We start from the raw sequence: 115343 nt of genomic DNA on the forward strand, positions 1-115343 counted from the left end.
ACAATCTTAATATCCTTCATTGCAGGGAATTTATCGTTGAATAGAAATGATGATTTTCTCTATACTCTATTAGTTCCAGATCGTGCAAGTACATTGTTTCCATGTTTTGATCAGCCAGACATAAAAGCGACTTATAAATTGAGCCTTACTGTGCCAAAAGATTGGTCGGTTTTGGCTGGCGCCGATGTAAAAGAGAAATTAGAAAAAGGTGATTTTACTTTGTATACTTTTGGAGAATCAGATAAAATGAGTACCTATTTGTTTTCTTTTGTTGCCGGAAAATTCAAAAGTACCACGCAAAAACCTGGTTTAGAAATGACAATGCTGTATCGAGAAAACAGTCAGGAAAAATTTCGCGTAAGCGCCGATACTATTTTTAATTTGCATCAACAATCTTTAAACTTTTTAGAAAAATATACCAATTATAAATTCCCATTTCAAAAATTAGACTTCGCTTCAATTCCCGTTTTTCAATATGGCGGAATGGAACATGTTGGTGCAATTCAATATCGAGAGTCAACTTTATTTCTAGACAACAGTGCAACCGACAGCGAGAAATTAAACCGAGCAAAACTCATTGCGCATGAAACCTCACATATGTGGTTTGGCGATTTGGTAACCATGAAATGGTTTGACGATGTTTGGATGAAAGAGGTTTTTGCCAACTTTATGGCAGATAAAATTATGAACCCAATTTTTCCGAAAGTCAATCATAATTTACAGTTTTTTACAGCCCATTATGCCACCGCTTACGCAGAAGATCGATCTTTGGGAACACATCCGATAAAGCAGCATTTGGCGAATTTAAAAAATGCGGGCTCGCTTTACGGCGCTATTATTTACAACAAAGCACCAATTATGATGCGTCAGTTAGAAGCTTCGATGGGAAAAGAAGCTTTTCAGAAAGGAATCCAAAAATACATTCAAAAATACGCCAATGACAATGCCGACTGGAATAATCTTGTAGAAATTCTGGATGCCGAGACGTTTCTTGATATGAAAAAATGGAGTGAAGTTTGGGTAAACAAATCTGGAAGAGCCATTTTTATAGATAAGATTGAATACGACTCTAAAAACAGAATCAAGAAATTTGAAATTCAACAACAAGCAGAAGATAAAACTGATAATGTTTGGCCGCAAATTTTTCAAATTGGTTTTGTTTATACAGATAATGTAAAAGTTTTAACCGCGAATATTAAAGAGCAAAATCTAGTTTTAAAAGAAGCTGTTGGACTTGAAAAACCACTTGCTGTTGTTTATAATTATAACGGTTTTGGATACGGTGTTTTTCCGCTTGACGAGAATAATTTAAAGTATATCGCAACGCTGAAAGACGAGGTTGCAAGAGCATCGAGTTATAGTAATCTTTATGAAAATACATTGATTGGAAATATCTCGCCAGACAAAGCTTATGATTGCTTTTTAAAAGGGATTCAGACAGAAGAAAACGAATTGGTTTTGAGAATTGCCTCAAATAATTTGAATACTATTTATTGGAGATTATTTACCGAAAAACAACAAAATAAAGTTCAGAAACAACTTGAAATAGTTTTGAATGAACGTTTGCAGGCGAATTTATCGGCGAATATTAAAAAGACTTTATTCGGATTGTTCAGTTCGATTGCCTATTCAGATTCGGCGAAAGCTAAATTATATCAGATTTGGAATAAGGAAATTGTAATTTCCGGCTTAAAATTAAATGAAGACGATTTTACGAATATGGCAATGAACTTGGCGATTTTCAAACATGAAAAAGCCGACGAAATTCTGGAAAAAACAAGAACAACAATTACAAATCCTGATAAAAAGAAACGATTTGAATTCTTGCTTCCATCATTGTCAAAAGATGAATCGGTTCGAAATGCTTTTATGGAATCTTTAAAAGACGATTCAAACCGCGAGAAAGAATCGTGGGTTTCAGTTGGTTTGAGTAATATTCACCACCCATTACGTCAGGAAAGTGCACAAAAATATATTAGATTTTCATTAGATTTAGTCGATGAAATTCAGCGTACAGGAGATATTTTCTTCCCGAAAGACTGGCTGGATAATACCGTTGGGAGATATTCGTCTAAATATGCTTTTGATGAAGTACAGCGATTCTTAAAAGAAAATCCTAATTTTAGTCCGATCTTGAAACGTAAACTATTTATGGCGACAGATTTGCTTTATAAATCGCAAAATATTAAAAAAGAAACCGAATGAAAATCGAATCGGAAATAGAGAAAGTCTCGAGTTTTCAGCATCTCGAAATGCTGGCGAATCAAGTTGTGGAAGGTTTTATATCCGGAATGCACAAGAGTCCGTTTCATGGATTTTCGGCTGAATTTGCGGAGCATAAAGTCTATAATGCAGGCGAAAGTACCAAGCATATTGATTGGAAATTGTTTGCTAAAACAGATCGTTTATACACAAAACGTTTTGAGGAAGAAACTAATTTACGTTGTCATTTAATTGTCGATAATTCGTCGTCGATGCATTATCCAGAATTAAAATCAGATCGGCCATTTTATGAAAAGAAGATTGGTTTTGCAGTTTTGGCGTCGGCGGTTTTGATGAATATTTTAAAGAAACAGCGCGATGCCGTTGGTTTAAGCGTTTTCTCCGATAAATACGAATATTACGCACCTGAAAAAGGAAGCGATCGCCATCATAGGATGCTTTTGAATAAATTGGAAGAATTATTGGTGCAGCCAAAAGTCAAAAAAACGACCGATACGATTACATATTTGCATCAAATAGCAGAGAAAATGCATCGTCGTTCGATGATTATTTTGTTTACCGATATGTTTCAGACCGAAGATGACGAAAAGCTTTTTAATGCTTTACAACATCTAAAGCATAATAAACATAAAGTAGTTTTGTTTCATGTTGTTGATAATGAAACGGAGTTAAAATTTGATTTTGACAATGCGCCGAGAAAATTTATCGACTTAGAATCAGGAGAAGAAGTTTCAATTTTTGCTGATAATGTTAAAATTGAATATGAAAAAAGGGTAGAAGCCTACTTTAAAAATCTGGCTTTAACCTGCGCAAAGAACCAAATTAAGTACGTACCGGTAAATGTTGGCGATAATTTTGAAAAAATATTGACAACATATTTGGTTGAAAAACAAAACTTTGGATAAACATTTGAAAATTTATTTCATTTTTTTTACAAAAACACTTGCAGAAATGAAATTCTGTACTATCTTTGCAACCGCAATAACGCAGAGGTTTGGTAGTTCAGTTGGTTAGAATACATGCCTGTCACGCATGGGGTCGCGGGTTCGAGTCCCGTCCAGACCGCAATATTGGGAAAAGCCTTTCTTAACGGAAAGGCTTTTTTGCCCAAAAACGGTATCTAAGATTAGTTGTGTTGTTTTGCTACGACTTTGTAACTCGTAGCTGGTTTAGTAGTTAGACCAATGAAAAGCTTTCCACTTTTGTGGATGGCTTTTTTGATTTAAGACACTTTTGGTTTTTTGTTTTCAACCGCAAAGAGCGCTAAGATTTACGCAAAGGTTCGCAAAGTTTAAATGTAGCTTTGCGAACCTTTGCGCTTTTACATTGTGTGCCTTTCGGTTAAAAAGAAAGAAAGTTCTTCTTTTTTGTTTTAAAAGTGAAATTTTAAAATATTGGAATTTAACCAATTAAAAATTTCTCAAATTTTATTCGCTAAAAAGCTTGTAAAATCAAAGATCTGTTGTATTTTTGCACTCGCAATAACGCAGGGTTTGGTAGTTCAGTTGGTTAGAATACATGCCTGTCACGCATGGGGTCGCGGGTTCGAGTCCCGTCCAGACCGCCTAAGTTGTTAAAAGCCTTTCTTAACGGAAAGGCTTTTTTGTTTTTGTATTTAACCGCAAAGAGCGCTAAGATTTACGCAAAGTTCGCAAAGTTTAATTTAGCTTTGCGAACTTTGCGCTTTTACCTTGTGTGCTTTGCGGTTAAATTTCTTCCTATCTTTATATTATGGAACATTCCGGTCAAAAACTCGATAAATATTACATAAAGAAAGTAGATGCCGATAAAAAAAGCATTTACTGCCACCACGATTTGATGGGCGAATTATTTGTGCCTCCGCACAGACACAACAAAGCACAATTACTGTATGCTGAAGGCGATGTCGTTTTTGTAACGACTGAAACCAAAACCTATTTTTTACCAGCAAGACATTTTATCTGGATTCCGAGTGGAGTGGAGCACAGCATCGAACCAAAATCTGAAAGTGTTACGATGCGAAACTTATACTTTCCAGTAGAAAAAGACGAAGACGACTTTTATAAAATAGAAGGAATTTATCCAGTCAATAATTTACTGCTGCAAATGATGCTTTTTACCAATCGATGGAACGGTGATCTTAAAAAGGGAACTCCGAATTTTGCAATTGCCAAAGCGATAAAAGCGATTTTGCCCCAAATATGTACTAATAATTTACCTTTAGAATTACCGCAGCCAAAAGACAAACGACTTAGTAAAATTCTTCGTTATATTGAGAATAATTTGGGCGAAACGATTCTCTTTGCCGATGTTGCCCATGAATTTGGTTACAGCGAACGCTCTTTGTATCGCTTGTTTCAAAAAGATCTCAATATGTCTTTTATTCAATATTATACTATTCGCCGAATTTTAAAAGCAATCGAACTTTTATTAGAAAGAAAACTTTCTGTAAAAGAGGTAGCCGAAGAAGTTGGTTACAATAGTGTTCCAACGTTCAGCAACACATTCTTCAAGATTTTAGGACAAAGACCCTCTGATTACTTAAACGGAGAAGAAATCTTAGAGCGAAAATAAAAATTTTGTTTCACGTAGATTCGGCAGATTAGAGCAGATAATTATTTGATTCTATGATTTTAAAAATAAAAATCTACATGCATCAGCTAAAATCTGCGTAAAATATCACAATCCAAATCTATTTTGTAATAAATTGTTTTTCAATGTTTTAATATAACGTTTTCGGAAAATTCGATTTTAACATTTGTCCGAAATGAATATGTTCTTGGCTTTTTAGAATTATCAGTCAACAGAAAAATGAAGGAACTTTGCAGCATAAAATATTTATTTATTCATGTTCCTTAAAACAACAAATTCTACAGACGACTGTTTTTCCAGAATCCTGCTGTTATTCTTAATGGTATTAACATTCAATGGCTTACAAGCGCAGGAAGTTCATTCGGTTTCATTACAAGAAGCTTTGAAACTGGCTAAAGAAAACAACAAAAAAATCCTTAGATCTCAATTGGAGGTCACGCTCTCAGAGCAAAACATCAAAGAAAGAAAAGAACTTCGACTTCCGGATGTACAACTAAATGGGATGTATTCCAGAATTACAAACATTACCGAATTTAAAGGAAGCGGTTTTTTAAAAGACAAAGAAGTTACACCGGCAATTCCTGAAATTTACGAGGTCAATTCGACTTTTAAAATGCCAATTTATGCGGGTAATAAGATTAATAACGCCATCAAAATTGCGAATCAGGAAAACGAAATTGCGAAAATAAAAACCGAAAAGGTTGAAAATGACATCGAACTTGAAGTCGTGGCAAACTATCTGGCGATTTATAAAATGATGGAGCTTCAAAAGATTTTTGAAGAAAACATCAAAGAAGAAAAAAGCCGACTGAAAGAAGTGCAATCTCTTCAAAAACATGGAACGGTTACGAAAAATGAAGTTATTCGTGCCGAATTACAGCTTTCGGATCGTGAGTTGAATGCGCTTACAAATTCCAAAAACATAAAAATTGCGCTTCACGATCTGAAAACTTTAATTCAGATTCCAGAAAATGAGGAAATAGTAATCGATACAACATCAAATCTGGACGAAATGAACGGTTTAGATCCTTATGACTATTATATGACTAAAGCTTTGCAAAACGAAGAAATGCGTATCGCAAGTCAGGAATTAAATATCAGCAAAACAGAGTTGAAACTGGTTAAAGGAAATTATCTGCCAAGCGTTCACTTCTTTGGGAACTATGGTTTTTATTATCCAAACTATAAATTTTTTCCACCAAATCCCTATTTGTATACTTTGGGACAAGTTGGAATTGAAGCGACTTTTGACCTTTCGTCTTTGTATAAAAACAAAACCAAAATGGAGCAGGCAAATACGAAAATCAGATGGCAGGAAATGCAGTCGGAAATTGTAAAAGAGGAAATTCAAGACAAGCTTTATAAAGAACATACACAGTATCAGGAAATCCTTGAAAAGTTTGTGGTTGTTGATAAAGCTCTGGATTTAGCCAATGAAAATTACCGAATTGTTAAGGTGAAATATTTAAATCAATTGGTTTTAATTACCGAAATGGTCGATGCTGATAATGCTTTACTTCAGGCGAAATACAACAAAATTTCTACTCATTTAGATGCGGTTTTAAAACATTACGAACTGCTTCATACGGCTGGGATTATGCCTCAGAGTTAGATGGTGAAAGATTATGCTAAAGCCTTAGAAGAAAGAGTAAAGAAGCAAGACTTAGAAGTTAGAAAATAGAAATAGACAAGAAAAGATATAGAGTTTATGGTTAAGATAAAAAATGAAACTAGAAGAAACAGAACGTTTCATATATTAATAACAATTATTGCGTGTACGCTTGTGGTGAGCGGGGTTATTTTAGGAATTTGGTTTTATGTATTCAATAGAAACCACGAAGAAACTAATGATGCTCAGGTGGAACAATACGTAACGCCAATTATGTCGCGTATTACAGGTTATGTACAGGAAGTTCGTTTTAACGAAAACCAGTTTGTGCATAAAGGCGATACTTTGGTTGTGATTGACAATCGTGAATACAAATCGAAATTGAATGTGGCTCTTGCCGATGTTCAAAACGCGCTGCAAAACAGCGTTGTGGCGCAGAAAAATGCAGTTACAACAGCAAGTGCAACGGCAATTAACGAATCGCAGTTAGAAGGCGCAAAATCGAATCTTTGGAAAACTAAATTAGAATACGAAAGATATAAAGCTTTGGTTAAAGATGAAGCGGCAACTTCTCAGCAATTAGAAAAAGTAAAAGCAGATTACGAATCGGCGCAAGCGCATTTTGCGGAAATGAAAAACAGAATTCATTCGGCAACTTTAAGTACATCGGTTGCTGAAGCAAATGTTCCGACAACGCAGACTAATATTGCGTCAAAGCAAGCTGTGGCTGATAATGCGGCATTATTTCTTTCGTACACTATAATTACTGCGCCTTACGACGGCTGGGTTGGAAAACGAACTTTACAGCCAGGACAATTGGTAAAAGAAGGGCAATCATTATTATCAATTGTAAGCAAAGAAAAATGGATTACAGCCAATTTTAAAGAAACACAATTGCAGTATTTAACCGTTGGTCAGGATGTTGAAATAAAAGCCGATGCTGTGAGCGACAAAATGTTCATTGGTACAATTGCTTCTTTGTCTCCAGCGAGCGGGGCAAGATTTTCATTGCTTCCTCCAGATAATGCAACGGGAAACTTCGTAAAAATCGAGCAAAGAATTCCAGTTAGAATTCAATTAAAAAACACCGACAAACAAGCTGATTTTTTAAGAGCGGGAATGAATATTACTGTGATTGCAGCACACTAAAATGGAAGATAAAAGTATTTTTAAATCTTGGGTTCCAAAATGGGCAATCATTATTATTTTGTTTGTCTGCCTTTTGCATTCCATGATTTTATTAGGAGTTTATACGTCAAACGTAACCTACGCAGCAAGTTTTCTGGACATTGAGCCAGAAGATCTACAGTTTGCGATGTGCGTTACGTATGGAACTTTGCTGGCAACGATTTTGATAGAAAGTAGGTTTTCGAGTTTTTTCCCTGCAAAAAACTATCTGATGGCAGTCTATTCCTTAATTGGGATTACGATTGTTTCATCGGCGTATATTACCAATTTTTATCTTTTTTTAATGCTGAGAATCGCCGAGGGAATCCTGATGGCACTTCCGGTAATTACAATCAGACAATTATTGATCGAGCAGTTTAATTCTAAAAACGCTATTATAATCGGGTTTTCGTTTTACTACGGTTCGCTTTTATTGTCAACGCCTTTTATTATGAATATTGCGGTTTGGTTTCTCGATCATTATGATTGGAAATACATGCTGTATGTTTCGGGCGGATTGCAGGTTTTGAACGTCTTTTTAATCTTAGTTACTTTTCGTGGGCACCGAATTACAAAGAAAATTCCGTTGTATCAAATCGACTGGATGAGTTATTTTTTGGTTTTAACTGCCATTCTTTGTGGTGCCTACTTTTTTGTTTATGCCGAGAAAAAATATTGGTTTGATTCTTCTCAAATGGTTTTAACCTTGATGATTGCTTTAATTTCGGGAGGTTTGTTCATCTTTAAAGAACTTTTGGTAAAAAGACCAACTTTTGATTTTGAAGTCTTTAAATACGCCAATCTACGAATCGGGTTTTTATTATTTTTCCTTTTCTATATCAGCAGAGCAACGCTGAGTCTTTGTCATTCGGCAATGTTTTCAATTTGGAATTGGGATCCGTCGCGCGTTGCGGGCGTGCAATACATAAACGGACTAGGAAACGTAATTGGACTTATTTTAGCTGCTTTTTTTCTGATGAAATCGGTTTCTACGAAAATCATTTTTATGATTGGTTTTACGTTAATTGCCATCTTTCATTTTTGGTTTACGTTTCTGTTTGTACCCGATGTGGCTTTGTCTGATATTATTGTTCCGTATGTTTTACAAGGAATTGGAGTTGGGTTTTTATTCGTTCCTTTAATCTTGTTTACAACATCTTCGGTTCCTGCAAAAATGGCGGTTTCTTCCGGAATTGTTGGAGTTTCTGGGCGTTTTTGGGGAAGCACAATTGGTTTTTGCGTGATGCAGAATGCGGTTGTTTTCTTAAACAAAAAACACTTTTTAAAACTAAGTCAGTTTGTAACTGGTGAAAATCCCGAAGCACAGCAAACCATAGCTTCAACAGCGCAGAGTTTTATAGCAAAAGGATATTCGGCAGATAATGCGAATACTTTGGCCTTAAAAAAAGTTTTCGGAACAGTTGCTAAACAAGCCACTTTATTAGCCGATATGGAAATTTATACCATTGTGGGTTATGGTTTAGTAGTTTTGATTATTCTAATTGCGTGCAATCAGCATTTGAGACAGACTATGACTTTGGTTAAAAGTAAAATTTGGATAGGATAGTTTTGTTTCAGGTTTCAAGTTTTAAGTTTTTTTCGCATTTTTTGTCATTTCGAGGAACGAGAAATCTCCGCAAGTAACGCCGCAACGAAAAGCTAATCTTTGTCGAGCTTCTCGTGGGGATTTCTCGTTCCTCGAAATGACAAACAGTACGCTTAAGACTTTACTTCAAAAAAAACTTCGCGAATCTCTGCGGAAAATCTCCACGCAACTCTACGGAAATAATTATCTTGCAACCGTTAAAAAAACAAAAAAATAAAATGAAACAGCAATGTGTAATTTTTGATATGGATGGTGTGATTTCGCACACGAATCCGCATCATGTAAAGGCTTTTGAGGCGTTTTTCGATAAATATAATGTTCCTTATACCAATGAAGAATTTGAAGAACATATGTACGGAAAACACAATAGTTATATCATGTCGCATTTCTTCAAGCGTCCGATTTCAGGAGAAGAATTGATAAAACTCGAAGACGAAAAAGAAGGAATGTTTCGTGAAATTTATAAAGACAAAGTCGATACGATTCCACATTATTTGGATTTTTTAAGCGAATTAAAAGTTCGCGGATTTAAAACGGCTGTTGCAACATCGGCGCCGCGTGCGAATCTGGATTTGATTGCAAACGCTTTGAAAATCTCAGACAAAATGGATTCGATGATGTCGAGCGAAGATGTTACACATCATAAACCAAACCCCGAAGTTTATCTAAAATCGGCAGAACGTGTAGGAGTTTCTCCTTCTGATTGTGTGGTTTTCGAAGATTCTTTTTCGGGTATTACAGCAGGGCTAAATGCAGGAATGAAAGTGGTTGGTGTTTTGAGTACGCATACAAAAGAACAGCTTCCGCCATGTAGTTTTTATATTAATGATTATAGTGAGATTAATGTCGATAAGGTTTTAGAATTATTGGGGTAAATAAATTCCAATCTTTTTAAATCCCAAATTCCAAATACAACGAGGAACCTTTGTCAAAGTTTTAAATTTTGACAAAGGTTTTTTGCATAATTAACCGCAATCTTGTCATTTCGACGTAAGGAGAAATCTTCGCGAGAAGCTCGACAAAGATTGGCTTTCCGTCGCGGAGTTACTTACGAAGATTTCTCCTTCGTCGAAATGACAAACTAGACAAATTTACTTTGTCTAATAATAAAGCTATATGAATTGCCTCCTACTTTACGTGGAGGTTTTTTTATGTTTGAAAGGAAAAGCTTTAGTTGAAATTCGATTTTCTATACGAAAAAAAGAATTAGAGTTGGACGCATATATGCGTCCAAATAAAATTTAGTTCGAATGATTTTTGTAATATTTTAAAATCAAAAATTATGAGTATAAATAATCTTTCTGAAGAATTTGAAACCAGATTAAAAGATTTTTTTATTGATATTATCGACCCAAAAGATATGGCAAAATCAATACGACAAGTAAATTATGCACTTTCGTTATGTTCCATGCGAGGATGCGAAACATTAGAATCTGAGTTATCTAATATCGATGATAATTTTTATTGGTTGAATAGATTGGCAGAAATTTTAGATCCTTATTTGGATGTGGAGTAAACAAATTATTTAAAACAGAAAGTTATCACAAAGTACTGTCATTTCGAGGAACGAGAAATCACACTCGTATATGCACAAAGATTGGGGGTTTTCTTTGCGGAGTTTCTAGTGCGATTTCTCCTTACGTCGAAATGACAAAACTATATGGATTTTAGGATTATTTATAAGTTCAAAATCATTTCTCAGCGGCAATCACAAGTGCGTTTCCATCGATGATTACATTTCCGTCAGGGAATTTTTCATTTACTAAAGCAAATACTTCTTGTTTGATTTTTTCTCTCATTTCATCATCAGCATTGCTGAGTGCAGCAACAAAAGGCGCTGCAATTTCTGTGATCAGATTCCAGTAGACCTCTGCAGTACCGCAGTTTAATTTGCCAGTCAGTTCTGTTTCTGAAGTATTTTTAAATCCTGCTTGTTTAAAAATATCTGTCATTAAACCATTTTTCGAACAGCGAAACATTCCCGGAGCTTCGGGCGGAGGAGGTGTGAGTTGCATGTTTCTGTTGATCGTTCCGCCAACAGCAGTGACCCAGAAATTTTTCTCAGGTCCGCTCCAGACTGCGGTTGCGATTTTGCCTCCGGGTTTCAGAACTCGATACATTTCTTTGGCCGCCAAAAGCATATCAGGAAAAAACATAAAACCCATTCGGCAGCTTATAGCGTCGAAAGTATTGTCGTAAAAAGGAAGTTCGCTTACATCGCAAGCTTTAAATTCGACATTTGTAATTCCTTTTTTAAAAGCATTTTCGCGGGCAATGGTAAGCATATCGTCGGCGAGATCGGTAATAATGACTTTTCCGTCAGAAAGCATCGCTGCGATGCTCAAACCTGGTTCGCCGGTTCCAGCCGCGACATCTAAAATTACGTCTGATCCTTTCGGGTTTATCGAACGAATGATTTCATCGGCAAAAGGCCTCATAAAATCCAGAATTTCATGATCCCATTTTTTCCAGCCTGGAGAAAATTTGTTCCAAGATGCTTTCTGTTGTTCCCGTATTTCTTGAAGTTGTGGTTCCATTTTGTTTATTGTTAGGTTGTTGAAAACGAATTTTATAACCGAAACAAAATTTGGGGAATTTGTTCTGCAATAGGCAAAGAGAAGAGTTTATTGGCAGATTTTTTTAGATTGGCAAAGATACGGAAGAAATTTTTTTAGTGAATTGGTTTTGGTGTTAATTATTTGATTTATAGTGTTTTGATTGAGTTTTTTTATTCGTCAGGATGAATTTCCACAAAGTTTGTCATTTCGACGTAAGGAGAAATCTTCGCAAGAAACTTCGCGACGGAAAGCCAATCTTTGTCGAGCTTCTCGTGGAGATTTCTCCTTACGTCGAAATGACAAAAATATTAAAAACATAGCCAGTGGTTTTAACCATTGAGGCGCATTCATTATTGACAATCTATGTCTCCCGAGGTTGAAACCTCGGGCTATATTAAAAAAAACGGAATAAAGTAAAAACGAGAAGTCAAAAAAAAAGCTTCTGAAAAATATTCAGAAGCTTTTTTAGTGCGGATAATAGGACTCGAACCTACACGCCTTGCGGCACCAGATCCTAAGTCTGGCATGTCTACCAATTTCACCATATCCGCGTAATTGTGGGTGCAAAGATAAGCATACTTTCGAATATTCAAAGAAAAATTTCAAAAAAATTATTAATTCTCTTTTTTGTACTTTTGGATTTCTATAAAAATAATTTAAATGGAAAATATTAAGTCCTACGTTCAACAACATAAAGATCGGTTTATCAATGAATTGATCGAATTATTAAAGATTCCGTCGGTAAGTGCTGACACCGCATACTCACAAGATGTTATTGATACAGCAGAGGCTGTAAAAGAAAGTTTATCAAAAGCAGGCTGCGATTTTGTCGAAACTTGCGACACTCCGGGTTACCCAATTATCTACGGAGAGAAAATTATAGATCCAAATCTTCCAACGGTTTTAGTTTACGGACACTATGATGTTCAGCCGCCAGATCCATTAGAATTATGGACTTCACCGCCTTTTGAACCTGTTATAAAAACTACAGAAATTCACCCAGAAGGTGCAATCTTCGCGCGTGGAGCGTGTGACGACAAAGGTCAGATGTACATGCACGTAAAAGCGCTTGAATTAATGGTACAAAGCAACACTTTGCCATGTAACGTAAAATTCATGATCGAAGGTGAAGAAGAAGTTGGTTCGGCAAGTTTGGCTTGGTTCGTAGAACGCAATCAAGAAAAACTGAAAAACGACGTTATTTTAATTTCTGATACGGGAATGATTTCAAACCAACAGCCATCGATTACAACTGGTTTAAGAGGTTTGAGTTATGTTGAGGTTGAAGTTACTGGTCCAAACCGCGATTTACATTCTGGTTTATACGGTGGAGCGGTAGCAAACCCAATTAATGTTTTGGCAAAAATGATAGCTTCGCTTCATGACGAAGACAATCATATTACGATTCCAGGATTCTACGATAAAGTTCAGGAATTATCTGCAGAAGAAAGAGCTGAAATGGCAAAAGCGCCTTTTAGTTTAGAAAAATATAAAAAAGCTTTAGACTTAAATGATGTTTACGGCGAGAAAGGTTATGTAACGAATGAGCGCAATTCAATCCGTCCAACATTAGACGTAAACGGAATTTGGGGCGGTTATACTGGCGAAGGTGCTAAAACAGTTATTGCGAGTAAAGCTTTTGCTAAAATCTCAATGCGTTTGGTTCCAAATCAGGATTGGGAAGAGATTACAGAACTTTTCACGAAACATTTTACAAGTATTGCACCAGCTGGAGTTACAGTAAAAGTGTCGCCGCATCATGGAGGACAAGGCTATGTAACGCCAATTGACAGCATTGGATATCAAGCTGCAAATAAAGCATATACTGAAACATTTGGAGTTCCTGCAATTCCGGTTCGTTCTGGAGGAAGTATTCCGATTGTAGCTTTGTTTGAAAAAGAATTAAAAAGCAAAACGATTTTGATGGGATTTGGTTTAGACAGCGATGCAATTCACTCGCCAAATGAGCATTTTGGAATCTTTAATTACTTGAAAGGAATTGAAACGATTCCGTTGTTTTACAAATATTTTGTAGAGCTTTCTAAGTAGTTTTTTTAACGCAAAGAATGCTAAGAATTGTACAATCCTGATAGCTATCGGGAGCTAATATTTTTAAAAGTTCGCAAAGCTTCATCAGATGGCTTTGCGAACTTTGCGTTTATAAACTTAACCTAAAAAAAACCTTGCGCTCTTTGCGGTTAAATAAAATGACCACAAAGAAGTGCCAAGTTTTTTAAGGTATAAATCCGTTCAGAAATGAGCGGATTTTTTTTTGAAAAGTTCAAAGGTTTTTTCAATTGCCTCCAGCTTTAGCTAGAGGCAATTTATTTAGGATTACTCTCTGTTTCTTGGAATTTTTTTTCAGAATCTTTGTCAAAGTTTTAAGCTTTGACAAAGAAGGAAAAGACCTTTGTTCCTTTGAATCTCTGCCTCTTTGAGCCTAAAGCCTTAGTCCCTTAGCAATTTAGAATCTCAGAACCTTTAAAAAAAAAACTTGCATATTAAAAATTTAACTCTACATTTGTAGAGCAACATCTATAATTGTAGAATTAAAAGCTGAATATGAAAAACCTATTTTTATTACTTCTTTGCGGATCATTACTTTTGAGTTGTAAAAGCAAACCAATTAATCAGAAGATTGACAAGAAAAAAGAAGGTGTTTGGATAGATGATTATACACTGGATAATGTTAGATACAAATCGTATGAGTATTACAAACACGATGTGCCGGTAAAAAAATGGAAATCATATATAGGCGGAAAAATTTATAAAACGGAGAAGTATAAAAATGGAATTTGTATTTTAAGGGTCTATTATGAGAATGGAAAATTAGAATCAAAAGGAAAAACAAAATTAGAGTTTGATGGAGCCTTGGCGCATTGGTTTTATTTTGGAGAATGGAAATTCTATTCGGATAATGGAAAATTAAAAGAAATTAGAAACTATGATAACGGCAAATTAATATCTGAACAAAAGATAAAATAAATCACTAATCAATTTTGATCTATGAAAATAATAATTGCTTTCTTTTTTATTACGCTGAATATTGGTTTGATACAATCTCAGACTTATAGAGATTTTGTTGCAAAAGGAGCTTCTTGTTATAATGTAAAAGAGTATAAGAACGCTGTTTCTTATTATGAAAAAGCATTTAAAATTGAACACAAATCATCTTCAGATTTGTACAATGCAGCTTGTGCGGCGGCTTTAAATAATGATGATAAAAAAGCTTTTAAGTGGCTGGATTTGGCAATTGATAATGGATATGAAAAAATTGCACATATTAAAATAGATAATGATTTGAAATCGCTGCATGATAAGAAAGAATGGGAGCAGACAATTAATAAACTTCAGAAAAAAATAGATATTCTAAGCGTCAATTATGATAAACCGCTTCAACGGGAACTTTTGGATATTTATACGGAAGATCAAGGTATTCGAGGAGAATTTATGAAAGTTTATAAAGACCCTGCGTCTGACAAAAGGAAAATTGATAGTATTGGTAAAATAATGAACAAAAAAGACAGTATTAATCTGGTAAAGGTTATGAAGATACTGGATGAAAAAGGCTGGGTTGGAAAGGATAAAATAGGAGCACAGGCAAATCAAACCTTGTTTTTGGTTATTCAGCATTCTGATTTAAAATATCAGCAAAAGTATTTACCAATGATGAGAGAAGCGGTGAAAAAAGGCAACGCAAGCCAAGCGAACTTAGCATATTTGGAAGATAGAGTTGCTTTAAGAGAAGGTAAACATCAAATTTATGGAAGTCAGTCTGCAAAAAATAAAAAGACAAATCAATGGTATATATCGCCTTTGATAGATCCTGATAATGTAGATAAAAGACGCGCTGAAGTGGGACTTGGTCCTATTGCCGAATACGCGGCAAAAATGAATATCGACTGGAATCTTGAGGCTTATAAGAAGGAATTACCTGAATTGGAAAAACTTGAAAATATTAAACAATGACACAATTATCAAACTCAGAAGAACAATTAATGGAGCATCTTTGGAAGCTTGAAAAAGCTTTTATGAAAGATTTGCTAGAAGCGTATCCAGAACCAAAACCGGCAACGACAACCGTTGCAACGCTCCTGAAACGTATGATTGATAAGAAATTTGTTGCATATAACGAATTTGGAAACTCAAGAGAATATTATCCTCTGGTTAAAAAAACTGATTATTTTTCGAAACATGTAAAAGGATTGATTAATAATTTCTTTAATAATTCGGCCTCGCAGTTTGCTTCGTTTTTTACAACCGAAACAAATTTATCAGCTTCTGAACTAGAAGATCTTAGAAAAATAATTGATTCAGAAATTCAAAAAAAGAAAAAATGACAGCCTTTCTTATAAAATCGACAATAGCATTGTGTGTACTTCTTGGAGCTTACCATTTGTTTTTAGAAAAAGAAAAATTTCATAGGTTTAATAGGTTTTTCTTAATTTTTAGTCTTCTAGTTTCTTTTGTATTGCCTTTCATTACGATCGAAATTATACAAGAAGTTGCAAGTACTGCTAATAATAGTGTGATAGTTCCTGGGCAGATTACAGCAAGTGTTGTAAAAGAGGAAACTCCTTTTTACTTGATTTTCGGCTGGATTTTATATGGGATAGTGACCGCTGTTTTGTTTTTTAGATTTACGGTTAACTTGTATAAATTGATAAAAAAATCAAAAATGGGCGTAAAAATAAAACATCAAAAAGCAACATTGGTTTTGTTGCAAGAACAGACGCTGCCATATACTTTTTTGAACACCATTTTTATAAATGAATTGGAGTATCAAAACAATAAAATAGAAACGGAATTATTTACGCACGAATTAATTCATGTCAATCAGAAACATTCTCTTGATATTTTACTAATTGAAATAATTAAAAATGTTTTTTGGTTCAACCCAATTTTTATCTTCTATAAAAAAGCAATACAACTCAATCATGAATTTCTTGCTGATGAAAAAGTTGTACAATCACATAACAATGTTTCGTTTTACCAGAACTTATTACTGTCTAAGGCGAATCAAAATCCGGTATATTACTTGGCCAGTAATTTGAACTATTCTGTAACTAAAAAAAGATTAATTATGATGACAACCACGACATCTTCTTCAAGGGGATTCTTTAAAAAGACAATTCTTTTACCATTATTTACTGGGCTTGTGTATTTTTTATGTACTAAGACTGTAGCGCAAGAAGTAAAAGCAAATAATGAAACCGCACCAAAAAAGAGTTCTTATGCAACGTACTATGATAAGACAACTTTTAAAATTAAAAATGATAAAGGAGTTGTCGTGACGGAGAAAAAATACAAAGAGCTTACTCCTGCAGAAAAAAAAGCGGTACCAAATGTACTTGAGGGATTAAAATTTCCTCCAACTAAAGAGGAAATGGATACAAGGATCGAAAAAGGAGGTCCGGATACTGTAGAAATTGATTTGTATGACCCAAAAAATCAAAAAGTAAAAAAAGAGGAAGGTACAGTTTATAAGACAGTTGATTTAAGTGAGGATCCAACTTATCCAGGAGGAATGGAGGCGTTTTATAAGTTTGTTGGACAGAATTATAAAACACCTGTAACGCCTGCAGATGTAAAGTTGAAAGGCAGAGTTTACATTACTTTTGTAGTAGGTAAAGATGGAGCTTTGACTGATTTTAAATTATTAAGAGATATTGGATACGGATCGGGTGATGAGGCAATTAGAGTGCTTAAGCTTTCTCAGAACTGGATACCGGGTAAAGTTAACGGTGAGCCAGTTGCTACGATGTACAGTTTACCAATTACAATTCAAGCAGAAAAATAGTTTTTTTTGAGATGCAAAGGTTCAGAGGCACAGAGGTGCAAAGGCGCGGAAGTCTTAAAAAAAACTTTGAACCTATGCGTCTCTGAAGCTTTGTCCCTTTAAAAACAAAAAAAATCCGCTTTCAGAAATATCTGGAAGCGGATAAATAAACTAAAAAAAAATTCTAAAAAATTCTAAAAAAAACCAACTTATATCAGATTTAAAATAAATCTGGATTATATCCAAAATAAGGCATAGTTTGTTCGTTAAAAATAACGCCATGCTCTTCTAATTCTTTCAAAATAGGTAAGTAAACTTCTTTTTTTATAGGAAGCTGTACCCCAGGGGTTGTGATTTTTCCGTTCAAAATCAGCAAAGTCGCCATTGCAACAGGAAGTCCAACTGTTTTTGCCATTGCAGTATAAGTTTGATCGTCACCAATGCAGACCATTTTCGAATCGATTTGCTCTTTTTTGCCGTTTAGCTCGTATCCAAATTTATGATACATAACAATCATGTCTTTGTCTTCTGGTTTTAGAGCCCAGCTGTCCGTTAAGATTTTTTCTAAAATTTGAGCAGGAGTAGCATTTGGCAGGTTTACTTTTTTGTCTGGATTAAATAAATCCAATTCTAAAAGTTTGTCCCACATAATATCATCTTGATCAATCTTTAAAATTAATCGTGTTTTAATTTCTACAGAATCTGTTGGGTGATATGGAAGAAAAGAGTTCACAAATTGTCGGTAACTCATATTCTCAGAATCTTCCATAATATAGCTGTCGTCTGTCATGCCAAGTTGTACAAACATATTCCATGCTTTAGAAAAACCAACTCTTCTTATTGTTCCTCTGTATAAGGTTAAAATATCATCTAAACCATATATAGACCTATATTTAAGAGAATCTCGATTAGAATAAGCTTCAAATTTCCCGTAATCTTCTACTTCCAGAAACTCAGTTCTACGAAATAAAGCACTGTACGGGATATATTTATAAGTTCCTTCTTGAATAAATTTTGCTGCACCGCCTTGCCCTGCCAAAACTACATTTCTAGGTGCCCAGGTAAATTTGTAATTCCATAAATTATTGTCACATTCTGGTGCAACCAAACCTCCGCAAAACGATTCAAAAAGAAGCATATTACCTCCTTTTGATCTAATTTCGTCAATAACTTTCATGGCGCTCATGTGATCAATTCCCGGATCAAGGCCAATTTCGTTCATGAAAATTAAGTTGTTCTTTTTTACTTCTTCATCAAGAGCCTGCATAGCATCGCTTACATAAGAAGCAGTAACTAAATGTTTTTTAAATTGAAGACAGTCTTTTGCTATTTCAATGTGTAAATGTGCCGGAAGCATTGAAATTACAATCGAAGCTTTTTCAATGGCAGCTTGTCTTTCGTTTGTATTAAAAATATTTAAAGCAATTGGAGTTGCATTAGGATGATTTTGCGTTTTCTTTTCGGCTAAAGCCAAAGATAAATCGGCCACAACAAGATGCAGGTTTTCACTTTCAGATTTTGAAAGTAAATAGCGTATTAACGAAGATGCTGATCTTCCTGCTCCAATTATTAAAATGCTTCTCATAACTTAATTATTTAACACAAACATATTAAAATGTTATAAATATAACAAATATAATTTTAAAAATGATATTTTTTTTATTCGCAATGAAACTTATAAATGCAATTAATAAATGAAATATCTTTAAAAGTAAAATGAAAATTGGATAGGAAGAGGTATTTTTGTGTAAATATTAAAAGTTTATAAAAATGAAAAGAAAAATAGTTTTAACAGGCGCTTTTATTGGAATGATAGCTATTATTTTTGGAGCTTTTGGAGCCCATTTATTAAAGAAATATTTATCTATTGAAGAGTTAAATACTTTTGAAGTTGGTGTTCGTTATCAAATGTATCATGCGCTTTTTTTACTTTTTCTTTCAACAAGAAAAGAAATTGCCGAAAAAACTGTTAAAACAATCTATAATCTGGTAGTTGCAGGGGTAATTCTATTTAGCGGATCTATCTATTTACTAGCTACAAAAAGCTTGACAGTTTTTGACTTTAAAATTATTGTATTCGCAACGCCTTTGGGTGGTTTCTTATTAATTCTTGGTTGGTTGGTGTTATTTCTTGCTATTTTGAGGAAAAAATCATAAAATCTCGAATAAAAAATTCTATCTAAAATTAAATCTTTAATTTTGTCTCATAAATAACATATAACGTTACTTATGTGAATTTTTATTGCTTTTTGTCAACAGTGATAAAAAATATAACAATTTGCAAACTCGAGATTAACATCTTAAGTATCAAGTAAAATTATATTTGTGCACCAAAAAAAATAACACACACAACATTAAATTTTATGGACAATAACACACTTTTTGCGCAATCGATTTCGTTAAAAGATTTAGGGATAGAAAATGCAACGGTTCGGTACCAGTTAAGTGCAGATGAACTGCATGCTATAACTGTGCAGTCAGGACAAGGTGTTGAAGCCTCTACAGGTGCTTTGGCAATCAACACAGGTGAGTTTACAGGACGTTCTCCACAAGATCGTTTTATTGTAAAAGACAGTATAACTGAGGATAAAGTTTGGTGGGGAAATGTAAATATCCCTTTTTCGCCAGAAGCTTTTGATAAGTTATATAATAAGGTAACAAAGTTTTTATCAAACAAAGAAGTATTTGTTCGCGATTCTTACGTTTGTTCTGATAAAAATTACAGACTAAATGTTAGAGTAGTTACAGAAACTGCTTGGTCAAACTTGTTTTGCTACAACATGTTTTTAAGACTTGAAGAGTCTGAATTAGCAAGCTTTACTCCAGAATGGACGGTAGTTTGTGCACCAAGTTTTATGGCAGATCCTGCTGTAGACGGAACACGTCAGTCTAATTTTGCTATTTTAGATTTTACTAAAAAAGTAGCACTTATTGGAGGAACAGGTTATACGGGAGAAATGAAAAAAGGAATTTTTTCAGCTTTAAATTTCATTCTTCCAGTTTTCAAAAATACACTTCCAATGCATTGCAGCGCCAATGTTGGTAAAGATGGTGATACAGCAATTTTCTTTGGTTTATCTGGAACAGGAAAAACAACTTTATCTGCAGATCCAGAACGTAAGTTAATTGGAGACGATGAACACGGATGGACTGCTGAAAATACAGTTTTCAATTTTGAAGGCGGTTGTTATGCTAAAGTAATCAACTTATCTGAAGAAAATGAACCAGACATTTTTAGAGCAATCAAAAAAGGAGCGCTTTTAGAAAATGTAGTTTTCAAACCAGGAACAAACGAGGTGGATTTTGATGATGTTTCAATTACTCAAAACACACGTGTAAGTTACCCAATAACACATATTGACAATATTCAGCCGGGATCTATTGGACATAATCCTAAAAATATATTTTTCCTTACAGCAGATTCATTTGGGATTTTGCCTCCAATTTCTCGATTAACTCCGGGACAAGCGGCTTACCATTTTATCTCTGGATATACTGCAAAAGTAGCAGGAACTGAAGCTGGAGTTACAGAACCACAGCCTAATTTCTCTGCTTGTTTTGGAGCGCCTTTCATGCCGTTACATCCGACAAAATATGCTGAAATGTTAAGCAAAAAAATGAAAGATGCTGATGTAAAAGTTTGGTTAATAAACACTGGTTGGACTGGCGGACCTTACGGAACAGGAAGTCGTATGAAACTTAAGTACACTCGTGCTATGATTACGGCAGCATTAAACGGAGAGTTGGATAATGTAGAATACAAAAATCACGCGGTTTTTGGAATTGCAAAACCACAATCTTGTCCTAATGTTCCAGTTGAAATTTTAAATCCTAGAAATACTTGGGAAGACAAAGATTTATACGATAAAAAAGCGCTAGAATTAGCTCAAAAATTCAAAGCTAATTTCGCAAAATTTGAAGAATTTGCCAATGCTGAAATCTTAGCAGGCGCACCGATTATAGAATAAGAATAAGGGGGATTTTTTTAATTCAAATTAAAAAAGCTGTTCATTACGAACAGCTTTTTTTGTTTCAAGTTTTTGATGTTTAGTCACAATTTAAAGTGTCATCCTGAGCGAAGTCGAAGGCTCTTGCATTGTATGGCTTCGACTTCGCTCAGCCTGACAAAACAGGTAGGAATTAAAAAGCTGAAGACTAAAAAACGGAATACTGACCACTTATTTCTTCCCTTCGTCAATACGTTTTTGGATTAAATCCCAAGTGTAGTAATGAAATGTCATTCCGTTGCTCATCGCTACGAAAAGTCCGTTTTTGTATTTTGGTCCTAAGTTTACACTTGTAACATCGGCTCCATCACATTCAATTGTTGAGGTTGGAACTTCTGCCAATAAAGGATGATTGTTTGGATTTCCGTTTGCACCTTCTCTCGGATAAACCATAAAAGAATTTGCTTGTTGATTAGATACTAAAATGTAACCTGTAGAATCTGTTTTTTTGTAGATTGCAATTCCTTCATGATCAGCTTTGAAATCTTTTTGACCAAAAAAAGCTAGTTCTTTATTGTCATTTAAAGCAGGATCAGCTTTGTATTTTCTAATTCCAACTTGTTCGTCGCAATAGTAAACAAAACCTAATTCGTTATCAACTGCAATAGCTTCGATTTCTTTCTTTCCGCTGTAAGTTCCAAATTTACGAACCACTTTTGCCACAGCAAATTTTCCGTTTCCAGAAAGCTCATATTGCCATAAATAACTTCCAGAAGGTCCTGTTTTTCTTCCTACAATAGCAAAAATCTTTTGATCGCTTGGGCGTGTATATAGAGAAACTCCCATAGGATCACGCAAAGATTCATCTTCAAAAACTTCAATTCCGCCGTTATCAATAGGTTCTAAATCCGGCAAACTGAAGATTCTAATTTTGTTGCTTTCACGTTCTGTTGTAACCGCAATATCTACTTTTTTTCCGTCGATGATTAATCCGTAAGCGATATCAACATTGTTAGGACGTTTTAGAGTAATTGATTTTTTAAGGATTTTTCCATTCAAATCAAAAGCATATAAAGCTCCGTCGGTATCTTTATCTGTTCCCACAATAATACTTTTTGAAGCATCAGTTGGGTGAATCCATATCGAAGGATCATCAGTATCATGAGGCAAAGCTTCGGTAACAGTTGTTGGTTTTACTGCATTTGGTTGAATTGGAGCTAATTTGTCGTCTTTACAAGCAGTAAAGGCAAGACTTATAAGTAAGAAAGCAAGTATCGATTTATTTTTCATTTTGGTATTTTATTTTAAATGAATTAGACAGAACTGCTGAGTCCTGTCTAATTTAGTAGTTTTTATAATTGATTTTACAAGTCTAGTTTCAATCCAAAATTGTAACGAGCTTGGTAATATTCAGCTTGTTTAGTGTGAGCAGAAACTCCTTGATAGTAACGTAAAGGCTGATTTGTTAAATTGTTTGCCTCAGCAAAAACACGAAGCTGTTTTGTAATCTTGAAAGAAGCATTTGCATCCAAGAAAAACTGTTTATCATAGTAACTGTCTTTGTAAGATTCTGAACCCAATTCATCTAAATAATCAGAAGTAAAGTTGGTTGAAATTCTAGCAGAAAAACGTTTGTTTTCCCAAGACAAAGATCCGTTAAACATATGAGGAGTTGTTCCTGGAAGACTAATGTTGTTTCTTTCGTTTCCATCTTCATCAGAAATTCCTTTTGCTTTAGATTTAGTGTACGTATAGTTTAAATAGATACCAAAACCTTTTAAGAATTTACCTGGAAGAAAATCTAACTGACGTTGAAAAGCAACTTCAAATCCGTAAACATCAACTTTATCACCATTTCTAGATTGTAAAAATGACCAGTTTTCGCCAGCAGGAATTGGGTTTATCTGATTTGGAAAATCAGCAGCAAATTTTACGCTGTCGTATTGATTGTCGCTGTAGTTATAGATAAAATCATTTAATCTTTTGTAAAAAACACCTCCAGAAATCAAACCAACTGATTTGAAATAATTCTCGGCCATGAAATCATAATTGTAAGAGTAAGTAGCGTCAAGATCAGGATTTCCTGCCGTGATTTCTTTATCAGCAGCAATATTGTTTACATATGGTGCCAGTGCATAGTAGTTTGGTCTTGCCAGCGCCGTTGTTGCAGCCGCTCTTAAAACTAAATCTTTAGTAGCATTATATTGGAATGAAATACTTGGTAATAAATTAGTGTAAGAGTTTGTAGTGTTGATTTGGCTTTCTAATTCCTCTTCGTCTAAAACTCTGTTTCCTGTATAATCAATGTGAGTATTTTCAACACGGAAACCTAAAACCATAGAAAGTTTATCGTTAAAATCTTGATCCCATCTCACGTATGCAGCAGTAATTCTTTCTTTAGCATTATAGTTTACCGCTAAATATTCAGCCGGATCAGTTTCTTTGTCAAATAATGATGCATTGTTTAAGTCTAAACTTCCTAAGAAATCTTTAGAAGCAAAAGTTCCTGGTACATATTTACTTCCCGGATTAAAGTTTTTTCCATCAAAATAACTAGTTGGAACTTCAGATAATAATCCCATTCCGTCATTGATTGGTTCGTAAGAATAGAAATTATTGTTTCTTTCTTTTTCCTTTAAACGTAGTCTCAGTCCAGTTCTTAACCTTCCTTTTTCTCCTGCAATTACTGAGAAAGGAAAACGGATATTTACTTTAGCCCCAAATTCACTTTCGCTAGTTTCATCTGTGTTTTCGGTAACCGAATCAAATTTGAATTTATCTGTAGATTCTCCAACAGTTGTCAGTAAAGGAAATCTTGGATCAGATAAATCTTCCATCATTTCTAGACCTTTTTGACGGTATTCGATATAACGTTCTTGCGGACGATATTCTCTTGCTTTTGCATAGTTTGCCGACCAATCTAAATCTAATTTTGAGTTAATCAAATGCTCTCCTCTAATAGAATAATTTTGTACACGCTGGTCTTCTAATCTTCTGTTTTTATTTCGGTTATTGTCAACACCACCTTTCGTCTGACGTTTTACGCGACCTTCAAAACCAGTAATTTTTTCACCATTATAAATTGGTTCAATATCATCATAAGTAGTTCTGAAACGATTTTCTCTATCGTCTCTCCAGTTGTAAATAGCATTTGCAAAAATGGTATTGTTTTCGTCAAATTTATAATCTAAAGCAACAGATCCGCTTCGACGAATACGCTGTACATCGTATTTTCTAATCTCAGAAGCCTGAAGATATTCATTTCCGAAATCATCCTTTACCCATTCGTTTTCGATATTATCAGAACCATAATCAACATTGTTGTACGATCCACTGAAAACAGCACCAAGTTTGTTGTCTAAAAAGCGATTTCCATAAACAAAACCTGCTGTATAAGAAGCGTGTTCACGAATTGGTAAATAACCTCCAGCCAAAGTTGCCGAGATTCTTTCTCCATTTGGAGTTGCTCTTGTTATTAAATTTACAGAACCTCCAATCGCATCAGCATCCATATCCGAAGTCAAAGTTTTGTTAACCTCAATAGTCGAAATCATATCAGACGGAATCAAGTCCATTTGTACATTTCTATTGTCTCCTTCTGCAGATGGAATTCGGTCACCATTTAAAGTAACTGAGTTTAAAGATGGAGCAAGTCCTCTAATGATAATGTTACGAGCCTCACCCTGATCATTTTGCATTGTAATACCTGGAACACGTTTTAAAGCATCACCAACATTGGCGTCAGGAAAACGTCCCACTTGATCAGATGAAATTACGTTTCCGATATTTTTATTGTTTTTTTGTTGATTCAAAGCTTTAGCCTGACCTTTTAAAATATCGCCGACTACAACTTCATTAAGTTCAGTTCCCGAAGTTTTAAGAGCAAAATCAAGTACATTGTTTTTGCCTTGTTCAACAGTGATTTCTTTTGTTATTGCCGTATAACCAATATATTTCACTTCAACTTTATAAGTACCAGCATTGATGTTTAATAATTCAAAACGACCATTGTAATCTGAAACTGTGTATTTGTTTTCACCTGTTATTTGAATCATTGCTCCCGGCAGCGGAAGTTTATCGTCTATATCTAATACTTTTCCTGATATTATTGCTTTTTGAGCAAACCCAGAAAAGGTCAAAAATAAAAACGTTAGTAATAAGTAGAATTTTTTCATTGTTTTTTAGTTTGATTTTGGTTGCGAAACTAGAACCTAAGTATTACTAAAAGCCTTTAAAAAAATTAACAAAAGGTTATAATTAATCAAATATGACTGAAAATTATTAATGTTAAAATAACATTTATTACACAGAGTATTTGTTCCAAGTAAAAAGAAATCAAGTATTTATCTCAGATTTGAATTTTTGGCGTTAAATTTGCCTTATCAATCACAATCAAAAATCATCAATCATGTTAAAACAATTTTTCATCTTATGTTCTGGAGCCGACAGAGATTTACTCGAAGGCTGCTCTGAAGGCGAACAAACCAAATATGTTGGTATTGGCGCCACCGTTTTTTTTACTGCTGTAATGGCGTTTTTAGCCAGTGCATATGCACTTTTTACTGTTTTTGACTCTATTTATCCAGCTCTGATTTTTGGATTTGTATGGAGTTTGTTAATCTTCAATTTAGATCGTTTTATTGTCTCTACAATCAAGAAGAGAGATCGTTTTTTTGACGAATTTCTGCAGGCAACGCCTAGAATTATGCTGGCAATTATTATTGCGATCGTAATTTCGAAACCATTAGAAATTAAAATTTTCGAAAAAGAAATCAATACCGTTTTATTGAAGGAAAAAAACGAAATGGAATTAGCCAATAAAAAACAAATTGGTACTTATTTCAAATCAGATTTAGATAAAAACAAAGGAGAGATTGCTGCGCTAAAAGCTGATATTGTAAAAAAAGAGAAAGAAGTTAACGCTTTATATTCAACTTATATTACAGAAGCGGAAGGAACTGCTGGAACTAAAAAACTAGGAAAAGGACCAGTTTATAAAGAAAAACGCGAAAAACACGATGCCGCTTTAAAGGAATATGAAACTTTAAAAGCAGCAAACGAAGCAAAAATTGCAGAGAAAGAAAAGGCTGGTAAACAATTGCAAATCGATTTAGACAAAAAAGTTTCGCAGACTCAGCCCATTATTGAAGGTTTTGACGGATTAATGGCGCGCATAAATGCGTTGAATAAGCTGCCATGGCTGCCGTCGTTTTTTATAATGTTATTGTTTTTGGCAATTGAAACGTCTCCAATTATAGCCAAATTACTGGCGCCAAAAGGAGAGTTTGATTTTAAACAAGAAGAAGCTGAAACGGCTATGAAAGCGACTTTGGCTCAAAATAAATACCAACGTGATTTATTAGTTAAAACCAGTGCCGAAATGCATGATAAAGTTTATGCTGATATTGCCGAAGATAAAGGACTGTTTGATTTACAGCGAAAGAACGCAAAAGAACTACTGGAACTGCAGTCGCATAAATTTGTAGAAAAACAGAAAGCGACTTTATAAGTCGAAAGTCAAAAGTCGAAAGTCTGAAAGTCGTATTACATACTTAAAAAGTAAAAGCCAGAAATAGATAGATTCTATTTCTGGCTTTTTATTTTAGACAAAGTCAAAAGACTTTAAGACCTTCGACTTTTGACTTTAAGACTTACATATAACTTAAAATCTCTTTTTTAAAAGTGTCATATTCGCCTTGCATGATTAAACCATTATCAAGAAGTTTTTTGTAATTCTGTAATTTGTCAAAAAGTTCTTCTTTAGATAAATCGGCTAATTTGCGTTCGCCGGCAGGCTGACTTGGTTGAGTTGGAAGTGGTTCAAACGTTTCAGTATAAGTTGGTGCCGCTGGTAAAATTTCAGCAAAACTTGTTACTTCTTCCGTTTCAACTTCTTCAACCTCTTCAACTTCATCAATTTCCTCTTCGTATTCTGGCTCAACAACTTCTTCAATTGGTGTTGCCGTTACAACGGGATTTTTCAAGATATCTAATTGCTCTTTAGCATAAGTAAAAATCTTTCTAGCTTGAATTTTCGGAATATAATCTATAGAAGCTTGAATGTCTGTTTTAGTAGAAAAAGAAAATTCTGAACCTAAAATATTTTCTTTTACAAAAGTACCAACAATTTCATCCCAAGTATAATCTGTAAAATCCATCGAAAGTCCTAAGTTTTTAGGCTTACAAATAATAATACGTTTGTTTGTTAATACTATGCTGTCTGGAAAAACAGTAATTGCAGGTTTTTTTTGAACGGCTATATATCCAACTTCTTCACCTTTCATCAATAAATCTGTAAGTTTTGAAGTGATTTTTTCAATCGCTTTTGGATCTTGTTCTTCGTTCAGAAATTTTTTAAATTGTTCTTTCATATTTTTATAAGTTACTAAGTTACACAGTAACTGAGTTGCTAAGTTTTTTTCTTACCGTGCAAATGTAATGCCTAATTTTTTAATTGCTCCGCCAGTTCGGTAAAAAAATTACCTCGGGTCGATAATTTCGTTCTGAATTTTCTTTGTCAAACTTTTGAAAACCAATTCGTACGAATGATCAATTAATTCCTTTACGAATTTAATGGGTAAATTTCCATTTAAAGCAACCGTATTCCAGTGCACTTTACTCATATGGAATCCGGGTTGTATTTCATCGTATTCGGCTCTGAGTTCCTGTGCACGTTCAGGATCACATTTTAAATTCACTGATTGTTCGTTTTTCTCCCATTGTGATAAAGAAGATAAAGCAAACATTTTTCCGCCCACTTTAAAAACCAAAGTATCTTCATCAAAAGGAAAATGTTCGCTGACACCCTTTTTTGAAAGACAATATTCATAAAACGTTTCTAAATTCATAATTTCTTATTTACCAATTTCACCTAAATGCGTGTATTTAAACCCTTTTTCATATTTCAATCCGTAACCAAATATCCGATCCATTGCCGAATGTGAAAATAAAATAATTCCAGCTAATTGAAAACTTTCAATACTGAAATAACATCCTAAACCATAAATTAAAAGTGCAATTCCTTTATGATGAAAAAGATTGTACAGAAATGCACCAGTTTTATTCCCCAAAGCATATCCAATCATAGATAGATCTGGAGCTAGAATTAAAGCCAAAAACCACCACCATTCATAACTTAAACGGTTAAAAAGAAAAATTCCAAAAATAAATAAAGCTGCTTCTTCGAGTTTTAAGACTGTTTTCATTTCACTATTTTTTCCATCATCTTTTCAGGATGATTCAGTTTTGTAAACCCGAATTTCTCGTATAAAAAATGAGCGTCGGTAGTTGCTAATCGCCAAAGCTTGACATTTTGAAGCTGCGTTTGGTTTATCATTGTTTCAATTAAAATCGAAGAATATCCTTTTCCGCGGTGCTCTTCTGTAATAAAAACGTCCATTACATAAGCAAAAACAACATAATCAGTAATCACGCGTGCAAAACCAATTTGTTTGTCATTTAAATAGATTCCAAAACAAAATGAAGCATCAATTGCAGTCTGAACTTCTTCAATAGTTCTCGGTGCAGCCCAATAAATAGCTGCCAAAAAGTTTTGTATAAACGAAACGTCGAGTTTTGTTTTATCTGTAGAGACACTAATCATAGTATATTGTTTTTTGCCACTAATTACACAAATTTGTCCGAATTTCTTTTTATTCTGCCACAGATTAAAGGATTAAAATGATTCAATCTGTGTAAATCTTCTAATCTGTGGCAAAAAAGTTTAATTAGTGTAAATTTGTGTAATTAGTGGCACCCTCATTAAATCTTATATAAAATAGGTTTTGATGGACTTGCATCATTTTCAAACGAAGCGATTTGAAGATTTAGTATATAATTTCCATCTTCAATTTCATCTGGAACATAAATCATTTCAGTAATTGTAGCATTTAATCGTGCATCAGAATTAAGATTATGCGTGTCTTTTACATTCCAAAACGCTTTGTGGGCTAATAATTTTCCTTCGTCATGTTCTTTATCAACGCTTGGTAAATCGATCAATAAATGCTGAATTTCGCTTTCGCGGATGAAAATCGCAGCTTCTTCAGACAAATATGGCGGATTTGTATTCGAGTATTTTTTTGATTTTTTATCCTTTTGATTTGGAAGTGTCCTAATAATTAAAGCCTCGCTTGTCACGCTGAGCGAAGTCGAAGCCCCTTCAGTTGTCATATTGAGCGAAGTCGAAATGTGTTCTTTAGTAATTACATAATCATCTCCAATTTTAACAGGTTCAATCGTAATCAATTTAGCAAAAAAGAAAAACTGTTTCAGTGATTGATTAATACTGTAAAAATCATTAGTAATATGTCCTAAACATTCCGTGTGCGTTCCATGCCCATGCGGATTGAAGAATATGTTATTAAAATTTGTAGAAGATTTCCCTTCAGAAACTTTCCCAATCCAGTCGCCAAAAATAACAGGTTCAATAACTGGTTTTTCGATATACCAAGCAATCGGGTTTTCGTCTGTATTGGTCAATGGAATCGATATATCAATAGGTTTTGATAAGTCGATTTGATATTTATTGTCTAAAAGTGCAAGCATAATGGAACACGGATTTTACGGATATTCTAACGCAGATTTTACGGATTTATCAGCGTTGCTTGTATCCGTTTTATCAGCGTTCAATTTTTATTCTTCCAAATTTAAATAAAATAAATCTGAAGCAATTCCATCCGTTAAGAATTTTCCTTTTGGTGTTGGTTTTAGAATGTTGTTTTCAATAGAAAGTAAATCGTCATCTAAAAATTTCTGAGATTGTTTTTTGAGATAATTCAAATATTCTAAACCAAATTCCTTTTCGATTCTTTCTAAAGAAACGCCCCAAATCGTTCGTAATCCCGTCATAATATATTCATTATAACGATCAGAAATAGTAAGAACTTCAGTTTCAATTGGAAGTTCGTTGTTTTGAATTGCTTTTAAATACAATGAATTATTGGCAATATTCCAGCCTCTTTTTTCGCCGTCATAACTATGTGCCGAAGGTCCGATTCCGATATATTTTTTACCAAGCCAATAAGCCGAATTGTTTTTGGAGAAGTAATTCTCTTTTCCAAAATTGGATAATTCGTAATGAATAAAACCATTTTTCTGAAGCGTATCCACCAAAATCATAAAATGATTCGAAGCCGCTTCGTCTTGCGGTTCAGCAATTTTACCAGTTTGAATTAATTTGCTTAAGGCCGTTTTTGGTTCAACTGTTAAAGCATAACTCGAAATATGCGGAATGCCAAAATTTAAAGCGGTTTCAATATTTTGTTTCCACATTTCGTCAGTCATTCCCGGAATGCCATAAATTAAATCAAGCGAAATATTATCAAAATACTTCGTTGCTTCTTCCAAACATTTTTTGGCTTCGACCGAATTATGTGCACGATTCATCATCTTCAAATCTTCTTCATAAAAAGACTGAATCCCAATGCTTAATCTATTTATAGGGCTTTTAGACAATTCCAAAATTCTTTCAGAAGATAAATCATCAGGATTTGCTTCCAAAGTAATTTCAGGGTTTTCTGAAACTTTATAGTTTTTATAAACTTCAGAAATTAAAAAGTTTATTTCGTCATTTGATAACACTGAAGGAGTTCCGCCACCGAAATATATAGTTTCTACAATCTCATTGTCACTTCGAGCGGAGTCGAGAAGCTCATTTTTGCGCATGGCAATTTCTTTAGCCAAAGCCAAAACCATTTCGTCTTTCTTTTTCATCGAAGTCGAAAAATGAAAGTCGCAGTAATGACAAGCCCGCTTGCAGAAAGGAATATGTATGTAGATACCGCTCATTTTGTAGTGTTCAGTGTTCAGTTTTTTTAGTATTCAGATTATTAGTGTTCAGTATTCAGGTTATTAGTATTCAGTTTTCTAATTTTCCGTGTTAGTTTGATGATTTTCAGTTTTTTTATGCACTTAGTACTAAAATCTGACCACTGATTACTCTTTTCTCACTCCAAACTTCTCTGGATTTAAAAGCATATAGTTTAATAATTTACCTATTTCAATACTTTCAGATAAAAGTTCATTATATTATTCGTTTGAAATATATTTACAAGCAAAAGCAAATTCAAGCCAAACTTGTGTCTCAGAATTTTCGCCATCAGAATCGGTTAATTTACTGTAAAAATGTTTTGGATAAATGCGTTTTCTGTAAGCTTCGGCAATAGTAACTGGAACACTTCTAGATGAGCGTCTTATCTGATCGGTTAATGAATAAGTTTCTTCTTTTGGAAACTGTTTTGTAATATTGAATATCTTCATTGCTAAAGAAAAAGACTTTTTGTAAGCTAATAAATCTTGAAATCTCATCATTTTTTTTATTCATAATGATTTTTCTATAGGAAAATTACAAACAAAACAATAATTGTTTTCGACCTAATAATTGAATACTAAGAACTGATCACTAAAAATCTGACCACTGATCACTATTTTTTCACTCGTTCCTCATTTTGTTTCACAAAAGCATCCCAGCCCGAATAACTTTTCCCCGCAACGACTTTTCCTGAATTAAAGAAATGACAAACTGCAGCCGCCAAACCATCTGTTGAATCTAGATTTTTAGGTAATTCTTTTAAACCTAGAAGCTGTTGCAGCATTTTGGCAACCTGTTCTTTACTGGCATTTCCGTTTCCAGTAATCGCCATTTTTATCTTTTTTGGTTCGTATTCAGTAATCGGAATATCTCTCGAAAGTCCTGCTGCCATTGCGACGCCTTGTGCACGTCCTAATTTTAACATCGATTGTACGTTTTTGCCAAAGAAAGGCGCTTCAATTGCAATTTCGTCTGGATGATGCGTTTCGATTAATTCTATGGTACGTTCAAAAATGATTTTTAATTTTTGGTAATGATTGTCGTATTTGGACAATTGCAATTCGTTTAATTGCAAAAACTCCATTTTTTTATTGATAACTTTTATCAATCCAAAACCCATAATTGTGGTTCCAGGGTCAATACCTAATATGATGCGTTCTTTTGTCAATTGTTTTTTGTTTCAAGTTTCAAGTTTCAAGTTTTTTGAAAATCAAAACGATTCATTTTCTCATTTTCAAATTGCCACATTTCCAAATTGATTACTTTTGCGGCATGATTTCAATTCCTCACAAAGCTAAGCAATTCCTTGTTCTTCTGGTCAAACTTTTGATTGTAGGCGGCGCATTTTATTTTATTTACAATCAGCTGGCTAACAATGACAAATTAGACTGGAATAAGTTTATTGTTTTGTTCAAAAAAAATCAGTCGGTTTTAGGGGTTTCGTTTATTTTGCTTTTAAGCGTTTTGAATCGTTATTTTGAAATTTTAAAATGGCAGAATCTGGCTAAAGTAATTCATGAAATCTCGGTTTACGAATCTACAAAACAGGTTTTGGCCGCTTTAACAGCTGGAATTTTTACGCCAAACGGAGTGGGAGAGTACGCAGGGAAAGCATTGTATTATCCAAAATCTGATGCAAAAAAAGTAGTTTTCTTGAACTTAATCTGCAACGGAATCCAAATGATTTTAACGATCATTTTTGGAATTTTCGGATTGCTGTATTTCAATGCTCAGTTTAATGTTATCACCACCAAAACCGTTCTAATTCTATTTGGCGGATTTGTACTGCTTTTGATTCTATTGTTTTCAATTAAAAAAATAAAAGTAAAAGGATATTCGATTGAAAAACTGATTCATAAAATCAATGAAATTCCAAAGTCGGTTCATCAAAGAAATATCTTTTTAGGAATTTGCCGTTATTTGGTTTTTTCACATCAATATTACTTTTTGTTTTTAGGTTTTGATGTCGATCTGCCTTATTTAACTTTGATGGCAGCTATTACTTCTGTTTATTTTCTAGCTTCGTCTTTGCCAACATTTCAGTTTTTAGATTTTGCTGTAAAAGGAAGCGTTGCTATTTATTTCTTCGGAATTCTGGGCGTAAACGAATGGATTGTAATTTTTATCAGCACGTTAATGTGGTTTTTAAATGTTGTCTTGCCAGTTGTTTTAGGAAGTTATTTCGTGCTGAATTTTAAGACCAAAACAGCAGAATGATTTTTGCGTTATTCTCGATAGCAGCAATTTACACTTTTAGCATTTATTTACTTGTTTATGGTTTTTTTAAAGTAAAGCAATATCAAAAAACAGATTTAAGTCCAAGAACAAGCTTTACGATTATAGTTCCGTTTCGAAATGAGAAAGAAAATCTTCCATATCTTCTGCAGAGTTTTTCAAAGCTAAATTATCCAAAAGATTTATTCGAAGTAATTTTAGTCGATGATAGTTCAGAGGAAAAGTTTCAGGTCTCAAGTTTCAGGTTTCAAGTTTCAGTAATTGGCAACATCAGAATATCGAATTCTCCAAAAAAAGATGCGATTACAACCGCAATACAGCATGTAAAAACAGATTGGGTTATTACAACAGATGCTGATTGCATGGTGCCTGAAAACTGGCTTTTAACTTTTGATAATTATATTCAGGAGAATAAAGTTTCAATGCTTGCAGGAGCGGTTACGTATGAATGCGAGAATTCATTTTTACATGATTTTCAGCAATTAGATTTAACCAGTTTACAGGGTGCAACTATTGGGAGTTTTGGTTTGAATAAAGGTTTTATGTGTAATGGAGCTAATTTTGCCTACACAAAATCAATATTTGAACAGCTAAATGGCTTTGAAGGGAATGATAAAATTGCCAGCGGAGATGATGTTTTTTTGCTTCAAAAAGCGATTGAAAAATTCCCAGACCAGGTTCGTTATCTAAAAGCTAAAGAAGCAATTGTAAGCACAAAACCAACTGAAACTTGGAAATCTTTGTTTTATCAAAGGGTACGCTGGGCAGCTAAAACAAGTTCTTATAAAAGTAGTTTTGGAAAGTTTTTGGGTTTAATTGTTTTCTTTGGAAATCTAAGTTTTGTAATTGGTTTTTTCTACTTCCTTTTTGGATTTAGGTCCTATTACATATTTGTTTTATTTGCTTTTTTTAAGTTTTCAGTAGATTTTGTGCTGCTTTATACAACCAATAAATTTTTATCAAAAAAGAGAATTAAAAGTCTTTTGTTAAGCAGTTTGCTATATCCTTTTTTTAGTTCAACAGTAGCTTTGTACAGCTTATTTGGATCGTATGAATGGAAAGATAGACGATTTAGAAGCTAAAACTTATTTAGAGAAAACTATTTCTCATCTTTTGCTTTAAGAATAACAGGTAAAATAAATTGTGTTTTTACTGGAATACCGCGTTTTATAGCAGGATTTATTTTTGGGAAATTAACTAAACGTGCATGAAGAATGCTGTCAATTTTTATAGTATCGTAAGCGACAGAATCTTTAGGAAACTGAGGTTCAAATTTCATAACAGCATTTGGAAAAATGGTTACTTTTACCTCAATAGTATCAAGTTCAGGATACATAATAGATAAGCTGTCAACGTTTAGTTTTTCTTGAATCAAGGTTGACATAACATCAAAAAAACACTTTTGGCGTTGTTTTTTATCGGTGATTTTTTCACAGTCGGCCACCGTTGGATATTCGTCAACTTCTTTCCAGTTTATAGATTTTAATTCTTTTTGAAGTAATTCTTTTTCAGACGGAACCTGCTTCTCAAAATATTGACAAGAATTAAAAAAAAGAATAATTAAAAGAAGGAAAAAATGTTTCAAGATTATGACGTTGTATTGAACAATGAAAAATAGGGTGTAAAAATACGATTATTTTTTTTGAGAAGCTTTGTATTCAAGATAATCTTCATAGCGCTCTGAAAGCCATTTTTCTTTGTTTTGTTCTGCAACTTGCTTTTGTTCAGGATATAAGTGAGCAAGTCGATCAGAAAAAGCGGCAATTCTTACGGTGTAATTATAAAACTCCGTTTTACTTAGAACAATATTAGGATCGTTTTTTCGATTAAAAAATTCAAAGAAAAGCGTATCAAATTCTTTCATAGAGAAATTTTGAACTTTTTTCTTATTACTTTTATAAATGCTGTCCTGAAGAAATTGATCTTGAGGTGAAAGTTTTTTTGTTTGTGCGCATAAACTTATGCTGATTGAAAAAAACAGAACTAAAAAAACAATAAATTGTGAGAGACGATTCATTTACTAATTTCGCTGCAAGTTTGTAAGCACAAAATTACAAAAAAATATATATGGATTTATTATTGTTGACGCTTGGTTTTATATGCATAATCATTGGCATTTTTGGAAGTTTTTTACCTGTTTTGCCTGGTTTGTCAAGTTGTTGGGTTGGTCTGCTTTTATTGTATTTAACGAAAGCTGTTGAGAATAATTATTGGGTATTAGGAATTACATTGCTGCTGACCGTAATTATTACAGTTTTAGATTATATAATTCCTGCTAAGGGAACCAAAAAATTTGGGGGCAGTTCTTACGGAGTTTGGGGAACTAATATTGGGCTGGTGGTTGGAATTCTTGCGCCTATTCCGTTTGGTGTAATTATTGGTCCTTTTGTTGGTGCTTTAGTAGGAGAAATGCTTTATGATTCTAAAAATCATCAACGTGCTTTTAAAGCGGCGACGGGTTCACTTCTTGGTTTTTTAGCTTCTAGTTTTATAAACTTTATGTTTTGTATGATTTATCTAGGTATTTTCATAACGATAGTTTGGCAGAATCGTTCGCTATTGTTTTAAATGTTAAAATTTATTTAAGCTTTTTCTTATTTTTTAATTTTTATCGATTATTTTCTTAAAATTTTATTTTTTAGCTTGCTTCTCAAGGCTTTATGTTTATTGAGACTTGCGCTGTTTTTTATAAATGCGTATAAATGTCATCGGTAAAATTTTAACTAATTTTTTGGATATGTTAGAATATTTTATATTTTTATCACGATAAACGATAAAAAGCCTCACTTTGTCGATTATTTTGAATGACTTTAAATAATTATTTTTTAAATAAGTTAATAGTATGACCCCAAACCTACAAATTGAACTTAGACGTTTTATTTCTTCTAATGTTGTTTCAAAGCTTAACAAATTTTATTTTGAAAATGATGCACTTTTAATAAAAGGAATCGATGTTTCAATAGGTACAGTTTTAATGGGATTGTACAATAAAGCTGAAGAATCTGGTTTTTATAAAGATATTGTATCGCTTATTGAAGATGATTCGACTTTTTATCAGGAAGTAGATTTCAATTCAGGGCGGATATTATCAGTAGATGACTGCTACCGTATAGAAGGAAATGCTTTGCTGAAAGAAATTTTCACCAATAAAAAGGGAAGGATTTCTGAAATGATTTCGAATGAAGTTGGTATTAAAAGCGAAACAGCCCGAGAAATTCTTAATTTTTCAGCTCTTTTAGTTATCTCGTATCTTAAAAATAATCTGCAATTACTGGATAGTTTAAAATTACTATTAGAAGAGCAAAAAAGAGATATCTTAAACAGTATTCAGCCGGGAATCAAAATAATTTTAGGATTTTCATGTTATGAAAATGTTGAGGATAAAAACCAAAATATAGGAAGATCTATTTTTACACTTTTTGGACATAACTTTTTTGCATTCTAAAAAAAATCCCGTCTTACAAAGTAAAACAGGATTTAATATTTTTAAACCTTTTTGAAAGATGTGTTAAGCATTTTTCAAATTGATAACTTCTTGGTCGGTTAAGAAACGCCAGTTTCCTCTTGGCAAATTCTTTTTCGTTAAGCCTGCAAAAGATACACGGTCTATACGAAGCACATCATAATCAAAATGTTCAAAAATGGCACGAACCACTTTTACATTTGATGAACGTAGTTTAAGACCTACTTCACTTTTTGCTTCTTTTTCGATGTAGCTTATTTCTTCAACAAAAACACGGTGCCCGTCAAGAACTAAACCTTTGCTGATTTTTTCTAAATCTTCAAATTTTAGATTTTTATCTAAAGAAACTTGATAGATTTTTGAAGATTTCTGACTTGGTAAAGTAAATTTACGGATCATATCAGTATCGTTTGTAAACAACAATAATCCTGTTGTATTTTTGTCCATTCTTCCTACAGGTGCAATTTTTGCGGTCGTAGAACCACGAACAAGCTCTAGAACGTTACGATATTCCTGCCCTTCATCAAGCGCAGTTGTAAAGTTTTTAGGTTTATTCAATAAAATGTATTCTTTCTTTTCAGGAGTTAAAGTAACACCATCAAAGTTTACAACATCATTTAATTTTACTAAATAACCCATTTCTGTAACTGGAACGCCGTTTACCTTAACGTTTCCAGACTGAATATATATATCAGCATCACGACGAGAGCAAACCCCTGAGTTTGAGATATATTTATTCAAACGAATCTCATCAGAAGCTTTCTGTCTTTTTGGTGCCTGATTTTGTTTCTTAATTTTTTGCTCCGCAGCTTCTTGTGCCGCTTTAACTTCAGGCTTCACTTTTTTCGGCCCTTGAGCGCGTTTCGCCATAGGAGGTTTTGGCTTGCTAGAGTTTGATCTTGAGCTGTTTGGTCTAGATCCGCCTCTTTTATTATTGCCTTCCTTATTGTTCATAAATTCTGTAATTTGTGCAAAGATAGTTTTTTCTGCCCAATTAATCTTAAGTTCTATGTTCTTAGATTAATAGCAATAAAATTTTAGTTGATTTAAAGCATAATACGCAGCTTTTTTTAGTTGAAATTTCCTATTTTTCGTTCCGCATATTTTATTTTTTGAATTGGAAAATAAATAGATTTCGAATTTAAACCTGTTTGAATTAACTTTTAGTAATTAGAGATCAATTCACGTCCGTGCCACAAAACACTTGGATTGATCAAAACAATGCAAAAAACTCCCGATACGATCAAGAATTTTAAAACATTATGTAACAATAAAAATTGTTCTTTAGAATTTGATTTCCACAGATAAAGCAGGAAAAAAAGCAAAACAATAAAACAGGTGTAAAAGTAAATGTCCATGTAGCCAACATCATAAATATTGACTAGAATATAAACCGGAATTACCGTTAAAAACGTCAAAATAGTGATGATCTGTTTAGATACTTTTTCGTTATAAATAATTGGAATTGTATGGTAATTATTAGCTAAATCTCCTTTTAGATTTTCTAAGTCTTTTATCATTTCTCTAATCAAAAGCAGTAAAAACAAGAACATTGCGTGTGCCGAAATTACGGCGAAATGGCTTCTGTGATTCTCAATTTCTTCAAATGAAATCGAATTGTAGAAATACAATAAAATGGCAAAAAAAGGAATAACAGCCATAAATGCAGCAGTTAAATTGCCTATAATGGGGTATCTTTTTATTTTATGAGAGTAAAACCAGATTATAAAAATATAAGCAGAAAAGAATAAAAAAGCCCTCCAAGAAACAATAAAAGCCATTAAAGCGGCTAAAAAATTTAGACTAAAATAGACTGATAATTTGGTTTTTTGACTGACCAATCGATCCAGCATTGATTTGTTGGGTCTGTTTATTAAGTCTTTTTGACTGTCATAAAAATTATTAATAATATAACCTGAGGCGATTGTTACGGCAGATGCAAAGACTATTAGAAATAAATTGAAATCAAGCAGAATGTCGAGTGCTCTTTTTTCTGGTGCTAAAATAAAAATTGCTGATAAATACTGCGCCAGAATAATAATCGGAATGTTGTAACCACGAACCACAGAGAACAAACTTACAATTTTCATTAATAAAAGTTTGTGTTGTCTGCTTAACATGAGTTATAAGGGGATTGATTAGATTTAGGGGAAGTTAAAAGTTATTTTTTGATTCTGAAATTTAGAGTTTGTTTTTTAACAATTCTTTAGAGCCATAACCTAATTTTCGAATACAGGCTAGAGCTTGCTTTTGTGTAATTTGAATGTCTGTAATATCTTTTTTTTCAACAAAAACTACTGATCCGCTCCACGGATTTGGTGCGTCTGGAATAAAAACTGTAAATTGATTTTCATTTACCTGCTCTATTAAAAAAGCAAATTGCAAACCTGCATCAGTAGGAACTAAAATTACTTTTAAGTCTTCATTAGATTCAAATCCTAGAATGTTTTCATTCATGCTTTTCATAAAAGAATAACCTGGAACGAAACTCAAAATACCATCTTCTAGTTTCTGAACTAACTTTTTAGCATTTGCCGTTTTTGCCAATACTCCCGCAACAAAACAAATAAGAATTATAATCAGTATTCCAATAAGCTCTTGAATGGCAATTCCTAAAACATTTACTTTAGGGAAGCTGTTTACAAGAGGGAGTGTGGTTTTTTGAACGATGACATATCCTTTTTCTAATACAATCAGTAATACAACTAAAGGCACTAAAAATAGAATTCCTCCTAAAAAAGTTGCTTTGATAATTTTTAAAATACTTTTCATATTCAGTAACTTTTTTAGGATTAAATATTAGGAAAGTGTATTCAAATAATTATGCTTTTTAAGAAAATTAAACTTAAAACTGGTAAACTACTTCTAGCTTATAATCTTTTAAAGAGGCTTTTGCACGTTCTAAATCTTCAGTAAAACCAAGAATATATCCGCCGCCGCCAGAACCGCAAAGTTTCAAATAGTAATCGTTGGTGTCAATTCCGTTTTGCCAAATTCCGTGAAATTGCTCAGGAATCATTGGTTTAAAGTTATTTAAAACCACTTTAGAAAGCTTTTTTGTATTGGTAAACAATGATTTCATGTCTCCATGTAAAAAATTTTCTACGCAAGCATCTGTGTATTTTACGAATTGGTTTTTAAGCATCGTACGGAAACCTTTGTCTTTTAGGTTTTCCATGAAAATGTTAACCATCGGCGCAGTTTCGCCAACAATTCCAGAGTCTAATAAAAATACAGCGCCTTTTCCGTCAAAACTTTGAGTTGGAATTCCCGTTGCTTCAATATTATCTTTAGAATTAATTAAAATTGGAATGCTCAAATAACTGTTTAACGGATCTAAACCAGAACTTTTTCCGTGGAAAAAACTCTCCATTTGTGAAAATATGTTTTTTAACTGCAATAATTTTTCGCGAGTTAAATTCTCTAAAACCGTGATTTTGTTTGTAGCATATTTATCATAAATTGCTGCTACAAGTGCGCCGCTGCTTCCAACACCGTAACCTTGTGGAATACTAGAATCGAAGTACATTCCGGTTTCGACATCATTTTTTAAAGTGTCTAAATCAAAAGTAACCAATTCAGGCTGCTGTACATGCAAAACTTCAAGGTAAGAGGCAAAGCTTTTTAAACTTCTGTTTGATGCAATAGCTTCGGCCGAAGGTTCTTCAGACTTTTTTAATGCTCCGTTGTAAAAATTATAGGGAATAGAAAGTCCTTTAGAGTCGCGGATAATTCCGTATTCTCCAAAGAGTAATATTTTTGAGTAAAATAAGGGTCCTTTCATGATTTATTTTATGTCTTTCTTTATTTTATTTGGGTTTTGTCTGGTGTCGAAAATGTTGTGAATCCTTATTTCATTAGCACTAAAACTATATAATATACTCGATTGTTTTGTTACAACGCATTTTCGGTATTTCTTGCTTACGGATGATTTTGGAAAAATTTCTGGATTCATCATCATTATTGAAATTGCTTTTTCAAATTTGATGATAAATATCTTTTTTGATTTTTCTGACCATCTTGCTTCAATGAACTTTAAAACTGAATCTAAATTTTTCTCTGCTGTTTTTGAAAAACTTACTTTAAGATCCACTATCTGTACTTTTTCATAACATCCTCATAGCTTGTAAATTCTCCTCTTTCAAATTCTAATTCACTTTGAGCTATGTCTTCTTTTTGTTGATCTGTCAAATCATCCCACCAATCTTTTTTGTTTTTTCTAAGCAATTTTGCAACTGCCTTAATGATTGAAGGATCATCTGTTTCTTTCAACATCTCCATCGCTTCGCGTTTTTCTAATTGAATGTCCATAACTAAAAATTTAAATTAAAGATACGGAAAATTATAATGCAATAGCGCCCTCTCCAATTTTGTCGCAAATGTACTGACGATTCTGACAAAATACAACTAATTCTTCCTGAATAAATTGAAGCACTTTTTCGGTAACGTTTTCGGGATAAAGTACATGTACATTTGCGCCGGCATCAAGTGTAAAACATACCGGAATCTGGGTTTCATTTCTGAATTTCCAAATTGCATTTATGATTTGAAGTGTATTTGGCTTCATCAAAATAAAATACGGCATCGATGTCATCATCATCGCATGTAAAGTCAAAGCTTCACTTTCAACAACTTTAATGAATTCGTCTAAATTGCCGCTTTCAAAAATCGAAATTAACTGATCTAAGTTTTCATGAGCTTGAGCAAAACGTCTTTCAGCATAAGGATGATTGTGCATTAAATCGTGACCTACTGTACTTGAGACTTGTTTTTCGCCTTTATCAACTAACAAAATAGTATCCTGATAATTCTTGAAATTGTCATGAATCGTGTATGGAAATTCAACCCCAAACAAATCAGAACTTCCTTCAATATTAGATTGGTTTCCCCAAACAACTACCTTTCCTTTTACACTTCGGCAGGCACTTCCTGAACCTAAACGAGCCAAAAATGAAGCTTTTTGATAAAAATATTCATCAGTCATTTCAGGATTTAGCAATTTTTCCAAACTCATAAAATTCATTGCCAGAGCCGCCATTCCTGATGCCGATGAAGCAATTCCGGAACTGTGCGGAAATGTATTTTGTGTATCAATCGTAAAATGATAATCTTTCAAAAATGGCAGGTAAACTTCAACTCTTTCTAAAAACTTTTGAATTTTTGGTTTGAAATCTTCCTTTGGTTTTCCTTCAAAAAGTAAATCAAAAGAAAATTCATTTGTCACGTTGGGCGGAGTCAAAGCGCTTTTCTTAGAAAACCCTAATTTCGTAATTGTTTTACAATTGTTTAAAGTAAAACTTACCGATGGATTTGCCGGAATTTGATTGTCTTTTTTCCCCCAATATTTTACTAATGCAATATTGCTGGGAGCGCTCCACTCAAAGTTTCCGTTTTCGATTGTTGAAGTATATGGATTTGGAATAAAATCAGCTGCTGTAAACATGAATTATAAAATTTTGGCAAAGATAGTTTTTAAATTTTTTCGTCATATAAGTAATATGAGAAAATATAAATCGGCTTTACTAAAATGAACTTATAGTACTTATATGGTTTAAACTTTTCTTTTGACTATTTTTGAATACAAAATTTAATGAAATGAATAAAATAGTTAAGATTATATTAGCCTTAATCGTTTGTTTGGCAGTGGGATATTCAGCAAGTACGGTAACAAGACCAAGTGTTGAAAGTTGGTATCCAACGATTGTAAAACCAGTTTTTAATCCGCCAAATTGGATTTTTATGCCTGTTTGGACTTTGCTTTACATTTTTATGGCAGTTGCAGCGGGATTAGTTTGGGACAAAATAAAGGAACAAACCGAAAAGGTAAAAACAGCGCTTCTTTTCTTTTTGATTCAATTAACGCTCAATGCAATTTGGTCGTATTTATTCTTCGGATTAAAAAATCCGCTTTTGGCTTTAATCGAGATTGTTCTTTTATGGCTTATGATTTACGAAACGTATTTGAAATTCTCCAAAATCAATAAAATTTCAGGTTATTTATTAATTCCATATTTAGCTTGGGTTGCGTTTGCAACGGTTTTAAATGCTAGTATTTGGTGGTTGAATAAGTAGAATTTTGTTTGAGGTTTCACGTTTATATAATGATTCAACTTACTCAAGTTTCTTAAATTCTTCATTTTTAGCATACAAAAAATCCATAACAGCTAAAACATTTGGATTTTCGAGAAGCGTTTTGGATTTCGGATCTGAGTCGCAAAAATCAATAAAAAGCTCTTTTTCTTCAGGTTTTATTTTGAGATTTTTTAGAAAAAAATCTGAAGGACAAGCAGCAATAACCAGTTTCTTAAAACGGTCGTCGGCAACTTCAATTGTTTTCTTCTGTTTACCTTTTAAAGGGAATGAAACTCGAAGTGCTTCTCTAATTGAATTATCACTAACTCCTGTATTCCAGAATAAATCTTTGTTATTTTTACTAATTAATACATCTGCAACATCATCAGCACTAATCTTAATTTTATCAAATTCGACCTTATTTATTATAACTTCATTCAATTCTTCAGGTCTCAGAACCATCTTAACGAGGAGATTGTTGTTCTCAATATCTTTGGTGGTGATTTTTAATCTAGTAAATAAATAATCTTTCGAATAGAAAATTAAACTATCCTGCATTTTTACCAAAATCGAGAATTCTCCTAATTCATTTGTTCTTGAACTAGTTTGTGCTGTTTTATTAATGACTTCAACATCTTTCAGAGCTAGATTTTGAGAAAGCACTTTTCCGTGAAGCACTTTTTCGGTCTGAGCAATACTAAATTGATAAGTGAAAAAAGAAATTGTGGTAAGTAATTTTAGTTTCATCAAACTTTAGTTTTTAATTTCGGTTTTCAGCTTTTTAAATTCTTCATTTTTTGCATTCAAAAAATCTGTTATAGAAAGGATATTAGGATTTTCTGAAATTATTTTAGATTGAGAATCAGCATCACAAAACTGTAGAAACAATTCTTTTTCTTCTGGCTTTAGTTTTAAATCTTTGTCAAAAAAATCGGGATTTATAGTGTTTCTAATTAGTTGAACAAATTCTATTTTTTTGATTTTTGGTTTAGGTTTTTCATCTTCTTTTTTTAATAGGTAGTAAATTTGCTTGCCGAGATAGACGAAATCGGGAGCATAGGGGTTGGGCCCAAAATCGTGATAACCTTCTATCTTTAATCCTGGTTTCGGTTTGTGCGAATTTAGTTTAATTTGCAATATTTCTTCCTTACTCAGTTTAATTGAGGTAGTTCTCTTGTCTAAAATAACTACTTCATTCAATTCTTCCGCTTTCGGAATCATATCTATGATAAGATTATTGGTTTCGATTTCCTTTGCGGTAATTTTCAACCGTGCGAATAGATAATCTTTAGAGAAGAATAGTAAGCTGTCTTTTGCTTTTACTAGAATCGAGAATTCTCCACGTTCATTTGTTCTTGTACTAGTTTGCGCTGTTTTGTTTATTACTTCAACTTTATTGAGAGGAGAATTATTAGAAATAACTTTTCCCTGAAGTAGTTTTTCGGTTTGGGAAATAGAAATTTGATAAGTCAAAAAAGAAATTGTGGTAAGTAATTTTACTTTCATCTAGTGGTATTTAGTTGAAAGTAAAATTATTAGAATACTCTTAATGAAAACTTACAGAACATGTAAATTCTTGTTAATGTTGCGATTTGAGTTTTCGAACGAATCTTTCTAACTCTCCATTATTTTTTAAAATAGGGCCGTGTCCAAAACAAAGTATTTTAGGTTTTAAAGCCGCTAATTTTAAAATGGATTTTCTATTCGTTTCTTTATCAGAGGTAAATAACTGAGGCGGTTCGTGTAAGCCGACTTTTGTTGTCAAAAGATTCATATTGATCATCACATCACCCACAATTAAAACACCATCACTTTCTCTAAAAAAGGACAAATGTCCGCTGGAATGTCCTGGAGTTTCAATAACTGTGAATCTGCCAATTTTATCGCCTTCTTTTAATATTTCAGAAACGTGATGCCCTTTTCCTGCCCAGAATTGTGTTTGAAATTTCGAAATAAAATGATTCGGATTTGGGTATTCGAAAACAACATTTCCATTTTCTGCAGCTGTCATTTCCGGTTTACTGCATAAAAGAGGAATATTTAGCGTTTCGCAGATTAGTTTACTGCTTCCCTGATGATCTGCATGTGCGTGAGTCAAGGCGTGTTTGGTTATCGTTTTATCTTTTAGAGCTTTTAGAATTATGTGGGCAGAACTTCGAATTCCGGCATCAATCAAAACATCTTCAATTACATAACAATTAATAGCATTTCTTGGAAATAAAGGAATTTGGTAAACGTCTTTGGCAATATTTTTCATTTTCTTGAATTTTAATATTGACAAAGATTTGAATTTGGTTTCTTAATCTACTTGATAAATGTTAAGAAATACTTTGGCGAATTCTACTCAAAGATTCTGGTGTAATTCCGAGAAAGGAAGCGATATAAATTAAAGGTGTTCGCTGAATTATTTTGGCTGGAGCCGATTCCAGAAAAGTAAGATATTTTTCTTTTGCCGGAATCATTTGCAGTTTTAAAACACGATTTGCCATGCATAGATAATTTTGTTCGGCTAAAATTCTTCCAACGCGTTCCCAATTTGGAATTTCGTGATACAGAAACTGCATTTTTTCGAAAGTGATCGAAAGTACTTCGCAATCTTCTATACATTGAATATTTTCAAAAGAAGGAGATTGATTTATAAAACTGGAATACGAAGCGATAAAACCTTCATCGCAGCTTAAATAAGTTGTGATTTCTTTTCCATCTTTCAGATAATAAACTCGTGCTAAGCCTTCAACAATAAAGAAAATCTTATTGCTGATTTTTCGCATTGACGAAAGATATTCTTTAGCATTAAAACTTTCATATTCAAAACAAGAAGCAATCATTTCGATTTCATTTTCAGAAAACGAAGCGATTGATAGTATTTGTTTTTGTAATTCAGCATTCATGATTTATAATATCTCAATTAATTCTGAAGCATTGTTAATAACCAATTTTGCGCCGCTTGTTTTGAGTTCATCTTCGGTTCTGTAACCCCAGGAAACACCAACAGGGAACATATTAGCATTTACTGCCGTTTGCATATCAATATCTGAGTCGCCTACAAACAGAATTTCTTCAGGTTTTAAATTCCAGTTTTTGCTGATTTCTACAGCCTCAAAGGGATTCGGTTTTTTAAGTTCTTCGATGCTTAAACCAACTGCGGTATCAAAATAATTTGGAAATATTTCAGAGGCTATTTTCTTTGTCAATTCATCAGCTTTGTTGGAGAAAACTGCCATTTTGATGTTTTGCGAAGTCAGATTTTCTAATAGTTCGACAATGCCTTCGTATGGTTTGGTTTTCAAAGTACAGATTTCACGGTACTCATTAATCATGCTTTCAAAACAAATTTCGATCTGCTCGTCGGAATTGTTTGTTGAAGGAAGTGCTTTACTAACAAGATTTCGCAAACCGCTTCCGATAAAATATTGATACGTTTCGTAAGTGTGCGTTGGATAATTTAGACTTTCAAGGACTGTATTCATTGCATCTGAAATATCGTGCAGTGAATCGACTAGTGTTCCGTCTAAATCAAAAATAATTCCTTTAAATTTCATTTTGTATTACATATTTTGAGCTAGAATAAACCCGCTTGTCCAGGCATTCTGAAAATTAAAACCTCCGGTGATAGCGTCAATATTTACAATTTCGCCAGCAAAATAAAGGTTTTCATGAATTTTGCTTTCCATTGTTTTAAAGTTGATTTCCTTTAAATCGATTCCGCCCGCGGTTACAAATTCTTCTTTAAAAGTGCTTTTTCCGTTTACTTTAAATTCGGCTTTTGTAAGCTGTGTGGTTAAATTCTGTAATTGAATTTTAGATAAATCCGCCCATTTGGTTTCAACTTCAATACCCGAAGCTAGAACTAAACTTTCCCACAAACGATTCGGAAAGTCAAAAGGAGATTTTTTTGAAACTGCTTTTTTAGCGTGTTCCTGTTTCAAGTCTTTTAGGATCTTTTCTGCATCTTCAAAATCAAGATCATTCAACCAATTGACAAAAATGGTAAACTGATAATTTTTATCATGTAAAATGCGTGCGCCCCAAGCCGAAAGTTTTAGAATCGCCGGCCCGCTCATTCCCCAATGTGTGATTAACAAAGGTCCTGTTGATTCCAGTTTGGTATCTTTTACGTTTACGGTAACTTGTGCGGCAACGCCTGGTAATTCTTTTATTCTAGAATCTTTTATGTTGAAAGTAAATAGGGAAGGAACTGGGCTTACAACAGCATGTCCGTGTTGTTGTAGCATTTCCCATATTTTTGGATTACTTCCTGTTGCCATGACTAATTTTTCGGCAGCATAATTGTCAGTTTGTGTATCGATTTTCCAATGATTTTCTTTTTTGAAAATAGATTGCACGCTTTGTCCAGTCAATACTTTTATCCCTAGTTTTTCGGTTGCTTTTAGGAAACAGTCAATTATGGTTTGAGATGAATTAGAAACAGGAAACATTCTGCCGTCTTCTTCTATTTTTAATTCTACACCATGTTTTTCGAACCATTCGATTGTATCTCCGGAACAAAATTGATGAAAAGGCCCGCGAAGTTCTTTTTCTCCACGAGGATAAAATTTAACCAATTCGTTTGGTTCAAAACAAGCATGAGTAACGTTGCAGCGTCCACCACCGGAAACGCGGACTTTAGAAAGAACTTCTTTTCCTCTTTCTAAAATGGCAATTTTTAGTTTCGGATTTTTCTCTGCAATATTAATTGCGGTAAAAAAACCTGCAGCGCCTCCGCCGACGATGATTATGTCGAAATTTTTGATCATATTTTTTTTGGTTGCCACGAATTATGCGAATTGGCACTAATTTTTTTTGCCACAGATTACATTGATTTATAGGATTTTTTCTTTTCGCCACGAATTACACAAATTTCGACGAATTATTTTATCATGTTGAAATTTGTGAAAATTTGTGTAATTCGTGGCAAACAAATCTGTGCTAATCCTTCAATCTGGGGCTATTTTTTACTTTTATATTTTGTCTGGATTATCAGAGATAATTCCGTTTACTTTATAATTTTTTACTTTTTGAATGTCTTCTTTGCTGTTTACTGTCCAAGGTAAAACGAGAAAACCTTTTTTTTGTATTTCGCTCACATTTTCTGTATTCAATAACTGAAAATCAGGATTAATAGCTTTTGCTTTTATTTTTTCGGCTAAAGCCAAAGCTTTACTTAAATCTTCTTCTGTTAAAACACCAATCGGGATATTTGGATTTAGGTTTGAAGTTTCCTGCAGCATATTCCAATCAAAACTTGAAATGATGAAATTATTGTAATTCCAGTTTTTTTCTGAAATATATTCTTCAATTAATGCAACAACTTTATTGGGAGTTGCCAAACCTTTTAATTCGATATTGATGAGACATTTTTTATCAACCAGATCAAAAACCTCATTTAAAGTTGGGATTTGGTATTTCCCATCAATTAAAAATGATTTTAACTCAGCTAAAGAAAACGAATTTACTAAACCTTTTCCGTTTGTTGTTCTGTCAATGGTTTCGTCATGAATTACAATAATTTGTTCGTCAGAAGATAAATGAACATCTAACTCAATTCCATCTGAATTTAGGTCTAAGGCTTTTTGGAAAGCTTGTAAAGTATTTTCAGGTTCGTAGGCTTTGGCACCTCGATGTGCAATTTTGAGCATTTTGCAGTGTTTTTTTCTAACCGCAAAGGTCGCAAAGTTTTACGCAATCCCGATAGCTATCGGGAGCAAATATTATAAAAAAAATTAGCCACAGATTATAGGGATTAAACTGATTTTGAAATCTGTGATAAATTATGTCTCTCGCAGATTTAGCAGATTCGGCAGATTCGGCAGATTTTATTAAAATTATCTGCTCAATCTCCTAAATCTGCGAGAGAAAAAAATATTTATTTTAAATCTCTTCTAATAAAGCAATATCAAAATCATTGTCTATAATTACTTTTCCATCAATAACTTCAACATTTTGATTTGAATAAGCGTCTTTTAGTTTTGTTCCGTTTGGGAAGATATCGCCAATAGGAAGTTCTTTTTTGCCTTTTGGTAGATCAACGCCCATAATTACTTTATCTGTAAAAGTACCTTTTGTAAATGTTCTGGAGAAAGTATAAGGATATGGATTAATCAGTTTGTGAACGCCTGCACCAACAGCAGGATGGTTTCGTCTAAACTGTCCTAATTTCTGCCAATGTACAAGTGTTTTCTGCGTTTCAGTATTGTTCTGAATATCATCCCAATTCATATTCGAACGTAAAGTTGCATCGCCCTGCGTTCCTTCAATAATTAAAGACCGTGCCGATTCATCTCCATAATAAACTTGTGACATGCCTGGAGAAAGTAGTAGTTTATTGGCGGTTTCGATGCTTTTTGTTCGGTTCGCATCAAAAGGTTGTCCGTCGTCGTGAGAAGACATGTAATTAAGTACAGAATATCCTTTTAGGTCATTGTTTAAAGCATTCGAATATTTCGAAAATAACCCTTCATAATCGTTTTGTGCCGCGTTCCATTTGAATTCAAAGTTGATCATGCTGTTGAAACCATTTCGGAAATAATTAACTTTTCTATCTCCAAAATCATAATCCTGCCCGCCGCTGATTCCGTAACCGTAAACTTCCGCAATCGTGTAAAACGGATTTTGATCTAAAACTTCTTTTGGATGGTTTTTCTTCCATGTTTCAAAAGCGTAATCACATTCTTTTTTGAAATCTGCCCAAACGTTTTCATCAGTATGTTTTACGGTATCTCCACGATAACCATCAACTCCAAATTCAAGAATATAATCTGTAAGCCATTTTATAATGTAATATTTTGGTGTTTTTGGATAACCAGTTCTTTTAAAAAAATCATTTAATGAAGTAATTTCTTTTTCATAGCGTCCTTCTTTTTTCCATTTTTCGATTAAGAAAGAAGGCAATTCAACTTCTTGTACACTTTCAGTTCTTACATCTGGAAGATTATCAACCAAAGTACACATTGTTGTATTTTCGAACGATTTGTAATCACAGACAACACCAGTTCTAACCCAGTCTGAAGGCCAAACAGGATCTTCTGGAGTTACTGGTCCGGTGTGATTTATTACACCGTCAAGAATTATTCGGATCCCTTTTTCATGTGCTTTTTTGACTAGTTTTGCCAAGTCTTCTTTTGTTCCAAAGTTTGGATCGAGAGCTGTCCAGTCTTTTGCCCAATAGCCATGATAGCCGTAACTAAGGCCAGTTCCTTCATCAACGCCGTCGTGAATTTGTTCTACAATCGGCGTCAGCCAAATGGCATTTATTCCTAGTTTTTCAAAATATCCTGATTCGATTTTTTTGGTAATTCCGATGATGTCGCCGCCTTCAAATCCGCGGAGTTTTCCGGGAGTTTTGGTTCGGTTAAAATTGACATCGTTTGAAGTATCTCCGTTGTAAAAACGATCTGTAAGTAAAAAATAAACATTTGCTCCTTCCCAAACGAAAGGTGTTTTTGAAGTATTATTCATTGTAACTGATTTTGAGCCAGAACAACTCATTGTTAAGTATACTAAAGATAAAAAAAGGAAAGTGTATTTTTTCATTATTTTAGAATATTTTAGGATGGATTGTGTTGAAAAAAATAGCCACAGATTAAAGGATTTAAAAAGATTTTTTTTCGTTTGCCACGAATTGCACTAATTTCCACGAATTAATTTATCATTTTAAATTTGTGAAAATTAGTGCAATTCGCGGCGAATAAATCTGTGTTAATCGAATAAATCTGTGGCAAAAAATATTGCAAATCTTGCGCTTGTTCTTGTGAACTTTACGGTTAAGTCTTATTCCAATTCTAAAACCAAAGCAGATTTTGGGTCTAAAGTAATTTCAGAAGCTAAATCGAATGTTTTTCCTGAAATAACATCTTTACCAGATTTGTAGTTTTTGATGCTTTCTTTAAAGCGGTTTGTTTTTACAACTTGCTCTTTTGCATTGTTATTGAAAACTATCATTACGGTTTTAGTATCTGTATATCTAAAATAAACGTACGTATTATTCTCCGGAATATAATGCGTCATTTTTCCGAAATGAACTGCTTCGTTTGTTTTTCTCCAGTTGAATAATTTTGAACTGAAATCAAAATAAGCAGCTTGTTCTGCAGTTCTTCCTTCTTTTGTGAAAGCATTGTTTTTGTCGCCAGCCCATCCGCCTGGGAAATCCTGACGAATATCGGCATCTCCGCCTTTACCTTTATCACCGCCCATTCCGATTTCTGAACCATAATAGATTTGCGGAATTCCGCGAACTGTTGCCAATAAAGTTATCGCCAGTTTGTATTTTGGTAAATCATATTTAAAGTTATGATTTAAACGGTCTGTGTCATGATTTTCGGCAAAAACTAAAAGATTATTGGTGTTTGGATATAAAAAGTCCATTGCAAAATTGTTGTAGAATTTAATCAATCCGCTGTCCCAGTTTGGTGTGTCTTCATTGAAAGCAGAAGCAATCTGACTTTGAAGCGTAAAGTCCATTACACTTGGAAGATTTGAATTATAGTTTTCAATAGCACCAATTTTACTGTCTTTCTGCCAAAAAGCTAAATTCGCTTGATTGTGCATCCAGATTTCGCCCACAATATTAAAATTCGGGTATTCATTTGTAATTGATTTTGCCCATTCTGCCATGGCAGTTTTATCCGAATAATTATAGGTATCCACTCTAAATCCGTCAAGATTTGCAAATTCAATCCACCAAATTGCATTTTGAGTTAAGTATTTTGCAACAAGAGGATTTCTTAAATTCAAATCTGGCATTGAGGGTACAAACCATCCATCAACACAAACTTCCTGATCGATTTTTGAAGCGTGAATATCTGTAATTACTTCGCGTCTATGATGCGTTTGTGTGAAAGTTTCGAATTGATTAAACCATGTTTTGGTCGGAATATCTTTCATCATCCAGTGCGTAATTCCCCAATGATTGGTCACATAATCCATAACCAGTTTCATGTTCTTTTTGTGCATTTCTGCAGAAAGACGAGCGTAATCGTCGTTTGTTCCGTAACGCGGATCGATTTTATAAACATCAGATTGCCCGTAAGTATGATACGAATGTTGTTTGTCGTTGTCTTCGCATAGAGGCGTGCTCCAAATTGTAGTGGCACCAAGGGACGAAATGTAATCTAAGTTTTTGATAATTCCTTCGATATCTCCTCCGTGACGTCCGCTTGGATCTTGACGGTTTCCTTTTTCAGTTAGTGAAGTGTTGCTGTCGTTTTTAGGATTTCCGTTTGCAAAACGATCAGGCATGATTAAATAAATCAAATCCGATGCATCGTAACTTTTTCTTTCTGCTGAATTGGCTCTTCTTTCTTTAAGCGCATATTTCTGAGTAAAAGCGACTTTATTATTGTTTTTGAAAGAGAAAACCAATTCAGATGCTTTGATATTTTGCGTATCAATTGTTACGAAAAGGTAATTTGGATTTTCTGTTTTCTCAACGTTTTTAATCACAACATTATTAGAAACAGAAGCTTCGTATTGTGCAATATTTTTTCCGTAGAACATAATTTGAAGCTCTGCGTTTTTCATTCCAGCGTACCAAAACGGAGGTTCTACTTTTTGGATTTGCGCTTTCGCGGAAGCGGAAAACAACAAAACCATTAAAAGTAATTTATAGATTAGTGATGTTTTTTGGTTTTTCATAGTCATAATAATTATTCTAATTGTCAGTCCAAGCGAAGTCGAGAACCTATGTGGCATCTCGACTTCGCTCGATGTGACAAAAAGTTGTTGATTAAAAAAAAGACAAGTAATCTTGGGGGAGAGTTACTTGCCTTTTAAAGAATTATTTGGTTTCTATAATGCTTATTGCATAACCTCCGCCTGGAGCAGAAAGCTGCGATAATTTTGATTTGCTTGTTACAGCAATTTTCTTGATTGTATAAGCTTGCGGATTTGTTTTGTAATGCGCATCTTTTGCATCAGCATAAATAGTTGCTGTGTATTTTTTTCCTTTTTCAAGGAAACTGAAATCGATGTTTGACGTGCGTGGAGTTTCGCCATTTACATTTCCAACGAACCAGTTGTTTGTTCCTTTTGCTTTACGGGCAACTGTGATGAAATCTCCTGGCTCAGCTTCAATATATTTACTTTCTGACCAGTCTACCGCCACATCTTTAATGAATTGGAATGCATCTGGAAAACGGTTATAGTTTTCCGGAGTATCAGCAGCCATTTGTAACGGACTGTACATAGTAACGTATAATGCTAATTGGTTTGCGATTGTGCTGTTTACATGCGATTTGTTATCAGGATTCATTTTGCTGATATCCATTTCAAAGATTCCCGGAGTATAATCCATTGGACCTCCAATTAAACGTGTAAATGGTAAAACGGTAACGTGATTTGGTTTAGAACCTCCAAAAGCTTGGTATTCTGTTCCTCTTGCTGCTTCGTTTCCAATTAAGTTTGGATACGTTCTCGCAATTCCTGTTGGACGAACTGCTTCGTGAGCGTTCACCATAATTTTATAATCAGCTGCTTTTTCGATAGCGTATTGATAATGGTTTACAATCCATTGGTTGTAGTGGTTTTCACCTCTAGGTAAAATATCACCTACGTAACCGCTTTTTACAGCATCATATCCGTTATCGTTCATGAATTTGTAAGCTGCATCCATGTGGCGCTCGTAGTTACGAACTGAACCTGATGTTTCATGGTGCATAATGATTTTTACTCCTTTAGACTTTGCGTAAGCATGCAGCCCTTTTACATCAAAATCTGGATAAGGTGTTACGAAATCAAAAACATAATCTTTTGAATGTCCAAACCAGTCTTCCCAGCCTTCGTTCCAACCTTCAACTAAAACGGCGTCGAAACCATTTGCAGCAGCAAAGTCAATGTATTTTTTTACGTTCGCATTGTTTGCTCCGTGCGTTCCGTTTGGTTTTGCTTTTGAGAAATCAGAAACTCCCAATTGAACTGTAGGGAAATCGTTTGTATATGACCAAGAGCTTTTTCCTGTAATCATTTCCCACCAAACACCAATATATTTTACTGGTTTAATCCAAGAAGTATTCTCAATTTTTGATGGATCGTTTAAGTTATAAGTCATTTTTGAAGCTAAGATTTCTCTAGCATCATCGCTCACCATAATAGTTCTCCAAGGCGAGTGACTTGGCGCCTGCATATAACCTTTGTCTCCTTTTGCATCTGGTGTTAACCAAGAAGTAAAAGTCAAGTTTTTATCATCTAAATTCAAGTGCATACAAGAATAGTTGATCAAAGCCGCTTCGTGCAAGTTGATGTAGATTCCGTCGTTTGTTTTTAACATCAAAGAAGTTTGAACTCCTGTTGGAGAAAAGTTCTTTTGCGAAACATTTGCTGTATAAGCTTTTTGAGATAAACCTCTAATTTCAGATAATTTCGATTTTGTGTAATCGTATTCCTGAGTATCATAATCTCCTGGAATCCAGAAAGCAGTATGATCTCCGGTCATTGCAAATTGAGATCTTTCTTCTTTAATTACAAAATAAGTTAGATTCTTTTGCGCTGGGAATTCATATCTGAATCCTAAACCGTCTTCAAATAAACGGAAACGAATTACGATTTGTCTGTCTGTTCCTTTTTGATTTAAAGTAACAGCCAGTTCATTATAATGATTTCTGATGTGATCTACTTCTCCCCAAACTGGTTTCCAAGTTTCATCAAAAGTTGAAGTTTTAGTATCAACAACTGTAAAGTCATTCAATAAAGATTTTTTATCATCTTTAAGTTCAAGACCTAATTTGCTGGTTTTTACAACTTCTTTGTTTTTGTATTTTAAATTGTACGTTGGAGTTCCGTCGTTTTGAAGAGAAAATTCCATTACGAACTTGCCTTCGGGTGATTTTAATTGTTGTGCTTCTGCAATTGAGCTAAAAGCAAACAAGATTAAACTTGCGAAAAATAAGTTTTTCATGTTTTTTAGATTTTAGAGTATTGTAATTTAATTAATTTGTACAAATTTATTTGCAGTTATAGGATTTCCGTTAACTACAATTGTTAAATCTTGATCGCCATCTACAGTAAAAGTGGTTTTATCGTGATTTACAGCTACTTTTAGAACTTGATTTCTAAAGTTAATTTTAAAAGAGTAGCCTTTCCATTCTTTTGGAATTTTTGGAGAGAAATGCAATTGATTATTTTTCACTCTCATTCCGCCAAAACCTTCCACAATACTCATCCAAGTTCCTGCCATTGACGTGATGTGACAACCTTCCTCAACTTCTTTGTTGTAATCATCAAGATCTAAACGAGATGTTCTTAAATAAAATGTATATGCCATATCCATTTTGTCTAAAACAGCAGCTTGAATTGAATGTACACAAGGCGAAAGAGAACTTTCGTGAACGGTAAATGATTCATAGAAATCAAAGTTTCGTTCTAATTCTTCTCGTGAAAAATGATCTTCGAAGAAATAGAAACATTGTAAAACGTCGGCCTGTTTAATGTATGGCGAACGTAAAACGCGATCCCAAGACCATTTTTGGTTAATTGGACGTTGTGATTTATCTAAATCTTTTACAGGAACTAAATCTTTGTCTAAGAAACCGTCTTGCTGTAAATAAACGCCAAGTTCTTCCGAAATTGGAAAATACATATCATCGGCAACTTTTTTCCATTTTTTAATTTCTTCTGAAGAAAGATTCACTTTTTCAAGAACGCGTTTGTGATCTGCAGGATATTCTGAAGCCACTTTTTCAATTTGTTCTGCAGCAAAATCAATACACCATTTTGCAATATAATTGGTGTAGAAATTATTGTTGATGTTGTTTTCGTATTCGTTTGGTCCTGTAACTCCCAATATTACATATTGATTTTTATCTTTTGAAAAAGAAGCTCTTTGGTGCCAGAAACGCGCAATTCCAATTAAAACTTCTAATCCTTTTTCTGGAATATAAGAGTAATCGCCAGTGTAACGGTAATAGTTGTAAATCGCAAAAGCAATCGCTCCATTTCGGTGGATTTCTTCGTGTGTGATTTCCCATTCATTGTGACATTCTTCGCCATTCATGGTAACCATTGGGTACAATGCAGCGCCGTTTTTGAAGCCTAAATTGTCTGTAGCATTTTCAATCGCTTTATCCAATTGATTGAAACGGTAAGTCAATAAGTTTCTCGCAACTTGCTGATCTTTTGTCGCCATGTAAAACGGAATACAATAAGCCTCAGTATCCCAATAAGTTGATCCACCGTATTTTTCTCCAGTGAAACCTTTTGGTCCAATGTTTAATCGGCTGTCTTTTCCTGAATAGGTTTGGTTTAATTGAAAGATATTGAAACGGATTCCCTGCTGTGCTTTTACATCGCCTTCGATTGTAATATCTGACATTTCCCAAATTTTAGCCCAAGCTTCAATTTGATTTTGAAGCAAAGCATCATATCCTGAATTTATAGCTGATTTTATTACTTTTTCGGCTGCTGCCAAAGTATTTTCATGGTTTAGAGAAACGGTATATCCACCAATTTTTTGGATTGATGAGGTTTGTCCTTTTGCAATAATTGTTCCGTAAGTGTACTGAACTTTATCTGCCGTTGAATCGATTGTAGATGGCGAAACATTGATGTTTTCTCCGTTTGCCAAAATCGTATTGTGCATGAAAGTCGTAACTTTAAAATGCGTTTTGAACGTTTGTGCGGTTACAAAAGCTTCGTTTGTACCTTTTTTAACTTCAAGCGGTTCCCAGAATTTTTCTTCCCAGTTGGCATCTTCATTGGTTACACCAGCATCAACGTAAGGTTTATAAACGATTTTTGCATCTTTATTTAAAGGTGTAATATCATATTTGATAACTCCTGCTTCGTCTAAATCTAAGGAAAGGAAACGACGAACGTTTACTGCGATTTCAGTCCCGTTTTTTAGAACTGCTTCAAAAGAACGATTGTACCAACCTTCTTTCATATTCAATTCTCTGCGGAAGTTTCTAACTTCGGTACATGTGTTTAAATCAAGATTTTCTTCGTTGATTTCAATGTCAATTCCTATCCAGTTTGGAGCGTTTAATACTTTGGCAAAATATTTCGGATATCCGTTTTTCCACCAGCCTACTTTTGTTTTGTCTGGATAATAAATCCCGGCAATGTAACTTCCTTGAAAAGTTTCTGCTGAATATGTTTCTTCAAAATTGGCGCGTTGTCCCATAGCACCATTTCCGATACTAAAGAGACTTTCAGACGATTTGACTCTTTCGGCATCAAATCCTTCTTCTATAATTGACCAATTATCTGGTTTTATATAATCTTGGTTCATTTGTTTTTAATTTGATAATTCAGTTAATTAGAAAATGAGATAATTACGCGATTTCGGAAATTATCTAATTGACACATTTTCTAATTGATTAATTTTTCTATAAAGCTTGTTTCGATTTGGGTAAAATCTTTAAAAATGAAATCAGCTTCATGCAAAATTGTTTCCTCACCAATTCCCACGCTTACCATTTCGCCTATGTTTGCTGCCTGAATTCCAGCAACAGAATCTTCAAATACGATTGAGTCTTTTGGATTAATGTTTAATAATTGAGCCGCTTTTAAGAATACTTCAGGATCTGGTTTTGCATTGGTAACGTCATTTCCGTCAACAATAACATCGAAGTAAGACAGGATTCCTGTTTTTTCTAAAATTGGTCTTGCATTTTTACTGGCAGAGCCCAATGCAATTCCTTGGTTTTTATCTTTTAATAGTTTTAGAATTTTTAAAACTCCTGGAAGAATCTCACTTTCATCCATGTCTACTAAATAAGAAAGATAATCTTCATTTTTTTGAATCAGCCATTTGTCTTTGTCTTCCTGTGAAGCCTGAACATTTCCTAATCCAAGTATAATATCTAACGAACGAACACGGCTCACGCCTTTAAGAAGTTCGTTGTCTTCATGTGTAAAATTTATATTTAACGATTTGGCAATTTTCTGCCATGCCAAAAAGTGGTATTTAGCGGTATCAACGATTACTCCGTCAAGATCGAATATGAAGGCTTTTTTGTTCATTTTAAAGGAAATTCTTCTTTATGATTTTAAATAGTGTCGTCTACATCTTTTACTTTGTAGACTAAAAGAGCGGCAATTAAAAAACTTACTCCGCTGGTAATTAAGGCATAAATGGCATCGCCATTGTAAAGATATTTTACAATTGGACCACCAATTAATGCGTTTACAATTTGTGGGATAACAACAAAAAAGTTGAAGATTCCCATGTAAACTCCCATCTTTTTTGGAGCAATAGATCCTGCAAGAATTGCATAAGGCATTGCTAGAATACTCGCCCATGCAACTCCAATTAAAATCATTGGCAATACAACCCAGTCTTCATTTGGCATAAAATAAATAGAGATTAAACCTATTCCTCCAATGATTAATGATACAGCGTGAGTTGATTTTCGCCCGATTTTTTTTGCGATGTACGGTAAGAAAAACAAAGCGACAAGAGCAGAAACTAAGTTGTAAACGCCAAATAGAATTCCGACCCAATCGCCAGCATCTTGATATTGTTGGCTTGAAGTGTCAGTTAATGGTAATCCGTAAATATGATGAGCGATTGCCGGAGTTGTAAAAACCCACATTCCGAATAATCCAAACCAAGAAAAAAACTGTACCCAGCTCAGCTGACGCATTGTAGTTGGCATTTTTGCGAAGTCAGTAAAAATATCTGTAAGTTTTGATTTTTCTTCAGAATCAGAAGTTACGTCATTTTGAGGATCTTCAAATTTGGATAATTCTTCGGGCGAATATTCTTTTGTTGTGAATAAGGTTACTAAGATTGAACCAATTAAAACTGCGGCACCAATAATAAATGACAAAGTAAGGTTTAATGGAACGCTTCCTGGGACTGTACTGTTTGGTATATGAAACCATTTTGTTAAAACATAAGGCAGTGCGGAACCAATTACGGCTCCAAAACCGATCAATGAAGTTTGAATACTAAATCCTGCTGTGCGCTGATCTGTTCTTAAATTATCACCAACAAGTGCGCGAAATGGCTCCATAGCAATGTTGAAAGAGGCATCCATAATCATTAACATTCCGGCTCCAACCCATAAAGCGGGTAAAACGGAAATAAAAATATTGGCCTGCGGCATTAAAATTAATCCTACCGAAGCTAAAATTGCACCTACTAAAAAGAAAGGTTTTCGTCTGCCGAATTTTCCCCAAGTTTTGTCGCTGTAGTGACCAATAACAGGCTGTACTATTAATCCCATAAGAGGAGCAATAATCCAGAACCATGATAATTCATGTACATCGGCACCAAAAATTTGAAGAATTCTGCTGGCATTTGCATTTTGAAGTGCAAATCCCATTTGTATTCCTAAGAAACCGAAACTCATGTTCCAAATTTCCCAGAAACTTAATTTACGCTTTTCCATTATCGTAATTAAAGAATTAATTAGACGATAAGCGCTTTGCTTATCAAAACTTACTGTTTTTTTCGAAGTAAAAGTAAAAGCTTTGAGCAGGCGTAAAAGTATTAATTATTTTTTTAAATATGCTAACAAAAAAGCCATAAATATTTTTTATGGCTTTAGAAAGGGTTGATTTTAAGAATTTTAGTCAGTAGATTCTCGTTCTATTAAATGTGTTTCGATAACTTCAGTAGTGTAATTTTCATTTTCTTCGTCGTCATCATCGTGTTCGGCTTCGAGTCTTTCGATCAGCATTTTAGCTGCTTTATTTCCCATTTTTTCGCCGCTTTGACTTACTGTTGTAATACTTGGAGTGGAGTATTTTGAAATGATTCCGTCTGTAAAAGCGATTACCGCTAAATCTTCAGGGATTTTTAATCCCATTTTAGAAGCGGTTTTAATAATAGTTACGGCAAAAAGTTCGTTTACCGCAAAAACAGCATCAAAAGCTCTGTCGTGCAAAAGCTGGCTGATGGTAATTTCGCACGTATCTACATCTTCAATTTTAATAATTAAATCTTCATTGAAAGGAATTCCGTTATCTCGAAGCGCTTTTTCGTAACCGTCGGTTCTTAGTTTTCCAACACTTACATAATCGACTGTAGTAACTAATGCAATCTTTTTTCTTCCGTTATCAATTAAACTTTGAACGGCTTCATATGCAGCAGCTTTATCATCAATAATAACTTTATCGCATAAAATATCGTTAGTAACACGGTCAAACATTACCACTGGCATTCCTTGATTGATGACTTCGGTGATGTGATGAAAGTCGCCTTTGAACTGTGTTTCTTTAGACAGCGACATGATAAAACCATCGATACTTCCGTTGGCTAACATTTCCATATTTAAAACTTCTTTATCGAAAGAATCATCAGATAAACAGATCACAACGCTGTAACCATGTTCGTTAGCCACTTGTTCGATTCCGTTAATTACGGTAGAGAAAAAATGATGTACAATTTCCGGAATGATAATACCAATACTTTTGGTTTTTCGATTTTTTAAACTAAGGGCAATATTGTTGGGTTTATAGTTGTAAAACTTTGCAAATGCCTGCACTTTTAAGCGTGTTTCTTCGCCTATTTCAAGACTGTTTCTTAGTGATTTAGAGACAGTTGAAATGGATACGTCGAGTTCCTTTGCAATTTGTTTTAGTGTTATTTTACGTTTCATAGTACTTATTTGAAAAAAATCTAATTGACAATAAAGGTGAATAATATTTTTGGGATTGACAATTTTTGACTTAAAAGATTACAAAAAATAGAAAGTTTTCAACACTACCACGTTTTCGTAAACCAATTAAAAATGCCTCTTGTTGAGCGTGTTAATTAATTCCTAATTTTGAAATTCGAAGTAAAAATAAAAACTTAACTAACAATCAAAAACTCAAACTAATTTAAACAAAAAGTATGAAAACAATTTACAAAAAGTTGTTATTTTTATTCCTATTGTTGCCATTTACGGTGCTAGCTCAAAGCACTTTAAGTGGGACTGTTGTCGATAAAGCAACAGGTCAGCCAATACCAGGAGTAAACGTAAATGTACAAGGTGCTCCGAATGGTGCATCGACAGGATTTGATGGTAATTACCAATTACCTAATGTTAAAAGCGGAAGCAAAATTTCTGTTTCTTTCATTGGATACAAAACTCAAATTCTTGATTATAATGGACAAAAAACATTAAATGTTTCTTTAGAAGAAGATACTAATCAGCTTAAAGAAGTTGTAGTACAAGTAGGTTACGGTACTGTTAAGAAAAAAGACGCAACAGGATCTGTTTCTCAAATTTCGGCTAAAGAATTCAATAAAGGAATTAACGTTACTCCAGAGAGTTTAATCAGCGGTCGTATTGCTGGTGTAAATGTTATTACAGGAGGTGCTCCAGGGGCTAAAGCGGATATTAGAATTCGTGGAGGATCTTCGTTAAGTGCATCAAATGAGCCATTAATTGTAGTTGATGGACTTCCTATGAGTAATGCGGTTCCAAGCGGATCAACTAGTATTTTGTCTACAATTGATCCTAATGATATCGAATCTTTTACAATATTGAAAGATGCTTCTGCAGCTGCAATTTACGGTTCTAGAGCTGCAAATGGTGTAATTGTAATTACTACTAAAAAAGGAACAAAAGGCGGTGTAAAAGTTAACTTTAATTCTCAAGTAGGTATTAATACTGTTGCTAATACAGTAGATGTTTTAAGCGGAGATCAATATCGTGCTTTAGTAAATGAAAAAGGAACTGCTGCTCAAAAGGCTTTATTGGGTACAGCAAATACTGATTGGCAAGATGAGATTTTCCGTACTGCTTTAACAACAAACAATAATATCTCTGTAAGCGGTTCATTGTTTAATAAATTGCCAGTACGTTTATCTGTTGGAAATGTAGATACTCCTGGAATCTTAAGAAACACTTCTTTTGAAAGAACAACGACATCGTTATCGTTAAATCCAGTTTTATTTGATAATCATTTAAAAATTGACATTACAGGAAATTTAGCTTTTGGAAAAAATCAATTTCAAGATGAAGGACCAGTAATCAGCAGTGCTATTATATTTGATCCAACTCAGTCGGTTTACCAAGCAGGTTCTCGTTACGGAGGTTATTTTGAATGGTTGGAAGCAAATGGAAATGTACCATTGTTACCAGCAAGAAACCCTGTTGCAAGATTGAATCAAGATGAGCGTAGAGCAACTTCTACTAGAAAATGGGGTAATATTAGATTAGATTATAAATTTCATTTCTTCGAAGATTTAAGAATTGTTGCTGAAGCAGGTATCGATAAATTTGATAGTAATGGTTATACAAGAGTGAGTACTGAAAGTATTACAGGATATCAACCGACAACATTTGATAAAGGAAACTGGACTAATTTAGGAGGATATACAGGTTATACAGACAGCCGTCAAAATAAAAACTTAAATACTTATTTTAACTATACTAAAGATTTAGGTAAATTTAAAATTGATGCTACTGCTGGGTATAACTACCAATTGTTTCAACGTGAGGGGTATAACTCTGGCGATGTCATGAGACCAAATCCGCCTTCAGATGTTACTACGGATCCAGATGTTAACTTACAATCGTATTTCGGACGTTTGAATTTAGGATACGACAGCAGATACTTGTTGACAGTAAATTATAGAAGAGATGGAACTTCGCGTTTCTCTAAGGAAAACAGATGGGGTAATTTTGCCGGAGGTGCTTTTGCATGGAATGTAGCTGAAGAAGATTTCTTAAAGGACAACGGGACTTTGTCAAGTTTAAAATTAAGAGTTGGATACGGAACTACAGGACAGCAAGATATTCCGCCTGCATACGACTATTTACGTCGTGTAACTTTAGGAACGCTTAATACTCAATATGTTTTTAACGGTGTTATTTCTAAAGCGGCAAGACCAGAAGGATATAATGAAGATATAAAATGGGAAGATTTAGCCGAGATGAATCTTGGAATAGATTTTGGATTTCTTAATGAAAGAATAACAGGGTCTGTTAATTATTTTGATAAAAAATCGAGTGATTTATTAGCAAATATTCCTGTGCCGGATGGTGCAAACATCAGAAATCAAGGTTACAGCAATATTGGTAGTGTAAGAACAAAAGGGGTGGAGTTCAGCCTTCAGTCTGACATTATTAAAAATGACAAACTAACTTGGAATGTTGCTGTTAATGCCACTTATATTGATCAAAAAATCTCTGATTTAGGAACTACTGTTCCAGGATTTCAAGGATACTTAACAGGAGATAATATTGCTGGGGGAACAGGAAACCAAGTGTTGATTCATTCTGAAGGGTTTGCACCAAATTCATTCTTTGTATTTGAACAATTATACGATGCAAACAAACGTCCTATTCAAGGTGCGTATGCTGACAGAAATGGCGACGGTGCTATTACTGATGCGGATCGTTATATCTATCATAAGCCAACTGCAGATTATACTTTTGGATTATTTTCTACTTTGAATTACAAAAACTTCGATTTCACAATGAACTGGAGAGCTAGTTTAGGAAATTACATTTTTGATAACGTAAGTTCTGACAAAGGATATTTACAAGCAGGTTTAAGAAGAGACTCTGATTTGGCTAACATTACTACAGATTATTTTAATACTGGATTTACTACTGAAAGTAACTCTAATGGAACACAGCGTAACTATTCAAATTACTTCGTAAAAGACGCTTCTTTTATTAAGTTGGATAACATCGTATTTGGGTACACTATTAATAAGAAAGTATTAAAAGCGGCAACGTTGAGATTTACTGCTGGAGTTCAAAATGTTTTTGTTCTTACGAAATACAATGGTTTAGATCCTGAGAAATTCAACGGAATTGACAATAACGTTTATCCAAGAGCTAGAACATTCTTGTTTGGAGTAAATGCGAATTTCTAATAGTACATTGAAAATTAAAATTTAAAAAATAAATAAAATGAAAATATCATTTAAATATATATCTTATTTTCTCCTATTCATTTTAGGATTAAATATGACACTTACTTCGTGTACGAGCGATTTAGATGTGAAGCCGACAGATGATGATGAGTTTCTTTCTGATGACTTTTTCAAAGATCCGGGATCTTACAAACAAGTATTGGCAAAACTATATGCTGGTTTGTATGTAGGAGGGAATGATGGTGATACTGATCCTAACAGCCCATCTGGTGATATTGCAGGTATTGGTGGTGACTTTAGCAGTTACTTGCGATTGTTATTTGTTACACAGGAGTTTCCAACAGATGAAGCTATTATAGCTTGGTCAGATGATGGTTTGCCTGCAATAAATGGACAAAAATGGAGTCCGAGCAACCAGTTCTTGTACGGAGTTTTCTCAAGAGCATTTTATGAAATTAGTGTTGCTAATGAGTTTTTGAGACAAACAACAGATGAAAAACTAACGGAACGTGGTATTGATACTGCTACAAAAGCCGAAATTGTGAAATTTAGAGCAGAAGTTCGTTTCTTAAGAGCATTTTCATACGTTAATTTAATGGATTTGTTTGGTAATGTGCCAATTACTACAGAAAAAGATCCAGTTGGTTTCTTTTATCCAGAACAAAAAACAAGAGCAGAAGTTTTTGCTTTTGTAGAGTCAGAATTAAAAGATATCGACAATACTTTAGCGCCTTCTAAGGCTAATGAATATGGAAGAGTTGATAAAACAGCAGCTAAATTTTTATTAGCGCAGATTTATTTAAATTCTAAAGTTTACACAGGAACTGAAAGATATAATGATGCTGCTACAGTGTGTAATGATATTATAACAGGTTCTGCATACACTTTTGCAGATGTGCCTTATCGTTATTTATTCTCTGCTGATAATAATAGAAATGGAGCACAAAGTGAATTTATTTTTCCAATTGTTGGAGATGGTAATGCAATTAGAGCAATAGGTGGTGGTATGAGTTTTATTATTCATGCGTCTATTGGAGGAAGTATGGTATCAGCAAATCAAGGTATGGATGGAGGCTGGTCTGGAACAAGAGCAAGGCCAGAATTTGTTAAATTGTTTCCTGATGCAACAGCAACTGCTGATCAAAGAGGTACTTTTTACACTAACGGGCAAACTCTAGATATTGCTGATTATGGAGTATTTACTAATGGGTATGCAGTTACAAAATTTGTCAATGTTAATTCTGATGGTACTGCTGCGCAAAGAAATGATATGCCAGATACAGATTTTCCAATGTACAGATTGTCAGATGTTTATTTGATGTATGCTGAGGCAACACTTAGAGGAGCATCATCAGGGGATATTACAAAAGCTTTAGGATATGTAAATAAAATTAGACTTAGAGCTAAAGCGGGTGTTATTACAGCTTCTGACTTAACTCTGGACTTTCTTCTAGATGAAAGAGGAAGAGAATTGTTTTGGGAATGTCACAGAAGAACAGATTTAATTCGTTTTGGAAAATTTACAGGAGGAGCTAAAATCTGGCAATGGAAAGGCGGTGTTAAAAATGGAAGCGGAACGGAAGAGTTCAGAAATTTAATGCCTATCCCTTCAAAAACTATTCAGGCAAACCCAACTTTAAAACAAAATCCAGGATACTAACTAACCATATAAAAAAAATAATAAAATGAAAAACATATATAAAATTTTAATCGCATTCATTGGTGTTTTAGCAGTGTCATGTAATGCTGATGATGTAGAAGAGAGACCAGTAATTGAGCCAGTTACAGCTCCAGTTTTATTAAGCCCTCAGAACGATTTTAATATTGTTCTTACAAAGGAAAAAGAAAAAGAGGTTGCAACAACTGTAATATGGAACGATGCTAAGTACGATGGTACAGCAACAGTTGTAAATTATACAATTGAAATTGCAAAAGCAGGAACTAAATTTGCAGCTCCTATAGCAGTGACTACAACTACAGCTCGTTTTAAAGCTTTAACAGTGGCCGAATTGAACTCAGCTTTAGTTAACGGAGGTTTTGTTGAGAAAGAGGAAAACAGTGTTGATATTCGTATTAAATCTACTGTTGGTACAGGTGCAGAAGCGCAATACTCTAATTTCTATACTATTAAAGCGACTCCATATCACGTGCCATTGGCAACTTCTCATTGGTTAGTTGGAGCAGCTACTCCAGGTGGATGGTCATGGGATGGTGATGCTGAAACAGAATTCCCATTAGTAGTTGGAAAAACAAATGTTTACCAAGTAAAAGTTGTTCTTAAAAGCGGAGAAGCATTTAGAGAGTTTTTATCAAATGACTTTACAAGTGGTGGTAACTGGGGTGCTAGTAATAGCCATAACTACACTTATTATTCAGGATTAGGTTATACTATAGATTCAGAATTAGTAAATGCTGCCGATGGTGATAGTAACTTTAAATACACTGGACCAACTGGACTAAGAACTTTGACAATTGACAATGGTGCAAAAACTATAACAGTAGATTAGTTCTAGCATGAATAATTAAAGGGCTATCTGTATAAGGTAGCCCTTTTTTAATCTAACTAACCATTAACCGCAAATATGAAAAAAACTTTACTATTAATTTTTCTATTGTTATCTACGGCAATTTTTGCACAGGTGCAAACTATAACCTATTCTATAAATCCGCCGACTTTTGAAGATACGACCTCTATTACAATTACAATAAATGGAAATAGTATAAACGAATCAGCTTGGTCAGTAACAGGAAATGCACTATATCTTTGGTCATGGTCTTACGATGTAAATGATGTGAATCAACAAGATTCGCCTTCTAATGGATCTTGGACCGCTTCGGCCGAAGCTGGTAAATTTACTTATAATGCAGGAACAGATACTTATACGAAAACATTTACGCCGTCTGCCTATTTTAATAGAAACGGAATAGGAAAATTTGGTTTCCTTGTAAAAGCTAAGGATGGTACAGGATCTAAACAGTCACAAGATATTTTGGTTGAGGTTGGTTCTTTTCAGGTAACATTGACTTCTCCTGTAGAGAACAGCAGTACAGTTATTGCAAACGCAGGAAGTTTAAATATTGCAGCAACAAATACAAATGGAACAGCGAGTTACACCTTAAAATCAAATGGAGTCGTAATAGATTCTAATTCTAGTACATCTAGTTATTCGTTTAACCATACAAACATTATAAGTAATCAAAGTTATGAATTGAGTGTTACTCAGGCATCAACAACGGTAGTTAAAAAATTTACTGCGATTGTTGATCCCAATACCATTTCTGAAACTATGCCTGCAGGTTTGGCAGACGGAATTAATTATAATGCTGATGTTACAAAAGCAATTTTGGTATTAGATGCTCCTTTAAAAGATTTTGTTTACGTTGCAGGAAGTTTTAATAATTGGCAGCCCACATCGGCGTATGCTATGAAAAAAGATCCTGTTTCAGGTAAATTTTGGTTAGAATTGACAGGATTGGTTTCTGGACAAAATAATACGTATCAATATTGGGTTGTTGATAAAACTCCTTTAGCCAATTCACCTTCAATGGTAAAAACGGCTGATCCTTATTCAACTTTAGTATTGTCGCCTTATGATGATTCTTCAATTCCTGCAGCTTCTTATCCAAATATGCCGGTTTATCCAACAGGACAGAGTTTTGAAGTTACTGTGCTTAAAACAGGGCAGACACCATATAATTGGCAGGTTACTAATTTTACAAAACCAGAAAAAGACAAGCTAGTTGTTTACGAAGTATTAGTTCGTGATTTTGACGCTGCTCGAAGCTATCAAAGTTTGATTGATAAGATTGATTATTTTAAAACGCTTAAAATAAATGCAATAGAATTGATGCCGATAATGGAATTTGAAGGCAATGAAAGTTGGGGTTACAATACTTCGTTTCATATGGCTCTAGATAAATTCTATGGTACCTCAGATAAATTAAAAGAACTTATCGATTTATGTCATCAAAACGGAATTGCCGTAATTCTTGATGTAGCTTTAAATCATGCCTTTGGACGCAATCCGATGGTAAGAATGTGGATGAACGATCCTGATGGAGATGGTTTTGGTTCACCAACTGCTGAAAATCCTTATTTTAATACTGTGGCAAAACATAGTTATAGTGTAGGAGAAGATTTTAATCATCAATCTGCAAAAACACAATATTATGTAGAGCGTGTCATTAAGCAATGGATCGAAGAATATAAAATTGATGGTTTCCGTTGGGATTTAACCAAAGGATTTACTCAAGCCTGTACAGCATCAGACCAAACTTGTACTAATAATTATCAGCAGGATAGAGTTGATGTATTAAAGAAATATGCGGATTATTCGTGGAGTTTAGATCCTACTCATTATACTATTTTTGAACATTTAGGATCTGATACAGAGGAAAAAGAATGGGCAAATTATAGAGTAAATGATCCAGTTAGTAAAGGTGTAATGATGTGGGGAAAAATGACAGATCAATACAGTCAATTGGCAATGGGGTATGCATCAAACAGCAATATTTCAAGAATGACAAGTTCAAGCCGTGGTTTTACAGCAAATAGATTAATGGGGTATGCAGAAAGTCATGATGAAGAACGTTTAATGTATAGAAATTTGCAATATGGAGCATCAGGCGGAACTTATGATGTAAAAACGTTAAACACAGCCTTATCAAGAATGTCTGCAACTGGAGCCGTTTCCTTATTGATTCCAGGGCCAAAAATGATTTGGCATTTTGGAGAGTTAGGCTGGGACAGCTCAATTTTTACTTGTAATAATAATACAGTAAATACAGATACAGATGCTGCTTCTGGCGATTGTAAATTAGATACAAAACCACAGCCTCAATGGACAAATAATTGGTTAGGAAATACCAATCGAAATAAAATTTATTACGACTGGTCAAAAATAATAAATCTTAAAATAACGGAGCCTGTATTTTTAGGAACTGCAACAGTTGCAAGTGCTAATTCACTTTCAGTCAACATAAAAATTACAAACAGCGCTTTGGCAGCTACTCAGTTAAAAGACGTATTGATTTTGGCGAATTTTGATGTAACAGCGCAAAATGTACCAACAGGCTTTCAATATACTGGAACATGGTATAATTTAATGGATAACACCACAATAAATGTTTCTGATGTTAATGCTTTAATAAATATTCCCGCTGGAGAATTTAGAATTTATGGAAACAAAGTTGCGAATTTAGCTATAGCCGATTTCGAAAAAGGAGCAACAGTCAATTTATATCCAAATCCAGTTTCGGATTATTTTACATTAAACATATTGGCAGCAAAAGTGCAGGTTTATAATATATCAGGACAATTAGTAAAAAGCTTTAATGCAAGCGGGAAAACAGATTTTCAGTACGAAGTAAGTGATTTAGAGGCAGGATTGTATATTGTAAAAGCAATAGATGAGAATAAAAAAACTCAGGTAATGAAATTTATAAAAAAATAATGTTTAGTTGATTTCTTTTAGTGCGTTTGAACTCAATTAAAAACAGCGGTAAGTTTTGGTTTGGTTAGTAGTGAAAAGGGCTTTTCTAGCAATAGAAGGCCCTTTTTTTATTGCAGATTTTATACCGTCATTTTATTTCTTTCTGTCATTATATTCGCCAATTAAAGCAAAGTAGCCAAATGTACCAAGACCTAAAACAATTAGCGGCGTAAGAATAAAAAGAATAATAATACCAAAGACCAGATCGTCTTGTTTGTCCGAGAGTAATTTGGGTAAGCCAAATTCAAACACGCAGAAATAGGCGGCAGCAATGGAAAGTACAATCCATAAAACACCTAAAATTTGTTTAATCGCATTCATAATAGTGGTTTATTAAAGGTGGTTAGTTTTGTTTTTATTGTCAATATAAATCATTCCAATCACAAAGCATATAGAAGCAATAATAATTGGATACCAAAGTCCATCGAGATAAAAATCACTTTTTCCTGCTGCTTTTGAATGAGTTACAAAATAAGTTGAAATTGCAGGAAGCAAACCTCCAAAAATTCCGTTTCCTACATGGTAAGGAAGAGACATCGAAGTGTATCTAATTTTAGTAGGGAACATTTCAACTAAAAAGGCCGCAATTGGACCGTAAACCATAGTGACAAATAATACCTGAATGAAAACCAGAAAAATCAAAGTCCATTCGTCGCTTGAATTGATATTGATCGAAATACTGCTTTGAGATTCTTTTTTATCGGCAAAATCAGTTTTCTTCTCTACATAAGATGTTCCGTCAGTATATGTTTTAGAGATTGTAGTTATTATATTGTTGTCGGCTGTTGTTTCAGTGTTTTGTGTTGTCTTTTCTGTGATTTCGGTTTTATAACTTACATCAGTAGTGCTGTACATCATTTTGTAAATTGGTCTATAGAATAAAATAGCCAAAAGCATTCCAGTCATCATAATGTACTTTCTTCCAATTTTGTCGCTCAGCCATCCAAAGACAATAAAAAATGGTGTTCCTATTAATAAAGCGATTCCTAGTAATCCATCGACTTGCGATGAATCTATGTTCATAACTGTTTTCATGAAACTCATTGCGTAGAACTGTCCGGTATACCAAACAACACCTTGCCCCATTGTAGCTCCAAATAAAGCCAGCAAAACAAACTTTAAGTTGTATCGATTACCAAAACTTTCTTTTAGCGGATTCGCGCTTGTTGTCCCCTCTTTTTTAGCTTTAGCAAAAACAGGAGATTCGTCCATGTTTTTTCTAATTAAATAAGAAACACCAACCATTGCTATAGAAACCCAAAAAGGAACACGCCATCCCCACGAATCAAAAGCCTCGCTCGAAAGTACATTTTTAGTGGCTAGAATTACCATTAATGAAATGAACAAACCAACAGTTGCAGTTGTTTGAATCCATGAAGTCCAATATCCTTTTTGATTTGCTGGAGCATGTTCCGCAACATAAGTAGCTGCGCCGCCATATTCACCGCCAAGTGCTAATCCTTGCAGTAAACGCAAAATTAAAACTAATAAAGGAGCTAGAAAGCCAATTGTTTCATAACTCGGAATACAGCCTATTAAAAAGGTAGAACCTCCCATTAATAATAAAGTAGCCATGAAGGTGTATTTTCGACCAATAATGTCACCAAGTCTGCCAAAAAACAAAGCCCCAAAAGGACGAACAACAAATCCGGCTGCAAAAGTGGCTAAAGTAGATAAAAATGCTGCAGTAGGATTGTCGCTTGGGAAAAATTTAGTTGAAATTACAACGGCTAAACTTCCAAAAATATAAAAGTCATACCATTCAATCATTGTTCCCATAGAAGAGGCAGAAATAACTTTCCAAATGCCTTTAGTAGAAGATTTACTCATAAAAACGCTCTGTGTTTTTGATAATAAATAAAAATTTAAAATACGATTTTACGAATATATGAGATATTTGTTTATTTAGTCAATACTTTTTTAACAAAAATGGCTTAATTGTTGAGATTCTGTTTTTTAAAACTAAAGAAGATTTAAAGAGGTTTTTAACCGTAAAGAGCGAAAAAACCTTGCGTTCTTTGCAGTTAGGTAAAACAGAAAAGTATAGAAAACAAAAAACCCACTCGGTTGAGTGGGTTTCGTGGTACCTCCAGGGATCGAACCAGGGACACATGGATTTTCAGTCCATTGCTCTACCATCTGAGCTAAGGTACCGTGCTGTGCACATTGCGGGTGCAAAGATAGAATCATTTTTCGTTTATCCAAAACATTTTAAAAAAAAAATCAATTCGTATCTTCGCAGAAACAAAAAGGAAATATGATTTTAACTGTTGATGTTGGAAATACTCGAATTAAAGCAGCTGTTTTTGAGGGAACTGCTGTTTTGGAGAGTTTTGTTTTTGAGAAAAATGAGCTCGAAAAAAAAATTAAAAAAATTTTAGGTAGCTATCAAAAATGCTCAGATTTAGTAGTTGCCTCAGTAGGCAATGTCGAAAAACAATCCTTTTTGATTTTTGAAAAGCAGTTAAAGGTTCATTTTTTTACTCACGAAGATAAATTTCCTTTCTATAATAAATACGTAACACCAAAAACTTTAGGAATAGATAGGATGATTTTGGCAGCAGGAGCAACTTTGCAGTTTCCTAAACAAAATAGATTAGTGGTTGATGCCGGCACTTGCATAACCTACGATTTCATCGACGAAAATGATAATTATTTGGGCGGAGCGATTTCTCCGGGACTTCGCCTGCGTTACGAATCTTTACATAATTATACAGCCAGACTGCCTTTGCTGAGTTTTGAAGAACCAGATCAATATATAGGAAATACCACAATGCAGGCGATTCATTCAGGAGTTGTAAACGGCTTCGTCTATGAGATTGATGGTTTTATCGATGAATATCGCCGAAACTTTTCAAATTTTATAATAATTTTAACGGGAGGAGATGCAGAATTTTTGGCTAAACGATTAAAAAATACCATATTTGCCAATTCAAATTTCCTTTTGGAGAGTTTGAACCAAACATTTCAATATAAAATCAACAATGATTAAAAAAATTATAATAAGCGCTTGTTTGCTTATATCGTTCGTTTCATTCGCTCAACAAGGTACTGCTTCTCCATATTCTTTCTATGGAATTGGTGATACTAGATTTAAAGGAACTCAGGAATTTAGGTCTATGGCAGGAGTTGCAGTTGAACAGGATAGTATTCACTTGAATATTGAAAATCCTGCGAGTTATGCGAGTTTACTGCAAACAACATTTACAGTTGGGGGATCGTTTGGAACTTCTACTCTAAAAACAGATACAGAATCGGCAAAAGCACAAAGAGCCACTTTTGATTATTTGGCGGTTGGAATTCCAATGGGAAAATTTGGAGCTTCATTTGGTTTAGTTCCGTTATCATCAGTTGGATATAAAATTTTAAATGATAATACGGCCACTCCTGGAGCAACAAGTACTCAGCTTAGTGGTAAAGGAGGTGTAAATAAAGCTTATTTTGGTTTAGGGTATAAAATTAGACGAAATTGGAATATTGGTGCTGATATGCAGTACAATTTCGGAACCATTAAAACAACAAGTGTAGAAGCTATATCGGGTGTGCAAAATTCGACTACAGAGTTAAATACTTCTGAATTATCTGGTGTGAATTTTAATATTGGTACTATGTATCAGACAAAGATTTACAAAAAAGTTTCATTGTTTACGAGTTTGAATTACACTTTTGCAAGTACATTAAGATCAAATAATACTAGAGAAATTACGGTAAGCGGTGATCCAGATCCTTATGTTTATAATCCAGATGCAGAAGATTTAAAACTGCCAAACAAGTTAACTATCGGAGCTGGTATTGGTGAGGCTAGAAAATGGTTAGTAGGAACAACAATGGCTTTTCAAGGAAATGGAGAATTTGCAAATTATTACAACGCAAATCCAAAAGTTCGTTACGAAAAATATGCTAAATATGCTGTTGGGGGTTATTTTATTCCAAACTATACTTCATTCACAAGTTACTTGAGCAGAATTACTTACCGTGCCGGATTGAAATATGAAAAATTAGGTTTAATAGTTAATAATGAATCAATAAATGATATTGGGATGACTTTAGGTGCTGGAATTCCAATTCCGGGGTATTTTTCAAATGTAAATATCGGAGTTGAATTTGGTAAAAGAGGAACAACATCAGCAGGATTGGTTCAAGAAAACTATGTTAACTTCAGTGCGAGTTTCTCATTTAATGATAAATGGTTTGTTAAGAGTAAATTTAATTAAGCATAACCGAATGTTTTTTTAAGCTCATTACAATTTACTACATTTGGCAAATGATTTTACCAAAGAAATATATTGTTCCTGTTGTTGTATTTGCTGTCGTAACTCTTTTTTTTGGCTGCGAAAGCAATTTTAAAGAAGTTCAAAAAATTAACTTCTCAGAGTTTGTTCCGGCAAGTGATGCTGACACGGTAAATATTAAGTATACAGACTCAGGACGTATAACAGGAGTTTTGATAAGTTCAAAAATGTTAGATTATTCTAACCTTGATTTCCCGTTTACAGAATTTCCAAAAGGAATAGATGTTACTTTATATGATAAGAAACAAAAGCGTACTTTTATAAAATCAAATTATGCTGTTTCTTATAAATTTACCAGTATAATTGATTTACAGGGGAAAGTGCGAATAACATCTGAGGAAGGTCAGGTTTTAGAAACTGAGCAGCTGTATTTTGATCAGAAAAACGAATGGTTTTATACCGAAAGAAAATTCAAACTTACAGATGCCAAGGGAGTTTCTTACGGGCAGGGAATTGATTTTAGTAAAGATTTTAAAGTGATTAATTCGCAGCGAATAAGCGGCGAAATTGAATCAAATGAATAAATATAATTATGGGTTATTTAAAATATACACAATACGTTTACATCCTTTTTGCCGTTTTTTTTATTTATGACGGTGTGACAAAATTAAACGAAGGAAACGAAAGTTATCCAATGAGTTTGATTATTGCCGGAATGGCGGTGTTTATGTTTTTCTTTAGAAGAAGATTTGTCAAGAAGTTTGACGATCGTAATAAAAAACAATAAAAATGGAAATTAGTATTATAATATTATGTTTAATACTATCAGCCTTTTTCTCTGGAATGGAAATAGCTTTTATTTCCTCAAACAAAATTTATCTTGGAATCGAGAAAAAACAAGATAATTTCTTGTCGCAAATTTTAACTAAACTTACAGAAAATCCATCAAAGTTTATTGCTTCTATGCTTATTGGCAACAATATAGCATTAGTAATTTATGGCTTTTATATGGGAGATTTGATTATTGGCTGTATTGCTGGTTTTGGTTTTCAATTTTCGGCTCTCTCAACAGTTTTGCTTCAAACTTTAATTTCGACTTTTATAGTTCTAATTACTGCTGAGTTTCTTCCAAAAGTTTTTTTTCAAATTTATGCCAATACGCTGATTAAGGTTTTTGCTGTGCCGGCATATCTTTTTTATAGACTGTTTTACTATTTGTCTACCTTTTTTATTTGGATTTCAGACTTTGTTTTAAGAAAGTTTTTTAAAACAGAAGGAGATCAAGTTCAATTGTATTTTAGTAAAGTTGAATTGGGGAATTATATCACTGAACAAATGAGTTCGGTTGAAGATGATGAAGAGGTGGATTCTGAGATTCAGATTTTTCAAAATGCCTTAGAGTTTTCAGGTGTAAAAGCACGTGATATTATGACTCCAAGAACAGAAATAGTCGATATCGATTTGTTTGACAGTATAAAAGATCTTAAAGAGTTATTTATCGAAACAGGATACTCGAAAATTGTTGTAAGTCAAAATTCTCTAGATGATATTGTCGGTTATGTTCATTCATTTGACTTGTTTAAAAAACCAAAAACAATAAAATCAGTTTTGATGACTGTGGAGTATGTTCCAGAAACAATATTGATAAAAGACGCACTCAATATTTTGATAAAAAAACGAAAAAATGTGGCAGTTGTTCTTGATGAATATGGAGGAACTTCAGGCATAATTACTATTGAAGATATTGTTGAGGAGCTTTTTGGAGAAATAGAAGATGAGCATGACTTAGATGAAGAATTGATTGAGCAGGAATTGGGTGAAGGGAAATATTTGTTTTCTACAAGATTAGATGTTGAGTATTTGAACGAAACCTACAAACTTATGATTCCTGAAGAAGATTCGTACGGAACATTAGGCGGATTTATTGTAAATCATACCAAAGAAATTCCTCAAAAAGGTGATGAAATTGTAATCGACAAGTATCATTTTGTGATAGAACAAGCATCAAACAAGAAAATCGAGTTGGTCAAAATGACAATAAAAGAGTGATTTTTTTAGTAATTGAAAAAAATTGTGTAAAATAAAACCCTAGTTGTATTGTTATTAACTAGATAATTGTATTTTCGCAAACTGAATATAAAATTAACGATAATTAAAAATGGCAGTTTTAGCAAAAATTAGACAGCGTTCCGCTTTATTGATAGGAGTTATTGCACTTGCATTATTTGCATTTATAATACAAGATCTATTTACTAGAGGAACATTTGGTCAAAGTTCAAAAGATGTAGGAAGCATCGATGGAAAAGATATTTCATTTGAAGACTTTAGAGTTAAAGTTAGTAATGTTGAAAAAAGTGGTCAAGGAATTACTTCCACTGAAGCTGCAAATAGAGTTTGGGACCAAGAGGTTTCAATCGCATTATTATCAACTCAGTTTGATAAATTAGGATTGAGAGTTGGTGAAAAACACTTACTTGAAGTTTTAAAATCTGATCCAAATATTGGTAAAAACCCAATGTTTTTGAATGCAGCAGGAATGTTTGATGTAGTAAAATTTAAAGACTACTTTAAAGCAAATCCTGAAGCGGCTCAATTTATTTCTGAAAAAGAAAAAGATGCTGAGTTAAATGCAAAATTTCAAATTTACAATACTTTAGTAAAAGCTGGACTTTACACAACTGCTAGTGAAGGAAAGTTGAAATATGAAATGGAAGCAAACAAAGTAAACTTTGCTTATGCTGCTGCTTTATATTCGTCTATAAAAGATAGTGAAGTGAAAATTTCTGATGATGAAATCGTAGCTTACATGAAGAAAAACGAGAAAAAATTCAAAGCTGATGCAACGCGTGAAATTCAGTACGTTTTAGTTGAGGATAAAGCTTCAAAAGAAGACGAAGCTGAAATTAAAGCTAAATTAACAGCTTTATTAAACGGAAGAGTAGAGTATAATGCAAAAACAGGTAAAAACGATACATTGCCAGGTTTCAAAAATGCAACAAACATTGCAGAATTTGTAAACTCAAATTCTGATGTTCCTTACGATTCTACTTATGTTGCTAAAAATAATCTTCCAGCAGTAGATGCTGATAAATTATTCAGCTTACCAGCTGGTTCTATTTATGGTCCTTATGTTTACGGAAGATACTATGCTATTTCTAAATCATTAGGATTTAAAGCTGGTGTTAATGCAAAAGCTAGTCATATTTTAATTGGTTACGAAGGATCTCAAACTCCAAGTCCAAAAGAAAAAAGAACAAAAGAAGAAGCAAAAGCTAAAGCTGAAGAAATTTTAGCTCAAGTTCAAGCTAATCCAGATAGTTTTATGATGCTTGCTTTTACAAGCTCTGATGATTCATCTGCACAACAAGGTGGTGATTTAGGATATTTTGGTCAAGGTCAAATGGTAAAACCATTCAATGATTTTGTATTCAATAACGGAATTGGAAAAGTTGGTTTAGTAGAAACTCAATTTGGTTTCCACATTATCAAAATTACAGATAAACAAGACGGTATTCGTTTAGCTACAATTGCACAAAAAATTGAGCCATCTGAAGTTACTTCTGATAAAGTATTTACATTAGCAACTAAATTTGAAATGGATGCTGCTAATAAAGATTTTGCTGCTACAGCAAAAGAATTAGGTTTAAAAGTTGCGGCGCCGGTTACTGCAAAAGCAATGGATGAAGCATTTGGTCCGTTAGGAAATCAAAGAAACATCATTAGATGGGCATTTGACAAAGAAACAAGTACAGGAGATGTAAAACGTTTTGAAATAGCTAATATTGGTCACGTAATTGCACAATACAAAAGCGAAAACAAATCAGGTTTAGTTTCTGTTACTATGGCTAGACCTTATGTTGAGCCAATCTTGAAAAACAAGAAAAAAGCTGAAATGTTGAAAGCTAAAATGACAGGTTCAAGTATTGAAGCTATCGCTAAAAGTGCTGGTGTAGCTGTACAACAAGCTGCTAATGTTACTTTAGAGAATCCAGTTTTACCTGGTGGAGTTGGACAAGAGCCTAAAGTTGTAGGTAATGCATTTGCTTTAGCTGCTAATAAAATTTCTGCTCCAATCGAAGGAAACACTGGAGTTTATGTAGTAAAAAACATAAGCACAGTTAAAGCTCCGGCTCTTCCAAATCATGCAGAGTATATTGCTAAAGTAAAAGCTCAAAGTGCATCTGATGCAGGAAGAATTTTACCAGCATTAAAAAACAATGCTAAAATCGAAGATAACAGATTACAATTTAACTACTAATATTTAGTAATTAAGCTAAAAATATAAAACCCGAAGTGTTCTACTGAATACTTCGGGTTTTTTTGTTTGCTAGTGTTTTAAATGTGGAAAATGAGAAAGAGAATATAGTTTTGATTTTTATCAATAAAACGTTTTAAAAAGAGAGTAGTCTCTTTAATAAATTAGTGTAATAGAATAAAAGAGAATCTAAAAAAGCGTCACATAGTATTGTATGAATAGCAAATTGATTTAGTTTGCGTTAATAGTCTCTATTCTTGCAGTATCATTTCATCATAAGAAAGAATAGTGTCGTATCCTTTTGATAAAAAATAATCTTTAGGATTTTCTTCAGAAACAGCCATTACAAAATCTCCTCCCCAAGCGCCAAGGCTTTTAACAGTGCCATTAAAATCAGGAAAAGCAACTTCTTTAATAGTTTCAATTTCAAGAATATTACTTAACTGGATTTCGTGTTTTTCTAATGCATATTCAAACTCTTTTATAGTCTTAGCGTTCAAAATTGCCTTAGTGATTTTATTGTTTTCAGCAACGCTTTTGGTTAGATTTTGGTCTTTATGTCTGTTATAAGCGTGTATTGCTGCTTTGCTGTTCTGCTTTTTATTTAGATAAACAAAGAAAATGTTTTTTGTAAAATCAGGTTTAAAAGAAACAGGTTCTACATTGTTGTTTTCTATTTTGTAGAGAATCGGCGTATTATTTTGAGCACAAGCAATATCGTAACCACTTCCTCCAAAACTGTTTTTAAGCAATGTAAAAGCATTAACTTTTGTCCATTGAGCAATGTTGTTGATTAGTGTTGATGATGTCCCTAATCCCCAATTTCTTGGAAAAGTTAGATGCGTTGTAATTTGGTAGCCCTTTGACCGTGCAATGAAATCTGGATTTAACAGATAGGCTTCGTGAAGAATATCAATTAAAGTTGTTCTTACAGTTTCAATTTGTGAATCGGCATTGGTTATGATTTCCGCAAATGTAAAAGTGTCTTCAAACCAAATTTTTTGATCGTAGTCGTAGCTTTTCCATTCAATGGTATTATTCTCTCCATTTTTGACAACTAGATTTTGACCAAATTTTGTTGGCAGTGCAAATGCATCGGCACCATCTAATACTAAATATTCTCCAGAAATGAATAGTTTTCCGTTGCTGTAAAAGGTTGTTGACATACGTTGGTTTTATTATGTAAATTCCAATATTTTAAATTGCTGCAGCTGTTGGCTGTCGCTTGAGTCCAAATTCCAATTTTGGGATTTGGAATTTACTTAAAAGCTTTAAATGTTGGAATTTTTAAATTTGGTTATTTTCTTAAGTTTTCAATAAATTCAACTACAGCACTATGAGAAACGGCAGTTTTCTTGAAATGTGATTTGATTAAATGACGTTCTTCGCTTGTAGCTTCAAATTGATTGATGATGTTGTTCAGGTGCATTTTCATGTGTCCTTCCTGAATTCCAGTTGTAGTTAAAGAACGCAATGCGGCAAAATTTTGCGCTAAACCTGCAACAGCAGTAATTTCCATTAATTCTCTTGCTGAAGGTTTTTGAAGTATTTCTAAACACAATTTCACTAAAGGATGAAGAGATGTTAAACCTCCTACGGTTCCTAAAGCCAAAGGTATTTCCAGCCAAAAAGTAAAAATTCCGTCTTCAATTTTAGCATGCGATAAACTTGAGTATTGCCCGTTTCTTGATGCGTAAGCATGAACTCCAGCTTCAATAGCTCTAAAGTCATTTCCGGTTGCCAAAACCACAGCATCTACACCATTCATAATTCCTTTGTTATGTGTAACTGCCCTAAAAGGTTCGACTTCGGCAATTTGAACAGCTTGCACAAAACGTTCTGCAAATTCTTGCGGATTTTGGATGTGTTTTTCGACTAGATCTTCAATTGGGCAAGAAACCTCTGCTCTTACAACACAATTTGGGACATAATTAGATAAAATGCTCATTATTACTTTCAAACTTTCTTCATCAGAAAATAAAGCAGAATCTTGAAATTCTTCTTTTAAAGTTGATGCAAATTGTTCCAAACAAGAGTTTATGAAATTTGCACCCATACTGTCTTTTGTTTCGAAAGTGGCGTGAAGTTGAAAATAATTGTCAAGTAAGCTTCTTTTATCCTTTAGTTGAATATCTAATATTCCTCCGCCACGCTGCTGCATATTTTTTGTAATGCTTTGTGTGTCAGAGAAGAATTTTTGTTTTATTTCTTGAAAGAAAGATTGAAGTTTTTCAACATCTCCGTTGTAAGTAAAATGAACTTGACCTATTTTTTCAGTATCAATAATTGTTGTTTTAAAACCTCCGCGTGTCGACCAGAATTTTGCAGCTTTTGATGCCGCGGCAACAACTGAACTTTCTTCAATTGCCATTGGGATGGTTTTGTATTTTCCGTTTATCAAAAAATTTGGAGCAACTCCAAGAGGAATATATAAATTTGAAATCGTGTTTTCGATAAATTCGTCATGCAATTGTTGGAGCTTTTCGTCTGAATTCCAGTAATTTCTTATAATATTTAGTGCCTCTTCTGGCGTTGAAAAATACTCTTTGGCAATCCAGTTTATTTTTTCCTTTTTGGATAATTTAGAAAATCCGGCAACAGCGTTGTTCATTCTCAGTATATTAAATAATATTGTTGCGGCAAAGATACTATTTTAAGAGTTTTGTTTGCAATGTATTTCAAACTTGAAAATACGCAATCGTTATTTTTTTTAACATTTAACACTTAAAATGTGTATTATGTTTATTTTTTTTACTAAAATTGGGCTCTTTTTATATTTAAAATAATTCTGATGAATACAAGTAAAATTACTGTTGTGCTTTTGTTAATAGTTGCGACAGTTTTTGGGCAGCAAAAGATAACGGTTGAAAACATCTACGGCGGGGCATTTCGGGCAAAAGGAATGGATGCATTGCAATCTTTAAAAAACACAAACCAATATACGGTTTTAAATGTTGACCAAGCCAGTAGGAGTATGCAGATCGATTTATATGACTTTGCAACTCTAAAAAAAGTATCAAACTTAATAGATACTAAAAGTTACGCAGCACTTTCAGACGGAATTGACAGTTATACCTTCGATGCTTCAGAAAAAAAGATTTTAATTGCCTGCAATTCTAAAAAAATCTTCCGTCACTCTTTTACAGCAGATTATTTTTTATATGATATTGCTTCTAAATCACTAACAAAACTTGTCGATTTTCAAATTCAAGAGCCAACTTTTTCTCCTGATGGAACTAAGATTGCTTATGCTAAAGAAAACAATTTATACGTTTACGACTTAGCATCAAAAAAATCGACAGCAATAACTACTGATGGAAAGAAAAATGCAATTATAAACGGTATCACTGACTGGGTTTATGAAGAGGAGTTCTCTTTTGTACGCGCATTTGACTGGAGTAAAGACAGTAAAAAAATAGCTTATATTCGTTTTGACGAAAGTCAGGTTCCTGAGTTTTCGATGTCTATTTTTCATAAAGATTTATATCCAACGATAGAAACGTTTAAATATCCTAAAGCTGGAGAAAAAAATTCAGTAGTTTCATTACATATTTATGATGCTGCAGGAAATACTTCTAAAAAAGTTGATTTAGGAAATTACAATGACTTTTATATTGCAAGATTGCAGTGGACAAATGATAATAATACTTTATCAGCTCAGGTTTTAAATCGTCATCAAAGTAATCTTGATTTGTTGTTTGTTGACGGAACCACTGCTGCCGCAAAAGTGGTTTTAAATGAAAAAGACAAAGCTTACGTTGATGTTACAGATAACTTAACATTCTTAAAAGATAATAGTTTTATCTGGACAAGTGAAAAAGATGGTTTCAATCATATTTATCTTTATGATAAAACAGGGAAACTTAAAAATCAAGTTACAAAAGGAAACTGGGAAGTGGTTTCATACTACGGTTTCGACGAAAAAACAAAAACTATTTTCTACCAATCTACAGAAAATGGTTCAATCAATAGAGATGTTTACAGAATTGGTTTAGACGGAAAAAGCAAAACTCGTTTAACTTCTAAAGTTGGAACAAGTGCAGCGACATTTAGTCCTAACTTCCAATTTTTTATTAATACTTATTCTAGCGCTTCTCAACCAACAACTTATACTTTAAATGAGGCTAAAGCTGGAAAAGAAATTCAAGTAATAGAAAACAATCAAGCACTTGCAGATAAATTGAAAGCATATAATCTTCCTGCAAAAGAATTTTTTGTTTTAAAAACAGCTAAAGGAAATGAATTGAATGCATGGATCATGAAGCCAAAAGATTTTGATGCTTCAAAAAAATATCCTGTTTTCATGTATCAATATTCTGGTCCAGGATCGCAGCAAGTAAATAATGATTGGAACAACTCTGATGATTATTGGTTTGCTTCTTTAACACAACAAGGTTATATCGTGGCTTGTGTTGATGGTAGAGGAACTGGTTTTAAAGGTGCTGATTTCAAAAAAGTAACTCAAAAAGAATTAGGAAAATATGAAGTTGAAGATCAAATTGATGCTGCAAAAGTAATTGGAGCTTATTCTTATGTTGATGCTTCAAGAATTGGAATCTTCGGGTGGAGCTATGGTGGATTTATGGCTTCGAATTGTATTTTTCAAGGAAATGATATATTTAAAATGGCAATTGCTGTTGCACCAGTTACAAACTGGAGATTTTATGACAGCGTTTACACAGAAAGATACATGCAGACTCCACAGGAAAATGCAAGCGGATACGATCAAAACTCTCCAATAAACCACGTTGATAAATTAAAAGGTAAGTTTTTATTAATTCACGGATCTGCTGATGACAACGTTCATGTTCAAAACTCTATGCAAATGATGGAAGCGTTGATTCAAGCAAACAAACAGTTTGATTCTCAGATTTATCCTGACAAAAACCATGGTATTTATGGCGGGAAAACCAGAATTCAGCTTTATAATAAAATGACTAACTTTATCAAAGAAAATTTATAATCTAAAAATATATTAACCTAAAATAATAATGAATAATATGGGAGAAACTCAAGTAAAAACTGCGCATCCAAAAGGTCTTTGGGTATTATTTGGAACAGAGATGTGGGAGCGATTCAATTTTTATGGAATGCGCGCTTTGTTAACTTTATTTCTTGTGAATTCATTATTGATGAAAGAAGAAGAAGCTTCTTTAATTTATGGAGGTTTCCTTGGACTTTGTTATTTAACACCAATGTTGGGCGGTTTTATTGCGGACCGTTTTTTTGGAAATAGAAATTGTATTTTATTAGGTGGATTGATGATGGCCATTGGGCAGCTTTTGTTGTTTACAAGTGCAACTGTTTTTGACGCAAATTTAGGTTTAGCTAAAACTATAATGTATTGCGGATTGGGTATAATCGTTTTTGGAAACGGTTTCTTTAAACCTAATATTTCTAGTATGGTGGGAAGCTTGTATCCTAAACAAGAAAAGACAAAATTAGATACAGCTTTTACTATTTTCTACATGGGAATTAATTTAGGAGCTTTCTTAGGTCAATACATTTGTCCAATTTTAGGAGATGTTAAAGATTCTGGAGGAGTTCGTGATATTCATGCTTTTAAATGGGGATTTTTAGCAGCATCTATTGCGATGCTTTTAGGAACAACTCTGTTTTACTTCTTAAAAAATAAATATGTTGTATCGCCAGAAGGAAGACCTTTAGGAGGTTTGCCATCGAAAAATGTTTCAGCTGATTTTGAAGAAGGAGAAGCACAACAGGCTAATTTTTCGAATAAAGCGTTGACTATGGCAGGAATTGCATTTGTTGCGTTAGGATTCTTTTTTCATTATGTAGTAGGACAGAATTTAATTTATACTCTAATTTATTCAAGTGGTATTGCGTTAGCTGGATTAATTGTTTCAGACTCATCGCTTACTAAGATTGAAAGAGATAGAATTATAGTAATTTATATAGTTTCGTTCTTTGTTATCTTCTTCTGGGCTGCATTTGAACAAGCTGGATCTTCATTAACTTTTATTGCTGATAATCAAACAGATCGTAATTTCTTTGGTTTTCAAATGCCGGCTTCTATGGTGCAAATTTTTAATGGTTTGTTCGTTGTGGCTTTGGCAGTTCCTTTTAGTGTAATTTGGGATACTTTGAGAGCTAAAGGTAAAGAACCAATTTCTCCAGTGAAATTAGCAGTTGGATTGGTTGTTATCTCTATAAGTTTCTTTATGATTGCAACTCAAGTTTCATACATTGGAACTTCAGGTTTATTAGCAATTAAATGGCTTATTTTATTATATTTCTTAAACACATGTGCAGAGTTGTGTTTATCTCCAATCGGATTATCATTAGTTGGTAAATTATCTCCAAAACGTTTTGCTTCATTATTGTATGGAGTATTCTTCTTGTCTAATGCTTCTGGTTATGCTTTAGGTGGAACTTTAGGTTCAATTTTACCGGCAACAGGAGATAAATTTGCAAAAGCAAAAGAATTAGGTATCGATCTTCAAGCAGTTTTAGATAAAACAATAACTCCAACTGCAGAGCAGCTGGCTCTTTTAGACAAACATCAAATTAGTGCTGCGAATCACTTTTTTGCAGGATTCGAAATCCATAATTTATACGAGTTTTTTATGGTGTTTGTTGTTCTTACTGGAATCGCAGCGATTATATTATTTGCTTTGACTCCATTTTTGAAGAAAATGATGCACGGTGTTAGATAATTAATCAAAATAATATATAAAAAATTACCTACAGGTTTAGGCTTGTAGGTATTTTTAATTTTAAAGAGTTTTTAAGTATGTGGAATAAGCACCCAAAAGCATTGCCTTATTTGTTTTTATCTGAAATGTGGGAACGTTTCGGTTATTATTTAATGATTGGAATTTTTACTTTATATCTTAAAGATGTAGAGAGTGGTTTTGCCATGACAGAGAAAGAAGCTTCTGATTTGTACGGAACCTTTATTGCATTAGTTTTTCTTACTCCTTTTATTGGAGGCTTAGTTGCTGATCGATATTTAGGGTATAAAAAGTCGATTGTTTTTGGTGGAATCTTAATGGGTATTGGTTACTTCTTAATGGGAGTGCATGATATTACGGTACTTTATATAGCGATGACTTTGGTAATTATTGGGAATGGTTTTTTCAAGCCCAATATTTCTACATTGTTAGGAAGTTTTTATACAAATGAAGAATATAAGGATAAAAAGGACGAAGGCTACAATATTTTCTATATGGGAATAAATGTTGGAGCTTTTATTTGTAATTTCTTTGGTGCCGCTTTGCAGATTCTTTTAGGCTGGCATTGGGCTTTTATGGCTGCAGGAGTTGGAATGTTTATCGGTGTAATAGTGTTTTTATTAGGAACTAAACATTATGTAGGACACGATCAGAAAAAAGGTGTGCAGGAAGGTGATATGCCATTTTATAAAATTATACTTTTTATTTTATTGCCGTCATTTGTTTTTGGTGCAATTGGTTGGTTGATAAAAGGAGTTGCATCAGAGACTAATTTGGATAGTGCAATCTTTGGTTCGGACAGTACAGATGCCTTTATTTTTGCTTGTATTCCAATCGTTTTGTTTTATGGATCACTTTATGTGAGAGCCAAAGCAGAAGACAAACGTTCAATAGGAGCTTTATTGGCTATTTTTGGAGTAGTGATTTTATTTTGGGGTGTTTTTAAACTTAATGGTTCAGCACTTACTACTTGGGCAGATCGTTATACAGATCGAGAAGTAACTGGAACAGCTGGTCAGGTTGTTGGTAAAATCAAATTAGCAAAAGAAGTAGAGTATAAAAAAGAATCAACAGAGCTTTATGATGACCAGTTTCGTTTACAAAAGGTAAATGGAGTTGTTCAAAAAGAAGAGAATTATCCATTGTATTTTAGAAATGTTGCTCCAGAAAAACTGCCTGCCGAAGGGAGTAAAGTGCATCTTTGGGCTACAAACTTAAGCCAGTCTATTAATCCAGGCTGGGTAATTATATTAACACCTTTAGTTGTAGCGTTCTTTTCTTTTTTAAGAGCGAGAAAAAAAGAACCTTCAACACCTACAAAAATTGCTTTTGGATTGTTAATTTCGGCCTTGTCTGTTTTGGTTATGATAGCAGCGGTAAAAATTGGCGGCAACGGAACAGAGAAAGTCAGTGTTTGGTGGTTAGTGGCAAATTACGGTATCATCACGATTGGTGAACTGTTTTTAAGTCCTATGGGATTATCTGTAGTTTCTAAATTAAGCCCAGTTAATATTACTTCATTGATGATGGGAGGTTGGTTTTTGTCAACTTCAATAGGAAATAAGCTGAGTGGTGTTTTGGCAAGTATGTGGGATACTTACGATAATAAAGTAAACTTTTTTTGGGTTAATTTTGCGTTGCTGATGTTTGCGACTGTGCTGATGTTTGCTTTAGTAAAACAGCTTAACAAGGTGATGAAAGAAAGAGGAATCAATTAATTATAAATAAATAAATGGAACAGAAGATTACTTTAGAGGAAATTCAAAATTTTAAAGGCAATTATCCAAAGCAATTGTGGTACTTGTTTTTTGTCGAAATGTGGGAGCGTTTTTGCTTTTACGGAATGCGGGGGGTTCTTGTTATTTTTATGGTAGATCAGCTTTTTTTGAAAGAAGATCATGCTAGTTTGCAATACGGTGCAATTCAAGCTTTTGTATATGCATTTACTTTTATTGGAGGTATTTTTGCTGATAAAGTTTTAGGATTTAAAAAATCATTATTTTTTGGAGGAATCGTTATGATTCTTGGAAATCTTTTGATCGCTGTTTCACCCCATGATTTCTTTTACTATGGTATTGCATTTTCTATTATTGGAACAGGTTTTTTTAAACCAAATGTTTCATCAATGGTAGGAGAGTTGTATCACGAAAGTGATGGACGTAGAGATGCTGGTTACGGAATGTTTTATGCAGGAATCAATGTAGGAGGTCTTTTTGGAGGCGCTTTATGTGTTTATTTAGGTAAATATTATTCTTGGCAGTTATGCTTTTTGTCAGCCGCTATAGTAATGTTTTTAGGTTTAATTACATTTTTGTTTACTAAGAAATATTTAGGACCGATTGGAGATTCTCCATTGTTGAATTTAGAGCCTGGTAAAAGACGAATTCGCGAAATAGCAGTATATGCTTTATCAATTTTAAGTTTACCGTTTATTTTTGTAATGGTAAAAAATACGGATTATACAGATTATTTCATGTATACAATTGGTATCGTTGCGGTTTTGTATTTTGTATATGAATTGTTTAAACTCGGAGATGTAAAAATGCAAAAGAAACTTTTTGCAGCTTTCTTATTTGTATTTTTCTATTTCTTGTTTAATTCCATTTATGAACAAAGTGGTGGTTCATTATCTCTTTTTGCAAAAGATAATTTGAATAATAAATTGTTGTTTTTTAATATTGACCCAAATGTTGTCAATAATAGTTCAAATACCTTTTTTGTAGTTGTTTTAAGTCCTATTATTGGGCTATTATGGATTTGGTTAGGGAAACGAAAAATAGAGCCAAATACATTAATTAAATTTGGAATTGGATTTTTGTTTCTGGCAGCCTCTTTCTATATCTTCTATCTTACTAGATTTTTTGCTGATTCAAAAGGTATAGCGTCATTAAACGTGTTTACTTTAGCTTATTTAGTTACGACAATCGGTGAGCTTTGTTTAGGGCCTATTGGAATGTCGATTATTACAAAATTGTCTCCAAAAAGATTGTTTGGAATGATGATGGGATTGTGGTTTTTAGCTAGTGCTTTTGGTCAGCTGGCAGCAGGAAAGTTAGGAGCTGAAATCTCAAGATCAAATACTGGAGATACTTTAGTTTCTAAATTACAGTCTTACACAGAGGGTTACTATCAATTGGCAATTTATTCGCTAATTGCAGGAGTTATTTTGATCGCTATTTCTCCAATAATTAGAAAATTAATGCAAGAAGTTAAATAGTTAATTATTATTGACTTTTTGATTAAATTTGTCAAAAAATAAAAGAACATGAAAAAGATATTCTTAATAACATTGTTTTTAATTGGTGCATTTACAACTCAAGCGCAAGAGCTAAAGTGGTATACAGATGTTAAGGAAGCAATTACAGTAAGTAATAAAGAGAAGAAACCAATGTTGATGTTCTTTACCGGCAGTGATTGGTGCGGATGGTGCATTCGTTTGCAGAATGAAGTATTGAAAACGGTTGAATTTAAAAAATGGGCAGTTGATAATGTTGTTTTGGTAGAGCTTGACTATCCAAGAAGCGTTCCTCAAACGCCTGAGTTAAAAAGTCAGAACAATGAATTACAACAGGCTTTTGGAATTCAAGGATTTCCTACCGTGTTTTTTACCAGTGCAGAATCTAAAGACGGAAAAATTAATTTTAAAGGTCTTGGAAAAACAGGTTATGTCGCGGGAGGACCTTCGGCTTGGTTAACTGTGGCAGAAGAGATCGTTCATCCTAAAAAGTCATAAAAAGCGAAAATTAAGTTCTATAAATAAAAACTCCTTACAGTAATGTAAGGAGTTTTTTTATACATAAGAAAAAGATCTTCATTTTAGGAGTAATTAGTGGTTTAGTGTTTAAACATCGTTTAAAAAACATATAATGTATTTTTTGTGTTTATTAAATTTGGATAATTAAAATATTATGTTAATTTCGTCACGCTATACTAACCAAAAACCAATCTACTATGACTAAAAAATTACTTATCCTACTATTTTTTTTAGGTTCATTTTTTATGCAGGCGCAAAATCTCGCTTGGCGGACAAACATGACAGATGCCATTGCAATCAGCAATGAACAGAAAAAGCCAATGTTAATTTTATTCACTGGCGCAGGAGTACCAGAAAATTTGCAAAATGAAATTTTTAAAACCCCAGATTTTGCTGTTTGGTCTCGAGATAATGTCGTTTTGGTAAAACTAGATCTATCAGATTCTTCAGCTTCAGCTACTGATAAAGAACAAAATATTAAACTGAAAAATGCTTTTGGCGTTGAAGATCTTCCTGAAGTTTGCTATGCAATAGCTTCGATAAGAAAAAATAAAACAACTTTTAGTGCTTTAGGTAAGATTGCTTACAAGCCCGGCGGTGCAAAAGCATGGATCGCTGAATCTAATAATATTTTGCACCCAAGTGAATAGTGAATTTAATTAAGTTTTCTTAGTTTAATTTGTAGAATCCCTTTTCGGCAGTAGCATGAAAAGGGATATTTTTTTTAGCGCAGCTTGCCTCCCAAATTTTTTGAATTTTGTAGGAATTAGAAGCATCAGCCACAATGACTTTGGGATGAAGATTTGCTAAAACTCGATCAAGATTTATTTTTGGAGATTGTGTTAGAATTAGAATATCGGGTTGTAATTTATCAACGTAAATTCCTGTGCTGTCTATAATAAGAATTTTTTTACCATTAAAAAATAGTGTGTTTTTGATTTTTTTTGGTTCACTCAATGTTCCAAAATTTCCCACTAAATAAGAATTAAGTATAAAGTTTCTTGTATTAGGTTTTAAAATAGTATCTGCAGCATAAAATGTAATATTTTTTCCTGCCCTTGTGGTTATCAATGTGCTTTTCTTTACGTTGTAAACAATTAATTCATGTTGACCTGCGATTTCTTTTTTAGTATAAATTAAAGACAACTGCAGTAAAATTATGGATAGTGCAAACGCGGAAAAATGAGTAAAAGTTCTGTTTTTTGACCAAATAATACCGCTGATAATTAGAAAATAAAGAGAAAATAGATAATACCAGTTAAAGCTTATATTTTGAAAAACAAATGATTCAAACGATGCAACATAATGAATCGTTTGGTTTAAAAGATAAATGCTTTTTTCAAAAATTTCAACAAGAAACATTGGCGGACTTATAAAAATGGCAATTATCATAACGATTATTCCAGCAATCATTATAAAAGACAAAATAGGAAGAATAACAATATTGGTTACAAAAAATAAACCCGGAAATTGATGAAAATAATAAAGACATAGAGGCAGAGTGCCAATTTGAGCAGCAAAAGAAACGGTTAATGCATCCCAAATATAAATTGATATTTTGTTTTTAGGAGTCCATATTTTTTTTAGTTCCGGTTGAAGCCAAACAATAAACAGCAACGCTAAATAACTCAATTGAAAACCAACATCAAACAAAAAATAAGGTTCAAATAGTAATATAAGTAAAATTGAAACTAGGAGAGTATGATAAATATTTCCGCTTCGACGCAAATGACTGCCTATTGCGACAAAAGAAAACATGACAACCGAGCGCAGTACCGAAGGCGATAAACCTGAAATTATTGCAAAACCGGCTAATGATATTAAAATTGAAATTAATTTAATGGCAGAACCTTTGCGAGTATTAGGAATAGGTTTTAAAATAAAAGCAATAAACAGCATTATAAACCCAACGTGTAAGCCAGAAACCGAAAGAACATGTGTCGCTCCAGAATATTGATAATCTTTAATTATGTCTGATGAAATTTCTTGCTGCTGACCTAATATTAATGCAAGCGCAACATTCATTTCGTCTTTATTAAAATGAGCACTTTCAAGATTTTTTAGAATAGTTGAATGCAAGCGTCCGCAATAGTACCAAATGTCTTTTTTGATTGTTTTGCTTATTGAGATTTCTGACTTCTCGCAGTACAATTGCGCATATATTTGTTTGTCTGATAAGTATTTGGAATAATCAAATTGATTCGGATTTTTGTTAGATGGAGTTCGGCGTAAAGTAGATTTTACTCTAATTGTATTTCCTATAATTAAAGGATTGTGCAAACTGTCTTTTTGAATGTTTACTATTATTTTACCTGAATAAATGTTGCTGTCAATTTCTTTGATGAGCCCAATGTAACGATCGCTATAATTGTTACTTTTAAGTTTTTCGCGAAGTATGAAAGTTATAAAGTGTGGTTTTTCGAATGCCGTTTTTGAGTGTGTATAATTAGACTTGTCAAAAGAATCAGTGTGAAAAATCAACACGCATATTCCTGTAGAGAATGAAATTAGATAAGTGCTTAATCCAAAATAAATGTTTGTTTTTTTGTTGTTTTTTGATGTAAAATAAAGCAGACAAAATAGAAGCGTGCTAAAAAGAAATAATATACAAGCAGTCGAGATAGAAGGCTGGCAATAATAAGAGATTATTATGCCTAAAATAAAGCATAACGTAATTTTAACTAAAGGAAAATCTAATACTTTCATGGTTTAAAAGTATTAAATTTACGTAAGAAAAAGAATATAAATAAACTAAAAAAGTTATTCTATTACTCGATTGATTTGTGCAAAGGAATTTTGATAATAAGGCTCTTTGGTAGATGAAATTATAACACCTTTTGAAGTAGAAGAATGTACAAACTTTATTTCATTTGAGCTGACTTCAACAATTAGTCCTACATGATTAATTTGTCTGCTTCTGTTGGTTTTAAAAAAAATTAAGTCCCCTTTTTGAGCATCATTAAATTTTATTATTGTTCCAATTTTAGCCTGCTCAAAAGAACTTCTAGGAAGCTTAATATGTTCAGATTCGAATGTAGTAAAAACTAGTCCAGAACAGTCAAAACCGCTTTTTGTTGTTCCTCCAGCTTTGTATTTAACACCAATATTGTCCGTTGCTGTTTCAATCAAATTACTTACAACATATCTATTTTCTCGTTTCGATTCTTTTTTGCTCACAGCATTAGAGGCAGATTTACAAGAAGCAAACAGCACGGTTAAAAGAAGGAAAATGAGTAGTTTTTTCAAAATAAAAAAAATTAAGCTTTTAAATCGGCAACAATAAGTTTAGCTGTTTTTTTACTGGCACCAACTCCGCCAAGTTTTTCTTCTAAAATATCATAGTTTTTAAGCAGTTTGGTACGATAAGAAGGTTCAAGTAATTTGTTTAATTCTTCTTTTATGCGTTTTGTATTGCATTCGCTTTGAATTAATTCAGTTACAACTTCCTGATCCATAATTAAATTAACCAGCGAAATGTATTTTAAAGTAATGATACGTTTTGCAATTTGGTAAGAGATAGAACTTCCTTTGTAACAAACAACTTCTGGAACTTTAAAAAGAGCCGTTTCCAAAGTTGCAGTTCCCGAAGTTACTAAAGCAGCTGTAGAGGAACGGAGTAAATCATATGTTTTGTTCGAAACAAATGCTATGTTTTTATTTTTTATAAACTGTTGGTAAAACTCAAAATCTTGACTCGGTGCACCAGCAATAACAAATTCATAATCTTGAAAATCGTCAACAACGCTCAGCATTACACTCAGCATTTTTGTTATCTCCTGTTTACGGCTTCCTGGTAAAACGGCAATAATTGGTTTTTCGCCCAAATTATTTTCTGTTCTAAATGCAATTTCATTAAAAGAAGGTTGATTCTGAATGGCATCAATCAAAGGATGTCCTACAAAATCAACAGGAAAATGATGTTTGTCCTCATAAAAACTTTTTTCAAAAGGTAAAATCACAAACATCTTATCAATATCATGTTTTATGGCATTGATTCGGTTTTCTTTCCAAGCCCAAATTTGCGGCGAAATATAATAATGTGTTTTATAGTTAAGAGCTTTGGCCCATTTTGCAATACGCATATTAAAACCCGGATAATCAATAAAAATTAAAACATCAGGCTGAAATTCAGTAATGTCTTTTTTACAGATTTTAATATTATTTAATATGGTTTTTAAGTTAAAAATAACTTCAACAAATCCCATAAAAGCCAACTCGCGATAATGCTTTACTAATGTTCCGCCGGCTTTTTGCATTAAGTCACCGCCCCAAAATCTAATGTCAGCTTGAGGATCTTCCTCATACAATGCTTTCATTAAATTTGAACCGTGTAAATCTCCAGAAGCTTCACCAGCTATTATGTAGTATTTCATGTTGACCAATTTTTATTGCTGCGCAAAGATAGGTTTTTAAATAATTAGAGTTGAAATTGCTAAAACAATCACCGCCAAAATTACGCCTCTTGCCATCATTTCTTTATTTCTGTTTAAAAGAATTAGAAAAACAGCAAGATCTAAAGTGGTGCCAATCGTAATTACTTTTCCTAAATAACCTTGCTGTTTTATAGTTTGAATTCCTGTTGAAAGATCAAGTGATGTAAAGGTTTTAATGAATAAAAGACTGCCAAGAACAGAAGTCAAGATCCCGATAATAAATCCAATTATAAAATCTTTTTTATTCATTTAAATTCCAAGTATTAAGTTGCTGCATCGAATGATGAGCGGTTAAGTCAAATTGTACCGGAACAACTGAAATGTATCCGTTCTCTAAAGCCCATTCATCTGTATCTTCCCCTTTATCTTCATTTACAAATTTGCCCGTAAGCCAGTAATAATCTTTTCCAAAAGGAGTTTGTCTTTTGTCAAATTTTTGAGAATAAAAAGCTTTTGCCTGACGGCAGATTTTTATTCCTTTAATTTCTTTTTGACTTAGTTTTGGAAAATTGACATTTAAAACCACACCTTCTGGAAGTTTGTTAGCCAGAGTTTCTAAAGTTATTTTCTTTACAAAAGCCTTGACAGGTTCAAAATCGGCATTCCAGTCAAAGTCCAAAAGAGAAAAACCAATTGCTTGAATCCCTTCAATTCCTGCTTCAACAGCAGCACTCATAGTTCCAGAATAAATCACATTAATAGACGAATTAGATCCGTGATTGATTCCTGAAACGCATAAATCTGGCTTTCTTTTTAAAATTTCATTTACTGCCAGTTTTACACAGTCAACAGGCGTTCCAGAACAGCTGTATTCTGTAATTGTATCTTCATCTTTAGAGATTTTGTCTAAAAACAAAGTGTTATTTATGGTAATCGCGTGTCCCATGGCGCTCTGTGGTTTATCTGGAGCAACAACAACAACATCGCCAATTGTTTCCATTACACTTATCAAAGCCCTTATTCCTGGAGCAAGAATTCCGTCGTCGTTTGTTACTAATATTAAAGGTTTTTGAGTACTCATGCTGTGATTTGTATTTTTAATTTATCAAAATTAAAGCTTCTTAAAACAAATGTAGTAACAGATTTTGGTAGAATACTAACAAATAAATAAAAATTGTAAACTAAATTCGGGAAGACTTTTGCGCATCAAACATTTTTATATCTTTAACAAAAAATTATAGTGAACTTGGCATGTTGGCATAGTTTTTACCGTAACTTAGATTAAAAAATTTGATGAATGCTATTATTAAGTTTATGAAAAGAAATTATAAAATCCTTATAGCCGTATTATGCTTGTCTCTTACCTTGTTTGCTTTTAAAATAAATGCAGACAAATCTGGCGATCCGGATCCAAATAGAGATAAAACACTTCTGGAATTACTAGCGTTTGTTATTGAAAAAGGACATTACAGCCCGGCTGAAGTTAATGACGAATTCTCTAAAGGTATTTTCAAAGATTATATCGAAGCTTTAGATCCTTCTAAAAGGTTTTTTCTTCAATCAGATATTGATGAGTTTAAGCAATATGAATTAATGCTTGACGATCAGTTTTTGAATAAAGATTTGACGTTTTTTAATTTGACGTACACGAGGTTGATGAAAAGAATGGAAGAGAGCAAAAAACGTTACAAAACGATTTTAGCACAGCCATTTAATTATAACACTGACGAGACTTTTAATTCAGATTATGAGCATCTTCCTTATGCGAAAAACTTAACGGAGATTAATGAAAGATGGAGAAAACAAATTAAGTTATCTACGCTTTCATCGTTGGTTACAAAACAGAAAATTGAAGAAGAGAAAAAGAAAAAAGATCCAGCTTACAAAGAAAAAACTTTTGAAGCTTTAGAGAAAGAAACTCGTGACAGCTCATTAAAATCTTTAGATGATAATTTTAGTGTTATTAAAGATTTGAATAAAGATTATTGGTTTTCAGTGTATTTGAATTCAATTATGGCTCGTTTTGATCCGCATACAAGTTATTTTGCACCAGAAGAAAAAGATCGTTTTGATGTAAATATTAGTGGAAAACTAGAAGGAATTGGAGCAAGATTAACCAAGAAAAATGATTTCACACAAATCGATGAATTAATTTCTGGTGGACCAGCTTGGAAAGGAAAACAACTTGAAGCAGGAGATTTGATCTTGAAAGTCGCTCAAGGAAATGAAGAGCCTGTAGATGTAGTTGGAATGCGTCTTGATGATGTCGTGAAAAAAATTAAAGGACACAAAGGAACTGAAGTAAAACTAACGGTTAAAAAAGTAGACGGAAGTATTAAGGTTATTTCGATTATTAGAGATGTTGTTGAAATCGAAGAAACTTATGCAAAATCAAGTATTGTTGAAAAAGACGGACTAAAATACGGGGTTATTTACCTGCCTAAATTTTATATCGATTTTGAAAACAAAGACGGCCGTGATGCAGGAAAAGATATCGCTCTTGAAGTAGAAAGATTGAAAAAAGAGAACATAAACGGAATCGTTCTTGACGTTCGTGATGATGGCGGTGGATCTCTTTCTACGGTTGTTGATATTGCTGGTTTATTTATTGAAGAAGGACCAATTGTTCAGGTAAAATCTGCAGGTAAAAAGAAAGAAGTTTTATACGATAAAGATAAAAAAATAGAGTGGGATGGACCATTAGTAATTATGGTAAACAGCTTCTCTGCATCGGCTTCTGAAATTTTGGCTGCGGCAATTCAAGATTACAAACGTGGAGTTATCATAGGTAGTAAACAAACTTATGGCAAAGGAACAGTTCAAAATGTACTTGATTTGAATCAGTTTGTTCGTAACGCAAATTACGGAGATTTGGGAGCATTGAAAATTACAGGTCAAAAATTCTATAGAATTAACGGAGGTTCTACACAGTTAGAAGGTGTTCACAGTGATGTTGTTATGCCAGATCGTTATGCTTACCTGAAAATGGGAGAACGTGATATTGACAATGCAATGCCGTGGGATAAAATTGATCCAGCTGATTACAGCACCTGGACTTCTAACGAGAATTTTACTAAAGCAATTCAGAATAGTAAAAACAGAATTGCGCAAAGTCCTCAATTTAAATTAATTGAAGATAATGCGAAATGGATTGATGTTAAAAACAAAGAAAACACATACAGCTTGAATATTAAGAGTTTTAAAGAAACTCAAGAGCAAGTTGAAAATGAAGGAAAAAAATACAAACCAATTTCTGATTATAAAAACAACTTAGTTTTTAAATCACTGCCTTATGAAGAAGCTGAAATGAGCAGCGACGCAACTTTGAAAGAGAAAAGAGATGTTTGGCATCAAGCTTTGTCTAAAGATGTTTATGTTGAAGAAGCTTTGAATGTTTTAGATGATTTACAATCACCAAAAGGTTATGTGAAAAATACAGTTTCTCCGAAAATGAAAAAGGATAAATTGGTGAAATCTTAGTTCTCGATAGAATTAATTTGTTATTAAAAACGCTCCATAGGTTTAAAATTTATGGAGCGTTTTTTGTAAGTTTATTTTAAAAATAACGACTGCGCTGCAATGAAGAATTATATTATTTTAGGTTTATTGGGGATTACATTAGTTGCTTGTAAAAAAGAAAATATTGATGAAAAGGAAGCGGTTCTGAAACAAACTTCTTTTGCTCCAGTTCAAAATGTGACAGATTCTTTGTATACGGCAGTTTATTTGCCAACATCGACAACCAATCAAATTGTAAAACACAAATATTATACATTATCTTACAATGAAAAGTTTGAACAGGCTGAATGGGTCGCGTATGAATTAAAGAAAGATTATTTGAAAAATGGCGACTATAAACGCCCTTATTTTATAGAAGATCCCAAAGTTACTACCGGTTCTGCAGACTGGAGAAATTATAAAAAATCGGGTTACGATAAAGGTCATCTTTGCCCGGCAGGAGACATGGAATTTAGTGAAGAAGCTTATAATGATACTTTTTATACATCGAATATCTCTCCTCAAAAACATGATTTCAATAGTGGAATTTGGAATAGATTAGAGCAAAAAACACGTTATTGGGCGGGAAAATACAATGATATTTATGTGGTCACTGGCGGAATTTTGAAAGATTCGGATAAAAAAATAGGAACAGAGAAAGTTTCTGTTCCTAAATATTTTTATAAAATTGTCTTAGCTAAATCAGGGAAAGAACACAAAGCAATTGCTTTTCTAGTTCCTAACGAAGACAGCGATAAGTCAATTTATGATTTTGAAGTTCCTATTGAAACTTTAGAGAAAATGACAGGAATTGACTTCTTTCCGAATTTGAAAAACTTAAAAAGCAGTAAGGATTTTTAATTAAATAATGTCCTGTTATAAATTAATATAGAATACAAATAAGAATGCAATTTTTTAGAATGAAGAAGCAAATGATTTTTGTTGTTTTAATGATCGTTTTTATCATAAACCAAGGCTATAGCCAAACATTACTGAATAAAAAAAATATAGAAAATACACTTAATGAGGCCTTTAATAAATTTAAAGATTTAAAAGAAGGAAAAAATGCAGACTATATTAAAGAGTTAGCCAATGTGGATCCCAATATTTTTGGTATTGCACTCGTTACTGCAGACGGAGCGGTATATACAAAAGGTGATATAGCCTCAATGGTTTCAATTCAAAGTATATCGAAAGTATTTACTATGGCAAAAGTAATTGAACAAGAAGGGCCTCAGTTTTTGCAGGACAAAATAGGTGTAAATGCGACTGGGCTGCCATTTAATTCTATTGTTGCGGTAGAAATGAATAAAGGGGATAAAATTAATCCTCTTGTAAATCCTGGAGCTATTGCGGCCACAAGTCTTGTAAGAGGTAATGATTCTATAGCAAAATGGAAAGAAATCCAGAAAATTCAGAGTGATTTTGCGGGAAGACAACTCTCTATAAATCGTCCTGTTTATATAAGTGAGGCTGGCGATAATTTGCGTAATCAAGCCATTGCACATTTGTTATTGGCTTATAATAGAATGTATTTTGATCCGGTAGAAGCAACAGATATTTATACAAAACAATGCGCATTGAATGTAAATGTAAAGGATCTTGCTACAATGGCGGCCACATTGGCAAATGGAGGTGTTAATCCTATTACAAAGAATAAGGTGGTTAGTCAAACGACTGTAATGTATACCTTGCCTGTAATGGCAACTGCGGGTCTGTATGATAATTCTGGAATTTGGCTCTTTAATTCTGGGCTTCCTGCAAAGAGCGGTGTTGGAGGAGGGATGCTAGCAGTGTGTCCAGGTAAATTTGGAATTGCTGTTATTTCGCCGCCATTAGATAACGCTGGAAATAGTTTGAAAGCTCAGAAAGTTATTCAATATGTTGTAGATAAGCTTAAAGCGAATCCTTATTGGATTGATCCTAAGTAGGCTTTAGGTAACAAAAAAAGAAAAGTCCAAAAATAATTTTGGACTTTTCTTTTTTGTTTTTGAAATTTAAAAAGTAGTAAGGTTTTTTAAGTCGGCAATTGTCTGAGTTGGATTTTCGGCCTTAAAAACAAAGCTTCCCGCCACTAAAACATCTGCTCCAGCTTCTACTAGTTGTTTTGCATTTTTATTCGTTACACCGCCGTCAATTTCGATAATTGTCGAAGCATTTTTGCGTGTAATTAAAGCTTTAAGCTTTCTAACTTTATCATACGTGTTTTCGATAAACGACTGACCTCCAAAACCAGGATTTACACTCATGATGCAAACTAAATCAATGTCATTGATTACATCTTCTAGTAAATCAATATTAGTATGCGGATTGATGGCAACTCCTGCTTTCATTCCTTCTGCTTTAATTGCTTGAAGTGTTCTGTGTAAATGTGTACAGGCTTCGTAATGCACGCTTAGAATATTAGCTCCTAAATCTGCAAAAGTTTTAATGTAACGATCTGGATCAATAATCATTAAATGTACATCGATTGTTTTTTTTGCGTGTTTTGAAATGGCTTCTAAAACAGGCATTCCAAAAGAAATATTTGGAACAAAAACACCATCCATAATATCGATATGAAACCAATCAGCTTGGCTGTTGTTGATCATTTCGATATCACGTTGTAGATTAGCAAAATCCGCTGCAAGAACAGAAGGGGCAATAAGTGTATTTTTCATTGTAGTGTGTTGTTTTTTTACAAAGATAATTTTTTTTAACCGCAAAGAGCGCAAAGAATTACGCAAGGTGCGCTAAGTTTTTTTTTACGTAGATTTAGCAGATTTAGCAGATCTGATTAAATTATTCGTAATAAATTCAGCAAAATGAATCTGCTAAATCTGCGAGAAGATTTTTAATCATTTTAATCTGTGAAATCTGTGGCTAAAACCTTGATAACGTTGGGCTTAAAAAACAAGTAAAATAAAAAACTCCGGTAATCAGCCGGAGTTTCAATCATCAATCAAAAAACGAACAGTCAATCAAACTGTTGTTTGCTTTAATACCAATATACGAAATTTTGAAACAAATTCCAAACTCCAATAATTTTTTGGAATTTGGAATTATTTATATACTGGCGTTTTGGGTGATTACCCAAGATAAGTTTTAAGAATTTTACTTCTTGAAGTATGTTTTAATCTACGGATTGCTTTTTCTTTAATCTGACGAACACGCTCACGAGTTAGGTCGAAAGTTTCTCCAATTTCTTCTAAAGTCATTGGGTGTTGATCGCCAAGACCAAAATACAAACGAACAACATCAGCTTCTCTTGGAGTTAATGTTTCTAATGAACGTTCAATTTCAGTACGTAATGATTCGTGAATTAATTCTCTGTCTGGGTTTGGAGATTCTCCAGAACGTAAAACGTCATAAAGGTTAGAATCTTCACCTTCAACAAGAGGTGCATCCATTGATAAGTGACGACCAGAGTTTTTCATAGACTCTTTTACGTCATTTACTGTCATGTCAAGTTCTTTTGCAATTTCTTCAGCAGAAGGTGGACGCTCGTTAGATTGCTCTAATAACGCATACATTTTGTTGATTTTATTGATAGAACCAATTTTGTTTAATGGTAAACGAACGATACGAGATTGTTCTGCCAATGCTTGAAGAATCGATTGACGAATCCACCATACAGCGTAAGATATAAATTTAAAACCACGAGTTTCATCAAAACGTTGAGCCGCTTTAATAAGACCTAAGTTTCCTTCATTAATTAAATCAGGAAGAGTTAATCCTTGATTTTGATATTGTTTAGCAACCGATACAACGAAACGCAGGTTGGCTTTTGTTAATTTTTCTAATGCTCTTTGATCACCTGCTTTAATTCTTTGTGCTAATTCTACCTCTTCATCAGCGGTAATTAGGTCAACTTTTCCGATTTCTTGTAGATATTTATCTAACGATGCAGTTTCACGATTGGTTACCTGCTTGGTGATTTTAAGTTGTCTCATGTTATTTGTGTCCTCAATTTTTAAGTGTACAAATGGTTATACGTTTGAAGATGCAAAAAGGTTACAATTAAATGAAAAATAATTTTATTTTTTTAGAAATTAGGTCAAAAGAAAATCGGTTCAAGAATTGAACCGATTTTGATATTTATTTTACTGTAATGTTTTTTGTAATATATACGGGTTTTCCTTCGTCTGTAAAACCTTCTAAAACAACTTCAAAGTCGCCTTTTAGATCTGAGGTATAAAAAGATAAATTTTCTTCCTTTTGATCTAAAGATAAATTTGGCTCCCAAAGCAATTGGTATCTATAATCTGGAATTCGTTTTAAATTATTTCCTGCACTATAATCAGGGTTATAGTAAATTTTTGCAGGATTTGGTCTTTGAACTTCAGTTGGCTTCATGTATTTTTTGACAAAATTTATAGCAAAGTCACTGTTTTTGGTTTCAAAACTGATTAAGCCTCCGTATAATTTTGGACCATAAGCATAAGGTTCATTAATAAGGCTTACTTTGTCTACATTTCCCATATTATAATCAAATAAATCACTTGAATCTTGTATAAGAAGACCGTCGACAATTATTAAAGGCGGTCCGTAAGCGGTTAGGTCTTTATGACCATTTCGTACAAACAATTGATTTTTATCGTTAACACGTCTATAATAAAGTTCTAATATGATTTCTACAACATTCTCCTTTAAGGTTGGGAAGCGAGTATAGTCGTCAAGAACATATGTTTTTTCGATGCTGTTAAAAAACGGACTGATAACTGCTTCTTGTATCAAGCTGTCTTTTTTCGTTTGATAATAGGCGTTTTGAATCTGACTTGCAGTAGAGCGTTCTTCGATTTCTTTTTTAAGATCTTCAGTTAGATTTAGTTTTGATGAAAATTGCAGTCCTGAGGTATCAAATTTTGGTAATGGATCTAAAATAACAGTGAAATCTGATGGGTTTTCATCGAGAACCTGAATAATAGCATTTGAGAAATTTGGAAATCGATCTAATAAAAATGTAAATTTCCCCTGAGAGTTTGTTTTAACTATTTTTAAAACATACTCTTTTCCAGGAAGCGAAATTGACAGTGATTTATTATTTAAATCTTGATTGGTTTTTGATACAATTGAACCAGTAATTAATTCTGCTCGAAGTTCTGGAATAAATAAAAATGAACTAGGAGAATAATCGCTGTAATTTCGGGCTGTTTTGTTTGCAAACTCTTGTGGAGTTGTTTGTTTTAAAGCAGGAATTTGATCTTTCTTTCGAACAGAAATAGAATAATTTCCTTTTTGGGTTATTTCAGTAAGTGATTTTACTTTAATGCTCGCTTTATCTCTTGTGTAATAACTGTTTTTATCTAATTCAAAATCGATTCTTTTTTCATTATCAAGATTTGAATCTGTTGATAGATTAGTTGATGATACACTGTTTTTTAGTGTGTTATCAAAAGTTACATTAGCATTAGGCTCTTGAGTTTGAAATGGATTTATGATGAATAAATCTATTTCATATGTTTGAGATTTCGGATTGTTTAACATCCATTTTGTATAGGCAATTAACTTGTAATTTCCTGTTTTTAATGTTGTTGGTATAAAATAATCTCCTGTTCCAATTCCCTTGTCAAGATAAACTTTGTTTTTTTGAAATGATTGTTTTTCATTATCAACAAGTTCAATATAAGCTATTTTGCTTATTAAACTTGGTTTGTTATTGATAGGGTTCAAACAATATAATTTGTAGAACAAAGTTTCTCCGGTTAAAAAAGTTGTTGTGTTCGAATGAAGAAAAATAGTTTCTTGTGATGATTTGGTTACTATATTATTTTTGTTTTGCTGCGCAGAGACAAATAAGCTGTTTGCAATCAAAAGTGTTAAAACCAATAATTGTTTAATTCTTTCCAAAATGTATGTCTGGTTATAGATTAATAGTTGTTTCATAGATGATAAAAAAGAATTATTCTATCCAAAAAGTTGGAACTATGTTAGATGAAAAAGTAGTGCAGTCACCACAAGGTGCTTTTACCAAAAAGTATTTACTTTCATGATCCCATGAAAACAGAGTTCTGCCTTTGCTTCGAAGGGAGGAACGTAATATTTGGCCTGTACAAGGAAGGTCTCCTGGACAATCGATGTATTCTTTTAGATCACAATCTTCTATATAGTAAGGAGGTAAGTTATCATTCGGAAATAAATCTTTATAGTTGAAGTAAATTCGATCCGAAGAAACGGCCGAAACTTCAAAAAAGCCAATTACTTTCTCATTAGGATTTTCTACAGATTTCATATTACCGTAAAAGAATCCAGGCTGTTTAGGCGAAAGAATACTTTCAGATGTAGATAATTCTCTCAATGTTTTATAAAAAGTATAAGCTGCTAAACTTTGAACATACTGTTTTACGAAGATGGTATAACGATGTGAGATGATATAATTTTGATCGCTGATAAAACGAACAGGATAGTGTACACGATCTTCGCTTGAGGTGCTGGTGTTATTAAGAAGAATAGCATCAGAAGTTTTAGAAGAATAACATGTTTTAACTTCTTTGACTCTATTAGTTACTACAATGACTTCTCTTTCTGGAGTAGTAGGAGTTCCTGGTATTACATTTATATTTGCCTCTTGATAATACCACATAGGCGCTATGATTTTGTACGTTTCAGTATATTCATATCTATAGTATTTTGAAGTATTGGCAGGATCGTAACTATTTACATTTATTTGAACTCCACGCTGTCCATCAACAGTTTCGACAGTTGCAGTCATATTGTCAATTTTAGTTTCTGTAGTTAGAAGCTGTTCGTCAGAAGTATAATTTTTTCCTTCCTTTGTTTTAATGTTTAGTTTGTACTTTGTTCCAGGCATTGCTTTAAACGGTGTAAGCGAAACATAAAGACTATCGTTTTCTTTGAACTGATACTCATTGCCTTTATCATCTGTGATAAAAACATTAGCTCCTTTTTCAAATCTAGGACCAATTTCTTCTAATTGATAAACTTGGGAAACTTTTATAGTTTGATTTTTAAGTTCGTTTGTGATTGTTCCTTCAACAACTAGAGCGCTTTCAAAATCGGTAGTTTTAAAAGCATATTGTTCTGTACAACTTGTTATGGCAAGCGATAGAAGAAGAAAAACGGAGATTTTTATTTTAAAATATTTCATAATTATTAAAATTTGAAATTATAAGTAATACTAGGAATTGGAACAGAGAATATTGAAGTTTTATAGGCTTTAATTTGTCCTTTATCCGTTACGAAAAATACTGAATAAGGGTTGTTTCTGCCTAAAACATTATAAACTGAGATATTCCAGAAGCTATGAGTTAATTTTTTTATTTTATGATTTCCTTCAATGTTTAAACCTACATCTAATCTATAGTAATCAGGAATTCTAAATTTGTTACGATCGCTGTAAACGGTATATTGTGCATTTCCGTAATCATACTTTCCAACAGGATACGTTATTGGTCTTCCGGTTTGATAGATGAAGTTACTAGAAAAACTATAACGTTTTGTGATTCTATAGTTTAAAACCGCACTAAAATCATGAGGTTTGTCAAAATTAGATGCAAAGAACTTACCGCCATTTACTTTCTCTTCATTAAATTGAGAGTTTAGTCTAATTAATGATCTAGAATACGTATATCCAAGCCATCCGTTAAGTCTGCCTACTTGTTTTTTTAATAATACTTCGATTCCATAAGCTTTACCATCTCCTTGAAGAAGTTCGGTTTCTATATTATGATTTAATAACAAATCAGCACCTACTTTATAGTCTAATATGTTTCTTGATTTCTTAAAGTAACCTTCTACACTTAATTCTAACTCATCATTTTTTAGATTCTTATAAAGACCTAGCGAAAATTGCTGAGCACTTTCAGGCTTCACATTTAAATCTGAAAGCTTCCAAATATCTGTTGGAGATTGTGTAGTGTTGTTTGATAAAAGATGGATGTATTGATACGTTTTGTCATAACTTGCTCTAACAGAAAAATCGTCTGTTATAAAATAGCGTGCAGCTATTCTAGGCTCAAATCCGCCATATCTTTTAATTACTTCGTTATTGCCAAATGTTTTAGTTTCTACTACAGTAGCATCACTTATAGGAAGGTTTTCGTCGTAAACCCTTTGAGTAGATTTTCCTAATGCTGCAAATGACGAGTATCTTAAACCAAAATCGACCAAGAATTTATCCGTAACTTTAAAATTATCGCCAACATAAATTGCAGATTCTAAGCCTCTTTCTTTATCTATTTCAATAGGAACTAGGATAGATTCAGGATTTTTAGGGTTTAAATATCCAGGATTAATACCGTATAGTTTAGTTGAAATTCCGTAGCTAATTTTATGCTTTTCGCTGTATAAGTAAATCATTTTTAAAGCGGCCTGCGTATCATTGATTTTATAGCCAAAATCAAAAGCATTTACACCGTCAGGCTGATAATCTATATTAAAGCGATACTCACTATTGGTAAAGAGAAGTGAACCTTTGTTTTTCTCATTAAAAGTGTGATTCCATTTTAAAGTTGCTAGTCGATTGCTGTATTTGTACAGAGAGTCAGATGAAACGCTAAATTTATCGTGGCTGTAATAAGCTGTAGCCTCTATGTTATTATTAGCGTTTATTTTATGATTATATTTCAAAATGAAGTCATAGAATGATGCCTGACTATTTTTTAATTTCTCATCATCTAGACTTTTTAGAATCCAATTAGAATAACTGGCTCTTCCTCCAGCAACAAGACTTGATTTGCCTTTTACAATTGGTGTAGAAATCATTACATTGCTTGTTGCAGGACCAATTCCAGCTTCACCTTCAAATTTATTGAAATTTCCAGTTTTTGAAGTTATGTCAAAAACAGATGATAATCTGCCTCCAAATTCAGCAGGAATACTCCCTTTATAAATATCTACTTTTTTTGTTGTGTAAGGATTTAATGCTGTAAAGAAACCAAAAAAGTGCGACGGATTATATAAAACGGCATTGTCTAACAAAAATAGATTTTGATCTTCTTTTCCTCCTCTTACATTATATCCAGAAGAACCTTCTCCAGATGTTTTGATTCCCGGCATTGTCAATGCTACTTTTAGAATGTCACGTTCGCCAAGAACTAATGGAACGTTTTTTATTCCTTCAGCATCAATAGTTGTGACTCCTGTAATTGCTGCTTTTGCATTTTTACTTTTATTCGTATTAATTAAAACTTCGTCGAGCTGATTTACGTTGTCAACAACCATAAAATTAAGAGTACCGTCATTGTAAACCATTATTTTTTTAGACACTTTATCGTAAGCAAAAGTTTCTGTTTCAACGGTGCTGATTCCTGGCGGAACTTGTAGTTTATAATGTCCGTCATTATCCGTAATAGTTGAAAATTCGGTATTTGGAATTTTTACTACAATGTTTGCAATTCCGCCTTTATTTTTACCGCCCCTAACGTATCCTGAAAGAATATAACTTTTCTTTTTTTGATTTTTTACTTCTTTACCAATAAGTATAATATCCTTAATATTCTTGTTAGGATTACGAGAATTTGTTTTTTTTACCGAGTCAAATTGCTGATAAAAAACAGGAGCAAGAGCTAATCCGTTTTCATCTCTTTCTAACGGAATTCCAAAGTAATCGTCTGCCAGCTCATTATATATGATGCTGTTATTGGTTAATATGACTTTATTTTCGGCAACAAAAAAGTTAATGTTAGTGTTTTGAAAAACATCTTCGAGTATTTCGGCTATACGAACTTCTTTATACTGTTTTGTAATAGAAGTGCTGTCAGATTCTAACCATTTTTCGTCGTAGTAAAATTTAAAATATGAGGTTTGTTCAATATTTTGAATTGCAGTTTTAATGTTAGCGTTTTTAAGTTCAACAGAAACTTTATCACTAATGACTTGTGATTGTATATTGTATTGAAAGGCTAATAAAAAGAATAGGAGAGTAATTTTTTTCATTTAGTTAGAACTTTTTTTTAAAAAAAAATTATTGATTTGTTTCGTTAGATTTTCCATGTATTGAGTTTTATCTAATCGTGCTAACTTTCTATTGGCGTTGTAGTAATTATTAATTTCTTTTTTAATAGAAGGAAAGATTTTTTTTACATCTTTTTGTGAGTCAGCTTTGTAGAAAAATCCATTGTATTTTAGGAGATAATTTGTTTTCTCAATAAAATTGTAATAGACTCCGTCTGTCTGAAAAACTTCTATTTTGTCTTTATGATATTTAATGAAGAGTGAAACATCATTTCCAACATATTTTTCTTCGTAAATACCTTTTACAATATTTGGAAATTCAATGCTTTCAGATCTTAGATTGACAAATTTTTTATTATTGATGTAAAAAAAATCAACTTTGTCCTTAACAATATTCATAGCTAAGTTATCTGTTTGTTCTTTATGCTTGAAAATTACCTCGTCTTTAAGGATATCGTATTTAAGATAAGAGTTGGAATAAATTTCTTTTTCAAAGCTTATATCGCCAATGGTGAATTCGTCCAGATAATATCTGTGTTTGTTTGCAATTGGACGAAGTGGCTCGCTGTGTAAAACTCCATTATTAATGTTTAAGTTGTCTTTTCCAACGGCATTGTCAAAATAATCATACAATGATGATTGGTCATTGGACTGACAATAGGAATAAGAGGTCGTGAGTAATGTGCTTAATATCAGTAGATAAAAAGCCTTTTTTTGATGATTTTTCAAAGGATTTTGTGGTTTTGATGATTTGTTTTTGATTGGAGCCAAATATATCAAAAAAAATATGTTAACCTTTTAGAATTTCTGTTAAATTGTGATAATTTATTTACTTTTTGTGATTTTGCAGAATATTATAACAATTTTTTTAAGACATACAACATAAATAAAAACCCTAATCAAGCTAATGAATAGGGTTTTTGGCATTAATGAATTGAGGGCAAATATTATCGTTTAAAGGAATTTATTCGTAAGAATCATCCGTACTATCTAGGATTTCATCAAATATCTTTTTTAATGATTTTAAATAAAGAGGAAACGAAAGTGCCAGCAATACATATTCTATTCTTAAAACAGTTATGTCGTCTAGTATTCGGTATAAGCATGGAATAATAATGACTAAAGAAACAGCTACCCCAATCCAAGGATTATTTATTATCTTTTTTATGGTTGGTAAAAGTTTCATTTCGGTTTTCTGATTTAATGTGATTCTCATCTACTTTTTTATTAGTTTCTTGATGTAAAAGTACTTTCGATTCTAAGCTCTTATCTTAAAAATGTCATGAAAGCCGTTTTTCTTGTCATGAAAAGTGCAGTATCTGCTTTCGAAGGAATAATAGGCAGTAAAAACGAAAAAATCCTCTTGAAATAAAGAGGATTTTGGCGAGGTATATTTATTTTAAAAGTTTTAATTATGATAAAACATTCATCTTTTTTATGAAATCTTTATAGGTGTCACTCAAGGTTATTTTGTGATTTCCTTTTAAAATAATCAAATTATCGGCAAGAATGATTTCTTCTATTTTTTCTGAATTTACAATTGTGCTGCGATGCGTTTTTATGAATTTGTTTTTATCTAATAAATCACTGATTTTGGTAAGCGAAATCAGGATTACAAATTTCTCCTTTTCGGTTATAATATTGCAGTAACGTTCTTCAACTTCTATATAGAGAATATCAGTTAAAGCAACTTTTTTCAAGGTGTTCTTTTTTTTGATAAACAAAAAGTCGTTGCTGATTACAGTATCTTGTTCTTCGCTCAAAAAAACATTCGTTTGCTCGTAAAACTTTTCAACAGCCATTTCTATAGCATATAGAATTTCCAGCTCGTTAAAAGGTTTCATTAAAAAACTAAAAGGTTTTGTGAGTTTCGCTCTTTCAAAAATCTGTCGGTCTTGAGAACTTGTTAAAAACACAAATGGCTTCGATGCATTTGGAATTATATTAATTGATTCTGCAAAAGTAATTCCGTCTGGTTTTCCATCTAGAAAAACATCAATCACAATAATGTCGACCGTTTTCTCGTAAAAAACCTGTAAAGCATCTGTGAAATTCCTTGCCACTCCCGCAATTGTATAATTATTTTCAAGCAGTACTTTTATTAAAGCATCACTTTGTTCTGGAGTATCTTCTATAATTAAAACATTAATATTATCCATACTATTTTGTTTTAGGTAATCTCATTATCATTTTAGTTCCTTTGTTGATTTCGCTTTCAATAAAAAATGTACCATCATTTTTTTTAATCATTTGTTTACATAATTGTAAACCTAATCCAGTTCCAATAATTTCGGAGTTCTCTTTTTTAGATAATAAGTCGGTATCTTGAAGTAATTCATCAATGCTATTTTGACTCATTCCAATTCCAGTGTCCTCAATTATAATCTCGCAAAATTCGGAATCTATTTCGTTAGTGTAAAATTTAATTTGATCATTTTGATTGCTAAACTTAATGGCATTGTCTAGTAAGTTTCTGAATACAATTTTTAATGAGTCAAGATCTACAAATAAGAAAATGCTTTTTGAAACCAAATTTTCAAATGTTATTGCTTTGTCAAAAAGTAAAGGTTTGTAGTTGTATTCGATTTGTTGAATTATAGAGTATAAATGAACAGATTCTTTATGAAAGTACAATTGTTTGGTTTGCAATAATGCCCAGTGTAATAAATTATCTAATAAACTATAAGTGCCATTTGCTATGCTGCTGTTCTGGATAATTAATTGATTTAACTCGTCGTAATTTTTAGTCTCTAATGTCGCAGATAATTTAGAATTACTGGTTTTTAATGCATTTACAGATGAACGCAAGTCGTGACTCACGATTGAAAATAGTTGATCCTTAGCTGCATTTAATTCATCAAGTTTGTTTTTTTGCTGTAAAATGATTTTACTGTTTTTTACTTTTTGGGCATAGAGATAAACTCCTCCGGTTATAATTAACAGAAGGCCAATTGCAGAGAAAAACAAACCATTACGCTGTGAGTTTTTTAGTTTGTTTTCTATCTCGAGTACTTTTATTTGTTTTTGTTTTTGAGCTACAGCAAACTTTTTTTCAAAATCAGCTATTGCCCAAATTTTACTCTGATTGTTTAGGGAATCTTTCCATCGTTCAGATTCTTTTCTGTATTCTAAAGCTTTTTTAAAATTGCCTTTGTTTTCTTCTACAGTTGCCATATTGAATGCAGCATTTTCCTTTTTGTCAAAGTCTTTTGTTTTTTTAGAAAGTAAATATGCTTTTTCAAAATACGGAATAGCCTCTTTGTCTTTGTATTGGGAATAATATAAATTAGCAATATTTTGATACAATAGTATGAGTGAGATTGTGTCGTTTTCTTTCTCTTTTATTTCTTTACTTTTTAGTAAATAATTTTCGCTTTTTGTGAACTCATTAAGATGCAAATAGCAAACTCCAATATTTTCATAAACCACACTTATTTTGTAATCTTGATTGTTGTTGTTGATTGAGTTTTTTTCGACTTCTGTAAAATAGCCAATTGCTTTTTTAAATTCTTTGAGTTCTAATGCGACTTCACCTAAAGTTTTATTTACTAACGGATAAAATGAGAATTTTTTTGAAATTAAACTCATTTCTGCTTTTGATTCCTTAAACAGTTTTAATTCTCTAAAGGAGCATCCTCTTAAAAAATGACAATAATCAGCGAGCTCTCGATTTTTTCCAGAACTGAGTTGTTTCATGGAATAGACTAAAGTAGAGTCCCATTTTTTGCTAGAAAAAAAATGTTGCGCTTTATAGAAGTTTAAATCTTCTTTAAAATGAATAGTGTGTTTTTTAATCGTTTCGTTAAACGAGGAGATATTGGTTTGTGCTTTGGCAAAGTATGAGATGAAAAATAAACACAGAACTGAAAGGGTAATAGTTTTAAGTTTGTGCATTTTACAATATTTTAGTTGATATTATTAAATATGGCGAGCAAATAAATTGCTGCGCCATATTGTTTTATTTATGGTTTTAACTGCCAACTCCTGTTTTTGTTCCTCGTGAAGTTTCAGGATCAATATCTTTTAAGTAGGAAACTACCTCTGTAATATTGGTTACAGTATCTGAGGTATAATCTAATTCAACGTACCAAACGTCGCAGCTTTCTGGTGTTTCTTCAGAGAAATCATAATCAAAATAAACTTGTAGAGCATCTTCAATTTCAGTTGGTTCTTCTACAGTTGGATTGTTTGGGTCTAGAGAATTGATGTATAATGTAGCTCTAATTTTTAAGGTTGGTACTCCATTTGGTTCATACAATTTTACTGAAACTAAAGGAGGAACCGGATAAGTAACATTTTTTGGATCTAAAAAAATAAAATCTTGAGAATTAATTCTGGTGTTTTGTATTACATTATAGGCCATAATTATGGTTTTAGGATTAATTATTTGTTATTGGTAGTTAAAGATATTTTTTTTCTTTTAATGAAGTGAGGAAAAAGAGGTGTTTTTTAGTTTGTTTTTGTTTTTTGCTCATTAAAATAGTTATGAGCATGACTTTTTTATTGAAAAGACAATAATGAAGTTTGATTGGTTTTGAGATAAAAAAAACGAAAAACCCCAATTCAACTAAATGAATCGGGGTTTTCTATGAATAAACCTTTAGTAAACTAAGATCTGATTACTCTTTTTTCTCCTCACGTGGAGGTCTTGGAACAAGCGCTTTTTTAGACACTTTTTCTTTTTTAGTTTTAGGGTCAACTCCTAAGTATTTCACTTGGAAAACATCTCCCATTTTAACTACGTCAGCAACGTTTTCAGTACGTTCCCAAGCTAGTTCAGATACGTGAAGCAATACTTCATTTCCTGGTGCAGCAGTATATTCTACTACAGCTCCAAAATCAAGCATTTTGATTACTTTAACTTCATAAGCTTCTCCCATTTGAGGTTTGAAAGTGATAGATTGGATTTTTGCCAATACCGCTTCAATTCCAGCAGGATCTGTACCTAAGATTTCGATAACACCTTGTTCGTCAACTTCGTTGATTACAATAGTTGTTCCAGTAGCTTTTTGTAATTCTTGAATTACTTTTCCACCAGGACCAATTAATGCTCCAATAAAGTTTCCAGGAATAGTTCTGGTGATGATTTTTGGTGCATAAGCTTTAACGTCAGCTCTTGGAGCAGCGATTGTCTCAGTTAATTTTCCTAAGATGTGTAAACGTCCATCACGAGCCTGAGCTAAAGCTTGCTCCATAATGTCATAACGTAAACCATCAATTTTGATGTCCATTTGACAAGCTGTAATACCGTCAGCAGTTCCAGTTACTTTAAAGTCCATATCTCCTAAGTGATCTTCATCACCTAAAATGTCTGACAATACAGCAAATTTCTCTCCGTCAGTAATTAATCCCATAGCAATACCAGAAACTGGTTTTACCATTTGAACTCCAGCATCCATCAAAGCCATTGTTCCAGCACAAACTGTTGCCATAGAAGAAGAACCGTTAGATTCTAAAACCTCAGAAACAACACGAATTGTGTAAGGACAATCAGCAGGAATCATATTTTTTAAAGCTCTTTGAGCTAAGTTACCGTGACCAACTTCTCTTCTTGAAGTTCCTCTTAATGGTTTTGCTTCACCAGTTGAGAAAGGAGGGAAGTTATAGTGTAAGTAGAATTTCTCTTCACCTTGCTCAGATGGAGAATCGATTTGGTTAGCTTCTCTAGAAGTTCCTAAAGTTACTGTAGCCAAAGCTTGAGTTTCTCCACGAGTAAATAAAGAAGAACCGTGAACTCTTGGTAAATAATCAGTTTCACACCAGATTGGTCTGATATCTGTAGTTTTTCTACCATCTAAACGAACACCTAATTCTAGAACTACATTACGAACAGCTTCTTTGTTAGTTTTGTAGAAATATTTAGAAACTAAATCACCGTCAGCAGCTAATTCTTCTTCAGTAAATAAAGCTTTAACTTCTTCTTTTACTTCAGCAAATGCAGCACCTCTTTCGTGTTTAGCTGATCCAACTTTTGCAATAGCATAGATTTTATCGTATGCTGCAGCTTTTACTTTTTTGTAAATTTCTTCGTTTTCTTTCTCACCTTCGTAAGTACGAATTTCTTTTTTACCAAAAGCAGCTTGTAAACGGTATTGAGCTTGAATTTGAACTTTGATAGCTTCGTGAGCAAATTTAATAGCTTCGATCATTTCAGCTTCTGAAATTTCTTTCATTTCACCTTCAACCATTGCAACAGAATCCATAGAAGCTCCAATCATCATGTCGATGTCAGATTTTTCTAATTCTTCTCTGCTTGGGTTGATTACTAATTTTCCGTCGATACGTGCAACACGTACTTCAGAAATTAAGTTATAAAATGGAATATCTGAAACAGCTAATGCTGCAGATGCAGCTAAACCAGCTAAAGCATCAGGCATAACAGTTTCGTCATGAGACATTAACTGAATCATAACTTGTGTTTCAGCATGGTAATCGTCTGGGAAAAGCGGACGCAATACACGGTCAACTAATCTCATTGTCAATACTTCGCTGTCGCTTGGACGTGCTTCTCTTTTAAAGAAACCTCCTGGGAAACGACCTGCTGCTGCAAATTTTTCGCGGTAATCTACCGTTAATGGTAAAAAATCAACGCCAGGGTTTGATGTGCGAGCTGAAACTGCTGTTGCAAGTATCATAGTGTCGCCCATTCTTACTACTACCGAACCGTCAGCTTGTTTTGCTAAACGACCCGTCTCGATTGTGATGCTTCTGCCATCACCTAAATCGATCTTTTCTACAAATAATTGTGGAATCATAATTTTTCCTTATTGGTTATACAATGGGTTTTAGTTGTGTTGTAGTTGTTGTTGTGTGTAGTTGTTGTTTCTAAAACCCAATGAAAAACCAAACTTTTTTTCTTATAAATGCTTGTAATTAAATACAATTCTGTAAAAAACAAAAAGAGGCACTCTCGCACCTCTTTTCTATATTGATTATTTTCTGATATTCAATACTTTGATAATCTCACGATATCTGTTGATCTCTTTCTTTTTCAAGTAGTCCAACAAAGCTCTTCTTTTACCTACTAATAGTACAAGAGAACGCTCAGTGTTGTAATCGTGACGATTTTTTTTCAAGTGTTCAGTTAAGTGTGAAATTCTGTAAGTGAACAATGCAATTTGACCTTCTGCGCTTCCAGTGTTTGTTGCACCACCGTGTTGTGCGAAAATCTCTTCTTTCTTTTCTTTAGTTAAATACATTCCAATATTATTTAATGATTTTTATGTATGTCAATACAACTTTTGTAAGACGGGTGCAAAAATACAACTTTTTTTTGAAAAATAAATAGTATTGAATCTTATTTTGTAATTATTGTTATTGGCAGCTTATAAAGTACTCTTACGGGAATGCCTCGATATACACCTGGATTCCATTTTTGAGCTTCGTTAATAAGCTTAATTGCGTTTTCATCTAATCCGTAACCAACACCTTTTATTATTTTGGGGTCGACTAAATTTCCTTCTTCATCTACAATAAAAGTCATATATATTTTTCCGGAAATTTTATTTCTTGCTAATGCAGGGATATGCATTGATTTTGCTACATAGCTATAAAAAGAATTGATTCCTTTTTTAGGAGCAGGCTGCTGTTGTTTTGTGGTGTAAAAATGTTCTACGTTTAAAGAATCGGTTGTTACTCCCGAAATCAGATTTCCATTTTCATATTTCTCGACAAAACTTAATTTTTTCTTGAAGTCTTTTCCTTTCCAAACAGCATTAGGCTGACCATTTTTCATTTTGCCCTCTTCTTCGTAGTTTTCGGTTTTATCTGCATAGTCTCCATTTCCGTCTATAACAATTCGTTCTTTTTGCGGATTCCAAAAGTTATTGATTTTACGTTCAACTTTTCCCTTTTTTCCTTCAGTGTATTCAATTTCAGATTTTAGATCTCCATTTTCATACCAATTAAATTCTCTTCCAGATTTTTTGGCATTGACATAGGATACTGTGGTTTTTTTATTTCCATTTTCGTAATAAGAAACAGATTGTCCTTCGTTTATCATAACATCTTTATCTGTAGTATTTGCAATGTATTTTATCGCACCAGATTTATAATGGTCTTTGTAGACGTAGGTTTTTTTCTCAGAATAATAATCTACAACAAGACGAGTGTATTTGTAGTTTTCAGGAGTACTTGGCGTCCATAAAGAGTCGAGATAAATTAACTTGTTCGCCGAAATAGAGTTTTGAGCAAACATATTTGCTGCAGTAAAAAGAAACAGTAAGAAATGTAGAAATCGTTTCATAAAAGTTTAAGGCAAATGTTTGATTTAAAATGTTTTTCTTAGAATAAAGCAGCGACTTCTTTATTTACAAATTCTAAAAATCTTTCGTCAGCCTCAGTGAATGGATCAATCACGTGACTGTCAATATCTATTTGTCCTATATTAATTCCATTTACAAACAGTGGAACAACGATTTCAGATTTTACTGTAAAACTACACGCAATATAATTATCCTGTGCTTTTACATCAGGCACAACAAAATTGGCATTACTTTCTGCTACTTGTCCGCAGATTCCTTTTCCAAAAGGAATTACAGTGTGGTCAGTTTCAGCCCCTACATATGGACCTAAATGCAGTGTTTTGTTTTCGTGGTTTGCAAAATAAAAACCTACCCAGTTATAGTATTCTACATTTTCATTTAATAATTGGCAGATTGCTAGTAGTTTTTCATCTCTAACAAGTTTGTTGTCAGATACTATAGCGCTTATTTTTGGTTGTAATTCTTGAAAAGTCATAATTTGAAAATTTTATACAAAAGTATTTAAAGCTGAACTCAAAAAAGATATAAATTTGAAAAAAAAATCTGTTGAAAAAATATTTAATTCAGTTCAAGCCTTTTTTAGTTTTTTTGAGCACTTTTTTCTCGGTTTATATTCTATTGACATTATTGTACAAAGTATATTTGAATGAGTTTAAAACTTATGAAGTTGACGGAATTACCAGTTTTGTTGGTAGAAATGTTGAACAAGTATTACGAGCGTTTAATTATGATGTTAATGTTCAGAGAAATTCTTCAGGCTCTTGGTTAGAAGTTTTTTTAAATAATCAAAATGTAGTTTGTATTATTGAAGGCTGTAATGCTGTGAGTATTATGATTCTTTTTGTTTCCTTTATAATTGCATTTTCCGGAAAATTCAAGACTACAATGCTTTATGCCTTGTTTGGAGTTGCATTAATTTACATTTTGAATGTTTTGCGAATTGCAGTATTGACGGTTTTGTTGTTTTATTTTTCTCAATACGCTCATTTTTTACACGGAGTTCTCTTTCCGTTGATTATCTATAGTTCTGTTTTTATCTTATGGTTTATTTGGGTCAACAAATTTTATAAGTATGCTAAATAGATTT

Annotated in this window: 99 protein-coding genes, 4 tRNA genes and 1 pseudogene (2 of these 104 running past the window's edge); 44 read left to right on the plus strand and 60 right to left on the minus strand. The window is 33.2% G+C overall.

The features are described from left to right. From BOW57_RS02090 to BOW57_RS02135, 10 genes are all read left to right on the plus strand, one after another. Positions 1-2205, plus strand: partial view of a M1 family aminopeptidase gene (locus BOW57_RS02090; protein WP_129052876.1) — the 3' portion only. The gene continues 369 nt to the left of window position 1, outside the view; the window shows 2205 of its 2574 coding nt (coding positions 370-2574); its start codon lies beyond the left edge, outside the window; the stop codon is at positions 2203-2205. Next, positions 2202-3128, plus strand: coding sequence for a DUF58 domain-containing protein (locus BOW57_RS02095; RefSeq protein WP_129052877.1), 927 nt, complete (start codon positions 2202-2204; stop codon positions 3126-3128). Before BOW57_RS02090 ends, BOW57_RS02095 begins: the two co-directional genes overlap by 4 nt. An 86-nt stretch (positions 3129-3214) precedes the next feature. After that, a tRNA-Asp gene (locus BOW57_RS02100) sits at positions 3215-3288 on the plus strand. 425 nt (positions 3289-3713) lie between these two features. Beyond that, positions 3714-3787, plus strand: a tRNA-Asp gene (locus tag BOW57_RS02105). Positions 3788-3954: 167 nt separating this feature from the next. Further along, positions 3955-4776, plus strand: coding sequence for an AraC family transcriptional regulator (locus BOW57_RS02110; protein ID WP_129052878.1), 822 nt, complete (start codon positions 3955-3957; stop codon positions 4774-4776). A gap of 274 nt (positions 4777-5050) precedes the next feature. Next, entirely contained in the window at positions 5051-6406 is a 1356-nt protein-coding gene (locus BOW57_RS02115; RefSeq protein WP_129052879.1) for a TolC family protein, read from the plus strand. 96 nt (positions 6407-6502) lie between these two features. Beyond that, positions 6503-7552 (plus strand): HlyD family secretion protein, encoded by a 1050-nt coding sequence (locus tag BOW57_RS02120; RefSeq protein ID WP_129052880.1) that lies wholly within the window; start codon positions 6503-6505, stop codon positions 7550-7552. A gap of 1 nt (position 7553) precedes the next feature. Further along, a complete protein-coding gene (locus BOW57_RS02125; RefSeq protein ID WP_129052881.1) occupies positions 7554-9137 on the plus strand; it encodes an MFS transporter in 1584 nt (527 codons plus the stop codon). Positions 9138-9394: 257 nt separating this feature from the next. Beyond that, positions 9395-10051, plus strand: coding sequence for an HAD family phosphatase (locus tag BOW57_RS02130; RefSeq protein WP_129052882.1), 657 nt, complete (start codon positions 9395-9397; stop codon positions 10049-10051). 407 nt (positions 10052-10458) lie between these two features. Then, positions 10459-10692, plus strand: a complete 234-nt coding sequence (locus tag BOW57_RS02135) for a hypothetical protein (RefSeq protein WP_129052883.1) — start codon at positions 10459-10461, stop codon at positions 10690-10692. Between the two features lie 175 nt (positions 10693-10867). On the opposite strand, the gene BOW57_RS02140 is transcribed toward BOW57_RS02135, so the two are convergent. Together BOW57_RS02140 and BOW57_RS02145 are read right to left on the minus strand one after the other, a co-directional pair. Next, positions 10868-11713 (minus strand): class I SAM-dependent methyltransferase, encoded by an 846-nt coding sequence (locus BOW57_RS02140; RefSeq protein WP_129052884.1) that lies wholly within the window; start codon positions 11711-11713, stop codon positions 10868-10870. 490 nt (positions 11714-12203) lie between these two features. After that, positions 12204-12285: transfer RNA gene (locus BOW57_RS02145), tRNA-Leu, on the minus strand. Between the two features lie 109 nt (positions 12286-12394). Between BOW57_RS02145 and BOW57_RS02150 the strand changes: the two genes are divergently transcribed. The 5 genes from BOW57_RS02150 to BOW57_RS02170 all read left to right on the plus strand — a co-directional run bounded on the left by BOW57_RS02150 (position 12395) and on the right by BOW57_RS02170 (position 17534). Next, positions 12395-13783 carry a dipeptidase gene (locus tag BOW57_RS02150; RefSeq protein ID WP_089055944.1) on the plus strand — a complete coding sequence of 463 codons (1389 nt, stop codon included), beginning with the start codon at positions 12395-12397 and terminating at the stop codon, positions 13781-13783. Between the two features lie 513 nt (positions 13784-14296). Next, a complete protein-coding gene (locus tag BOW57_RS02155; protein ID WP_129052885.1) occupies positions 14297-14719 on the plus strand; it encodes a hypothetical protein in 423 nt (140 codons plus the stop codon). 21 nt (positions 14720-14740) lie between these two features. Further along, a complete protein-coding gene (locus BOW57_RS02160) occupies positions 14741-15703 on the plus strand; it encodes a DUF6624 domain-containing protein (RefSeq protein ID WP_129052886.1) in 963 nt (320 codons plus the stop codon). After that, positions 15700-16074, plus strand: a complete 375-nt coding sequence (locus BOW57_RS02165) for a BlaI/MecI/CopY family transcriptional regulator (protein ID WP_089055942.1) — start codon at positions 15700-15702, stop codon at positions 16072-16074. Before BOW57_RS02160 ends, BOW57_RS02165 begins: the two co-directional genes overlap by 4 nt. After that, entirely contained in the window at positions 16071-17534 is a 1464-nt protein-coding gene (locus BOW57_RS02170; RefSeq protein ID WP_129052887.1) for a M56 family metallopeptidase, read from the plus strand. The genes BOW57_RS02165 and BOW57_RS02170 overlap by 4 nt, the downstream gene beginning before the upstream one ends. Positions 17535-17733: 199 nt before the next feature. Here BOW57_RS02170 and BOW57_RS02175 read toward each other — a convergent pair whose 3' ends face one another. Beyond that, positions 17734-19098, minus strand: coding sequence for a saccharopine dehydrogenase family protein (locus BOW57_RS02175; protein WP_089055940.1), 1365 nt, complete (start codon positions 19096-19098; stop codon positions 17734-17736). A 185-nt stretch (positions 19099-19283) separates the two neighbouring features. Between BOW57_RS02175 and BOW57_RS02180 the strand changes: the two genes are divergently transcribed. Next, positions 19284-19670 carry a DUF423 domain-containing protein gene (locus tag BOW57_RS02180; RefSeq protein WP_089052459.1) on the plus strand — a complete coding sequence of 129 codons (387 nt, stop codon included), beginning with the start codon at positions 19284-19286 and terminating at the stop codon, positions 19668-19670. A gap of 206 nt (positions 19671-19876) precedes the next feature. After that, entirely contained in the window at positions 19877-21481 is a 1605-nt protein-coding gene (gene pckA / locus BOW57_RS02185) for a phosphoenolpyruvate carboxykinase (ATP) (RefSeq protein WP_129052888.1), read from the plus strand. A gap of 210 nt (positions 21482-21691) precedes the next feature. On the opposite strand, the gene BOW57_RS02190 is transcribed toward pckA, so the two are convergent. After that, entirely contained in the window at positions 21692-22750 is a 1059-nt protein-coding gene (locus BOW57_RS02190; protein ID WP_129052889.1) for a phytase, read from the minus strand. 74 nt (positions 22751-22824) lie between these two features. Beyond that, positions 22825-25635, minus strand: coding sequence for a TonB-dependent receptor (locus BOW57_RS02195; RefSeq protein WP_129052890.1), 2811 nt, complete (start codon positions 25633-25635; stop codon positions 22825-22827). A gap of 233 nt (positions 25636-25868) precedes the next feature. Between BOW57_RS02195 and BOW57_RS02200 the strand changes: the two genes are divergently transcribed. Continuing rightward, positions 25869-26969, plus strand: coding sequence for a DUF4407 domain-containing protein (locus tag BOW57_RS02200; RefSeq protein ID WP_129052891.1), 1101 nt, complete (start codon positions 25869-25871; stop codon positions 26967-26969). Positions 26970-27111: 142 nt separating this feature from the next. Here the strand turns inward: BOW57_RS02200 and BOW57_RS02205 are convergent, their stop codons facing one another. The 8 genes and pseudogenes from BOW57_RS02205 to ruvC form a co-directional block, all read right to left on the minus strand. Continuing rightward, a complete protein-coding gene (locus BOW57_RS02205; RefSeq protein WP_089052464.1) occupies positions 27112-27831 on the minus strand; it encodes a PH domain-containing protein in 720 nt (239 codons plus the stop codon). A gap of 108 nt (positions 27832-27939) precedes the next feature. After that, positions 27940-28308, minus strand: a complete 369-nt coding sequence (locus tag BOW57_RS02210; RefSeq protein WP_089057348.1) for an MmcQ/YjbR family DNA-binding protein — start codon at positions 28306-28308, stop codon at positions 27940-27942. 6 nt (positions 28309-28314) lie between these two features. Further along, on the minus strand, positions 28315-28665 hold the full coding sequence (locus BOW57_RS02215; protein ID WP_129052892.1) for a DUF4260 domain-containing protein: 351 nt from the start codon (positions 28663-28665) through the stop codon (positions 28315-28317). Further along, a complete protein-coding gene (locus BOW57_RS02220) occupies positions 28662-29063 on the minus strand; it encodes a GNAT family N-acetyltransferase (protein ID WP_129052893.1) in 402 nt (133 codons plus the stop codon). Before BOW57_RS02220 ends, BOW57_RS02215 begins: the two co-directional genes overlap by 4 nt. 158 nt (positions 29064-29221) lie before the next feature. Beyond that, on the minus strand, positions 29222-30007 hold the full coding sequence (locus BOW57_RS02225) for a cyclase family protein (protein ID WP_129052894.1): 786 nt from the start codon (positions 30005-30007) through the stop codon (positions 29222-29224). 87 nt (positions 30008-30094) lie between these two features. After that, positions 30095-31249, minus strand: coding sequence for a radical SAM family heme chaperone HemW (gene hemW / locus BOW57_RS02230; protein WP_129052895.1), 1155 nt, complete (start codon positions 31247-31249; stop codon positions 30095-30097). A gap of 147 nt (positions 31250-31396) precedes the next feature. Continuing rightward, a pseudogene (locus BOW57_RS02235) lies at positions 31397-31768 on the minus strand (four helix bundle protein). Positions 31769-31884: 116 nt separating this feature from the next. Next, a complete protein-coding gene (gene ruvC, locus BOW57_RS02240; RefSeq protein WP_089052719.1) occupies positions 31885-32439 on the minus strand; it encodes a crossover junction endodeoxyribonuclease RuvC in 555 nt (184 codons plus the stop codon). 104 nt (positions 32440-32543) lie between these two features. On the opposite strand from ruvC, the gene BOW57_RS02245 reads away from it, so the two are divergent. Together BOW57_RS02245 and BOW57_RS02250 are read left to right on the plus strand one after the other, a co-directional pair. Next, entirely contained in the window at positions 32544-33488 is a 945-nt protein-coding gene (locus BOW57_RS02245) for a lysylphosphatidylglycerol synthase domain-containing protein (protein ID WP_129052896.1), read from the plus strand. Continuing rightward, positions 33485-34588, plus strand: a complete 1104-nt coding sequence (locus BOW57_RS02250; protein ID WP_129052897.1) for a glycosyltransferase — start codon at positions 33485-33487, stop codon at positions 34586-34588. Before BOW57_RS02245 ends, BOW57_RS02250 begins: the two co-directional genes overlap by 4 nt. Positions 34589-34605: 17 nt before the next feature. On the opposite strand, the gene BOW57_RS02255 is transcribed toward BOW57_RS02250, so the two are convergent. Both BOW57_RS02255 and BOW57_RS02260 read right to left on the minus strand, forming a co-directional pair. After that, entirely contained in the window at positions 34606-35091 is a 486-nt protein-coding gene (locus BOW57_RS02255) for a hypothetical protein (RefSeq protein ID WP_089052473.1), read from the minus strand. Between the two features lie 48 nt (positions 35092-35139). Continuing rightward, positions 35140-35370 carry a hypothetical protein gene (locus BOW57_RS02260; RefSeq protein WP_129052898.1) on the minus strand — a complete coding sequence of 77 codons (231 nt, stop codon included), beginning with the start codon at positions 35368-35370 and terminating at the stop codon, positions 35140-35142. 203 nt (positions 35371-35573) lie between these two features. On the opposite strand from BOW57_RS02260, the gene BOW57_RS02265 reads away from it, so the two are divergent. Together BOW57_RS02265 and BOW57_RS02270 are read left to right on the plus strand one after the other, a co-directional pair. Continuing rightward, complete coding sequence (locus tag BOW57_RS02265; RefSeq protein ID WP_129052899.1) at positions 35574-36074, plus strand: DUF456 domain-containing protein; 501 nt, start codon at positions 35574-35576, stop codon at positions 36072-36074. Positions 36075-36348: 274 nt separating this feature from the next. Beyond that, positions 36349-36951 (plus strand): DUF937 domain-containing protein, encoded by a 603-nt coding sequence (locus tag BOW57_RS02270; protein WP_089052476.1) that lies wholly within the window; start codon positions 36349-36351, stop codon positions 36949-36951. A gap of 63 nt (positions 36952-37014) precedes the next feature. Here BOW57_RS02270 and BOW57_RS02275 read toward each other — a convergent pair whose 3' ends face one another. The 7 genes from BOW57_RS02275 to BOW57_RS02305 all read right to left on the minus strand — a co-directional run bounded on the left by BOW57_RS02275 (position 37015) and on the right by BOW57_RS02305 (position 42412). Next, a complete protein-coding gene (locus tag BOW57_RS02275; protein WP_089052477.1) occupies positions 37015-37923 on the minus strand; it encodes a pseudouridine synthase in 909 nt (302 codons plus the stop codon). Between the two features lie 209 nt (positions 37924-38132). Further along, on the minus strand, positions 38133-39089 hold the full coding sequence (locus BOW57_RS02280; RefSeq protein WP_089052478.1) for a geranylgeranylglycerol-phosphate geranylgeranyltransferase: 957 nt from the start codon (positions 39087-39089) through the stop codon (positions 38133-38135). A 61-nt stretch (positions 39090-39150) separates the two neighbouring features. Further along, entirely contained in the window at positions 39151-39741 is a 591-nt protein-coding gene (locus tag BOW57_RS02285; RefSeq protein ID WP_089052479.1) for a DUF502 domain-containing protein, read from the minus strand. A 73-nt stretch (positions 39742-39814) separates the two neighbouring features. Further along, a complete protein-coding gene (locus BOW57_RS02290; protein ID WP_089052480.1) occupies positions 39815-40753 on the minus strand; it encodes a mevalonate kinase in 939 nt (312 codons plus the stop codon). Between the two features lie 3 nt (positions 40754-40756). After that, positions 40757-41062, minus strand: coding sequence for a type II toxin-antitoxin system RelE/ParE family toxin (locus BOW57_RS02295; protein ID WP_129052900.1), 306 nt, complete (start codon positions 41060-41062; stop codon positions 40757-40759). Then, positions 41062-41280, minus strand: coding sequence for a hypothetical protein (locus tag BOW57_RS02300; protein ID WP_089057363.1), 219 nt, complete (start codon positions 41278-41280; stop codon positions 41062-41064). The genes BOW57_RS02295 and BOW57_RS02300 overlap by 1 nt, the downstream gene beginning before the upstream one ends. Positions 41281-41311: 31 nt before the next feature. Continuing rightward, entirely contained in the window at positions 41312-42412 is a 1101-nt protein-coding gene (locus BOW57_RS02305) for a diphosphomevalonate/mevalonate 3,5-bisphosphate decarboxylase family protein (protein ID WP_129052901.1), read from the minus strand. Between the two features lie 152 nt (positions 42413-42564). Here BOW57_RS02305 and BOW57_RS02310 point away from each other — a divergent pair, with 152 nt between their 5' ends. Continuing rightward, entirely contained in the window at positions 42565-43041 is a 477-nt protein-coding gene (locus tag BOW57_RS02310) for a TspO/MBR family protein (RefSeq protein ID WP_129052902.1), read from the plus strand. A gap of 39 nt (positions 43042-43080) precedes the next feature. On the opposite strand, the gene BOW57_RS02315 is transcribed toward BOW57_RS02310, so the two are convergent. The 14 genes from BOW57_RS02315 to BOW57_RS02380 all read right to left on the minus strand — a co-directional run bounded on the left by BOW57_RS02315 (position 43081) and on the right by BOW57_RS02380 (position 60581). Then, positions 43081-43788 carry a hypothetical protein gene (locus BOW57_RS02315; RefSeq protein ID WP_129052903.1) on the minus strand — a complete coding sequence of 236 codons (708 nt, stop codon included), beginning with the start codon at positions 43786-43788 and terminating at the stop codon, positions 43081-43083. Positions 43789-43794: 6 nt separating this feature from the next. Beyond that, a complete protein-coding gene (locus tag BOW57_RS02320; protein WP_129052904.1) occupies positions 43795-44547 on the minus strand; it encodes a carboxypeptidase-like regulatory domain-containing protein in 753 nt (250 codons plus the stop codon). A 73-nt stretch (positions 44548-44620) separates the two neighbouring features. Then, entirely contained in the window at positions 44621-45298 is a 678-nt protein-coding gene (locus BOW57_RS02325) for an MBL fold metallo-hydrolase (protein WP_129052905.1), read from the minus strand. 61 nt (positions 45299-45359) lie between these two features. Continuing rightward, positions 45360-45932 carry a Crp/Fnr family transcriptional regulator gene (locus BOW57_RS02330; RefSeq protein WP_129052906.1) on the minus strand — a complete coding sequence of 191 codons (573 nt, stop codon included), beginning with the start codon at positions 45930-45932 and terminating at the stop codon, positions 45360-45362. 3 nt (positions 45933-45935) lie between these two features. Further along, positions 45936-46583, minus strand: a complete 648-nt coding sequence (locus BOW57_RS02335) for an HAD family hydrolase (RefSeq protein WP_129052907.1) — start codon at positions 46581-46583, stop codon at positions 45936-45938. A gap of 6 nt (positions 46584-46589) precedes the next feature. Then, positions 46590-47798 carry an NAD(P)/FAD-dependent oxidoreductase gene (locus BOW57_RS02340; protein ID WP_129052908.1) on the minus strand — a complete coding sequence of 403 codons (1209 nt, stop codon included), beginning with the start codon at positions 47796-47798 and terminating at the stop codon, positions 46590-46592. A 204-nt stretch (positions 47799-48002) separates the two neighbouring features. Beyond that, positions 48003-48680, minus strand: coding sequence for a glycerophosphodiester phosphodiesterase family protein (locus BOW57_RS02345; protein ID WP_129052909.1), 678 nt, complete (start codon positions 48678-48680; stop codon positions 48003-48005). 232 nt (positions 48681-48912) lie between these two features. Further along, entirely contained in the window at positions 48913-50574 is a 1662-nt protein-coding gene (locus BOW57_RS02350; RefSeq protein WP_129052910.1) for an alpha-amylase family glycosyl hydrolase, read from the minus strand. 237 nt (positions 50575-50811) lie between these two features. After that, positions 50812-52674: a glycoside hydrolase family 13 protein gene (locus BOW57_RS02355; protein WP_129052911.1), complete on the minus strand. Its 1863-nt coding sequence runs from the start codon at positions 52672-52674 to the stop codon at positions 50812-50814. A 142-nt stretch (positions 52675-52816) separates the two neighbouring features. Next, positions 52817-54931, minus strand: a complete 2115-nt coding sequence (locus BOW57_RS02360; protein WP_129052912.1) for a glycoside hydrolase family 97 protein — start codon at positions 54929-54931, stop codon at positions 52817-52819. 27 nt (positions 54932-54958) lie between these two features. Next, positions 54959-57262 (minus strand): glycoside hydrolase family 65 protein, encoded by a 2304-nt coding sequence (locus BOW57_RS02365; RefSeq protein WP_129052913.1) that lies wholly within the window; start codon positions 57260-57262, stop codon positions 54959-54961. A gap of 80 nt (positions 57263-57342) precedes the next feature. Then, positions 57343-57996: a beta-phosphoglucomutase gene (gene pgmB / locus BOW57_RS02370; protein ID WP_129052914.1), complete on the minus strand. Its 654-nt coding sequence runs from the start codon at positions 57994-57996 to the stop codon at positions 57343-57345. Between the two features lie 26 nt (positions 57997-58022). Then, a complete protein-coding gene (locus BOW57_RS02375; RefSeq protein WP_129052915.1) occupies positions 58023-59369 on the minus strand; it encodes an MFS transporter in 1347 nt (448 codons plus the stop codon). A 180-nt stretch (positions 59370-59549) separates the two neighbouring features. Continuing rightward, positions 59550-60581 (minus strand): LacI family DNA-binding transcriptional regulator, encoded by a 1032-nt coding sequence (locus BOW57_RS02380; protein WP_089052497.1) that lies wholly within the window; start codon positions 60579-60581, stop codon positions 59550-59552. Positions 60582-60817: 236 nt separating this feature from the next. Between BOW57_RS02380 and BOW57_RS02385 the strand changes: the two genes are divergently transcribed. From BOW57_RS02385 to BOW57_RS02400, 4 genes are all read left to right on the plus strand, one after another. Continuing rightward, on the plus strand, positions 60818-63799 hold the full coding sequence (locus BOW57_RS02385) for a TonB-dependent receptor (protein ID WP_129052916.1): 2982 nt from the start codon (positions 60818-60820) through the stop codon (positions 63797-63799). Between the two features lie 37 nt (positions 63800-63836). Beyond that, on the plus strand, positions 63837-65459 hold the full coding sequence (locus BOW57_RS02390; protein ID WP_089052499.1) for a RagB/SusD family nutrient uptake outer membrane protein: 1623 nt from the start codon (positions 63837-63839) through the stop codon (positions 65457-65459). Between the two features lie 25 nt (positions 65460-65484). Next, positions 65485-66306 carry a SusE domain-containing protein gene (locus tag BOW57_RS02395; protein WP_089052500.1) on the plus strand — a complete coding sequence of 274 codons (822 nt, stop codon included), beginning with the start codon at positions 65485-65487 and terminating at the stop codon, positions 66304-66306. A gap of 75 nt (positions 66307-66381) precedes the next feature. After that, a complete protein-coding gene (locus tag BOW57_RS02400) occupies positions 66382-69252 on the plus strand; it encodes an alpha-amylase family glycosyl hydrolase (RefSeq protein ID WP_129052917.1) in 2871 nt (956 codons plus the stop codon). Positions 69253-69384: 132 nt separating this feature from the next. On the opposite strand, the gene BOW57_RS02405 is transcribed toward BOW57_RS02400, so the two are convergent. The 3 genes from BOW57_RS02405 to BOW57_RS02415 all read right to left on the minus strand — a co-directional run bounded on the left by BOW57_RS02405 (position 69385) and on the right by BOW57_RS02415 (position 71445). Then, the gene (locus BOW57_RS02405; RefSeq protein WP_089052502.1) at positions 69385-69612 is read right to left on the minus strand and encodes a DUF6814 family protein; all 228 of its coding nucleotides are present in this window, start codon (positions 69610-69612) and stop codon (positions 69385-69387) included. Positions 69613-69624: 12 nt separating this feature from the next. Next, a complete protein-coding gene (locus tag BOW57_RS02410) occupies positions 69625-71121 on the minus strand; it encodes an MFS transporter (RefSeq protein ID WP_129052918.1) in 1497 nt (498 codons plus the stop codon). A 251-nt stretch (positions 71122-71372) separates the two neighbouring features. Beyond that, a tRNA-Phe gene (locus tag BOW57_RS02415) sits at positions 71373-71445 on the minus strand. A gap of 103 nt (positions 71446-71548) precedes the next feature. On the opposite strand from BOW57_RS02415, the gene BOW57_RS02420 reads away from it, so the two are divergent. The 6 genes from BOW57_RS02420 to BOW57_RS02445 all read left to right on the plus strand — a co-directional run bounded on the left by BOW57_RS02420 (position 71549) and on the right by BOW57_RS02445 (position 77781). Beyond that, positions 71549-72283 carry a type III pantothenate kinase gene (locus tag BOW57_RS02420; RefSeq protein WP_129052919.1) on the plus strand — a complete coding sequence of 245 codons (735 nt, stop codon included), beginning with the start codon at positions 71549-71551 and terminating at the stop codon, positions 72281-72283. Continuing rightward, entirely contained in the window at positions 72276-73505 is a 1230-nt protein-coding gene (locus BOW57_RS02425) for a hypothetical protein (RefSeq protein ID WP_129052920.1), read from the plus strand. The genes BOW57_RS02420 and BOW57_RS02425 overlap by 8 nt, the downstream gene beginning before the upstream one ends. Positions 73506-73555: 50 nt before the next feature. Beyond that, positions 73556-74107, plus strand: coding sequence for an LPS export ABC transporter periplasmic protein LptC (lptC, locus tag BOW57_RS02430; RefSeq protein WP_129023901.1), 552 nt, complete (start codon positions 73556-73558; stop codon positions 74105-74107). An 8-nt stretch (positions 74108-74115) separates the two neighbouring features. Further along, complete coding sequence (locus tag BOW57_RS02435; protein ID WP_089052507.1) at positions 74116-74310, plus strand: hypothetical protein; 195 nt, start codon at positions 74116-74118, stop codon at positions 74308-74310. Positions 74311-74312: 2 nt separating this feature from the next. After that, complete coding sequence (locus BOW57_RS02440) at positions 74313-75572, plus strand: hemolysin family protein (protein WP_129052921.1); 1260 nt, start codon at positions 74313-74315, stop codon at positions 75570-75572. 109 nt (positions 75573-75681) lie between these two features. Beyond that, positions 75682-77781, plus strand: a complete 2100-nt coding sequence (locus tag BOW57_RS02445; protein ID WP_129052922.1) for a peptidylprolyl isomerase — start codon at positions 75682-75684, stop codon at positions 77779-77781. 248 nt (positions 77782-78029) lie between these two features. Here BOW57_RS02445 and BOW57_RS02450 read toward each other — a convergent pair whose 3' ends face one another. Together BOW57_RS02450 and BOW57_RS02455 are read right to left on the minus strand one after the other, a co-directional pair. After that, a complete protein-coding gene (locus tag BOW57_RS02450) occupies positions 78030-78944 on the minus strand; it encodes a GYDIA family GHMP kinase (protein ID WP_129052923.1) in 915 nt (304 codons plus the stop codon). Between the two features lie 131 nt (positions 78945-79075). Continuing rightward, positions 79076-80389, minus strand: coding sequence for a hydroxymethylglutaryl-CoA reductase, degradative (locus BOW57_RS02455; protein WP_129052924.1), 1314 nt, complete (start codon positions 80387-80389; stop codon positions 79076-79078). 180 nt (positions 80390-80569) lie between these two features. On the opposite strand from BOW57_RS02455, the gene BOW57_RS02460 reads away from it, so the two are divergent. The 6 genes from BOW57_RS02460 (at position 80570) to BOW57_RS02485 (ending at position 88877) form a co-directional block, all read left to right on the plus strand. Beyond that, a complete protein-coding gene (locus tag BOW57_RS02460; protein WP_129052925.1) occupies positions 80570-82741 on the plus strand; it encodes a S9 family peptidase in 2172 nt (723 codons plus the stop codon). A 37-nt stretch (positions 82742-82778) separates the two neighbouring features. Further along, positions 82779-84455 (plus strand): peptide MFS transporter, encoded by a 1677-nt coding sequence (locus BOW57_RS02465; RefSeq protein ID WP_129052926.1) that lies wholly within the window; start codon positions 82779-82781, stop codon positions 84453-84455. 77 nt (positions 84456-84532) lie between these two features. Beyond that, the gene (locus BOW57_RS02470) at positions 84533-86191 is read left to right on the plus strand and encodes a peptide MFS transporter (protein ID WP_089052514.1); all 1659 of its coding nucleotides are present in this window, start codon (positions 84533-84535) and stop codon (positions 86189-86191) included. 14 nt (positions 86192-86205) lie between these two features. Continuing rightward, positions 86206-87690 carry a peptide MFS transporter gene (locus BOW57_RS02475; RefSeq protein WP_129052927.1) on the plus strand — a complete coding sequence of 495 codons (1485 nt, stop codon included), beginning with the start codon at positions 86206-86208 and terminating at the stop codon, positions 87688-87690. Positions 87691-87738: 48 nt separating this feature from the next. Next, positions 87739-88206, plus strand: a complete 468-nt coding sequence (locus BOW57_RS02480; RefSeq protein ID WP_129052928.1) for a thioredoxin family protein — start codon at positions 87739-87741, stop codon at positions 88204-88206. 218 nt (positions 88207-88424) lie between these two features. Continuing rightward, positions 88425-88877, plus strand: coding sequence for a hypothetical protein (locus tag BOW57_RS02485; RefSeq protein ID WP_089052517.1), 453 nt, complete (start codon positions 88425-88427; stop codon positions 88875-88877). Positions 88878-88896: 19 nt separating this feature from the next. Here BOW57_RS02485 and BOW57_RS02490 read toward each other — a convergent pair whose 3' ends face one another. The 5 genes from BOW57_RS02490 to surE are packed head-to-tail and all read right to left on the minus strand — an operon-like array spanning position 88897 to position 93681. Further along, positions 88897-90933 (minus strand): ComEC/Rec2 family competence protein, encoded by a 2037-nt coding sequence (locus BOW57_RS02490; protein WP_129052929.1) that lies wholly within the window; start codon positions 90931-90933, stop codon positions 88897-88899. A gap of 54 nt (positions 90934-90987) precedes the next feature. Beyond that, a complete protein-coding gene (locus BOW57_RS02495) occupies positions 90988-91473 on the minus strand; it encodes a C40 family peptidase (RefSeq protein WP_129052930.1) in 486 nt (161 codons plus the stop codon). A gap of 11 nt (positions 91474-91484) precedes the next feature. Then, positions 91485-92600, minus strand: a complete 1116-nt coding sequence (gene lpxB, locus BOW57_RS02500) for a lipid-A-disaccharide synthase (RefSeq protein WP_089052520.1) — start codon at positions 92598-92600, stop codon at positions 91485-91487. A 36-nt stretch (positions 92601-92636) separates the two neighbouring features. Continuing rightward, complete coding sequence (locus BOW57_RS02505) at positions 92637-92909, minus strand: hypothetical protein (protein WP_129052931.1); 273 nt, start codon at positions 92907-92909, stop codon at positions 92637-92639. After that, entirely contained in the window at positions 92902-93681 is a 780-nt protein-coding gene (gene surE, locus BOW57_RS02510) for a 5'/3'-nucleotidase SurE (protein ID WP_129023911.1), read from the minus strand. Before surE ends, BOW57_RS02505 begins: the two co-directional genes overlap by 8 nt. Before the next feature lie 212 nt (positions 93682-93893). On the opposite strand from surE, the gene BOW57_RS02515 reads away from it, so the two are divergent. From BOW57_RS02515 to glsA, 3 genes are all read left to right on the plus strand, one after another. Further along, the gene (locus BOW57_RS02515) at positions 93894-96080 is read left to right on the plus strand and encodes a carboxy terminal-processing peptidase (protein ID WP_129052932.1); all 2187 of its coding nucleotides are present in this window, start codon (positions 93894-93896) and stop codon (positions 96078-96080) included. 99 nt (positions 96081-96179) lie between these two features. Then, entirely contained in the window at positions 96180-96959 is a 780-nt protein-coding gene (locus BOW57_RS02520; RefSeq protein ID WP_129052933.1) for a DNA/RNA non-specific endonuclease, read from the plus strand. Between the two features lie 59 nt (positions 96960-97018). After that, entirely contained in the window at positions 97019-98029 is a 1011-nt protein-coding gene (glsA, locus tag BOW57_RS02525) for a glutaminase A (protein WP_206734728.1), read from the plus strand. A 66-nt stretch (positions 98030-98095) separates the two neighbouring features. Here the strand turns inward: glsA and rpe are convergent, their stop codons facing one another. The 14 genes from rpe to BOW57_RS02595 form a co-directional block, all read right to left on the minus strand. Then, entirely contained in the window at positions 98096-98758 is a 663-nt protein-coding gene (gene rpe / locus BOW57_RS02530) for a ribulose-phosphate 3-epimerase (protein ID WP_129052935.1), read from the minus strand. Between the two features lie 408 nt (positions 98759-99166). Continuing rightward, a complete protein-coding gene (locus BOW57_RS02535; RefSeq protein ID WP_007804760.1) occupies positions 99167-100030 on the minus strand; it encodes an RNA polymerase sigma factor RpoD/SigA in 864 nt (287 codons plus the stop codon). 145 nt (positions 100031-100175) lie between these two features. Then, positions 100176-101963, minus strand: coding sequence for a hypothetical protein (locus BOW57_RS02540; RefSeq protein WP_129052936.1), 1788 nt, complete (start codon positions 101961-101963; stop codon positions 100176-100178). Positions 101964-101979: 16 nt separating this feature from the next. After that, positions 101980-103185 (minus strand): DUF4249 domain-containing protein, encoded by a 1206-nt coding sequence (locus BOW57_RS02545; RefSeq protein WP_129052937.1) that lies wholly within the window; start codon positions 103183-103185, stop codon positions 101980-101982. A gap of 5 nt (positions 103186-103190) precedes the next feature. Further along, on the minus strand, positions 103191-105974 hold the full coding sequence (locus tag BOW57_RS02550) for a TonB-dependent receptor domain-containing protein (protein ID WP_129052938.1): 2784 nt from the start codon (positions 105972-105974) through the stop codon (positions 103191-103193). Then, on the minus strand, positions 105975-106721 hold the full coding sequence (locus tag BOW57_RS02555; protein WP_129052939.1) for a hypothetical protein: 747 nt from the start codon (positions 106719-106721) through the stop codon (positions 105975-105977). It lies immediately after the preceding gene. A 235-nt stretch (positions 106722-106956) separates the two neighbouring features. Beyond that, positions 106957-107208: a hypothetical protein gene (locus BOW57_RS02560; RefSeq protein ID WP_089052531.1), complete on the minus strand. Its 252-nt coding sequence runs from the start codon at positions 107206-107208 to the stop codon at positions 106957-106959. 196 nt (positions 107209-107404) lie between these two features. Beyond that, a complete protein-coding gene (locus BOW57_RS02565; protein WP_129052940.1) occupies positions 107405-108151 on the minus strand; it encodes a LytTR family DNA-binding domain-containing protein in 747 nt (248 codons plus the stop codon). Position 108152: 1 nt separating this feature from the next. Beyond that, entirely contained in the window at positions 108153-109886 is a 1734-nt protein-coding gene (locus BOW57_RS02570) for a tetratricopeptide repeat-containing sensor histidine kinase (protein ID WP_129052941.1), read from the minus strand. A gap of 76 nt (positions 109887-109962) precedes the next feature. Beyond that, positions 109963-110355, minus strand: a complete 393-nt coding sequence (locus BOW57_RS02575) for a hypothetical protein (protein ID WP_089052534.1) — start codon at positions 110353-110355, stop codon at positions 109963-109965. 256 nt (positions 110356-110611) lie between these two features. Next, positions 110612-112747 carry a polyribonucleotide nucleotidyltransferase gene (locus BOW57_RS02580; RefSeq protein ID WP_129052942.1) on the minus strand — a complete coding sequence of 712 codons (2136 nt, stop codon included), beginning with the start codon at positions 112745-112747 and terminating at the stop codon, positions 110612-110614. A gap of 177 nt (positions 112748-112924) precedes the next feature. Further along, positions 112925-113191 carry a 30S ribosomal protein S15 gene (gene rpsO / locus BOW57_RS02585; RefSeq protein WP_007804772.1) on the minus strand — a complete coding sequence of 89 codons (267 nt, stop codon included), beginning with the start codon at positions 113189-113191 and terminating at the stop codon, positions 112925-112927. A gap of 98 nt (positions 113192-113289) precedes the next feature. After that, entirely contained in the window at positions 113290-114237 is a 948-nt protein-coding gene (locus BOW57_RS02590; protein WP_129052943.1) for an energy transducer TonB, read from the minus strand. A 38-nt stretch (positions 114238-114275) separates the two neighbouring features. Then, positions 114276-114731: a GAF domain-containing protein gene (locus tag BOW57_RS02595; protein ID WP_129052944.1), complete on the minus strand. Its 456-nt coding sequence runs from the start codon at positions 114729-114731 to the stop codon at positions 114276-114278. 71 nt (positions 114732-114802) lie between these two features. Here BOW57_RS02595 and xrtF point away from each other — a divergent pair, with 71 nt between their 5' ends. Together xrtF and BOW57_RS02605 are read left to right on the plus strand one after the other, a co-directional pair. Then, on the plus strand, positions 114803-115339 hold the full coding sequence (gene xrtF, locus BOW57_RS02600; RefSeq protein WP_129052945.1) for an exosortase family protein XrtF: 537 nt from the start codon (positions 114803-114805) through the stop codon (positions 115337-115339). Then, on the plus strand, positions 115329-115343 hold the 5' portion of the coding sequence (locus BOW57_RS02605) for an exosortase F system-associated protein (RefSeq protein ID WP_129052946.1). It continues 432 nt past the right edge of the window; only the first 15 of its 447 coding nucleotides appear in the window; it begins with the start codon at positions 115329-115331; the stop codon falls past the right edge of the window. The genes xrtF and BOW57_RS02605 overlap by 11 nt, the downstream gene beginning before the upstream one ends.

The sequence above is a fragment of the Flavobacterium sp. YO64 genome (genome assembly GCF_004119505.1).
Taxonomy (GTDB): domain Bacteria; phylum Bacteroidota; class Bacteroidia; order Flavobacteriales; family Flavobacteriaceae; genus Flavobacterium; species Flavobacterium oncorhynchi.

Excerpts from the sequence above, each read along its gene's own strand:
- BOW57_RS02095 (WP_129052877.1), top strand. The coding sequence starts at position 2,202 with ATGAAAATCGAATCGGAAATAGAGAAAGTCTCGAGTTTTCAGCATCTC.
- BOW57_RS02110 (WP_129052878.1), top strand. The coding sequence starts at position 3,955 with ATGGAACATTCCGGTCAAAAACTCGATAAATATTACATAAAGAAAGTA.
- BOW57_RS02115 (WP_129052879.1), top strand. The coding sequence starts at position 5,051 with ATGTTCCTTAAAACAACAAATTCTACAGACGACTGTTTTTCCAGAATC.
- BOW57_RS02120 (WP_129052880.1), top strand. The coding sequence starts at position 6,503 with ATGGTTAAGATAAAAAATGAAACTAGAAGAAACAGAACGTTTCATATA.
- BOW57_RS02125 (WP_129052881.1), top strand. The coding sequence starts at position 7,554 with ATGGAAGATAAAAGTATTTTTAAATCTTGGGTTCCAAAATGGGCAATC.
- BOW57_RS02130 (WP_129052882.1), top strand. The coding sequence starts at position 9,395 with ATGAAACAGCAATGTGTAATTTTTGATATGGATGGTGTGATTTCGCAC.
- BOW57_RS02135 (WP_129052883.1), top strand. The coding sequence starts at position 10,459 with ATGAGTATAAATAATCTTTCTGAAGAATTTGAAACCAGATTAAAAGAT.
- BOW57_RS02140 (WP_129052884.1), bottom strand. The coding sequence starts at position 11,713 with ATGGAACCACAACTTCAAGAAATACGGGAACAACAGAAAGCATCTTGG.
- BOW57_RS02150 (WP_089055944.1), top strand. The coding sequence starts at position 12,395 with ATGGAAAATATTAAGTCCTACGTTCAACAACATAAAGATCGGTTTATC.
- BOW57_RS02155 (WP_129052885.1), top strand. The coding sequence starts at position 14,297 with ATGAAAAACCTATTTTTATTACTTCTTTGCGGATCATTACTTTTGAGT.
- BOW57_RS02160 (WP_129052886.1), top strand. The coding sequence starts at position 14,741 with ATGAAAATAATAATTGCTTTCTTTTTTATTACGCTGAATATTGGTTTG.
- BOW57_RS02165 (WP_089055942.1), top strand. The coding sequence starts at position 15,700 with ATGACACAATTATCAAACTCAGAAGAACAATTAATGGAGCATCTTTGG.
- BOW57_RS02170 (WP_129052887.1), top strand. The coding sequence starts at position 16,071 with ATGACAGCCTTTCTTATAAAATCGACAATAGCATTGTGTGTACTTCTT.
- BOW57_RS02175 (WP_089055940.1), bottom strand. The coding sequence starts at position 19,098 with ATGAGAAGCATTTTAATAATTGGAGCAGGAAGATCAGCATCTTCGTTA.
- BOW57_RS02180 (WP_089052459.1), top strand. The coding sequence starts at position 19,284 with ATGAAAAGAAAAATAGTTTTAACAGGCGCTTTTATTGGAATGATAGCT.
- pckA (WP_129052888.1), top strand. The coding sequence starts at position 19,877 with ATGGACAATAACACACTTTTTGCGCAATCGATTTCGTTAAAAGATTTA.
- BOW57_RS02190 (WP_129052889.1), bottom strand. The coding sequence starts at position 22,750 with ATGAAAAATAAATCGATACTTGCTTTCTTACTTATAAGTCTTGCCTTT.
- BOW57_RS02195 (WP_129052890.1), bottom strand. The coding sequence starts at position 25,635 with ATGAAAAAATTCTACTTATTACTAACGTTTTTATTTTTGACCTTTTCT.
- BOW57_RS02200 (WP_129052891.1), top strand. The coding sequence starts at position 25,869 with ATGTTAAAACAATTTTTCATCTTATGTTCTGGAGCCGACAGAGATTTA.
- BOW57_RS02205 (WP_089052464.1), bottom strand. The coding sequence starts at position 27,831 with ATGAAAGAACAATTTAAAAAATTTCTGAACGAAGAACAAGATCCAAAA.
- BOW57_RS02210 (WP_089057348.1), bottom strand. The coding sequence starts at position 28,308 with ATGAATTTAGAAACGTTTTATGAATATTGTCTTTCAAAAAAGGGTGTC.
- BOW57_RS02215 (WP_129052892.1), bottom strand. The coding sequence starts at position 28,665 with ATGAAAACAGTCTTAAAACTCGAAGAAGCAGCTTTATTTATTTTTGGA.
- BOW57_RS02220 (WP_129052893.1), bottom strand. The coding sequence starts at position 29,063 with ATGATTAGTGTCTCTACAGATAAAACAAAACTCGACGTTTCGTTTATA.
- BOW57_RS02225 (WP_129052894.1), bottom strand. The coding sequence starts at position 30,007 with ATGCTTGCACTTTTAGACAATAAATATCAAATCGACTTATCAAAACCT.
- hemW (WP_129052895.1), bottom strand. The coding sequence starts at position 31,249 with ATGAGCGGTATCTACATACATATTCCTTTCTGCAAGCGGGCTTGTCAT.
- BOW57_RS02245 (WP_129052896.1), top strand. The coding sequence starts at position 32,544 with ATGATTTCAATTCCTCACAAAGCTAAGCAATTCCTTGTTCTTCTGGTC.
- BOW57_RS02250 (WP_129052897.1), top strand. The coding sequence starts at position 33,485 with ATGATTTTTGCGTTATTCTCGATAGCAGCAATTTACACTTTTAGCATT.
- BOW57_RS02260 (WP_129052898.1), bottom strand. The coding sequence starts at position 35,370 with ATGAAAGAATTTGATACGCTTTTCTTTGAATTTTTTAATCGAAAAAAC.
- BOW57_RS02265 (WP_129052899.1), top strand. The coding sequence starts at position 35,574 with ATGGATTTATTATTGTTGACGCTTGGTTTTATATGCATAATCATTGGC.
- BOW57_RS02270 (WP_089052476.1), top strand. The coding sequence starts at position 36,349 with ATGACCCCAAACCTACAAATTGAACTTAGACGTTTTATTTCTTCTAAT.
- BOW57_RS02275 (WP_089052477.1), bottom strand. The coding sequence starts at position 37,923 with ATGAACAATAAGGAAGGCAATAATAAAAGAGGCGGATCTAGACCAAAC.
- BOW57_RS02280 (WP_089052478.1), bottom strand. The coding sequence starts at position 39,089 with ATGTTAAGCAGACAACACAAACTTTTATTAATGAAAATTGTAAGTTTG.
- BOW57_RS02285 (WP_089052479.1), bottom strand. The coding sequence starts at position 39,741 with ATGAAAAGTATTTTAAAAATTATCAAAGCAACTTTTTTAGGAGGAATT.
- BOW57_RS02290 (WP_089052480.1), bottom strand. The coding sequence starts at position 40,753 with ATGAAAGGACCCTTATTTTACTCAAAAATATTACTCTTTGGAGAATAC.
- BOW57_RS02300 (WP_089057363.1), bottom strand. The coding sequence starts at position 41,280 with ATGGACATTCAATTAGAAAAACGCGAAGCGATGGAGATGTTGAAAGAA.
- BOW57_RS02305 (WP_129052901.1), bottom strand. The coding sequence starts at position 42,412 with ATGTTTACAGCAGCTGATTTTATTCCAAATCCATATACTTCAACAATC.
- BOW57_RS02310 (WP_129052902.1), top strand. The coding sequence starts at position 42,565 with ATGAATAAAATAGTTAAGATTATATTAGCCTTAATCGTTTGTTTGGCA.
- BOW57_RS02315 (WP_129052903.1), bottom strand. The coding sequence starts at position 43,788 with ATGAAACTAAAATTACTTACCACAATTTCTTTTTTCACTTATCAATTT.
- BOW57_RS02320 (WP_129052904.1), bottom strand. The coding sequence starts at position 44,547 with ATGAAAGTAAAATTACTTACCACAATTTCTTTTTTGACTTATCAAATT.
- BOW57_RS02325 (WP_129052905.1), bottom strand. The coding sequence starts at position 45,298 with ATGAAAAATATTGCCAAAGACGTTTACCAAATTCCTTTATTTCCAAGA.
- BOW57_RS02330 (WP_129052906.1), bottom strand. The coding sequence starts at position 45,932 with ATGAATGCTGAATTACAAAAACAAATACTATCAATCGCTTCGTTTTCT.
- BOW57_RS02335 (WP_129052907.1), bottom strand. The coding sequence starts at position 46,583 with ATGAAATTTAAAGGAATTATTTTTGATTTAGACGGAACACTAGTCGAT.
- BOW57_RS02340 (WP_129052908.1), bottom strand. The coding sequence starts at position 47,798 with ATGATCAAAAATTTCGACATAATCATCGTCGGCGGAGGCGCTGCAGGT.
- BOW57_RS02345 (WP_129052909.1), bottom strand. The coding sequence starts at position 48,680 with ATGCTCAAAATTGCACATCGAGGTGCCAAAGCCTACGAACCTGAAAAT.
- BOW57_RS02350 (WP_129052910.1), bottom strand. The coding sequence starts at position 50,574 with ATGAAAAAATACACTTTCCTTTTTTTATCTTTAGTATACTTAACAATG.
- BOW57_RS02355 (WP_129052911.1), bottom strand. The coding sequence starts at position 52,674 with ATGAAAAACCAAAAAACATCACTAATCTATAAATTACTTTTAATGGTT.
- BOW57_RS02360 (WP_129052912.1), bottom strand. The coding sequence starts at position 54,931 with ATGAAAAACTTATTTTTCGCAAGTTTAATCTTGTTTGCTTTTAGCTCA.
- BOW57_RS02365 (WP_129052913.1), bottom strand. The coding sequence starts at position 57,262 with ATGAACCAAGATTATATAAAACCAGATAATTGGTCAATTATAGAAGAA.
- pgmB (WP_129052914.1), bottom strand. The coding sequence starts at position 57,996 with ATGAACAAAAAAGCCTTCATATTCGATCTTGACGGAGTAATCGTTGAT.
- BOW57_RS02375 (WP_129052915.1), bottom strand. The coding sequence starts at position 59,369 with ATGGAAAAGCGTAAATTAAGTTTCTGGGAAATTTGGAACATGAGTTTC.
- BOW57_RS02380 (WP_089052497.1), bottom strand. The coding sequence starts at position 60,581 with ATGAAACGTAAAATAACACTAAAACAAATTGCAAAGGAACTCGACGTA.
- BOW57_RS02385 (WP_129052916.1), top strand. The coding sequence starts at position 60,818 with ATGAAAACAATTTACAAAAAGTTGTTATTTTTATTCCTATTGTTGCCA.
- BOW57_RS02390 (WP_089052499.1), top strand. The coding sequence starts at position 63,837 with ATGAAAATATCATTTAAATATATATCTTATTTTCTCCTATTCATTTTA.
- BOW57_RS02395 (WP_089052500.1), top strand. The coding sequence starts at position 65,485 with ATGAAAAACATATATAAAATTTTAATCGCATTCATTGGTGTTTTAGCA.
- BOW57_RS02400 (WP_129052917.1), top strand. The coding sequence starts at position 66,382 with ATGAAAAAAACTTTACTATTAATTTTTCTATTGTTATCTACGGCAATT.
- BOW57_RS02405 (WP_089052502.1), bottom strand. The coding sequence starts at position 69,612 with ATGAATGCGATTAAACAAATTTTAGGTGTTTTATGGATTGTACTTTCC.
- BOW57_RS02410 (WP_129052918.1), bottom strand. The coding sequence starts at position 71,121 with ATGAGTAAATCTTCTACTAAAGGCATTTGGAAAGTTATTTCTGCCTCT.
- BOW57_RS02420 (WP_129052919.1), top strand. The coding sequence starts at position 71,549 with ATGATTTTAACTGTTGATGTTGGAAATACTCGAATTAAAGCAGCTGTT.
- BOW57_RS02425 (WP_129052920.1), top strand. The coding sequence starts at position 72,276 with ATGATTAAAAAAATTATAATAAGCGCTTGTTTGCTTATATCGTTCGTT.
- lptC (WP_129023901.1), top strand. The coding sequence starts at position 73,556 with ATGATTTTACCAAAGAAATATATTGTTCCTGTTGTTGTATTTGCTGTC.
- BOW57_RS02435 (WP_089052507.1), top strand. The coding sequence starts at position 74,116 with ATGGGTTATTTAAAATATACACAATACGTTTACATCCTTTTTGCCGTT.
- BOW57_RS02440 (WP_129052921.1), top strand. The coding sequence starts at position 74,313 with ATGGAAATTAGTATTATAATATTATGTTTAATACTATCAGCCTTTTTC.
- BOW57_RS02445 (WP_129052922.1), top strand. The coding sequence starts at position 75,682 with ATGGCAGTTTTAGCAAAAATTAGACAGCGTTCCGCTTTATTGATAGGA.
- BOW57_RS02450 (WP_129052923.1), bottom strand. The coding sequence starts at position 78,944 with ATGTCAACAACCTTTTACAGCAACGGAAAACTATTCATTTCTGGAGAA.
- BOW57_RS02455 (WP_129052924.1), bottom strand. The coding sequence starts at position 80,389 with ATGAACAACGCTGTTGCCGGATTTTCTAAATTATCCAAAAAGGAAAAA.
- BOW57_RS02460 (WP_129052925.1), top strand. The coding sequence starts at position 80,570 with ATGAATACAAGTAAAATTACTGTTGTGCTTTTGTTAATAGTTGCGACA.
- BOW57_RS02465 (WP_129052926.1), top strand. The coding sequence starts at position 82,779 with ATGGGAGAAACTCAAGTAAAAACTGCGCATCCAAAAGGTCTTTGGGTA.
- BOW57_RS02470 (WP_089052514.1), top strand. The coding sequence starts at position 84,533 with ATGTGGAATAAGCACCCAAAAGCATTGCCTTATTTGTTTTTATCTGAA.
- BOW57_RS02475 (WP_129052927.1), top strand. The coding sequence starts at position 86,206 with ATGGAACAGAAGATTACTTTAGAGGAAATTCAAAATTTTAAAGGCAAT.
- BOW57_RS02480 (WP_129052928.1), top strand. The coding sequence starts at position 87,739 with ATGAAAAAGATATTCTTAATAACATTGTTTTTAATTGGTGCATTTACA.
- BOW57_RS02485 (WP_089052517.1), top strand. The coding sequence starts at position 88,425 with ATGACTAAAAAATTACTTATCCTACTATTTTTTTTAGGTTCATTTTTT.
- BOW57_RS02490 (WP_129052929.1), bottom strand. The coding sequence starts at position 90,933 with ATGAAAGTATTAGATTTTCCTTTAGTTAAAATTACGTTATGCTTTATT.
- lpxB (WP_089052520.1), bottom strand. The coding sequence starts at position 92,600 with ATGAAATACTACATAATAGCTGGTGAAGCTTCTGGAGATTTACACGGT.
- BOW57_RS02505 (WP_129052931.1), bottom strand. The coding sequence starts at position 92,909 with ATGAATAAAAAAGATTTTATAATTGGATTTATTATCGGGATCTTGACT.
- surE (WP_129023911.1), bottom strand. The coding sequence starts at position 93,681 with ATGAGTACTCAAAAACCTTTAATATTAGTAACAAACGACGACGGAATT.
- BOW57_RS02515 (WP_129052932.1), top strand. The coding sequence starts at position 93,894 with ATGAATGCTATTATTAAGTTTATGAAAAGAAATTATAAAATCCTTATA.
- BOW57_RS02520 (WP_129052933.1), top strand. The coding sequence starts at position 96,180 with ATGAAGAATTATATTATTTTAGGTTTATTGGGGATTACATTAGTTGCT.
- glsA (WP_206734728.1), top strand. The coding sequence starts at position 97,019 with ATGAAGAAGCAAATGATTTTTGTTGTTTTAATGATCGTTTTTATCATA.
- rpe (WP_129052935.1), bottom strand. The coding sequence starts at position 98,758 with ATGAAAAATACACTTATTGCCCCTTCTGTTCTTGCAGCGGATTTTGCT.
- BOW57_RS02535 (WP_007804760.1), bottom strand. The coding sequence starts at position 100,030 with ATGAGACAACTTAAAATCACCAAGCAGGTAACCAATCGTGAAACTGCA.
- BOW57_RS02540 (WP_129052936.1), bottom strand. The coding sequence starts at position 101,963 with ATGAAACAACTATTAATCTATAACCAGACATACATTTTGGAAAGAATT.
- BOW57_RS02545 (WP_129052937.1), bottom strand. The coding sequence starts at position 103,185 with ATGAAATATTTTAAAATAAAAATCTCCGTTTTTCTTCTTCTATCGCTT.
- BOW57_RS02550 (WP_129052938.1), bottom strand. The coding sequence starts at position 105,974 with ATGAAAAAAATTACTCTCCTATTCTTTTTATTAGCCTTTCAATACAAT.
- BOW57_RS02560 (WP_089052531.1), bottom strand. The coding sequence starts at position 107,208 with ATGAGAATCACATTAAATCAGAAAACCGAAATGAAACTTTTACCAACC.
- BOW57_RS02565 (WP_129052940.1), bottom strand. The coding sequence starts at position 108,151 with ATGGATAATATTAATGTTTTAATTATAGAAGATACTCCAGAACAAAGT.
- BOW57_RS02570 (WP_129052941.1), bottom strand. The coding sequence starts at position 109,886 with ATGCACAAACTTAAAACTATTACCCTTTCAGTTCTGTGTTTATTTTTC.
- BOW57_RS02575 (WP_089052534.1), bottom strand. The coding sequence starts at position 110,355 with ATGGCCTATAATGTAATACAAAACACCAGAATTAATTCTCAAGATTTT.
- BOW57_RS02580 (WP_129052942.1), bottom strand. The coding sequence starts at position 112,747 with ATGATTCCACAATTATTTGTAGAAAAGATCGATTTAGGTGATGGCAGA.
- rpsO (WP_007804772.1), bottom strand. The coding sequence starts at position 113,191 with ATGTATTTAACTAAAGAAAAGAAAGAAGAGATTTTCGCACAACACGGT.
- BOW57_RS02590 (WP_129052943.1), bottom strand. The coding sequence starts at position 114,237 with ATGAAACGATTTCTACATTTCTTACTGTTTCTTTTTACTGCAGCAAAT.
- BOW57_RS02595 (WP_129052944.1), bottom strand. The coding sequence starts at position 114,731 with ATGACTTTTCAAGAATTACAACCAAAAATAAGCGCTATAGTATCTGAC.